Annotated in this window: 85 protein-coding genes, 1 tRNA gene and 18 pseudogenes (2 of these 104 only partly in view); 37 read left to right on the top strand and 67 right to left on the bottom strand. The window is 71.9% G+C overall.

All coding sequences use genetic code 11. The features are described from left to right. From ACEXOX_RS32500 to ACEXOX_RS32480, 5 genes and pseudogenes are all read left to right on the top strand, one after another. A protein-coding gene (locus tag ACEXOX_RS32500; protein ID WP_030022165.1) for a cellulose-binding protein crosses the window boundary here: on the top strand, nucleotides 1-375 show its 3' portion. 564 nt of this gene lie to the left of the window's left edge; the window shows 375 of its 939 coding nt (coding positions 565-939); its start codon lies off the left edge, out of view; the stop codon is at nucleotides 373-375. Between the two features lie 297 nt (nucleotides 376-672). After that, nucleotides 673-1,748, top strand: a pseudogene (locus tag ACEXOX_RS32495) (ATP-binding cassette domain-containing protein). Nucleotides 1,749-1,750: 2 nt separating this feature from the next. After that, nucleotides 1,751-2,524: an ABC transporter permease gene (locus ACEXOX_RS32490; RefSeq protein WP_406524550.1), complete on the top strand. Its 774-nt coding sequence runs from the start codon at nucleotides 1,751-1,753 to the stop codon at nucleotides 2,522-2,524. A 119-nt stretch (nucleotides 2,525-2,643) separates the two neighbouring features. After that, nucleotides 2,644-3,924: an ATP-binding cassette domain-containing protein gene (locus tag ACEXOX_RS32485; protein ID WP_406524549.1), complete on the top strand. Its 1,281-nt coding sequence runs from the start codon at nucleotides 2,644-2,646 to the stop codon at nucleotides 3,922-3,924. Beyond that, the gene (locus ACEXOX_RS32480) at nucleotides 3,921-5,306 is read left to right on the top strand and encodes an ABC transporter permease subunit (RefSeq protein ID WP_406524548.1); all 1,386 of its coding nucleotides are present in this window, start codon (nucleotides 3,921-3,923) and stop codon (nucleotides 5,304-5,306) included. Before ACEXOX_RS32485 ends, ACEXOX_RS32480 begins: the two co-directional genes overlap by 4 nt. A 6-nt stretch (nucleotides 5,307-5,312) precedes the next feature. On the opposite strand, the gene ACEXOX_RS32475 is transcribed toward ACEXOX_RS32480, so the two are convergent. Next, a complete protein-coding gene (locus tag ACEXOX_RS32475) occupies nucleotides 5,313-5,630 on the bottom strand; it encodes an ATP/GTP-binding protein (RefSeq protein ID WP_078624473.1) in 318 nt (105 codons plus the stop codon). A gap of 189 nt (nucleotides 5,631-5,819) precedes the next feature. Here ACEXOX_RS32475 and ACEXOX_RS32470 point away from each other — a divergent pair, with 189 nt between their 5' ends. Further along, the gene (locus ACEXOX_RS32470) at nucleotides 5,820-6,848 is read left to right on the top strand and encodes an LLM class flavin-dependent oxidoreductase (RefSeq protein WP_406524547.1); all 1,029 of its coding nucleotides are present in this window, start codon (nucleotides 5,820-5,822) and stop codon (nucleotides 6,846-6,848) included. Nucleotides 6,849-6,982: 134 nt separating this feature from the next. Here ACEXOX_RS32470 and ACEXOX_RS32465 read toward each other — a convergent pair whose 3' ends face one another. After that, entirely contained in the window at nucleotides 6,983-7,375 is a 393-nt protein-coding gene (locus tag ACEXOX_RS32465) for an SCO5389 family protein (RefSeq protein WP_030022171.1), read from the bottom strand. 214 nt (nucleotides 7,376-7,589) lie between these two features. On the opposite strand from ACEXOX_RS32465, the pseudogene nucS reads away from it, so the two are divergent. Further along, a pseudogene (gene nucS / locus ACEXOX_RS32460) lies at nucleotides 7,590-8,250 on the top strand (endonuclease NucS). 167 nt (nucleotides 8,251-8,417) lie between these two features. On the opposite strand, the gene ACEXOX_RS32455 reads toward nucS, so the two are convergent. From ACEXOX_RS32455 to ACEXOX_RS32440, 4 genes and pseudogenes are all read right to left on the bottom strand, one after another. Continuing rightward, nucleotides 8,418-10,922 (bottom strand): ATP-binding protein, encoded by a 2,505-nt coding sequence (locus ACEXOX_RS32455; RefSeq protein WP_406524546.1) that lies wholly within the window; start codon nucleotides 10,920-10,922, stop codon nucleotides 8,418-8,420. Between the two features lie 264 nt (nucleotides 10,923-11,186). After that, nucleotides 11,187-11,510: an STAS domain-containing protein gene (locus tag ACEXOX_RS32450; RefSeq protein ID WP_030022174.1), complete on the bottom strand. Its 324-nt coding sequence runs from the start codon at nucleotides 11,508-11,510 to the stop codon at nucleotides 11,187-11,189. 265 nt (nucleotides 11,511-11,775) lie between these two features. Further along, complete coding sequence (locus tag ACEXOX_RS32445) at nucleotides 11,776-12,624, bottom strand: 3-hydroxyacyl-CoA dehydrogenase family protein (RefSeq protein WP_406524545.1); 849 nt, start codon at nucleotides 12,622-12,624, stop codon at nucleotides 11,776-11,778. 126 nt (nucleotides 12,625-12,750) lie between these two features. Next, nucleotides 12,751-13,391 (bottom strand): annotated as a pseudogene (locus ACEXOX_RS32440) (TetR/AcrR family transcriptional regulator). Between the two features lie 81 nt (nucleotides 13,392-13,472). Between ACEXOX_RS32440 and ACEXOX_RS32435 the strand changes: the two are divergent. From ACEXOX_RS32435 to ACEXOX_RS32425, 3 genes and pseudogenes are all read left to right on the top strand, one after another. Further along, nucleotides 13,473-14,254, top strand: a pseudogene (locus tag ACEXOX_RS32435) (ABC transporter ATP-binding protein). A gap of 26 nt (nucleotides 14,255-14,280) precedes the next feature. Beyond that, nucleotides 14,281-15,036: an ABC transporter permease gene (locus ACEXOX_RS32430; RefSeq protein ID WP_406524544.1), complete on the top strand. Its 756-nt coding sequence runs from the start codon at nucleotides 14,281-14,283 to the stop codon at nucleotides 15,034-15,036. Between the two features lie 41 nt (nucleotides 15,037-15,077). Then, nucleotides 15,078-15,650 (top strand): cob(I)yrinic acid a,c-diamide adenosyltransferase, encoded by a 573-nt coding sequence (locus ACEXOX_RS32425; RefSeq protein WP_406524543.1) that lies wholly within the window; start codon nucleotides 15,078-15,080, stop codon nucleotides 15,648-15,650. On the opposite strand, the gene ACEXOX_RS32420 is transcribed toward ACEXOX_RS32425, so the two are convergent. After that, a complete protein-coding gene (locus ACEXOX_RS32420; protein WP_406524542.1) occupies nucleotides 15,583-16,263 on the bottom strand; it encodes a hypothetical protein in 681 nt (226 codons plus the stop codon). The two genes, ACEXOX_RS32425 and ACEXOX_RS32420, sit on opposite strands and share 68 nt — an antisense overlap. A gap of 164 nt (nucleotides 16,264-16,427) precedes the next feature. Here ACEXOX_RS32420 and ACEXOX_RS32415 point away from each other — a divergent pair. The 3 genes and pseudogenes from ACEXOX_RS32415 to ACEXOX_RS32405 all read left to right on the top strand — a co-directional run bounded on the left by ACEXOX_RS32415 (nucleotide 16,428) and on the right by ACEXOX_RS32405 (nucleotide 20,659). Continuing rightward, nucleotides 16,428-17,656 (top strand): annotated as a pseudogene (locus tag ACEXOX_RS32415) (sensor histidine kinase). Continuing rightward, nucleotides 17,653-18,348 (top strand): response regulator transcription factor, encoded by a 696-nt coding sequence (locus ACEXOX_RS32410; protein ID WP_030022183.1) that lies wholly within the window; start codon nucleotides 17,653-17,655, stop codon nucleotides 18,346-18,348. Before ACEXOX_RS32415 ends, ACEXOX_RS32410 begins: the two are co-directional and overlap by 4 nt. Before the next feature lie 178 nt (nucleotides 18,349-18,526). After that, nucleotides 18,527-20,659: a glycosyl hydrolase family 18 protein gene (locus ACEXOX_RS32405; RefSeq protein WP_406524541.1), complete on the top strand. Its 2,133-nt coding sequence runs from the start codon at nucleotides 18,527-18,529 to the stop codon at nucleotides 20,657-20,659. Nucleotides 20,660-20,746: 87 nt separating this feature from the next. Here the strand turns inward: ACEXOX_RS32405 and ACEXOX_RS32400 are convergent. The 25 genes and pseudogenes from ACEXOX_RS32400 to ACEXOX_RS32280 form a co-directional block, all read right to left on the bottom strand. Then, nucleotides 20,747-21,195, bottom strand: a pseudogene (locus ACEXOX_RS32400) (DUF2550 domain-containing protein). A 148-nt stretch (nucleotides 21,196-21,343) separates the two neighbouring features. Beyond that, entirely contained in the window at nucleotides 21,344-21,727 is a 384-nt protein-coding gene (locus tag ACEXOX_RS32395; RefSeq protein WP_406524540.1) for a F0F1 ATP synthase subunit epsilon, read from the bottom strand. Between the two features lie 107 nt (nucleotides 21,728-21,834). Then, nucleotides 21,835-23,277 (bottom strand): F0F1 ATP synthase subunit beta, encoded by a 1,443-nt coding sequence (gene atpD / locus ACEXOX_RS32390; RefSeq protein ID WP_406524539.1) that lies wholly within the window; start codon nucleotides 23,275-23,277, stop codon nucleotides 21,835-21,837. Nucleotides 23,278-23,282: 5 nt separating this feature from the next. Then, entirely contained in the window at nucleotides 23,283-24,203 is a 921-nt protein-coding gene (locus ACEXOX_RS32385; protein WP_398747389.1) for a F0F1 ATP synthase subunit gamma, read from the bottom strand. 20 nt (nucleotides 24,204-24,223) lie between these two features. Further along, nucleotides 24,224-25,815 (bottom strand): annotated as a pseudogene (atpA, locus tag ACEXOX_RS32380) (F0F1 ATP synthase subunit alpha). A 149-nt stretch (nucleotides 25,816-25,964) separates the two neighbouring features. After that, nucleotides 25,965-26,780 carry a F0F1 ATP synthase subunit delta gene (locus ACEXOX_RS32375; protein ID WP_406524538.1) on the bottom strand — a complete coding sequence of 272 codons (816 nt, stop codon included), beginning with the start codon at nucleotides 26,778-26,780 and terminating at the stop codon, nucleotides 25,965-25,967. Beyond that, on the bottom strand, nucleotides 26,777-27,325 hold the full coding sequence (locus tag ACEXOX_RS32370) for a F0F1 ATP synthase subunit B (RefSeq protein ID WP_275127463.1): 549 nt from the start codon (nucleotides 27,323-27,325) through the stop codon (nucleotides 26,777-26,779). The genes ACEXOX_RS32375 and ACEXOX_RS32370 overlap by 4 nt, the downstream gene beginning before the upstream one ends. A 62-nt stretch (nucleotides 27,326-27,387) precedes the next feature. Further along, complete coding sequence (atpE, locus tag ACEXOX_RS32365; RefSeq protein ID WP_030022192.1) at nucleotides 27,388-27,627, bottom strand: ATP synthase F0 subunit C; 240 nt, start codon at nucleotides 27,625-27,627, stop codon at nucleotides 27,388-27,390. 80 nt (nucleotides 27,628-27,707) lie between these two features. Beyond that, nucleotides 27,708-28,505: a F0F1 ATP synthase subunit A gene (atpB, locus tag ACEXOX_RS32360; protein WP_030022193.1), complete on the bottom strand. Its 798-nt coding sequence runs from the start codon at nucleotides 28,503-28,505 to the stop codon at nucleotides 27,708-27,710. A gap of 279 nt (nucleotides 28,506-28,784) precedes the next feature. Further along, complete coding sequence (locus tag ACEXOX_RS32355; RefSeq protein WP_406524537.1) at nucleotides 28,785-29,222, bottom strand: hypothetical protein; 438 nt, start codon at nucleotides 29,220-29,222, stop codon at nucleotides 28,785-28,787. A gap of 289 nt (nucleotides 29,223-29,511) precedes the next feature. Next, nucleotides 29,512-30,894, bottom strand: a complete 1,383-nt coding sequence (locus ACEXOX_RS32350) for an MraY family glycosyltransferase (protein ID WP_406524536.1) — start codon at nucleotides 30,892-30,894, stop codon at nucleotides 29,512-29,514. A gap of 99 nt (nucleotides 30,895-30,993) precedes the next feature. Continuing rightward, nucleotides 30,994-32,329, bottom strand: a pseudogene (gene glyA, locus ACEXOX_RS32345) (serine hydroxymethyltransferase). 425 nt (nucleotides 32,330-32,754) lie between these two features. Then, nucleotides 32,755-33,417, bottom strand: a complete 663-nt coding sequence (locus ACEXOX_RS32340; RefSeq protein WP_030017732.1) for a low molecular weight phosphatase family protein — start codon at nucleotides 33,415-33,417, stop codon at nucleotides 32,755-32,757. Further along, complete coding sequence (locus ACEXOX_RS32335; RefSeq protein ID WP_030017733.1) at nucleotides 33,414-34,061, bottom strand: L-threonylcarbamoyladenylate synthase; 648 nt, start codon at nucleotides 34,059-34,061, stop codon at nucleotides 33,414-33,416. Before ACEXOX_RS32335 ends, ACEXOX_RS32340 begins: the two co-directional genes overlap by 4 nt. Nucleotides 34,062-34,114: 53 nt before the next feature. Further along, nucleotides 34,115-34,953 (bottom strand): annotated as a pseudogene (prmC, locus tag ACEXOX_RS32330) (peptide chain release factor N(5)-glutamine methyltransferase). 112 nt (nucleotides 34,954-35,065) lie between these two features. Continuing rightward, the gene (gene prfA, locus ACEXOX_RS32325; RefSeq protein ID WP_030017735.1) at nucleotides 35,066-36,145 is read right to left on the bottom strand and encodes a peptide chain release factor 1; all 1,080 of its coding nucleotides are present in this window, start codon (nucleotides 36,143-36,145) and stop codon (nucleotides 35,066-35,068) included. Between the two features lie 182 nt (nucleotides 36,146-36,327). Continuing rightward, nucleotides 36,328-36,552: a 50S ribosomal protein L31 gene (rpmE, locus tag ACEXOX_RS32320; protein ID WP_030017736.1), complete on the bottom strand. Its 225-nt coding sequence runs from the start codon at nucleotides 36,550-36,552 to the stop codon at nucleotides 36,328-36,330. A gap of 173 nt (nucleotides 36,553-36,725) precedes the next feature. Next, nucleotides 36,726-37,850, bottom strand: a complete 1,125-nt coding sequence (locus tag ACEXOX_RS32315; protein WP_406524535.1) for an LCP family protein — start codon at nucleotides 37,848-37,850, stop codon at nucleotides 36,726-36,728. Nucleotides 37,851-38,233: 383 nt separating this feature from the next. Next, on the bottom strand, nucleotides 38,234-40,318 hold the full coding sequence (rho, locus tag ACEXOX_RS32310) for a transcription termination factor Rho (protein WP_406524534.1): 2,085 nt from the start codon (nucleotides 40,316-40,318) through the stop codon (nucleotides 38,234-38,236). Between the two features lie 360 nt (nucleotides 40,319-40,678). After that, entirely contained in the window at nucleotides 40,679-41,596 is a 918-nt protein-coding gene (gene thrB, locus ACEXOX_RS32305) for a homoserine kinase (protein ID WP_406524533.1), read from the bottom strand. Between the two features lie 374 nt (nucleotides 41,597-41,970). Further along, nucleotides 41,971-43,047: a threonine synthase gene (thrC, locus tag ACEXOX_RS32300; RefSeq protein ID WP_406524532.1), complete on the bottom strand. Its 1,077-nt coding sequence runs from the start codon at nucleotides 43,045-43,047 to the stop codon at nucleotides 41,971-41,973. Nucleotides 43,048-43,055: 8 nt separating this feature from the next. Continuing rightward, complete coding sequence (locus tag ACEXOX_RS32295; protein ID WP_406524531.1) at nucleotides 43,056-44,384, bottom strand: homoserine dehydrogenase; 1,329 nt, start codon at nucleotides 44,382-44,384, stop codon at nucleotides 43,056-43,058. 184 nt (nucleotides 44,385-44,568) lie between these two features. After that, entirely contained in the window at nucleotides 44,569-45,960 is a 1,392-nt protein-coding gene (gene lysA / locus ACEXOX_RS32290) for a diaminopimelate decarboxylase (protein WP_406524530.1), read from the bottom strand. A gap of 192 nt (nucleotides 45,961-46,152) precedes the next feature. Beyond that, nucleotides 46,153-47,235 carry an ArgS-related anticodon-binding protein NrtL gene (gene nrtL / locus ACEXOX_RS32285; RefSeq protein WP_406526541.1) on the bottom strand — a complete coding sequence of 361 codons (1,083 nt, stop codon included), beginning with the start codon at nucleotides 47,233-47,235 and terminating at the stop codon, nucleotides 46,153-46,155. A gap of 148 nt (nucleotides 47,236-47,383) precedes the next feature. Next, nucleotides 47,384-47,848 carry a response regulator gene (locus ACEXOX_RS32280; protein WP_406524529.1) on the bottom strand — a complete coding sequence of 155 codons (465 nt, stop codon included), beginning with the start codon at nucleotides 47,846-47,848 and terminating at the stop codon, nucleotides 47,384-47,386. A gap of 191 nt (nucleotides 47,849-48,039) precedes the next feature. Between ACEXOX_RS32280 and ACEXOX_RS32275 the strand changes: the two genes are divergently transcribed. Further along, nucleotides 48,040-48,111 (top strand) — tRNA-Arg (locus tag ACEXOX_RS32275). Between the two features lie 196 nt (nucleotides 48,112-48,307). On the opposite strand, the gene ACEXOX_RS32270 is transcribed toward ACEXOX_RS32275, so the two are convergent. After that, complete coding sequence (locus ACEXOX_RS32270) at nucleotides 48,308-48,595, bottom strand: hypothetical protein (protein WP_406524528.1); 288 nt, start codon at nucleotides 48,593-48,595, stop codon at nucleotides 48,308-48,310. Then, on the bottom strand, nucleotides 48,592-48,813 hold the full coding sequence (locus ACEXOX_RS32265) for a hypothetical protein (RefSeq protein WP_406524527.1): 222 nt from the start codon (nucleotides 48,811-48,813) through the stop codon (nucleotides 48,592-48,594). Before ACEXOX_RS32265 ends, ACEXOX_RS32270 begins: the two co-directional genes overlap by 4 nt. A 158-nt stretch (nucleotides 48,814-48,971) precedes the next feature. Here ACEXOX_RS32265 and ACEXOX_RS32260 point away from each other — a divergent pair, with 158 nt between their 5' ends. Continuing rightward, nucleotides 48,972-49,148 (top strand): hypothetical protein, encoded by a 177-nt coding sequence (locus ACEXOX_RS32260; protein WP_406524526.1) that lies wholly within the window; start codon nucleotides 48,972-48,974, stop codon nucleotides 49,146-49,148. Here ACEXOX_RS32260 and ACEXOX_RS32255 read toward each other — a convergent pair. Both ACEXOX_RS32255 and ACEXOX_RS32250 read right to left on the bottom strand, forming a co-directional pair. Beyond that, complete coding sequence (locus tag ACEXOX_RS32255; RefSeq protein WP_406524525.1) at nucleotides 49,124-50,155, bottom strand: CBS domain-containing protein; 1,032 nt, start codon at nucleotides 50,153-50,155, stop codon at nucleotides 49,124-49,126. The genes ACEXOX_RS32260 and ACEXOX_RS32255 overlap by 25 nt on opposite strands. Continuing rightward, nucleotides 50,139-51,953, bottom strand: a complete 1,815-nt coding sequence (locus ACEXOX_RS32250; RefSeq protein ID WP_406524524.1) for a DUF262 domain-containing protein — start codon at nucleotides 51,951-51,953, stop codon at nucleotides 50,139-50,141. The genes ACEXOX_RS32255 and ACEXOX_RS32250 overlap by 17 nt, the downstream gene beginning before the upstream one ends. A 162-nt stretch (nucleotides 51,954-52,115) precedes the next feature. On the opposite strand from ACEXOX_RS32250, the gene ACEXOX_RS32245 reads away from it, so the two are divergent. Together ACEXOX_RS32245 and ACEXOX_RS32240 are read left to right on the top strand one after the other, a co-directional pair. Further along, nucleotides 52,116-52,289, top strand: a complete 174-nt coding sequence (locus ACEXOX_RS32245) for a hypothetical protein (RefSeq protein ID WP_406524523.1) — start codon at nucleotides 52,116-52,118, stop codon at nucleotides 52,287-52,289. 133 nt (nucleotides 52,290-52,422) lie between these two features. Then, nucleotides 52,423-52,776: pseudogene (locus ACEXOX_RS32240) on the top strand (ATP-binding cassette domain-containing protein); the annotation flags it as partial. 1,097 nt (nucleotides 52,777-53,873) lie between these two features. On the opposite strand, the pseudogene ACEXOX_RS32235 reads toward ACEXOX_RS32240, so the two are convergent. The 3 genes and pseudogenes from ACEXOX_RS32235 to ACEXOX_RS32225 all read right to left on the bottom strand — a co-directional run. After that, nucleotides 53,874-54,332, bottom strand: a pseudogene (locus ACEXOX_RS32235) (MSMEG_6728 family protein); the annotation flags it as partial. 104 nt (nucleotides 54,333-54,436) lie between these two features. Continuing rightward, nucleotides 54,437-55,360, bottom strand: coding sequence for a condensation domain-containing protein (locus tag ACEXOX_RS32230; protein WP_406526540.1), 924 nt, complete (start codon nucleotides 55,358-55,360; stop codon nucleotides 54,437-54,439). 50 nt (nucleotides 55,361-55,410) lie between these two features. Further along, nucleotides 55,411-65,055, bottom strand: a pseudogene (locus ACEXOX_RS32225) (amino acid adenylation domain-containing protein); the annotation flags it as partial. Between the two features lie 171 nt (nucleotides 65,056-65,226). On the opposite strand from ACEXOX_RS32225, the gene ACEXOX_RS32220 reads away from it, so the two are divergent. Next, nucleotides 65,227-66,024: a 4'-phosphopantetheinyl transferase family protein gene (locus tag ACEXOX_RS32220; protein WP_406524522.1), complete on the top strand. Its 798-nt coding sequence runs from the start codon at nucleotides 65,227-65,229 to the stop codon at nucleotides 66,022-66,024. A gap of 10 nt (nucleotides 66,025-66,034) precedes the next feature. On the opposite strand, the gene ACEXOX_RS32215 is transcribed toward ACEXOX_RS32220, so the two are convergent. From ACEXOX_RS32215 to ACEXOX_RS32155, 13 genes are all read right to left on the bottom strand, one after another. After that, on the bottom strand, nucleotides 66,035-67,684 hold the full coding sequence (locus tag ACEXOX_RS32215; protein WP_406524521.1) for an AMP-binding protein: 1,650 nt from the start codon (nucleotides 67,682-67,684) through the stop codon (nucleotides 66,035-66,037). Beyond that, complete coding sequence (locus ACEXOX_RS32210; RefSeq protein ID WP_406524520.1) at nucleotides 67,681-68,949, bottom strand: MFS transporter; 1,269 nt, start codon at nucleotides 68,947-68,949, stop codon at nucleotides 67,681-67,683. Before ACEXOX_RS32210 ends, ACEXOX_RS32215 begins: the two co-directional genes overlap by 4 nt. Next, the gene (locus tag ACEXOX_RS32205; protein ID WP_406524519.1) at nucleotides 68,946-70,109 is read right to left on the bottom strand and encodes an HAD-IIIC family phosphatase; all 1,164 of its coding nucleotides are present in this window, start codon (nucleotides 70,107-70,109) and stop codon (nucleotides 68,946-68,948) included. Before ACEXOX_RS32205 ends, ACEXOX_RS32210 begins: the two co-directional genes overlap by 4 nt. Then, nucleotides 70,106-71,110 (bottom strand): 3-oxoacyl-[acyl-carrier-protein] synthase III C-terminal domain-containing protein, encoded by a 1,005-nt coding sequence (locus ACEXOX_RS32200; protein ID WP_406524518.1) that lies wholly within the window; start codon nucleotides 71,108-71,110, stop codon nucleotides 70,106-70,108. Before ACEXOX_RS32200 ends, ACEXOX_RS32205 begins: the two co-directional genes overlap by 4 nt. Continuing rightward, complete coding sequence (locus tag ACEXOX_RS32195) at nucleotides 71,107-72,219, bottom strand: acyl-CoA dehydrogenase family protein (RefSeq protein WP_406524517.1); 1,113 nt, start codon at nucleotides 72,217-72,219, stop codon at nucleotides 71,107-71,109. The genes ACEXOX_RS32200 and ACEXOX_RS32195 overlap by 4 nt, the downstream gene beginning before the upstream one ends. Further along, complete coding sequence (locus ACEXOX_RS32190) at nucleotides 72,216-72,512, bottom strand: acyl carrier protein (RefSeq protein WP_406524516.1); 297 nt, start codon at nucleotides 72,510-72,512, stop codon at nucleotides 72,216-72,218. Before ACEXOX_RS32190 ends, ACEXOX_RS32195 begins: the two co-directional genes overlap by 4 nt. Continuing rightward, nucleotides 72,509-73,402 (bottom strand): 3-hydroxyacyl-CoA dehydrogenase family protein, encoded by an 894-nt coding sequence (locus tag ACEXOX_RS32185; RefSeq protein WP_406526539.1) that lies wholly within the window; start codon nucleotides 73,400-73,402, stop codon nucleotides 72,509-72,511. Before ACEXOX_RS32185 ends, ACEXOX_RS32190 begins: the two co-directional genes overlap by 4 nt. Nucleotides 73,403-73,492: 90 nt before the next feature. Further along, entirely contained in the window at nucleotides 73,493-75,223 is a 1,731-nt protein-coding gene (locus tag ACEXOX_RS32180) for a thioester reductase domain-containing protein (protein WP_406524515.1), read from the bottom strand. Next, nucleotides 75,220-76,446 carry a beta-ketoacyl synthase N-terminal-like domain-containing protein gene (locus ACEXOX_RS32175; RefSeq protein WP_406524514.1) on the bottom strand — a complete coding sequence of 409 codons (1,227 nt, stop codon included), beginning with the start codon at nucleotides 76,444-76,446 and terminating at the stop codon, nucleotides 75,220-75,222. Before ACEXOX_RS32175 ends, ACEXOX_RS32180 begins: the two co-directional genes overlap by 4 nt. Beyond that, entirely contained in the window at nucleotides 76,419-76,970 is a 552-nt protein-coding gene (locus ACEXOX_RS32170) for a beta-ketoacyl synthase N-terminal-like domain-containing protein (protein WP_406524513.1), read from the bottom strand. The genes ACEXOX_RS32175 and ACEXOX_RS32170 overlap by 28 nt, the downstream gene beginning before the upstream one ends. Further along, the gene (locus ACEXOX_RS32165) at nucleotides 76,967-77,371 is read right to left on the bottom strand and encodes an acyl carrier protein (RefSeq protein ID WP_406524512.1); all 405 of its coding nucleotides are present in this window, start codon (nucleotides 77,369-77,371) and stop codon (nucleotides 76,967-76,969) included. The genes ACEXOX_RS32170 and ACEXOX_RS32165 overlap by 4 nt, the downstream gene beginning before the upstream one ends. A gap of 25 nt (nucleotides 77,372-77,396) precedes the next feature. After that, complete coding sequence (locus tag ACEXOX_RS32160; protein ID WP_406524511.1) at nucleotides 77,397-78,230, bottom strand: sugar phosphate isomerase/epimerase family protein; 834 nt, start codon at nucleotides 78,228-78,230, stop codon at nucleotides 77,397-77,399. A gap of 300 nt (nucleotides 78,231-78,530) precedes the next feature. Further along, nucleotides 78,531-78,656 carry a hypothetical protein gene (locus tag ACEXOX_RS32155; protein WP_361586066.1) on the bottom strand — a complete coding sequence of 42 codons (126 nt, stop codon included), beginning with the start codon at nucleotides 78,654-78,656 and terminating at the stop codon, nucleotides 78,531-78,533. A gap of 734 nt (nucleotides 78,657-79,390) precedes the next feature. Between ACEXOX_RS32155 and ACEXOX_RS32150 the strand changes: the two genes are divergently transcribed. Continuing rightward, entirely contained in the window at nucleotides 79,391-80,623 is a 1,233-nt protein-coding gene (locus ACEXOX_RS32150; RefSeq protein WP_406524510.1) for a cytochrome P450, read from the top strand. 309 nt (nucleotides 80,624-80,932) lie between these two features. On the opposite strand, the pseudogene ACEXOX_RS32145 reads toward ACEXOX_RS32150, so the two are convergent. After that, a pseudogene (locus ACEXOX_RS32145) lies at nucleotides 80,933-82,170 on the bottom strand (cytochrome P450). A 909-nt stretch (nucleotides 82,171-83,079) separates the two neighbouring features. On the opposite strand from ACEXOX_RS32145, the pseudogene ACEXOX_RS32140 reads away from it, so the two are divergent. From ACEXOX_RS32140 to ACEXOX_RS32125, 4 genes and pseudogenes are all read left to right on the top strand, one after another. Then, nucleotides 83,080-84,605 (top strand): annotated as a pseudogene (locus ACEXOX_RS32140) (FtsW/RodA/SpoVE family cell cycle protein). After that, nucleotides 84,602-86,055: pseudogene (locus ACEXOX_RS32135) on the top strand (penicillin-binding transpeptidase domain-containing protein). The pseudogenes ACEXOX_RS32140 and ACEXOX_RS32135 overlap by 4 nt, the downstream one beginning before the upstream one ends. 67 nt (nucleotides 86,056-86,122) lie before the next feature. Further along, nucleotides 86,123-86,674, top strand: a complete 552-nt coding sequence (locus tag ACEXOX_RS32130; RefSeq protein WP_406524509.1) for an HD domain-containing protein — start codon at nucleotides 86,123-86,125, stop codon at nucleotides 86,672-86,674. A 99-nt stretch (nucleotides 86,675-86,773) separates the two neighbouring features. Continuing rightward, nucleotides 86,774-87,685 (top strand): ABC transporter ATP-binding protein, encoded by a 912-nt coding sequence (locus ACEXOX_RS32125; protein WP_406524508.1) that lies wholly within the window; start codon nucleotides 86,774-86,776, stop codon nucleotides 87,683-87,685. Nucleotides 87,686-87,739: 54 nt separating this feature from the next. Here ACEXOX_RS32125 and ACEXOX_RS32120 read toward each other — a convergent pair whose 3' ends face one another. Next, entirely contained in the window at nucleotides 87,740-88,858 is a 1,119-nt protein-coding gene (locus ACEXOX_RS32120; RefSeq protein ID WP_406524507.1) for a ferritin-like domain-containing protein, read from the bottom strand. Nucleotides 88,859-89,028: 170 nt separating this feature from the next. Between ACEXOX_RS32120 and ACEXOX_RS32115 the strand changes: the two genes are divergently transcribed. The 6 genes and pseudogenes from ACEXOX_RS32115 (at nucleotide 89,029) to ACEXOX_RS32090 (ending at nucleotide 94,914) form a co-directional block, all read left to right on the top strand. After that, a complete protein-coding gene (locus tag ACEXOX_RS32115; RefSeq protein WP_406524506.1) occupies nucleotides 89,029-89,976 on the top strand; it encodes a diiron oxygenase in 948 nt (315 codons plus the stop codon). A gap of 234 nt (nucleotides 89,977-90,210) precedes the next feature. Then, the gene (locus tag ACEXOX_RS32110) at nucleotides 90,211-90,951 is read left to right on the top strand and encodes a TetR/AcrR family transcriptional regulator (RefSeq protein WP_030022592.1); all 741 of its coding nucleotides are present in this window, start codon (nucleotides 90,211-90,213) and stop codon (nucleotides 90,949-90,951) included. 84 nt (nucleotides 90,952-91,035) lie between these two features. Next, nucleotides 91,036-91,299, top strand: a complete 264-nt coding sequence (locus tag ACEXOX_RS32105) for a hypothetical protein (protein WP_406524505.1) — start codon at nucleotides 91,036-91,038, stop codon at nucleotides 91,297-91,299. A gap of 426 nt (nucleotides 91,300-91,725) precedes the next feature. Beyond that, a pseudogene (locus tag ACEXOX_RS32100) lies at nucleotides 91,726-92,741 on the top strand (chitinase); the annotation flags it as partial. A gap of 236 nt (nucleotides 92,742-92,977) precedes the next feature. Next, nucleotides 92,978-94,255 (top strand): NlpC/P60 family protein, encoded by a 1,278-nt coding sequence (locus ACEXOX_RS32095; protein ID WP_406524504.1) that lies wholly within the window; start codon nucleotides 92,978-92,980, stop codon nucleotides 94,253-94,255. Between the two features lie 137 nt (nucleotides 94,256-94,392). Beyond that, nucleotides 94,393-94,914, top strand: coding sequence for a hypothetical protein (locus ACEXOX_RS32090; protein WP_406524503.1), 522 nt, complete (start codon nucleotides 94,393-94,395; stop codon nucleotides 94,912-94,914). Between the two features lie 32 nt (nucleotides 94,915-94,946). Here the strand turns inward: ACEXOX_RS32090 and ACEXOX_RS32085 are convergent, their stop codons facing one another. Beyond that, a complete protein-coding gene (locus ACEXOX_RS32085) occupies nucleotides 94,947-95,177 on the bottom strand; it encodes a hypothetical protein (RefSeq protein WP_406524502.1) in 231 nt (76 codons plus the stop codon). A 285-nt stretch (nucleotides 95,178-95,462) separates the two neighbouring features. Between ACEXOX_RS32085 and ACEXOX_RS32080 the strand changes: the two genes are divergently transcribed. The 3 genes from ACEXOX_RS32080 (at nucleotide 95,463) to ACEXOX_RS32070 (ending at nucleotide 97,334) form a co-directional block, all read left to right on the top strand. Next, a complete protein-coding gene (locus ACEXOX_RS32080) occupies nucleotides 95,463-95,888 on the top strand; it encodes a hypothetical protein (protein WP_406524501.1) in 426 nt (141 codons plus the stop codon). A 431-nt stretch (nucleotides 95,889-96,319) separates the two neighbouring features. Next, complete coding sequence (locus ACEXOX_RS32075; protein ID WP_406524500.1) at nucleotides 96,320-96,667, top strand: hypothetical protein; 348 nt, start codon at nucleotides 96,320-96,322, stop codon at nucleotides 96,665-96,667. Between the two features lie 40 nt (nucleotides 96,668-96,707). Further along, a complete protein-coding gene (locus ACEXOX_RS32070) occupies nucleotides 96,708-97,334 on the top strand; it encodes a hypothetical protein (protein ID WP_406524499.1) in 627 nt (208 codons plus the stop codon). A gap of 79 nt (nucleotides 97,335-97,413) precedes the next feature. Here the strand turns inward: ACEXOX_RS32070 and ACEXOX_RS32065 are convergent. From ACEXOX_RS32065 to ACEXOX_RS32045, 5 genes and pseudogenes are all read right to left on the bottom strand, one after another. Further along, nucleotides 97,414-98,669 (bottom strand): annotated as a pseudogene (locus ACEXOX_RS32065) (styrene monooxygenase/indole monooxygenase family protein). 79 nt (nucleotides 98,670-98,748) lie between these two features. After that, nucleotides 98,749-99,393 (bottom strand): GTP-binding protein, encoded by a 645-nt coding sequence (locus tag ACEXOX_RS32060; RefSeq protein ID WP_406526538.1) that lies wholly within the window; start codon nucleotides 99,391-99,393, stop codon nucleotides 98,749-98,751. Nucleotides 99,394-99,397: 4 nt separating this feature from the next. After that, nucleotides 99,398-99,799: a DUF742 domain-containing protein gene (locus tag ACEXOX_RS32055; RefSeq protein WP_030022601.1), complete on the bottom strand. Its 402-nt coding sequence runs from the start codon at nucleotides 99,797-99,799 to the stop codon at nucleotides 99,398-99,400. Beyond that, a complete protein-coding gene (locus ACEXOX_RS32050; protein ID WP_406524498.1) occupies nucleotides 99,796-100,293 on the bottom strand; it encodes a roadblock/LC7 domain-containing protein in 498 nt (165 codons plus the stop codon). The genes ACEXOX_RS32055 and ACEXOX_RS32050 overlap by 4 nt, the downstream gene beginning before the upstream one ends. Beyond that, the gene (locus tag ACEXOX_RS32045; protein WP_406524497.1) at nucleotides 100,290-103,214 is read right to left on the bottom strand and encodes a nitrate- and nitrite sensing domain-containing protein; all 2,925 of its coding nucleotides are present in this window, start codon (nucleotides 103,212-103,214) and stop codon (nucleotides 100,290-100,292) included. Before ACEXOX_RS32045 ends, ACEXOX_RS32050 begins: the two co-directional genes overlap by 4 nt. Before the next feature lie 623 nt (nucleotides 103,215-103,837). Between ACEXOX_RS32045 and ACEXOX_RS32040 the strand changes: the two genes are divergently transcribed. From ACEXOX_RS32040 to ACEXOX_RS32030, 3 genes are all read left to right on the top strand, one after another. Beyond that, complete coding sequence (locus ACEXOX_RS32040) at nucleotides 103,838-104,683, top strand: hypothetical protein (RefSeq protein ID WP_406524496.1); 846 nt, start codon at nucleotides 103,838-103,840, stop codon at nucleotides 104,681-104,683. Between the two features lie 134 nt (nucleotides 104,684-104,817). Beyond that, entirely contained in the window at nucleotides 104,818-105,528 is a 711-nt protein-coding gene (locus ACEXOX_RS32035; RefSeq protein ID WP_406524495.1) for a TetR/AcrR family transcriptional regulator, read from the top strand. A gap of 36 nt (nucleotides 105,529-105,564) precedes the next feature. Beyond that, nucleotides 105,565-107,007: a cytochrome P450 gene (locus ACEXOX_RS32030; RefSeq protein ID WP_406524494.1), complete on the top strand. Its 1,443-nt coding sequence runs from the start codon at nucleotides 105,565-105,567 to the stop codon at nucleotides 107,005-107,007. Between the two features lie 161 nt (nucleotides 107,008-107,168). On the opposite strand, the pseudogene ACEXOX_RS32025 reads toward ACEXOX_RS32030, so the two are convergent. After that, a pseudogene (locus ACEXOX_RS32025) lies at nucleotides 107,169-107,657 on the bottom strand (MarR family winged helix-turn-helix transcriptional regulator); the annotation flags it as partial. A gap of 289 nt (nucleotides 107,658-107,946) precedes the next feature. Between ACEXOX_RS32025 and ACEXOX_RS32020 the strand changes: the two are divergent. Further along, entirely contained in the window at nucleotides 107,947-108,804 is an 858-nt protein-coding gene (locus tag ACEXOX_RS32020; protein WP_406524493.1) for a lysozyme, read from the top strand. A gap of 42 nt (nucleotides 108,805-108,846) precedes the next feature. Here ACEXOX_RS32020 and ACEXOX_RS32015 read toward each other — a convergent pair whose 3' ends face one another. The 6 genes from ACEXOX_RS32015 to ACEXOX_RS31990 form a co-directional block, all read right to left on the bottom strand. Further along, nucleotides 108,847-109,428 (bottom strand): Uma2 family endonuclease, encoded by a 582-nt coding sequence (locus tag ACEXOX_RS32015; protein WP_406524492.1) that lies wholly within the window; start codon nucleotides 109,426-109,428, stop codon nucleotides 108,847-108,849. A gap of 7 nt (nucleotides 109,429-109,435) precedes the next feature. Next, nucleotides 109,436-110,035 (bottom strand): Uma2 family endonuclease, encoded by a 600-nt coding sequence (locus ACEXOX_RS32010; protein WP_406524491.1) that lies wholly within the window; start codon nucleotides 110,033-110,035, stop codon nucleotides 109,436-109,438. A gap of 127 nt (nucleotides 110,036-110,162) precedes the next feature. Continuing rightward, nucleotides 110,163-112,571, bottom strand: a complete 2,409-nt coding sequence (lon, locus tag ACEXOX_RS32005; protein WP_406524490.1) for an endopeptidase La — start codon at nucleotides 112,569-112,571, stop codon at nucleotides 110,163-110,165. Between the two features lie 221 nt (nucleotides 112,572-112,792). Further along, nucleotides 112,793-113,332: a GNAT family N-acetyltransferase gene (locus tag ACEXOX_RS32000; RefSeq protein WP_406524489.1), complete on the bottom strand. Its 540-nt coding sequence runs from the start codon at nucleotides 113,330-113,332 to the stop codon at nucleotides 112,793-112,795. Between the two features lie 322 nt (nucleotides 113,333-113,654). Further along, nucleotides 113,655-114,038 carry a VOC family protein gene (locus ACEXOX_RS31995; protein WP_406524488.1) on the bottom strand — a complete coding sequence of 128 codons (384 nt, stop codon included), beginning with the start codon at nucleotides 114,036-114,038 and terminating at the stop codon, nucleotides 113,655-113,657. 108 nt (nucleotides 114,039-114,146) lie between these two features. Beyond that, nucleotides 114,147-114,881: a rhomboid-like protein gene (locus tag ACEXOX_RS31990; protein ID WP_406524487.1), complete on the bottom strand. Its 735-nt coding sequence runs from the start codon at nucleotides 114,879-114,881 to the stop codon at nucleotides 114,147-114,149. A 405-nt stretch (nucleotides 114,882-115,286) separates the two neighbouring features. Between ACEXOX_RS31990 and ACEXOX_RS31985 the strand changes: the two genes are divergently transcribed. Next, a protein-coding gene (locus ACEXOX_RS31985; RefSeq protein ID WP_406524486.1) for a spermidine synthase crosses the window boundary here: on the top strand, nucleotides 115,287-115,343 show its start. 681 nt of this gene lie beyond the right edge of the window; 57 of the gene's 738 nt are visible here — the first part of the coding sequence; the start codon lies at nucleotides 115,287-115,289; the stop codon falls past the right edge of the window.

The following is a 115,343-nucleotide window of genomic DNA, read 5'->3' as shown; positions in this document are numbered from 1 at the left end:
GAGCGGGACCTGGCCTCCCGTCAGGCCAAGGCCGAGAAGCGGCTGGCGGAGATCGAGCACCGGGCCGAGCAGCTGCGGCTGGAGGCGGAGAAGCTGCGGACGGACGCGGAGCGCCGGGCCCGCCAGACGGTGGAGACGGCGCAGCGCCAGGCCGAGGACATCGTGGCCGACGCGAACGCCAAGGCGGACCGGATCCGCAGCGAGTCCGAGCGGGAGCTGGCGGCGCTGACCAACCGCCGGGACTCCATCAACGCCCAGCTGACGAACGTCCGCGAGATGCTCGCGACGCTCACCGGAGCGGCGGTCGCCGCGGCCGGAACCCCGGCGGACGAGGAGCCCATCTCCCGCGGCGTCCCGGCGCAGCAGTCGCGCTGAGGCGCCGTTCGTCGTGGTGACGCCGGTGCGGCCGGTGGGCTCCCGCGGCCCGCACCCGTGACGGCCGGTACCGCGCACCACGGCACGGACGTTTCCCGCCCGCCCGCCTCTCCCCGGAGGCCGGGCGGGCGGAATGCTTTCAGCAGATCTGCGGACCGTCGTACGAGCGGTCGCACGAGGGGCGTACGGGGCTCGTGCAGGACGCGTACGGGCCGTTCCGGCGACCGGTGACCCCGGCGCGTGCTGTCCGCTGCGCCCGAGATGCGGGGGTACCGGCCCCCGCTTAGCGTGCTGTACATGATCGAGATCGAGGGGCTGACCAAGCGTTACGGCGACAAGCTCGCCGTGGACGGGCTGACCTTCACCGTGCGGCCCGGGATCGTCACCGGCTTCCTCGGCCCCAACGGCGCCGGCAAGTCCACGACCATGCGGATGATGCTCGACCTGGACCACCCGACGTCGGGACGGGTCCGTATCGACGGGCGGCACTACCGGCAGCTGTCCACCCCTTGAAGCACCTCGGCGCCCTCCTGGACGCCAAGGCCGTGCACGGCGGCCGGAGCGCCTTCAACCACCTGCTGTGCCTGGCCCAGAGCAACGGCATCCCGCGCGCCCGCGTCCACGAGGTACTGGACACCGTCGGACTCACCGGGGTGGCCGGGAAACGCTCCGGCGGCTTCTCCCTGGGCATGGGCCAGCGCCTGGGCATCGCGGCCGCCCTGCTCGGCGACCCCGAGATCCTGATGTTCGACGAGCCGGTCAACGGGCTCGACCCCGAGGGCATCCACTGGATCCGCAACCTGATGAAGGGTCTGGCCGCCCAGGGCCGTACGGTCTTCGTCTCCTCGCACCTGATGAGCGAGATGGCGCTGACCGCCGAACACCTCATCGTCATCGGCCAGGGGCGGCTGCTGGCGGACACCTCGATGGCGCAGTTCATCCGGGAGAACTCGCGCGCGTACGTACGGATGCGGTCGCCGGAGCGCGAACGGCTGCTCGACGTGCTCAGGGGCGCCGGGCACCCGGCGGCGCCGGCCGGCGAGGCGGTGGAGATCGACGGGGTGAGCGCCGCCGACCTCGGCGAGCTGGCCGCCCGGCACCGGATCGTCCTGCACGAACTGAGCCCGCAGCAGGCGTCCCTGGAGGAAGCGTTCATGCAGCTGACCGCAGGATCGGTGGAGTACCACGCGCACTCGGCGGAGCCGCGGCCCGCGGCGCCGGCGGACGGCCTGCCGGACGCACCACCGCCGCCGGGAGCACCGGGGACGCCGGGAGCGTCGGGAACCCCGGGGACGCCGGGAGCACCGCCCCCGGACACCCCGCCCGGCGGCGGCTGGGGCGCCGGCCGGCGCGACAAGAAGCGGGGGTCCTGACGATGGCCGCCGTCTCCCGGGTCCTGGCCTCGGAGTGGACCAAGATCAGGTCGGTGCGGTCCACCGTGTGGACGCTGGGCATCGCGCTGGTCGTCACGGTCGCGCTGGGCGCGCTGATCTGCCTGCTCGCCTCGAACGACTTCGGCACCATGTCCCCCCGCGACCGGATCGCCTTCGACCCCACGAACATCAGCTTCGCCGGGATGGGCCTGGGCCAGCTCGCGATGATCGTCTTCGGGGTACTGGTGGTCTCCAACGAGTACAGCACCGGCATGATCCGTACCTCGCTCGCCGCCGTACCGCAGCGCGGCACCTTCCTCTTCGGCAAGGTCGCCGTCGCCGCCCTGCTCGCCCTCGTCGTCTCCTTCGTGACGGCCTTCCTCTCCTTCTTCGTCGGACAGGCCATGCTCGGCACGCACGCGGCGTCCCTCGGCGACCCGGGCGTCCTGCGCGCCGTGGTGGGCGGCGGGCTGTACATGACGCTGATCGCGGTGTTCTCGATGGGGGTGGCCACGATGCTGCGCAGCCCCATGCTGGCGCTGGGCATCCTGATGCCGTTCTTCTTCCTGATCTCCAACATCCTGGGCAACGTCTCGGCCACCGAGAAGATCGGCTGGTACCTCCCCGACCAGGCCGGCCACAAGGTCATGCAGGTGGTCGCGCCGGCCGGTGACGAGGTGCCGTACGGGCCGTGGGGCGGGTTCGCCATCATGCTGGCGTGGACGGTGGCCGCCCTGCTGTGCGGATACCTGCTGTTGAAACGGCGCGACGCCTGAGCGCGGCCCCCTCGGCCCGGCCCGCGTTTTGACGGGAACCGTCAGCCTGCGGATAACCTCCTAACCCTCACGGGGGTACGAGAGCACCTCTGCCCCGAACCATTTCTGAGGGGCGGAGAATGATCGAGGCATTCGGTCTGACGAAGCGCTACGGCGCCAAGACAGCCGTGCACAACCTGTCGTTCCAGGTGCGTCCGGGCACCGTCACCGGCTTCCTGGGCCCGAACGGCTCCGGCAAGTCCACGACGATGCGCATGATCCTGGGGCTGGACACCCCGACGAGCGGGCGGGTCACCATCGGCGGCATCCCCTTCCGCCGGGTGCCCAACGCCCCGCGGCACGTCGGCGCCCTGCTCGACGCCAAGGCGGTGCACGGCGGCCGCAGCGCGCGCCAGCACCTGCTCTGCCTCGCCCAGCTCTCCGGCATCCCGGCGCGCCGCGTCGACGAAGTACTCGGCGTGGTCGGCCTCCAGGACGTCGCCCGCAAGCGCTCCAACGGCTTCTCGCTCGGCATGGGCCAGCGCCTGGGCATCGCGGCGGCGCTGCTCGGCGACCCGCAGGTGCTGCTCTTCGACGAGCCCGTCAACGGCCTGGACCCCGAAGGCATCCTGTGGGTCCGCAACCTGATGAAGCAGCTGGCCGCCGAGGGCCGTACGGTCTTCGTCTCCTCGCACCTGATGAGCGAGATGGCGCTGACCGCCGAACACCTCATCGTCATCGGGCGCGGTCAGCTGCTGGCCGACATGTCGGTCAAGGACTTCATCTCGGCCAACTCCGCCGACTTCGCCCGGGTCCGTACGCCGGACACCGAGCCGGAGCTGCGCGAGAAGCTGGGCTCGCTGCTCGGCGAGGCAGGTGCCCAGGTCGTACCGGAGCAGGACGGCGCGCTGCGCGTCAGCGGGCTGCCGCTGCCCCGTATCAGCGACCTCGCGCACGACGCGGACATCCGCCTGTGGGAGCTGTCGCCGCATCAGGCCTCCCTGGAAGAGGCGTACATGCAGCTGACACAGGGCGTCGTGGACTACCGCTCGACGACCGACCAGCGGGCCGGCCTCCAGCAGCAGGCGCCCGGCCACGCGCCGCGGGGCATGGGTGTGCCGGGGCAGCCGCCGCAGGGGTACGCGGCGCCGCAGCCGGGCCCGTACGGTCAGCCCGGCCACCCGGGGCAGCCGCACCCGGGGGCCCAGGGGCAGCCCAACCCGTACGCGCAGGGGCCCGGCGGCGCGCCGGGCCAGGGCTACCCGCCGCCGGCCGGCCAGGGCTCGCCGTACGGACAGCCGAACCCGTACGGGCAGCCGCAGCCGGGCCCGCAGGCCGGCGCCCCGGCACCGATGCCGCCCGCCGCCCAGCCCGCCGCCCCCGCCGACATCTCCGAGCCGCACACCGAGGACGCCCGATGACCAGCCCTCAGCAGCCGCAGCCACAGCCTGAGCCGCACGACACCGAGGCGCCCGGCACCGGCCCGACGCCCGCGGCGGGGGCCCCGCAGCCGCCCGCACAGCAGCCCGCCCCGCAGCCGCCCGCCGAGCAGCCGGAGCCCCGGCCGCTGGCCGCGCACCCGCAGCAGCCGGGGCAGCAGCTTCCGGCCCAGCAGCAGCCCCCGGCGCAGCCGCCGGCCCGTGAGGCCGGGACGATGATGCTCCAGGCCCAGCAGCCGCCGGCCGCCGCGCCCGGCAAGGAGGCCGGGACGATGACGCTCCAGGCCCAGTCGGCACCGCAGGCCCCGCAGGGTGCGCCCGCGCCCCAGGCCCCGCAGGGCCCGCCCGCTCCGCAGGCCCCCCAGGGCGCACCGAGGGACGCGGGGACCATGACGCTCCAGGCCCAGCAGCCGCCCGCCGGTCCCCCGCCGCAGCAGGCGCCCTACCAGCAGCCGCACCAGCCCGCACAGCATCAGCAGGCATACCAGCAGGGCGTGCCACAGCAGTCCCAGCAGCCGCCCCACCAGCAGCAGATCCCGGCCGCCTGGCAGGCCGCCGGCCCCGGCGGCACCGGCCCGGCCTATGTCTCGCCGATCCCGGTGCGCCGGACCACCCTGGGGCACGCGCTCACCTCCGAGTGGACGAAGATCCGCTCGGTGCGCTCCACGATGTGGACGCTGGGCGTGCTGGTCCTGCTGAACGTCGGCCTCGGGCTGCTGATGTCGGTGTTCCTCGCGGGCCCGACCCGGGAGGTCGACCCGGTGCTCGGCTTCGCCTGGTTCGGCCTGCTGCTCGGGACGCTGTGCGTCATCCCCCTCGGCGTGCTGGTGATCGCCTCGGAGTACGGCACCGGCATGATCCGTACGACGTTCACCGCCTGCCCGAGCCGCGTCCGGGTGCTGACGGCCAAGGCGATCGTGCTGTTCGCGCTGACGTTCGTCGTCACCACGGTCTCCAACGCGCTGGTCGCGGTGGCCCACGCGGGGATGCTCAACGGCCCGGCGCCCACCGGTGACCAGTGGCTGCGGGCCACCGTCGGCTCCGGCCTGTTCGTGGCCCTGCTGGGCCTGCTGTCGCTGGCGGTCGGCACGCTGCTGCGGCACTCGGCCGGCGCGATCAGCGCGATGACGGGCCTGGTCCTGCTGCCCATGCTGCTGGCCGTGTTCATGATCGGGTCGGACAGCCTGCGCCCGTTCGCGACCAAGCTGATCGAGTACTCGGTCCCGAACAACCTCGCCGCCCTCTACGACCAGCCGTTCATGCCCGAAGGACCGTCCGGCTGGCAGCCGCTGCTCGTCCTCCTGGGCGTCACCGCCCTCGTCCTCGGCAGCGCGTACGCCGCGCTGGAGAAGCGCGACGTCTGACGCTTCTCAGTACCTCGGCGCGTTACGGGACCGCTGGAGCCGCGCGCTCCGGCGGTCCCGTGCGTTCCAGCACGCCTTGTGCCAGTGTCTGCGCTCGTCAACGTCGCCCTCCCGCGGCCAGGCGACGACGTGCGGCACCCCCGGCGGGATCTCCTGGTCGCACCCCGGGCACCGGTAGTGCTTGGCCGCTCCGCCGCCCCCCAGATGCCGTACGACCCATTCCTCGCCGCGCCATTCCTCGGTACGTTCCAGACCGTAGCGGCCCCCGCCCGCGTGGTCGGCTGGCTTCTCACCGCCGCGCGGGCGGTTTCGACGCGGAGACACTGGGCACCTCGGGAAATCTGCGGGGTCACGGGCCGTCACCACCCTACGCGGCTCCGTCATGGTGCGTAGTCGGCCGCCACAATCCTGCGATCATCGGGAAACTTCGCCGCAGGCCGTGCCCTTGGCACGTGTCACCCGTTGTTGCCTGTTGGGGGGATGTCGCGTCGGCTGCGAGGAGGCAGAAGAGCGATGCGTGTTGGGGCTTTCATTCTGGCCGCTCAATTTCCCGGTCAGGGACAGGGGGAGGCACTGCACCGGGCGGTGCGGTCCGCCGAAGTCGCGGAGGAGGCCGGGCTCGACGCGGTCTGGCTGGCGGAGCACCACTTCGTGCCGTACGGGGTGTGCCCGTCGGCGACGACGCTGGCCGCCCTGCTGCTGGGCCGTACGGACCGGATCGGCGTCGGCACGTCCGTCAGCGTGCTGCCGACCCAGCATCCGGTCGCTCTCGGTGAGCAGGCTGCGCTGCTGCACCTGACCTCCGGCGGGCGGTTCACGCTGGGGGTCGGCCGGGGCGGCCCCTGGGTGGACCTGGAGGTCTTCGGCTCGGGGCTGGCCGCTTACGAGCAGCACTTCCCCGAGTCGCTGGACCTGCTGCTGCGCTGGCTGCGCGAGCCGCGCGTCAGCGCCGCGGGGGAACGTCACTCTTTCCGGGAGGTCGCCGTCGTACCGCGGCCCGACGAGTCGCTGGAGATGCCGTCCGGGCCGCCCGTGATCCTCGCCTGCACCTCACCCCGGTCGGTGCGGCTGGCCGCCGAGCGCGGGCTGCCCATGCTGCTGGGGATGCACTGCGGGGACGAGGACAAGGCGGAGATGGTGGCGCTGTGGCGCCGGGTGGCGCTGGCGGCCGGGCGGGACCCGGAGCTGGTCGCGGCGGCGGAGCACGTCTCGGCCGGCGTGGTGCAGGTCGGCGACACCCGTCAGGGTTCGGCCGAGGTCCTCACGAAGGCGATGCCGGGCTGGCTGCGGCGCGGGCTGGCGGCCCATGAGACGGTCGACGGCCGCCACCGCGCCATGCGTGACCCGCTGGCGTACACGGAGCTGCTGTGCGACCTGCATCCGGTCGGTCCGCCGAAACGGTGCGCCGACCGGCTCGCGGCCTCGGCGGAGCGGACCGGCATCCGGCGCTTCGCGCTGCTCGTGGAGGGTTCCGGCGACCTGGCCGCCACCGAGGAGAACGTACGGCGGCTGGGCGCGGAGGTGTTGCCGCGGCTCCGCTGATCCGGATGCGGACGCGCTTACGGATGCGAGGGCGGGGCGGGGGCGCGGCGGCCCGCGCCGGCCGGCCGATGCTGCCGCATGCGCACCCTTGCCGTACGGCCTCCGTCGCGCATGCGCAGCGGCAGCATCTTCGGTCAGCAGTCGCGCAGCTCCGGCGACTGGTTGAGCAGCTGGCCCCGGACGGAGGTGAATTTGGCCAGCCTGTCGTCCGCCGACGGGTCGAGCGGGAAGACCGCGACCCGGTGGCAGTTCTGGAATGCCAGCCGCACACCGAAGTGACGTTCCAACGCCCCGCGTATCGCGTCACTCGCCAGAGCTCGCAGCAGCTGACCGCGTGCCCGCTCGTCCGGCGGCGGCGTCTGGTTGTCGGCGAACTGGCCGCCGTCCACCTTCAGCTGGGCCACCAGCGAGCTGATCATCCCCCATGCGTAGGGCAGGGAGGTCCGGACGCAGTCGACAAATTCCGCTTCGTCGACCTCGCCTCGCTCGGCCTGTTCGAGGAGGGCCGGTGAGACGTCGAGCGACATGAGGTTCTCCTCTCGCGGCCCCGCCGGGACGGAGCCTCAGGGATGGGACCGGGGGTTCGCGACGGAGCGTGTCCGTATCACGACCCCCCGCTTCAACGGTATGCCGCGCACCCGGCACGCACCAGGAGATTGCGGAGACAACCGGCCGCCGGCGGAGCGGGCCGTTCAGGGGCGAATCGCGTCGGCGGCCTCCGGTCGAGTAGCGTGACGCACCATGCGTCTCGTCATTGCCCGTTGCTCCGTGGACTACGCGGGCCGGCTCAGTGCCCACCTCCCGTCGGCCCCTCGCCTGATCCTCGTGAAGGCGGACGGTTCGGTCTCCGTCCACGCGGACGACCGGGCCTACAAGCCCCTCAACTGGATGTCCCCGCCGTGCACCCTCAAGGAGGGCGACGGCAGCGTGTGGACGGTGGAGAACAAGGGGGCGAGAAGCTCATCATCACCCTGGAAGAGGTGATGCACGACTCGGCCCACGAGCTGGGCGTGGACCCGGGTCTGATCAAGGACGGCGTGGAGGCGCACCTCCAGGAGCTGCTCGCCGACCGGATCGAGACCCTGGGCGAGGGCTACTCGCTCATCCGTCGTGAATACCCCACCGCCATCGGCCCGGTGGACATCCTGTGCCGGGACGCGGACGGCGCGACGGTCGCCGTGGAGATCAAACGACGCGGCGAGATCGACGGGGTCGAGCAGCTGACCCGCTATCTCGATCTCCTCAACCGTGACCCGCACTTGGCGCCCGTCAAGGGGTCTTCGCGGCCCAGGAGATCAAGCCGCAGGCCCGGGTGCTGGCCACCGACCGCGGTATCGGCTGCGTGGTGCTGGACTACAACGCGCTGCGCGGCATCGAGGACGACAAGCTGCGGCTGTTCTGAGCGGCGCCGCCCGCTCCCGGCGAGGGCGCCGGGAGTGAGCCCCCGCCCGCTCCGGACGAGGGCGCCGGGAGCGAGCCCGGCCGCCCCGCCGGTACGGACGACGACGGCCCGGTACGGAACGCCCGCCCACGAGGCGGACGGTCCCGTACCGGGCCGTCGTGCTGCGCTCAGGCGTCCGTGCCGCCGGCGATGGTGGTCGCCGAGCTGCTGCCGTTGGCGCTGCTGGGCGCCGGGTTGCCGGTGGTCCCGGTCGGTTCCTGGCTGGTCGGCTTGTCCGTCGGCTTGTCCGTGGGCTTGTCGGTCGGCTTGTCCGTGGGCTTGTCGGTGGGCTTGTCCGTCGGTTTGCCGGTCGGCTTGTCCGTGGGCTTGCCGGTTGGCTCGTCCGTGTCGGTGGGCCGGGTGGTCGGGCTGGTCGGGCCCGTCGTCGGGGTGGTCGGGTCCGTGCTGCCGTCCGTGGGCCGGCCGGTCGTCGGGTCCGTGGCGCCGGTGCTCGGGGCGGGTGAGCCGGTGGGCTGTCCGCCGGTGCCCGGCGTCGTCGAGCCGGGGCCGCCCGTACCGGGCCGGCTGCCCTGGCCGGTGCGGGAGCTGCCGGTGCCCGGCTGGTCGGCGGGCATGCCGTCGCCGTCCTGGCCCGGCTGGGCGGACTGCTCGGTCTTGACCTTCCCGCCCGTGCCGTTGTCGGGCCCGGAGACCGCGCCGAGGGTGACGACGGTGCCCAGGACGGCGACGAGCAGGGCGCCCGCGCCCGCGGCGACCAGGTTGCGCCGGGCGCCGAGCACCAGGGCCTTGCGGCCGCCGGTCCGGCCGCCGCCCTTGCCCGTGCCCGTGCCGCTGCCGGGGACGGCGCGGGTGACCACGGTGGGTGCGGTCGCGTCGACGGCCGGGGCCGACGCGAGGGCGGCGGGCACCCCGCCGGGCGGCGAGGCCGACTCCTCCGTCCGCGCGTCCGGGATCTCCTCACCGGCCGGCGTGGCCGTACCGGCGGGCGGGGTGAACGTGCCGGAGCGGTCGGCGACCAGGGCCAGCGCGCGCCGACCCGCGACCGCGCCGCGCCGGTCGGAGAGCACTCCGCGCAGTCCTATCGACGCCTCCAGCTCGGCCCGCGCCCGGTCCAGGTTGCCGATGCACAGGGCGAGCACGCCCAGCTCGTGGTGGAAGTACGCCTCCTCGGCGACCTCCCCGGCGATGCGGGCGGCCTCGGCGCCGTGCCGCAGGCTGCGCTCCCAGGCGTTCCAGTGCAGGGCGGCGGCGAAGGCCGGGGCGGCCGTACGGGCCAGCAGGACGGCGGCGCTGGGGTGGCCGCTCTCCCGGCTGCCGGTCAGGACGTTCATCGCGGCCAGGATCGCGTCGGCCTCGGCGGCGGCCCGCTCGGGCGTGACCGAGGGGTGGCCCGCCCACCAGGCGTAGTGCTGGGCGGCGGTCAGGGCCCGCTCGCCCGCGCCGTCGTCGTACCCGGCGGCCGTCAGCTGGTCCCCCACCGTCGCCGCGAGCCGGTAGTGGCCCCCGGCCGGGGTGATCAGCCCGCAGTCCAGCAGCGCGCCGAGGGCGGCGTCCGCGTGGGTGTCCTGGGCGAGCGCGGGCAGGTGTGCCTGGTGCGGCAGCTCGCCGCCCAGCGCGACCGCGAAGCGCAGCGTCTCGCGCGCCGCCTCGCTCAGCCCGGCGGCGATCAGCGGCGCGGGCGAGGCGGCCTCGGCGACGGTCGGCAGCGGTCCGGTGGTGCCGTCGTGGCCGTCACCGGCCGGGTCGTCAGAGCGTTCGCCGTACGTGCCGAAGGCGTCCTGGCCGGTACGGAGCCGCTGCCGCAGCAGGGCGCCGGCCTGGACGAAGCGCAGGGGCAGCCCTTCGGATTCGAACCACAGGTCGGCGGCCCACGCGGCCTCGTCGTCGGTGAGCGGCCGGCCGACGACGCCCTCCAGCAGTTCGCGGGAGGCCGCCCGGCCGATGCCGCCGAGGGCGACCTCTTCGAGGTGGGACCCGGGCGAGGGCGCGGCGACGTCGGGGGTGGCGGTGAACAGGAAGGCGCACTCGGGGGTGGCGCCCAGCAGTTCGTCCAGCGCGGCGCCGCCGAACTCCAGGTCGTCCAGGACGACGATGGCGCCGATCTCGCCGAGCAGGCGCAGCAGCTCGCCGCGGTCGGGGCGGTGCAGCGGGGCCCGGTGGACGGCGGCGAACAGCTCGTACATCACGTCGGTGGGCGTACGGCGGTAACCGGAGAGCCGTACGACGCCGTCGGGGGCCAGGTCCTCGCAGGCGGTGGCGACGGCGTCCAGCAGGCGCGTACGGCCCGATCCGGAGGGCCCGGTGACCCGTACGGATCTGCCGCGGGACAGCAGCCGCACCAGCCGGTCGGTCTCCTCGGCGCGCTCCAGGAGTGCGCCCTGGCGGCCGGCCGAGACCGGTACGGCGGGCGGGGCGGCGGCGCGGGCCAGTTCGGCGCGCTCCTCGGGGCCGTGCTTGCCGGGGACGGCGGGCTGCTCGCCGGGCGGGCAGGGTTCGATCTCGCTGCCGTCGACCGGGTTGACGGTGAGCAGGTAGGGGCCCGACACGAGCTGCACGGTGCGCGCGAGCCCGCCGGGGGCGGCCGCGGAGCCGCCGGCCGCGGGCGCCGGCGTCGTGGCAGGGGCGTCCTGCTCGCCGTACTCCTCAGGTCCCCGGTGGGTGTTCGGGTCCATGGTGAAATGCCCCCCAGATGCGCTTGGCGTGCCGACCGGCCGTTCGCGTCCCGGCCGTCCGCACTCCCCAGCCTCCGGCCGGGGTGCTCCCCGGCCGCCGCTTCTGGTCCGGTGCCCGCCGTGCGGCGAACCGGACGGCGGAAAACCGAACCTTAGACCTTCGCCCAGTATCTACGAAGCGCCGGGGTCCGTTCCTGCCCGGAACGTCACAGTGTTGTGAGAATCCTTCGGGTATGCGGCTTTTTGATCTTGCCGTCGGCGCCGTCAGACCCGCGGCAGGGTCTCGGCCGCGATGCCGCCCTCGATGGCGAGGATGCGGTGCAGGCGGGTGGCGACCAGCAGCCGCTGCATCTGCGGGGGTACGCCGCGCAGCACGAGCCGGCGGTTGGCCCGCCCGGCGCGGCGGTGCGCGCCCATGATCACACCGAGTCCGGTGGCGTCCCACGAGTCGAGTCCGGTCAGGTCCAGTACGAGATCGCCCTGGCCCGAGTCGACGGCGGCGTGCAGGACGGTTCGGGCGTCCGCCGCGCTGCGGACGTCGAGGCGGCCCCCGACGACCAGCTCGGCGTGGTCGCCCCTGATGTGCATATGCGCTCCCGGGTGATGAGTGCTCGATCGTTACGTCTACAGAACTGACTGCCTCTCGTGCGGCGAAGTTGCCGCCTGTAAGCGAACCGATACCGAATTCACCCCGGAGGGTGACGGCACCGGACCCGTGCGCCTGGCGCGCCGGCCACCGCGAGGGCGTGCCGCCGGCGGCCGGAGCCCCGGCCGCCGCGCTTCCGGCCGTGCCGGGAGCGGCGCCTGACGCCGCGACAGCGCGGTGCGGGGTCCGGGCCCGTCCGACGCGGAATCAGTGCTCGTAGAAGCCTTGCCCGCTCTTGCGGCCGATATCGCCGGCATCGACCATCCGCCGCATGACCTCCGGCGGCGCGAACTTCTCGTCCTGCGACTCGGTGTAGATGTTGTCGGTGGCGTGCAGCAGGATGTCCACGCCGGTCAGGTCGGCGGTGGCCAGCGGCCCCATGGCGTGCCCGAAGCCCAGCTTGCAGGCGGTGTCGATGTCCTCGGCGCTGGCCACCCCGGACTCGTACAGCTTCGCCGCCTCCACGACCAGCGCCGAGATGAGGCGGGTGGTCACGAAGCCGGCCACGTCACGGTTGACGACGATGCAGGTCTTGCCGACGGACTCGGCGAACGCGCGGGCGGTGGCGAGGGTTTCGTCGCTGGTCTTGTAGCCGCGCACCAGTTCGCACAGCTGCATCATCGGCACCGGCGAGAAGAAGTGCGTGCCCACCACCCGCTCGGGGCGCCCGGTGGCCGCGGCGATCTTGGTGATCGGGATGGCCGAGGTGTTGGAGGCGAGCACCGCCTCGTCCTTGACCAGCTTGTCCAGGTTCGCAAAGATCTCGCGCTTGACGTCGATCCGCTCGAAGACCGCCTCGACGACGATGTCCGCGTCGGCCGCCGCCTCCAGGTCGGTCGTGGTGGTGATCCGGGCCAGCGCCTGCTCGGCGTCGGCCGCGGCCAGCTTGCCCTTGCTCACGAACTTCTCGTACGAGGCCTCGATGCCGCCCTTTCCGCGGGCCAGCGCGCCTTCCGTCACATCGCGGAGGACGACCTCCCAGCCCGCCTGGGCCGAGACCTGCGCGATACCGGACCCCATGAGTCCGGCTCCGATGACGGCGAGCTTCTTTGCCACTTGCTGTCCCCTAACACGCTGTACACCTGACGGCTCTCGGCAGTGACGTTAGCGCCCGGCGGCGATCGATAGGAGGGTTAGAGATGCGCGTCACGTCTCAGATGACGGACATCACACGGCGTGGGCTCACCGGCCGCCGCGCACGGCATAGTTGAGGACCTTTCCGCTGAGCGCGTCCTCCAGGTCGTCGAGCAGGACGAGCGCTTCGCGTGACACCTCGTCGGGTGCTCTTCCGGCCATCATGGCGCGGGCGATGTGCGCCGTGAGCGTGGCGTGCACCCAGTTGAGCTGACCCGCCACCAGGAGCGGCAACCAGTCGTCCGCCGCGGCGCCGGCCTCCTGACGGAGGGTCTCCTCCAGGCGCGTGAGCTGTTCCTGCTGGAGGTGCCAGAGACGGGCCTTGAGGGTGGCGGCACCCTCGATGACCCGCAGGAAGCGGTCGTAGCCCGCGACCAGTCCGACGGCGGGTGAGACCGCCTCCACCTGCTCGCGGAGTTCGCGCAGCACGGCGGCGGCGGCCGACTCCCCGCGTCCCGGCCGCGTACGTGGCGCGCGAGGCGGTCCACCAGCCCGGCGCTGCGGTCCATGAAGAGGTCTTCCTTGGCCGGGAAGTAGTTGTAGACGGTGTTGACCGAGACCTCGCAGGCCTCGGCGATCTCCGCGATGGTCACCGCGTCGAAGCCGCGTTCCAGGAACAGGCCGGTGGCCATGTCCGAGATGTGCTGGCACGTCTGCCGCTTCTTGCGCTCCCTGAGTCCCTCAGCCATGCCCGCATCGTACGCCTTCTTGGTGGCTTTTAAATTTTGGGGGCGCTGCAAGATTTAAGTCCCTCTGTTTTGCTGTCCGGCATGGCAGTCATCACCGCGTCCGGGCTGGCCCGGACCTTCACCACCCCCGCGGCACCGTCGAAGCGGTACGCGGCATCGACCTCACCGCCGAACGCGGCGAGATCCTCGGCCTGCTCGGCCCCAACGGCGCAGGAAAGACCACCACCCTGCGAATGCTCACCACGCTTCTCGCCCCCACCGGCGGCCGCGCGACCGTGGCCGGCTGCGACCTCGTCCGCGACCCGGCCGGCGTCCGGCGCGGCACCGGGTACGTCGCCCAGTCCGGCGGCGTCGACCCCCACATCTCCGTACGGGAGGAACTGGTGACCCAGGGGCGCCTGTACCGCCTGCCGAAGGCGCGCGCCGCGGCCCGCGCCGAGGAACTGGCACACGATCTCGGCCTCGACGGACTGCTGGACCGCACCTGCGCGGCGCTGTCCGGCGGGCAGCGGCGGCGGCTGGACATCGCGATGGGCCTGCTGCACCGGCCCGCGGTGCTCTTCCTGGACGAGCCGACGACCGGGCTCGACCCCGGCAGCCGGGCCGACCTGTGGGAGCTGATCCGGCGGCTGCGTACGGATTTCGGCACCACCGTCGTCCTGACCACCCATTACCTCGACGAGGCGGACGCGCTCGCGGACCGCCTGGTGGTCGTGGACCAGGGCGTGGTGGCCGCCGAGGGCACCCCGCACGCGCTCAAGGCCGAGTACGCCGGCTCGCCCGACGCGTCCCTCCAGACCGTCTTCCTCGCGATCACCGGGCGCGGCCCCACCCCGGCGGACACCGCCCCCGTAGCCGTCTGACCGCCCCACCTCACCGGGAGTCCCGTATGCCCTCCGTGCTGTCCGACACCGCCCTGATCTTCGGGCGTTACGCCCGGCAGACCCTGCGCTCCAAGGTGCAGATGCTCTTCGGCGTACTGATGCCGCTGCTCTACCTGTTCTTCTTCGGCCCGCTGCTGACCAAGCTGCCGCTGGCCTCCGAGGGCAGCTCCTGGCAGGTCCTGGTGCCCGGCCTGCTGCTGCAACTCGCCCTCTTCGGCGCCTCGTTCTGCGGCTTCGCGATCATCCTCGAAAAGCAGTACGGCGTGGTGGAGCGGATGCGGGTGACGCCCGTCAGCCGGCTAGCGCTGCTGCTGGGACGGGTGCTGCGGGACGCCGCGCTGCTCACGTTCCAGGCGGTGCTGCTGGTGCTGGCGGCGCTGGTGATGGGGCTGCGGGCGCCGCTCGGCGGCATCCTCATCGGCTTCGCGTTCGTCGCCGTGACGGCCGTCGCCCTCTCCACCCTGTCGTACGCGCTGGCCATGAAGGTCGCCACACCGCAGGAGTTCGGGCCGGTCGTCAACGCCGCCACCATGCCCGCGATGCTGCTGTCCGGCCTGATGCTGCCGATGGCCCTGGCACCCGGGTGGCTCGACGTGCTCTCGCGGTTCATGCCGCTGCGCCCTCTCGTGGACGGCGTCCGCGCGGTCTACGTGGGCGACTACACCGGTACGCCCGTGCTGTACGGAGCGCTGGTCGCCGCCGGACTCGCCGTGGCGGCCGCGGCGGTCTGCGCCCGTGCGTTCCGCACGGCCGCGGCGTAGGTCCCGACCACGCGGCCGAGGCGCGGCGTAGGCTCGCCCGTATGGTCAATCTGACGCGCATCTACACCCGTACCGGCGACAAGGGCACCACCGCCCTGGGCGACATGAGCCGTACCGCCAAGACCGACACGCGGATCGCGGCCTACGCGGACGCCAACGAGGCCAACGCGGCGATCGGTGTGGCCGTCGCCCTCGGCTCGCTGCCGGAGGACGTCGTCACGGTGCTCGTCCGGGTGCAGAACGACCTCTTCGACGTGGGCGCCGACCTGTCGACACCGGTGGTGGAGAACCCCGAGTTCCCGCCGCTGCGCGTCGAGCAGTCCTACATCGACAAGCTGGAGGCGGACTGCGACCACTACCTGGAGAGCCTGGAGAAGCTGCGCAGCTTCATCCTGCCCGGCGGTACGGCGGGCGCCGCGCTGCTGCACCAGGCGTGCACGGTGGTCCGCCGCGCCGAGCGCTCCACGTGGGCGGCGCTGGAGACGCACGGCGACACCATGAACCACCTCACCGCCACCTACCTCAACCGCCTCTCCGACCTCCTGTTCATCCTGGCGCGCACGGCCAACAAGGAACAGGGCGACGTCCTGTGGGTGCCGGGCGGCGAGCGGTAGGCGCACCGCCGGGACGGCTACCGGTAGGCGTCCTCGCGGGCACGCTCGTGGCCGTCCGCGCCACCCGGGGGCAGAACCCCTCCGGCGCCTTCTTCGGCCACAGCGTGTAGCTCACCGCGATGACCAGGTTGATGCCGATGACGAAGAGCATCTTGGCCTGCCAGTCACGCAGCGAGACGGTCTGGGCGGGGTCACCCACGTACCAGGCCGCGAGCTGCAACAGGCCGATCGCGATGAGCGCGGCGAGAATCCAGCGACCCGCCGACCACCACTCGAAGACCGCGCGCTCCCTGCCGTACTTCGGCGCCGACACGGGCGGCGGGCCGCCCGCGAAACGGTGGGCGAAGCGGACGTCCACCCACTTGATCGTGCGGTGCCCCAGCGCGGCCGAGAAACCGATGTAGACGGCGGCGAGCCCGTGCTTCCAGTCGGCCTCGGCACCGTTCTTGAGGTCGATGGCGGTGACGACCAGCAGGACGAGTTCCAGCAGCGGTTCCAGCAGCAGGACGGCGGCGCCGGTACGCGGCATTTTCGCCAGGTAGCGCAGGGCCAGTCCGCCGGCCAGCAGCACCCAGAAGCCGACCTCGCAGACGATGATCAGTGTGACGATCACGGGACTCCCCTTCTCTCCTGTCCCTTCCAGGCTCACCCCGGAATCCGGCCGTCACCTCGTCACCCGCGATGATCCGGCGCTGCATCTTTCGATGTAGCGCGCCGCGCCACGGGTTCGGCCGGGGCGTGGAGGCGACGGGCCGCGCCGCCGTGTTTGATGGAGGGGTGACCGCGAGACCCTTCGCCGCCCTGGCGCGCCCGCACCGCGACGACGTGTGCATCGCCGTCGGCGGCCTGCTCGGCGGTCTGCTGCTGTGGGGACTGCGACTGCACAGCAGCCCGCCGCTGCTGGGCGTGCCCTCCTGGCTCGGCCTGGTGCCGCTGGCCGTCCTGTCCGGCACCGAACTGCTGCGCCGGACCGCCCCGCGGACCGCGCTGGGCCTGGCGACCGTCGCGCTCCTCGCGGACGTGTGCTGCGGCGGGCTGCTCGTCACGATCGTGATGTTCACCGACATCGTCTACGCCGCGGTGCTGTACGGGCCCCCGGGCACCGCCCGGCGCGTGCCGGTCATAAGCGTCCTGCTCACCGTCGTCGCCACCATCGTCCCGGTGGCGGTCCTGCACGACCCGCAGGCCCTGCTGCTCGGTCTCGGCGTCGGCTTGATCACCATCAGTCCCGCCTGGACCGGCGTGATCATCCGCGAACACCGCAACGCCGCCCGGGCCGCCCGGCTGGAGGCCGAACAGACCGCGCTGCTGGCCGAGATGGACCGTACGCAGGCCATCATCGCCGAACGCGCCCGGATGGCCCGCGAGCTGCACGACATGGTCGCCAACCACCTGTCCGCCATCGCCATCCACGCCACGGCCGCGCAGTCCATCGACGACCCGGGCGCCAGCCGCGAGGCGCTCGGCGTCATCCGCGAGAACAGCGTCCAGGGCCTCGCCGAGATGCGGCGGCTGATCGGCCTGCTGCGGGACGCGAAGGACCCCGGCGGCACGGCGGAGGCCACCCCACTCTGGACGGGCTCGACGCGCTGCTGGCCCAGGCCCGCTCCAACGGGGCGAGCAGCGGCCTGACGTTCAGTCTGGAGGACGCCCGGGCCGACGGCGGCGGCGCGCGGCTCCCCGCCCCGGTGGAGCTGGCCGCGTACCGCATCGTGCAGGAATCCCTGACCAACGCCCTCAAGCACGCCGCGCCCGGCGACGTCGTGGTCCGTATCGCCCACGGTTCCGACGCCTCGCTCACCGTCTGCGTCACCAGCCCCTTCGGTGACCGGCCCGGCCCCCGGGCGCCGGGCTCCGGTGCCGGGCTGATCGGCATGCGGGAGCGGATCGAACTGCTCGGCGGCCGGTTCGAGGCCGGTCCCGAGGACGGCGGCGAGCACGCCGACGGCAAGGTATGGCGGGTACGGGCCACCCTTCCCGCCCGCGAGGAGGAAGAACGACGATGACCGCTGCCACCGGCCGCCCGGTCCGGGTGCTGATCGCCGAGGACCAGTCCGCCGTACGGGCCGGGCTGGCGCTGATCCTGCGCTCCGCCCCCGACATCGACGTGGCCGGGGAGGCCGCGGACGGCGAGGAGGCGGTGCGGCTGGCCCGCGAACTGCGGCCCGACCTGGTGCTGATGGACATACAGATGCCCAAGCTGGACGGCGTCTCGGCCACCCGGGCCATCGTCGACGAGCAGCTGGCCGACGTCCTGGTGCTGACCACCTTCGACCTGGACGAGTACGTCTTCGGGGCGCTGCGGGCGGGGGCCGCCGGCTTCCTGCTCAAGGACAGCGAGGCGGCGGCGCTGCTGGACGCGGTGCGCACGGTGGCCGCCGGGGAGGGGATGATCGCCCCGGCCGTGACCCGGCGGCTGATCGCGGAGTTCGCCAATCCCCGTACGGTACGGCGGCCCGCCGGTGCCTCGGCGCCGGACCCGGCCGTCCTGGACGCGCTGACCCGCCGTGAACGCGAGGTGCTGGGCTGCCTGGGCCGGGGCCTGTCCAACGCCGACATCGCGGAGCGCCTGGCGATGGCGGAGGCCACGGTGAAAACGCACGTCAGCCGTCTGCTGGGGAAGCTGGAGCTGCGCAGCCGGGTGCAAGCGGCGGTATTGGCGCAGGAGTTGGGTGTCGGCGACGGCCGGGAAGGGTAGGGGAGCCGCCGCGCCGGGCGGGCGCGGCGGAGGCTGCCACCCACTTTGGTCCAGACCTCTTGACCGCAGGTCTGGACCTTTTACGCTCCCTTCACATCTTCGCGGTGAGCGCGCCCCACAGCGCTCACCGGGCGGCGCAGGTTCTCCCCCACCTCCACCCCCTTACCTGGGAGCATCCGTGACACCCGGAACCCTGACACGCACCACCCACGCCCGACGAAGAACCCTCGCGTTCCTCACCGCACTCCTCCTGCCCGTGGCAGCGCTCATCGGTCTGGCCGGCGCCACCCCCGCGCACGCCGCCGAGTCGGCGACCGCCACGTACACCAAGGTCTCCGACTGGGGCACCGGCTTCCAGGGGCAGTGGACGGTGAAGAACACCGGCGACACCACCATCAACGGCTGGACCGTCGAGTGGGACTTCCCGTCCGGCACCACCGTCGGCTCCGCCTGGGACGCCCAGGTCAGCGGCTCGAACGGCCACTACACCGCCAAGAACGTCAACTGGAACGGCACCATCACCCCCGGCGCCTCGGTCAGCTTCGGCTTCATCGGCTCCGGCTCCGGCGGCGGCGACGTCAGCGGCTGCAAGCTCAACGGCGGTTCCTGCGACGGGGCCCAGCCCGGTGACACCCCGCCCTCCGCGCCCGGCAAGCCCGTCGCCGGGGACATCACCGACACCTCCGTACGCCTGACCTGGACCGCCGCCACCGACGACAAGGGCGTCAAGAACTACGACATCCTGCGCGACGGCACCAAGGTCGCCACCGTCGAGAAGCTCGCCTACACCGACAGCGGCCTGACCAAGGACACCGCGTACACCTACACCGTCGTCGCCCGCGACACCGCCGACCAGACCGGCCCCGCGAGCGAGCCCACCGCCGTCCGCACCACCGGCGGCGGACAGCCCGGTGACACCCCGCCCTCCGCGCCCGGCAAGCCGGTGGCGGGCGACATCACCGACACCTCCGTACGGCTGACCTGGACCGCCGCCACCGACGACAAGGGCGTCAAGAACTACGACATCCTGCGCGACGGCACCAAGGTCGCCACCGTCGAGAAGCTCGCCTACACCGACAGCGGCCTGACCAAGGGCACCGCGTACACCTACACCGTCGTGGCCCGCGACACCGCCGACCAGACCGGTCCGGCCAGCGCCGCCACCACCGTCCGCACCACCGGAGGCGGCGGCCAGCCCGTCGACGCGGTCAAGCTGGGCTACTTCACCGAGTGGGGCGTCTACGACCGCAACTACCACGTGAAGAACCTGGTCACCTCGGGCTCCGCGAGCAAGCTGACGCACATCAACTACGCGTTCGGCAACGTCCAGGGCGGCAAGTGCACCATCGGTGACGCCTACGCGGCCACCGACAAGGCGTACACCGCCGACCAGAGCGTGGACGGCGCCGCCGACACCTGGGACCAGCCGCTGCGCGGCAACTTCAACCAGCTCAAGAAGCTCAAGGCGAAGTACCCGAACATCAAGCTCCTGTGGTCCTTCGGCGGCTGGACCTGGTCCGGCGGCTTCACCGACGCGGTCAAGAACCCGGCCGCCTTCGCCGACTCCTGCTACCAGCTGGTCAACGACCCGCGCTGGGCCGGCCTCTTCGACGGCATCGACCTGGACTGGGAGTACCCCAACGCCTGCGGCCTGACCTGCGACACCAGCGGCCCCGCGGCCTTCAGCGACATGATGAAGGCGATGCGCGCCAAGTTCGGCAAGCAGCTGGTCACCGCCGCGATCACCGCGGACGGCTCGGACGGCGGCAAGATCGACGCGGCCGACTACGGCGGCGGCGCGCAGTACGCCGACTGGTACAACGTCATGACGTACGACTTCTTCGGCGCCTGGGACAAGACCGGCCCGACGGCCCCCCACTCGCCCCTGACGTCCTACCCCGGCCTCCCGAAGCAGGGCTTCACCACCGACGCCGCCCTGCAGAAGCTCAAGGCCAAGGGCGTCCCCGCGAAGAAGCTGCTGATCGGCATCGGCTTCTACGGACGCGGCTGGACCGGCGTCACCCAGGACGCCCCCGGCGGCACCGCCACCGGCCCGGCCCCCGGCAAGTACGAGGCCGGCATCGAGGACTACAAGGTCCTCAAGGCGAGCTGCCCGTCCACCGGCACCGTCGCCGGCACCGCCTACGCCCGCTGCGGCGGCAACTGGTGGAGCTACGACACCCCGGCGACCATCGTCGGCAAGATGAACTACGCCAAGCAGCAGGGACTGGGCGGCGCGTTCTTCTGGGAGTTCAGCGGTGACACGGCCGACGGCGAACTGATGACCGCCATCGACAGCGGCCTGAAGTAACCCGGCTCACCACCCCCGGACCGGCCGGGGAGGCGGCGTCGCCCCCGCCTTCCCGGCCTTCCGGCCGTTCAGCCGCGCCTTGCGGGTCTACGCCACATTCACCCTCTGGCCGGGAGGCGCCGCCTCCAGCCACGCCAGGAAGCCCGTCAGGGCGTCCTCGCTCATCGCCAGCTCCAGCCTCGTACCGCGGTGGCGGCAGGCGAGCACGACGGAGTCGGAGAGCAGGGCCAGCTCCTCCTCGCCCTGGGGGTGCGGCGCTCCAGCACCTCGATGGCGAAGCGTTCCAGTTGGCGGCGGGGGCGGGGCGCGTAGGAGAAGACGCGGAACCACTCCACCCGGTCACCGTTGTAGCGGGCGACCCCGTAGATCCAGCCCTTGCCGCTGGGCTCGGTCTCCTCGTCGGGCACGTTCCAGCGCAGGCTGCAGTCGAAGGTGCCGCCGGAGCGCTGGATGAGCCGTCGCCGTAGACCGAAGACGAAGAGCCCCAGCAGCACCAGTACGACGACCGCGCCGCTCACGAGCAGAGCGAGGACCATCCGAACCGACCTCCTCGCCTCGATGGGGGTACCCGCGCGCCGGTTCGGGCGCGAGGGGAAAACGCACCTGCATTGCCTCAGCCGCGGACCGCCCTGGAGGATTCCAGCGCAGCCCGCGGCTGAGGGACGAACTCGTCGGTGGAGGGCTTCAGTGCACGCCCGCCACCGCGCGCAGCCGGACATCGGCGCGGCGCTCGGCGGCCGCGTCGGCCTCCGACTTCGCCCGCTCCAAGGCCCGCTCCGCGCGCTGGACATCGATCTCGTCGGACAGCTCGGCGATCTCCGCGAGCAGAGACAGCTTGTTGTCGGCGAACGAGATGAAGCCGCCGTGCACGGCGGCGACGACGGTGCCGTCCCCGCCCTCGCCGGTCGTACGAATCGTCACCGGACCGGACTCCAGCACGCCGAGCAGCGGCTGGTGCCCCGGCATGACGCCGATGTCGCCCGACGAGGTGCGCGCGACGACCAGGCCGGCCTCGCCCGACCAGACCTGACGGTCGGCGGCGACCAACTCGACGTGCAGCTCAGCCACGATGGCTCCTCGGGTCTCCACCTGCCGGGTACGGCAGATGTTGGGTCAAATACTAGTGGTCGTTCGGACCGGGGGCGGCCAGGGCCGCCCCGGAACGCGGCCGGGCCTCAGGAGACGCCCAGCTCCTTGGCGTTCGCCTTCAGGTCCTCGAGGCCACCGCACATGAAGAACGCCTGCTCGGGGAAGTGGTCGTACTCACCGTCGGCGATCGCGTTGAACGCCGCGATGGACTCGTCCAGCGACACGTCCGAGCCGTCGACACCGGTGAACTGCTTCGCCACGTGGGTGTTCTGCGACAGGAAGCGCTCGATACGGCGGGCACGGTGGACGGTGAGCTTGTCCTCCTCGCCCAGCTCGTCGATACCGAGGATCGCGATGATGTCCTGCAGGTCCTTGTACTTCTGCAGGATCGTCTTGACCCGCGAGGCACAGCTGTAGTGGTCCTGCGAGATGTACCGCGGGTCCAGGATGCGGGACGTCGAGTCCAGCGGGTCCACCGCCGGGTAGATGCCCTTCTCCGAGATCGGACGCGACAGCACGGTCGTGGCGTCCAGGTGGGCGAAGGTGGTGGCCGGCGCCGGGTCGGTCAGGTCGTCCGCGGGGACGTAGATCGCCTGCATCGAGGTGATCGAGTGACCACGGGTCGAGGTGATGCGCTCCTGGAGGAGGCCCATCTCGTCCGCCAGGTTCGGCTGGTAACCCACCGCGGACGGCATACGGCCGAGCAGGGTGGACACCTCGGAACCCGCCTGGGTGTACCGGAAGATGTTGTCGATGAAGAAGAGGACGTCCTGCTTCTGGACGTCACGGAAGTACTCCGCCATCGTCAGACCGGCCAGCGCGACCCGCAGACGGGTGCCCGGGGGCTCGTCCATCTGGCCGAAGACCAGCGCGGTCTTGTCGATGACGCCGGAGTCCGTCATCTCCTCGATCAGGTCGTTGCCCTCACGGGTGCGCTCGCCGACACCGGCGAACACCGACACACCGTCGTGGTTGTTGGCCACGCGGTAGATCATTTCCTGGATGAGGACGGTCTTGCCGACGCCCGCGCCGCCGAACAGACCGATCTTGCCGCCCTTGACGTACGGGGTCAGCAGGTCGATGACCTTGACGCCGGTCTCGAACATCTCGGTCTTGGACTCCAGCTGGTCGAAGCTGGGGGCCTTGCGGTGGATCGGCCAGCGCTCGGTGACCTCGACCGTGGACGGGTCCACGTTCAGGATCTCGCCGAGGGTGTTGAACACCTTGCCCTTGGTGACGTCACCGACCGGGACGGTGATCCCGGCGCCGGTGTCGGTCACCGCGGCCTGGCGGACCAGACCGTCGGTGGGCTGCATCGAGATCGCGCGGACCACGCCGTCACCCAGGTGCTGGGCGACCTCGAGGGTCAGCGTCTTGAGCTTGCCCTCTTCGGCCGGGTCGGCGACCTCGACGTGCAGCGCGTTGTAGATCTCCGGCATCGCGTCGACGGGGAACTCCACGTCGACGACCGGGCCGATGACCCGCGCGACGCGGCCCGTCGCCGTGGCCGTCTCAACAGTGGTGGTCATAGTTGTCAGTCACTCCCCGCGGTCGCGTCGGCCAGTGCGCTCGCGCCACCGACGATCTCGCTGATTTCCTGGGTGATTTCGGCCTGGCGGGCCGCGTTGGCAAGCCGCGAGAGCGACTTGATGAGTTCTTCCGCGTTGTCGGTCGCCGACTTCATCGCGCGCCGCGTGGCGGCGTGCTTGGAGGCGGCGGCCTGGAGCAGCGCGTTGTAGATGCGCGACTCCACGTACCGCGGCAGCAGGGCGTCCAGGACGTCCTCCGCCGACGGCTCGAAGTCGAACAGCGGCAGGATCTCGCCCTTGGACGACTCCTGCGCCTCCTCGGCCGTCTTTTCGAGGCTGAGCGGCAGCAGCCGGTTGTCCACCGGCGTCTGCGTCATCATCGAGACGAACTCGGTGTAGACGATGTGCAGCTCGTCCACGCCGCCCTCGGCCGTGTCCTGCTGGACGGCGGCGATCAGCGGCCCGGCGACGGCCTTGGCGTCCGCGTACGTCGGGCTGTCGGTGAAGCCGGTCCACGAGTCCGTGACCTTGCGCTCACGGAACCCGTAGTACGAGACACCCTTGCGGCCGACGATGTAGGTGTCGACCTCCTTGCCCTCGGCCTTGAGCCGCCCGGTGAGCTGCTCGGCGGCCTTGATGGCGTTGGAGGAGTAGCCGCCGGCCAGGCCGCGGTCGCTCGTGATGAGCAGCACCGCGGCCCGGGTGGGCTTGTCCACCTCGGTCGTCAGGGCGTGCTTGGTGTTCGAACCGGTCGCCACCGCCGTCACCGCGCGGGTGAGCTCACTCGCGTACGGCGTCGATGCCGCCACCTGGCGCTGCGCCTTGACGATGCGCGAGGCGGCGATCATCTCCATCGCCTTGGTGATCTTCTTGGTCGCGGTGACGGAGCGGATGCGACGCTTGTAGACCCGGAGCTTGGCTCCCATGGATCAGGTCCCTTCCGTCGTCACTTGCTCGTGCTGACCGGAGCGTCCTCACCGAGAAGCTTGCCGTCCGAGGTCTCGAACTGCTGCTTGAAGGTGGAGACCGTGTCGGTGAGCGCCTGGATGGTGTCGTCGGACATCTTGGCGCCCTCGGCGATGCTGGTGAGCAGCTCCTTCTTCTCGCGGCCCATCCAATCCAGCAGCTCGCGCTCGAAGCGGCGGACGTCCTGGACCGGGACGTCGTCCATCTTGCCGGTGGTACCGGCCCAGATGGAGACGACCTGCTCCTCGACGGGCATCGGCTGGTACTGGCCCTGCTTGAGCAGCTCGGTCATGCGCTGACCACGGGCGAGCTGGGCCTTGGAGGCCGCGTCCAGGTCGGAACCGAAGGCGGCGAACGCCTCCAGCTCACGGAACTGGGCGAGGTCCACGCGGAGCCGGCCGGAGACCTGGCGCATGGCCTTGTGCTGGGCGGAGCCACCGACGCGGGAGACCGAGATACCGACGTTCAGCGCCGGGCGCTGGCCCGCGTTGAACAGGTCGGACTCCAGGAAGCACTGGCCGTCGGTGATGGAGATGACGTTGGTCGGGATGAACGCCGACACGTCGTTCGCCTTGGTCTCGACGATCGGCAGACCCGTCATCGAGCCGGCACCGAGGTCGTCGGAGAGCTTCGCGCAGCGCTCCAGCAGGCGGGAGTGCAGGTAGAAGACGTCACCCGGGTACGCCTCACGGCCCGGCGGGCGGCGCAGCAGCAGAGAGACGGCGCGGTAGGCGTCGGCCTGCTTCGAGAGGTCGTCGAAGATGATCAGGACGTGCTTGCCCTGGTACATCCAGTGCTGGCCGATGGCCGAGCCGGTGTAGGGCGCCAGGTACTTGAAGCCCGCCGGGTCGGACGCCGGGGCGGCGACGATGGTCGTGTACTCCAGGGCACCGGCCTCCTCCAGCGCGCCGCGCACGGACGCGATGGTGGAGCCCTTCTGGCCGATGGCGACGTAGATGCAGCGGACCTGCTTCTTCGGGTCGCCGGAGCGCCAGTTGTCGCGCTGGTTGATGATCGTGTCGACGGCCAGGGCGGTCTTGCCCGTCTGGCGGTCGCCGATGATCAGCTGACGCTGGCCACGGCCGATCGGGACCATCGAGTCGACGGCCTTGTAGCCGGTCTGCATCGGCTCGTGGACCGACTTGCGGACCATGACGCCCGGAGCCTGGAGCTCCAGGGCGCGGCGGCCCTCGGACTCGATCTCGCCGAGGCCGTCGACCGGGTTGCCCAGCGGGTCGACGACGCGGCCGAGGTAGCCCTCGCCCACGGCGACCGAGAGCACCTCACCGGTGCGGCGCACCGGCTGGCCCTCCTCGATACCGCTGAACTCGCCGAGGACCACCGCACCGATCTCGCGCTCTTCCAGGTTCAGCGCAAGACCGAGCGTGCCGTCCTCGAACTTCAGCAGCTCGTTCGCCATCGCCGAGGAAGACCCTCGACCTTCGCGATGCCGTCACCGGCCTCGCTGACCGTCCCGACCTCCTCGCGCGAGGCCGCGTCCGGCTTGTACGCCTGGACGAAGTTCTCCAGCGCGTCCCGGATCTCCTCCGGCCGGATCGTGAGCTCCGCCATCTGGGTTCCCTGCTCTCCTTGTTGGGCCCGTCGTCGTTTACGGGGGACTGTGCGTCCCCCGCCGCAGGCAGGGGCGGTTGCCCCCGTGATGTCACTGCGTCCACGGCCCAACTCGGGCCGCCGTACTACTTCTTGAGTTGGTGGGTGGGTCAGCCGGCCATCCGCCGGGACGCCTCTTCGAGGCGTGCCGCGATGCTGCCGTTGATGACCTCGTCGCCGATCCGGACCTGGACGCCGCCGAGGACCTCGGGGTCCACGTCGAGGTTCAGGTGGACCTGCCGTCCGTACACCGCCGCCAGGGCCGCGCCGAGGCGCTGCCGCTGGGTGTCGCCGAGCGGCACCGCGGAGGTGACCACCGCGACCATCCGGTCCCGGCGGGCCGCGGCCAGCTTGGACAGGGCGTCCAGCCCTGCTTCCAGGCTACGGCCCCGCGGCTGTGCGACAAGCCGGACCACGATGCGCTCGGTGACCGGGTTGGCCCGGCCGCCCAGCAGCGAGCGCAGCAGCTCGGCCTTGGCCGGGCCCTGCGCGGTGCGGTCGGTCAGTGCCGCGCGCAGTTCGTGCGACGAGGCGACGATCCGGCCGAACCGGAACAGCTCGTCCTCGACGTCGTCGAGGGCGCCCGCCCGCTGCGCCGCGACGAGGTCGGCGCCGTACGCCAGCTCCTCGGTCGCGTCCGCCAGGTCGCGGGAGCGCGACCAGCGGGAGCGGACCATGCCGGAGAGCAGGTCGACGGTCTCGCCGCCGACCTGGCCGCCGAACAGGCGCCCGGCCAGCTCGGCCTTGGCCTCGCCGGCCTGCGCCGGGTCGGTGAGGACCCGACGCAGCGACACCTCGCGGTCGAGCAGAGCGGTGACGGCAGCCAGCTCCTCGGCGAGCTTCGCGGCGTCGACGGTCGTGTTGTCCGTCAGCGCGTCGAGCTGCTCGCGTGCGGAGGCGAGTGCCTCGCGGCTCGCTCCATTCATCGGCCGGCCTCTGCCTTCGTCGGGTCCGACGCCGCCTTGGCCTCGAGCTCGTCGAGGAAGCGGTCGATGGTCCGGCTCTGGCGGGCGTGGTCCTCCAGGGACTCACCGACCAGCTTGCCCGCCAGCTCCGTGGCGAGCTTGCCCACGTCCTGGCGCAGCGACTGCGCGGCCTGCTTGCGGTCCGCCTCGATCTGGGCGTGGCCGGCCGCGATGATCTCCTCGCGCTGCCGCTGGCCCTCGGCACGCATCTCGGCGATCAGGGTCGCTCCCTGCTCCTGCGCCTCCTGGCGCAGCCGGGCGGCCTCGTGGCGCGCGTCGGCGAGCTGGGACCGGTAGTCCTCCAGGACCTGCTGGGCCTCGGCCTGTAGGGCATCCGCCTTCTCGATGCCGCCTTCGATCTGCTCGCGGCGCTTGTCCAGAACGTTGTTGATGTTCGGGAGGAGCTTCTTCGCGAGGAAGCCGAAGACGATGAAGAAAGCGATCAGGCCGATGACCAGCTCTGGAATCGGCGGGACGAGGGGGTTCTCAGGAACCTCCGCCGCCATGTTCACCAGGGCGCTCACATCAATGCCTTCCGTCTAAGTGGCGTCGTCGGTGCGTTCCGTGCTTAGGACGGGTACGCGTAGCCCATGACGATGCCGATGAGGGCGAGCGCCTCGCAGAAGGCGAAGCCCATGATCTGGTTGGTGCGGATCAGGCCGGCGGCCTCGGGCTGACGGGCCAGGGCCTGGGTGCCGTTACCGAAGATGATGCCGACGCCGACGCCGGGGCCGATGGCGGCGAGGCCGTAGCCGATCGAAGCGACGTTGCCAGTGAGGCCGGCGGCGAGTTCGAGAGTCGCGGACATGCCGTGTCTTCCTTCTCTTTCATGGACCGGTGGGGGTTGGCCACCGGACGTCTGGTGGAACTGCTGGGGTGCCTGGGGGCTCAGTGGTGCTCGGCGAGCGCGCCCTGGATGTAGTTGCAGGCCAGGAGCACGAAGATGTACGCCTGGATGGCCTGGATGAAGAGCTCGAAAGCCGTCATCACGATGGTCATGACGAACGAGACGCCCGCGTAGGCGATGCCGATGCCGTTCAGCAGGTACCAGCTGGCGACGGTGAACATCAGGATGAGCATGTGGCCCGCGAACATGTTCGCGAACAGCCGGACCGCGTGCGTGAAGGGCCGGATGATCAGGTGCTGCAGCAGTTCCAGGAACATGATCAGCGGGAGAACCCAGCCGAGCGACTTGTCGTAGCCGGTGAGGTTCTTCAGACCGCCGACGAAGCCCTGGCGCTTGAACGTCAGCACGAGCCAGGTGATGTAGACCACCAGGGCCAGGCCCATGGGGAACGCGATGACCGAGGTCACCGGGAACTGGGCGACCGGAATGATCGACCAGAGGTTCATGATCCACACGAAGAAGAACAGCGCGACCATGAAGGGGACGAACTTCTCGCCCTCCTTCTTGCCGAGCGCGTCGTAGACGAGCCCGCGGCGCACGAAGTCGTAACCCGCCTCACCGATCATCTGCAGCTTGCCGGGCACCACCTTGGCGCGGCCGAAGGCGGCCCAGAAGAACGCCACGATGATCACCGTGCTGACCAGGGCCAGCAGCATCGGCTTGTTGAACTCGTAGCCACCGATGGTGAAAAGGGGCTCGAAGACGAACGAATGAAGGCCCGGGGCCTCGAAGCCACACCCCGGGATGAAGAGGTGGCACTCCGTGTCGAGGGCGAGCATCGTTTCAGCACTCACCGCGAGCTCCTTCAGCGTGGCGCATGGGTACGGCAACCTCGTTGTGTCGGCGCGGCATTGAGCCACGGTGCGGCACTGGACTGGTCTTACGGATTGGGGGGCGGCTGATCGGCGCGGGGCCGGATCGGTTCACAGGCGTCGGCCGGACGTGCAACCGGTTCCCTGACTCGGAACCTGGAGGCTCAGCCGCCTGCGCCGACTGCGCCGCAGTTGGCACCGGACGATAGCAGGCTCTCGCGTGGGCTTTTATTCCGGCCCTACGGCTCACGTCCGCGACCCCGTGGTTTCCGCCTTCTTGGACTCGGCGGATTCGGGATTCACGTAGAGAACCTTGGCCTTCATATAGCTGCGGGCCTGGAAGGCGATCCACACCAGGACGGTCGCGAGCAGGGTGAAGGCGAACGCCCTGACGTTGAAGAGCGTGGTGTCCTTGAAGACGATCATGAAGACCGCGACAGCCAGGATCTGCACCGCGTACAGCAGCAGTCCCATCATCTGAAACAGATCCGGGAGGCGCTTCGCGGTCTGCTGGAGAACCACCAGACCCGACCCCATCAGCAGCAGCACCAGCACCGTTCCGATGGCAGCACCGATCGCGCCCTGCCCGCCCGCGACCACAGCGCTGATCACGACGCCGACGGCGCCGGTGGCAAGCGAGGGTACGGAGACATTGGCAAGTAGGCGGGCGTCAGTGGACTGCATGGCGGCGCTCCGGCAAAAAATGGGGGTGGTGTCGTCAGGGACGAGCGTAGACCCGGCCTGAGGGAGTACCTGAGGCCGAAAGACCGTCGCACTACGGCCCTTCGGCTCTGTCGCCGGGTTTCGTGAACGGTATCACAAACTATTTGATGAGGTCTTTACCTGCTCGGTGTGCTACCCGTCACACGTGAGCAGTAATCCGCGCGTTGGAGCGCGACACGGCGGCACTCTGTCTGCTATGTAGCCCATTGAGGGGATTTTCGAGCGTTGCTCGTCCGAGCGAAAACGCGCCTCAGCGATGACTTCCGGCCTTACGCCGGTCGGTGAACCGCGACCGGTCACCGATCGCGGTGGCCCCGTTGACGCCCGACGGCACCGGCTGCCGCTCCCGCTCCGGAGCGCCCTCGCCGTCCGCCGTCCGTCCCCCGTCCGGGTGCCCGGCCTCGTCGATCGCCGCGCTCTCCGCCGCGGCCGCGGAGACCGCCGCCGCCTGCACGCTGCGCCGGTAGCGCGGCGGCACCATCCACTCCATCCAGCGCGGCGCCCGCGGCGTGAAGCGCGGCAGCAGCAGGAGGACGAGCCCGATCGCGCTCAGCAGCACGATGCCCAGCACGACCCAGACGCTCGCGTTGTTGACCGAGTACGCCACGGCGCCGAAGGCGATCAGCGCGGACCAGAAGTACATGATCAGGACGGCGCGGCTGTGCGAGTGGCCGATCTCCAGCAGCCGGTGGTGCAGGTGGCCGCGGTCGGCGGCGAACGGGGACTGGCCCTTCCACGTACGGCGCACGATGGCCAGCACCAGGTCGGCGACCGGCACCGCGATGATCGTCAGCGGCAGCAGCAGCGGGATGTAGACCGGCACCATCGCGTGGGTGGCCTCGCGGACGCTGCCCGCCTTCAGGTTGAGCAGGTCCGGGTCGACCTGGCCGGTCACCGAGACCGCGCCGGCCGCCATGACCAGCCCGATCAGCATCGACCCCGAGTCGCCCATGAAGATCCGCGCCGGGTGCATGTTGTGCGGCAGGAAGCCCAGGCACATGCCCATCAGGACGACCGAGAACAGCGTCGCGGGCGCGGCCGCCTCGATGCCGTACCCGAACCACATCCGGTACGCGTACATGAAGAACGCCGCGGCGGCGATGCACACCATGCCGGAGGCCAGCCCGTCGAGGCCGTCCACGAAGTTGACGGCGTTGATGGTGATGACGACCAGAGCGACCGTCAGCAGCGTGCCCTGCCAGGGGCTCAGCGAGACCGTGCCGATGCCCGGCACCGGGATCCACAGGATCGTCAGGCCCTGAAGGACCATCACACCGGCGGCGATCATCTGCCCGCCGAGCTTGACCAGCGCGTCCACGCCCCACTTGTCGTCCAGCACGCCCAGCACCCAGATCAGCGCGGCGCCCGAGAGCAGCGCGCGCGGCTCGTTGGAGTGCTCGAAGACGGATTTGAGGTTGGCGAGATGGGCCGCGACCAGCAGGCCCGCGCACAGCCCGCCGAACATGGCGATGCCGCCGAGGCGCGGGGTGGGTTCGCGGTGCACGTCGCGCGCGCGGATCTCCGGCATCGCGCCGGCCGCGATGGCGAATTTCCGTACCGGCCCGGTCAGCAGGTAAGTGACCGCGGCCGTGACGCACAGCGTCAGCAGGTATTCACGCACGGGCTGCCCCATTGGTATCGCTGGCCATCACAGCCACACACCATATGCGTGTCCGCCCCCTATCCGTGAACGTAAGGGAAGACACCCCCGCCCCGCGCATGGTTCCAGAGCTCAGCCCGGATGGGGATATGGGGGAAAGCGCCGGACCAATGCCATGGTCGCCGCGCGGGCGCCGGGTCCTCCCGTACGGCCGCCGCGATCAGCGCGCCGACGCGCACCGCCTCGTCCTCGCCCATGCCCTGGGTGGTCAGGGCGGCGGCCCCCAGCCGCAGCCCGGGACGGCGTCCTGACGGGTCCTCGGGGCACGGCAGGGCGCAGGTGTCCAGCACGATGCCCGCCGCCGCGCAACGCCCCTGGCCGTACGGGCGTCCGCGCCCAGCGGCGCCGAGTCGGCGGTGATCAGGTGGGTGTCCGTACCGCCGGTGGTGACCGGCAGGCCCTCCTCGGCCAGTGAACCGGCCAGCGCCCGGGCGTTGGTGACGACCTGCCGCGCGTAGCCGGCGAAGGCGTCGGTGGCGGCCTCGCCGAAGGCGACGGCCTTGGCGGCGACCGCGTTCATCTGGGCGCCGCCCTGGGTGAACGGGAAGACCGCCCGGTCGATGCGCTCGGCCAGCTCGGCGCCGCACAGGATCATGCCGCCCCGGGGGCCGCGCAGCACCTTGTGGGTGGTCGCGCACACCACGTCCGCGTACGGGACCGGGCTGGGCGCCAGACCCGCGGCGACCAGCCCGATGGGGTGGGCGGCGTCCGCGATGAGGTACGCGCCCACCTCGTCGGCGATCTCCCGGAAGACGGCGTAGTCCAGATGCCGCGGATAGCAGATCGAACCGCAGACGATGGCCTTGGGCCGGTGGCGGCGGGCCAGCGCGCGCACCTCGTCGTAGTCCAGCAGGCCGGTGTGCGGATCGACGCCGTACCCGGTGAAGTCGAACCAGCGGCCAGAGAAATTGGCCGGGGAACCGTGGGTCAGGTGCCCGCCGTGCGGCAGCGCCATGGCCAGGACGGTGTCACCGGGACGCAGCAGGGCGGCGTACGCGGCCAGCACGGCCGAGGACCCGGAGTGCGGCTGGACGTTCGCGTGCTCGGCACCGAACAGGACTTTGGCACGTTCCACGGCGAGCCGCTCGGCAAGATCCACGACCTCGCACCCGCCGTGGTGGCGGGCGCCCGGATAGCCCTCGGCGTACTTGTTGGCGAGCGGGGAGCCGAGGGCGGCCAGCACGGCCCGGGAGGCGAAGTTCTCGGCGGCGACGAGCTGCAGCCCGTCGCCCTGCCGGGCCGCCTCGGCGAGCAGCACGCCGGCGATCTCGGGGTCCTGCTCCAGCAGCCCCGCGAAGTCGGGCGTCCAGGCGGGCGGCGGGTACCCGCCGTGTCCCGCCCCTGGCCCGGCCGCCTCCCTCCGGGCAGCCGTGATGTCGCTCCGGGATGACGTGGTGGTGGCGGGCATGGCGCGCTCCGGGCCTCGGACGGGGACGTGGTCCCAATGTAGGCGCGGTGGGGGGTTGGGGCGCGGTGGAGGGAGCTGGAGGGGGGTGGGTGGGGGCGGGGGGCTATGAGGGTGGGGTGGGGCGCTATGAGGGTGAGGGTGGGACTGCTCGCCCTACGGGGCGCACGCGCACGTTCCCCCACCGGGGGCCTACCCAGCCGCAGCCACACCGAAGCTCGCACATCCACGCCGCCCCGGAACCAGACCACCCGCCCTACGGGACGCACGCTCACATTCCCCCACCGGGGGCCTACCCGGACCGGACCGGAACGAAGCCACAACCCTCAGCTCCCCCAAAAGCCCGGCCCCCAGCCCCCGCCCCCACACCCCTCAACACCCCCAGAAGCCCCGTCCCCGCCCCCGCAGCCCCGGCCCCTCCCGGAACCTCAGGCGCGCGCCGGAACCCCCGTCAGCGCCGTCACGACAGGGTCCAGCGCCTGGTTGATCTCGTCGCCGATGGAGCGGAAGAACGTGATGGGCGCGCCGTACGGGTCGTAAACCTCGTCCGCCTCCGGGTTCGGCGCCAGCAGCCAGCCGCGCAGTGCCGCAGCGGCGCCGACCAGGGCGCGGGCGCGTTCGACCAGCCCGCCGCCGGGCAGCGCCGGGTCGGGCTCGGGCAGCGTGGCCGGGTCTATGGCCCGTACGAGACGGTTGAACTCCTTCAGCGTGAAGGTGCGCAGCCCCGCGGAGTGGCCCATGGAGATGACCTGGGCGCGGTGGTCGCGGGTGGCGGTCAGCACCAGGTCGGCCCGGATGACGTGCTCGTCCAGCAGCTCACGGCCGGTGAAGTCGGCCGGATCCGCGCCGTAGTCGGCCAGAACCGTGGCAGCGTGGGTCTCCATGGGCGCGCCTTCGTGGCCCCAGGTGCCGGCGCTCTCCACGACCAGGCCGCCGCGGTCCGCGCCCAGCCGCAGGTCGAGGGCGTGCCGGTGCAGCCGCTCGGTGATGGGCGAGCGGCAGACGTTGCCGGTGCTGACGTGGAGGATGCGGAACGTGCGGTAGCTGTCCTCGCCGGGTCCCGCTATGCCACGCCCGAGGGGCGCAATCAATTCGCCACCTCGAGCCCGGGAGCCACCTTGCGCAGCTCCTCCGCGCTGATCGCGCCCTCGCGCAGCAGCAGCGGCGTCGGCCCGGTGACGTCCACGATCGAGGACGGCACGGCGGCGGGGGTCGGGCCGCCGTCCAGGTAGACGGAGACGGAGTCGCCGAGCATCTCCTGGGCGGCGTCGCAGTCCTGCGGCGACGGGTGCCCGGTGAGGTTGGCGCTGGAGACGGCCATCGGGCCGAACTCGGTCAGCAGCTCGATGGCGACCGGGTGCAGCGGCATACGGACCGCGACCGTGCCGCGGGTCTCCCCCAGGTCCCAGGTCAGCGACGGCTGGTGGGTGGCGACCAGGGTCAGCGCGCCGGGCCAGAAGGCGTCGACCAGTTCCCAGGCCTGCTCGGAGAAGTCCGTGACGAGCCCGTGGAGGGTGTTCGGGGAGCCGACGAGCACCGGGGACGGCATGCCGCGCCCGCGCCCCTTGGCCTCCAGCAGGTCACCGACGGCCTCGGCACTGAACGCGTCCGCGCCGATGCCGTAGACGGTGTCGGTCGGCAGCACGACCAGCTCGCCGCGACGGACGGCCGATGCGGCCTCGCGCAGACCGGTCGCGCGGTCGGTCGCGTCGCTGCAGTCGTAACGCCGTGCCATTTAACGGACCTCCTCGTGCGGAACGTACAGATGACTCGTGGGGGCCGGGCTCGTCATGGCGTCGCCCTGCGCGCGGTGGCGAAGCGGGGCCGGTTGTTCAGGTCGGGGTGGTCGGCCGCGTCGGCCCACCCCGTTCCTCGGTGAAGATCCACGGAACCTGGCCGCCCTGGGTGTCGGCGTGCTCGATGACCACGACGCCGCCGGGCCGCAGCAGCCGGTGTGCGGTCCGCTCGATGCCCCGGATGGTGTCCAGGCCGTCCTGGCCCGAGAACAGCGCGAGCTCGGGGTCGTAGTCGCGTGCCTCGGGTGCGACGTACTCCCACTCGGTCAGCGGGATGTACGGCGGGTTGGAGATGACCAGGTCCACCTGGCCGTCCAGCTCGGGAAGCGCGGTCAGCGCGTCGCCCTGCTGGAGAACGACGCGGGACCCCTCGACGTTCTTACGGGCCCACTGCATGGCCTCGTCGGACAGCTCGACGGCGTGCACCCGGGAGCGCGGCACCTCCTGGGCCAGGGCGAGCGCGATGGCTCCGGAGCCCGTGCACAGGTCCACGATGAGCGGTTCGACGACGTCCATGGCCCGTACCGCGTCTATCGCCCAGCCGACGACCGACTCGGTCTCCGGGCGGGGTACGAAGACGCCGGGGCCGACGTGCAGCTCCAGGTAGCGGAAGAAGGCCCGCCCGGTGATGTGCTGGAGCGGTTCGCGGGCCTCGCGGCGGGCGACGGCCTCCCAGTAGCGGGCGTCGAAGTCCGCGTCGGGGACCCGGTGCAGTTCACCGCGCTTGACGCCGTGGACGTGTGCGGCGAGTTCCTCGGCGTCGAAGCGCGGTGAGGGTACGCCGGCGTCGGCCAGCCGCTGGGTGGCCTGGGCCACCTCGGCGAGCAGCACGGTGCGGGGATTGGGCCCGCGGCGGGGCCGCTGGGGGTCGTGACCCCCGGAAGGCGACGGCACGCTGTTCCTCCGGCTCGTTCTACGGGCGTTTTACGGGCGTTCTGCGGGCTTACTGGGCGGCGGCCAGCTTGGCGGCCGAGTCGGCGTCCACGCACGCCTGGATGACCGGGTCGAGCTCGCCGTCGAGCACCTGGTCCAGGTTGTACGCCTTGAAGCCGACGCGGTGGTCCGAAATGCGGTTCTCCGGGAAGTTGTACGTCCGGATGCGCTCGGAGCGGTCGACGGTACGGACCTGGCTGCGCCGGGCGTCCGACGCCTCCTTCTCGGCCTCCTCCTGGGCGGCGGCCAGCAGCCGCGACCGCAGGATGCGCAGGGCCTGCTCCTTGTTCTGGAGCTGGCTCTTCTCGTTCTGGCAGGAGACGACGATGCCGGTGGGCAGGTGGGTGATCCGTACGGCGGAGTCGGTGGTGTTGACCGACTGGCCGCCGGGGCCCGACGAGCGGTAGACGTCGATGCGCAGGTCGTTCGGGCCGATCTCGACCTCGACCTCCTCGGCCTCGGGCGTGACGAGCACGCCGGCCGCGGAGGTGTGGATGCGGCCCTGGGACTCGGTGGCGGGCACCCGCTGGACGCGGTGCACGCCGCCCTCGTACTTCAGGCGGGCCCACACGCCCTGGCCGGGCTCGGTGGCGCCGTTGCCGCCCTTGGTCTTCACGGCGACCTGGACGTCCTTGTAGCCGCCGAGGTCGGACTCGTTGGCGTCGAGGATCTCGGTCTTCCAGCCGACGCGCTCGGCGTAGCGCAGGTACATGCGCAGCAGGTCGCCGGCGAACAGCGCGGACTCCTCGCCGCCCTCGCCGGCCTTGACCTCCAGGATGACGTCCTTGTCGTCGCTGGGGTCGCGCGGGACCAGCAGCAGCCGCAGCTTCTCGGTGAGCTCCTCGCGGCGCGCTTCGAGGTCCTTGACCTCGTCGGCGAAGTCCGGGTCGTCGGCGGCCAGTTCGCGGGCCGTGTCGATGTCGTCGCCGGTCTGCTTCCAGGCGCGGTACGCCGTGATGATCGGGGTCAGCTCGAAATAGCGCTTGTTGAGCCGCTTGGCCTCGCGCTGGTCGGCGTGGACCGCGGGGTCGGCCAGTCGCTTCTCAAGGTCGGCGTGCTCGCCGATCAGTTCCTCGACCGCCTCGAACATCGTGGGGGTTCCTCACCTGGCTGTGTCTTCCGGGATCCGGGGGTTCCCGGTTGCCGGTTGCCGGCACGTGTGCGGCGGGGCCGCGGCCCCTGGGACCTCCGGCGGGGTCCGTGGCCTGGACGACAAAACGCCGGTCCGCCGCCCCTTCGCGGGGCGAGACGGAACCGGCGCCTTGCGGGTCGCTACTTCTTGGCGGCGCCGGCGCCCTTGCCGAAGCGGGCCTCGAAGCGGGCCACACGGCCACCGGTGTCGAGGATCTTCTGCTTGCCCGTGTAGAACGGGTGGCACTCGGAGCAGATGTCGGCACGGATGGTGCCGCCGGCCACGGTGCTACGGGTGGTGAACGACGCGCCACAGGTGCAGCTGACCTGGGTCTCGACGTACTCCGGGTGGATGTCGCGCTTCAAGGGATTCTCCTAGGTTCGGGAGGGCTCCGGGTCGTCACGCGGATTGCGTCACGTGAACCGGGGCCGACGGTCCAGTCTGCCAGGACTGGCCTCATCTCCCAAAACCGGGGGGCGCCGGATTTTGTTCCCGGGCGGTCCGCGGCGTCGGGAGACGGGCCGAAGAAACGATTCCGCTACTTGACGTAGCTGTCCGTTCCACCCTTGTCACCTGCGGAATCCTTGATCGCTTCCTTGGGGATGTCCCGGTCCTGGCGGAGCGCGTCCCAGACCTGCCCGGACTGCTTCTCCAGCGGCAGCACCCGGGACGGATTCTTCGGGTCGTAGGTGACCGGCAGCGTGACCATGTCGATCTGGTCCGCCCCGATGCCGCCCATCTCCTTGGCGAGTCCCATCAGCGCGTTCACCGAGTTCAGGTCGCTGTCGGTGGTGATGGCCTTGGTGGCGGTGTCGGCGATGCCGTAGAGCTTCGTCGGGCTGGACAGCAGCCCGATGCTCTTCACCTGCTTCATCAGTGCCTTGATGAAGGTCTGCTGGAGCTGGATGCGGCCCAGGTCGCTGCCGTCGCCGCCGGGCACGCCGTGCCGGGTCCGTACGAGGCCGAGGGCGTCCTCACCGTTGAGGGTGTGCTTGCCGGGCTCCAGGTTCAGGTGGCTCTTGTTGTCGTGGATGGGCTTGGTGGTGGTGATGTCCACGCCGCCGAGGGCGTCGATGAGCTTCTTGAAGCCGTTGAAGTCGACCTCGACGAAGTGGTCCATCCGGATGCCGCTCATCGCCTCGACGGTCTTGACCGCGCAGGCCGGGCCGCCGACCTCGAAGGCGGTGTTGAACATGGCCTTGCGCTGGCCCGGCACGTTCTTGCCGTCCTTGGTGCAGTCGGGGCGCTGGACCAGGGTGTCGCGCGGGACGCTGACGACGCTGGCCTTCTTGTGGCCCTTGAAGATGTGCACGATCATCGCGGTGTCGGAGCGGGCGCCGCCCTCGTCGGTGCCGTACTCGCCGTTCTTGCCCGCCCGGGAGTCGGACCCCATGACGAGGATGTCCATCGACCCGTCGTCGTTGTCCTTGGGCCGGTCCTTGCCGAGGGCGGCGTTGATGTCGACGCCCTTCAGGTTGCCGTTGAGTTTGAAGTAGACGTAGCCGAGTCCCGCGCCACCGAGCAGTACGCAGCTGACCAGCGCGCACACGGTGATCGTCAGGGCGCGGCGGCGCCGGGTCGGACCCTTGCGCCGGCGGCCCGTGGCACGTATGCCGCGGGAACGGCTCTTGGCCGTGTTCGCGGCCCTGCTGTCGTCCGCCATCTGCTCCTCAGTCCTCGTTCTCTCGCCTGCCCCTCGCCGCCACCGTTCAGCGTCCGGCCACGGTTTGTTGCTCCTTGAAAGACGGGGGCAGACCGGAAGGGTTGCACAACGGGGTTGAGAGCCATTCTTAGAAACCGGCCCGCCGGAACTCCGGCCAAAAGTCGACTTTTGCCGGGGTGACCAGGGGTTTCGTCCGGGGGCAGAAAGCGGAGTGATGGCCTCCGGAGGTGCCGCGCGTGTGCGCAAGGCAACAATCTGCGGGTTTCCGCCGACAGCACGAAGCCCTCCCCGCCACCGAAGTGACCGGGAGGGCTCAGCCGTGCGGCTACGGCCGTGTCCGGCGCCTGCACGGGCGCCGGCGGACCGTTCGTACGGGGCCGGCGTCAGTCGTTGCCGTTGCCGTTGCCCATACCGGGCGTCGTCTTCTGGATCTGGAGCAGGAACTCCGCGTTGGACTTCGTCTGCTTCATCTTGTCCAGCAGCAGCTCGATGGCCTGCTGCTGGTCCAGGGCGTGCAGCACCCGGCGCAGCTTCCAGACGACGGCCAGCTCGTCGCTGCCCATCAGGATCTCTTCCTTACGGGTGCTGGACGCGTCCACGTCCACCGCCGGGAAGATGCGCTTGTCCGAGAGCTTCCGGTCGAGCTTGAGCTCCATGTTGCCGGTGCCCTTGAACTCCTCGAAGATCACCTCGTCCATCCGCGAGCCGGTCTCGACCAGCGCGGTGGCCAGGATGGTCAGCGAGCCGCCGTCCTCGATGTTGCGCGCGGCACCGAAGAACTTCTTCGGCGGGTACAGCGCGGTCGAGTCGACACCACCGGACAGGATGCGGCCCGACGCCGGGGCGGCGAGGTTGTACGCACGGCCCAGACGCGTGATGGAGTCCAGCAGGACGACCACGTCGTGCCCCAGCTCCACCAGGCGCTTGGCGCGCTCGATGGCCAGTTCGGCGACGGTGGTGTGGTCCTCGGCCGGGCGGTCGAAGGTCGAGGAGATGACCTCGCCCTTGACCGACCGCTGCATGTCGGTGACCTCTTCCGGACGCTCGTCGACCAGGACGACCATCAGGTGGCACTCGGGGCTGTTGCGGGTGATCGAGTTGGCGATCGCCTGCATGATCATGGTCTTGCCGGTCTTCGGCGGGGCCACGATCAGTCCGCGCTGGCCCTTGCCGATCGGCGCGACCAGGTCGATGATGCGCGGCGTCAGCGCGCCGGGCTCACCTTCCAGGCGCAGCCGCTCCTGCGGGTAAAGGGGCGTCAGCTTGCCGAACTCCGGGCGCCCGCGGCCCTGTTCGGGCGAGACGCTGTTGACGGTGTCCAGGCGCACCAGCGCGTTGAACTTCTCGCGGCGCTCGCCCTCGCGGGGCTGGCGGACCGCGCCGGTGACGTGGTCACCCTTGCGCAGGCCGTTCTTGCGGACCTGGGCGAGCGAGACGTACACGTCGTTCGGTCCCGGCAGGTAGCCGGAGGTCCGGATGAACGCGTAGTTGTCGAGGATGTCGAGGATGCCCGCGACGGGGATCAGCACGTCGTCGTCGGAGACCTGCGGCTCGTTGCCGAAGTCCTCGCGGCCGCGGCGGCCGCGGCGGTCGCGGTAACGGCCGCGGCGCCCGCGGCGGCCGCCCTCGAAGTCGTCCCCGTCCTCGTCGGCCCGGCGGTTGTCCCGGTTGTCGCGGCCGTCGCGCTGCTGGCGGTTGCCGCCGCCCTGCTGGTTGCCGCCGTCACCGTCGTTGTTCTTGTTGCGGCGGTCGCGCTGGCCGCGCTCACCGCGCTCGCCCCGCTCACCGCGCTCGCCCCGCTCACCGCGGCCCTGGCGGTCGCCCTTCTGGCCGCGGTCCTGGCGGTCCCCGCGGTCCTGGCGGTCGCCCTTGCCCTGACGGCCCTCGGCGTTGTCCGCGGCGGCCTCGGCCTTGGCGTCCTCGCGCTGTGCGGTACGGGTGTCGGCCTTCGCCTCGGTCTTGCCCTCGGCCTGCGCCTCACCGGCGTTGTCGGGGCTGCCCGCGGCGGCCGTGGCGCGGCGCCGGCGGCGCTCGCCGGCCGGCTGCTCGTCGCTCGGCTGGCCCGGAATGTCGATCTGCTGCTGGCCGGCGCTCTTGTCGGCGGCGGCCTTGCCGTCCGCCTTGCCCGCGGCCTTGGCGTCGCCGTCCTCGCCCGTACGGGCCTTGGAGGTCGCCCGGCGCTTGGGCTTGGTCTCGGCCTCTGCGGGCGCGTCGCCCTTGGCGGCGGCGCCGGAACCGGAGCCGGCGGCCTGCTTCTCCTTGATGACCTCGATCAGCTGGCTCTTGCGCATCCGCGCGGTGCCCTTGATACCGAGGCTGGAGGCGACCTGCTGCAGCTCTGCCAGGACCATGCCGTCCAGGCCGGTGCCGGAACGGCGGCGCCGCGCAGGCGCGGCGGGAGCGTCCGTGGCGGGCGCGGTGGCACTGCCATCGGTGCGTACGCCCATCAGATCGGTGGTGTCGCTCACGAAGGGTCCTTCCCTGGAGCGGGCGTCGGCCTGTCTGGCTCGGCGACCGGTTGTGCTGTCCGGCTGCGGTCCCGTACTTGCGGACCTGGCCGGGGCGGTGGTCCCGCCGGAAATGGCGGAGAGATCAGTTCATGGTTCCGGCGCGAGGAGATGTCTGTGACTCATGTCCGTCACGCCGATTCCGGAGCGTGCTCGCTTCTGCTCAGGCAACTGCTCCAAGCAGTTTGGGAGGCTCCCGGAAGAAAGGTGGTCCCGATGAGGGACACGGAATACCGCGCCACAGAGGCGTCACGTACTCACTTGAGGTTAACACTACCGGATCCAACAAACATTCCCCTCTCGAAGACCGGCAATCGTCGATCACCCGGCGAGCGGCAGCACCGAGGCGCCCGCCGCGTCGAGGGCCAGCCGGTTGGCCGCCCACCCCTCGCCCGCGAGGCCGGCGACCTTGTCGGCCGCGTCCTCCTGGACCAGCGCGAGGACCGTGGGTCCCGCGCCGGAGACGACCGCGGGGACGCCGTCCGCCCGCAGTCGGTTCACCAGGGCCAGGCTCTCCGGCATCGCGGGAGCACGGTACTCCTGGTGAAGTCGGTCCTCGGTCGCGGCCAGCAGCAGCTCGGGGCGCCTGGTCAGGGCCTCGACGAGCAGTGCGGCGCGGCCGGCGTTGGCCGCGGCGTCCACGTGCGGGACGGTACGCGGCAGCAGGCCCCGCGCGGTCTCGGTGAGCACCGGCTTGCCCGGTACGAAGACCACCGGAACGATGGAATCGGCGGGATCCATCCTGATCGCGCGCGCCGATCCGGTATCGGTCCAGGCCAGGGTGAAGCCGCCGAGCAGACAGGCGGCGACATTGTCCGGATGTCCCTCGATCTCGGTGGCCAGTTCCAGCAGCGCCGCGTCGTCCAGCTTCTGTTCGGCCCCTATGGTCACCGCCCGGGCGGCCATGATGCCCGCGCAGATCGCGGCGGAGGAGGAGCCCAGGCCGCGGCCGTGCGGAATGCGGTTGGCGCACACGATCTCCAGGCCGCGCGGCTGCCCGCCGAGCAGGTCGAAGGCGGCGCGCAGGGACCGTACGAGCAGGTGGCTCTCGTCGCGCGGCAGGGTGTCGGCACCCTCGCCCGCGATGTCGACGTGCAGGCCGGAATCGGCCACCCGCACCACGACGTCGTCGTACAGGCCCAGGGACAGCCCGAGGGCGTCGAAGCCGGGACCGAGATTGGCGCTGGTCGCGGGGGTGCGCACCCGGACGGCGGCGGCGCGGAACGCTGGACCGGCCATCGCTCGATGACTCTCCTTGATGTGATGCTGCGGCACTGCCCCGGAGCGCCGCGGCACCTGGGTGCCCGGCCGGCTCATGGGGACCGTTCTGACCTGCCCTGCACACCACTGCGACATGCCGTGGGGAGGGAGTTGGCTGCCAGCCTATCGAAGGAAGGTTCTGTGGCGACATAGGGCGCACAGGAGGCGCACGATGCGTGTCGCGCGCCGCCCACGGCCCACGGCCGCCTTTGCAGCCTTTGCAGGGTTTTGCTCCGTCCGAGGTTACGGGGTTCCTGCGGGCTCCGTAACCCCTTTTCGCGGTGTCGCACGTTCGGGGCGTACTCCCGGCCGCGGGAAACCGCGGCCGGGTGCGTCGCATCTCCGGGGGCGTACTACGCCAGGCCGAGGCGTTCGGCCGCGGCGTCCGCGTCGACCGGGACGGTGACCGGCTGCGGGGCGCCCGCGACCGCCCAGTCGGGGTCCTTCAGACCGTTGCCGGTGACCGTGCAGACGATGCGCTGGCCCGGGTCGACCTTGCCCTCGTCGGCCGCCTTGAGCAGACCGGCCACCGAGGCGGCCGAGGCGGGCTCCACGAAGACACCCTCCTGGGAGGCCAGCAGCCGGTAGGCGGCCAGGATCTGACGGTCGGTCACCTCGTCGATGGCGCCGCCGGACTCGTCCCGGGCGCGCTCGGCGAACTGCCAGGAGGCGGGGTTGCCGATCCGGATGGCCGTCGCGATCGTGTGCGGATCCTTGACGACTTCGCCACGTACGATCGGCGCGCTGCCGGACGCCTGGAAGCCCCACATGCGCGGGGTGCGCGCGGCGATGCCGTCGGCGGCGTACTCCTGGTACCCCTTCCAGTACGCGGTGATGTTGCCCGCGTTGCCGACTGGCAGCACGTGGAGGTCCGGCGCGTCGCCCAGCATGTCGACGATCTCGAAGGCGGCGGTCTTCTGGCCCTCGATCCGTACCGGGTTGACAGAGTTCACAAGTGCGACGGGGTACCGCTCGGAGAGACCCCGGGCCAGTGTCAGACAGTCGTCGAAATTCCCGTCGACCTGGAGGATCTTGGCGCCGTGCACCAACGCCTGGCCCATCTTGCCGAGCGCGATCTTGCCCTGCGGGACGAGGACGGCACACACCATCCCGGCCCGTACGGCGTACGCGGCGGCCGAGGCGGAGGTGTTGCCGGTGGAGGCGCAGATGACCGCCTTGGCGCCCTCCTCCTTGGCCCGGGTGATGGCCATCGTCATCCCGCGGTCCTTGAAGGACCCGGTGGGGTTGGCGCCCTCTACCTTGAGATGCACCTCACAGCCCGTGCGCTCGGAGAGCACCTGGGCGGGCACCAGCGGCGTACCGCCCTCACGGAGCGTGACGACCTCGGTCGACGCGCCGACCGGCAGCCGGTCCCGGTACTCCTCGATGATTCCGCGCCACTGACGGCTCGCGGTGGAAATGGCAGACATGGGTTCCTCTACTCCCCTTCGACCCGCATGATGCTGGCGACGCCCCGGACGGTATCCAGGTCGCGCAGCGCGCCGACGGTCGACGACAGGGCGGCGTCGGCCGCCCGGTGCGTGACGACGACGAGGGACGCCTCGCCCCCGTTGTCGGTCTCGACGGAGCGGGCGGCACCCCCGTCCTTGCTCTGCTGGCGGACCGTGTCGATGGACACGCCGTGCTCGGCGAAGACCGTGGCGACCTGGGCCAGGACACCGGGCTTGTCGGCCACGTCCAGGCTGATGTGGTAGCGGGTGACCACGTCGCCCATGGGGCCGACCGGCAGCTGCGTGTACGCCGACTCGCCGGGGCCGGTGGTTTCGGCCAGCTTGTTGCGGCAGACCGCCACCAGGTCGCCGAGGACCGCGGAGGCGGTCGGCGAGCCGCCCGCGCCGGGGCCGTAGAACATCAGCTGGCCGGCGGCCTCGGACTCGACGAACACCGCGTTGTACGCCTCGCGCACGGAAGCCAGCGGGTGCGACAGCGGAATCATCGCCGGGTGCACGCGCGCGGTGACCGAAGCACCGTCGGCGGCCCGCTCGCAGATCGCGAGCAGCTTGACCGTGCAGCCCATCCGCTTGGCGGAGGCGATGTCGGAGGCGGTGACCTCGGTCAGCCCCTCGCGGTGCACGTCGTCGATGGTCACCCGGGTGTGGAAGGCGATTCCGGCCAGGATCGCGGCCTTGGCGGCCGCGTCGAAGCCCTCGACGTCCGCCGTCGGGTCGGCCTCCGCGTATCCCAGCGCCGTGGCCTCGTCCAGTGCCTCGGAGTACCCCGCCCCCGTGCTGTCCATCTTGTCCAGGATGAAGTTCGTCGTCCCGTTGACGATGCCCAGCACCCGGTTGACCTTGTCGCCGGCCATCGACTCGCGCAGCGGCCGGACCAGCGGGATCGCGCCGGCCACGGCGGCCTCGTAGTACAGGTCGGCGCCGTTGGCCTCGGCGGCGGCGTGCAGCGCGGCACCGTCCGCCGCGACGAGCGCCTTGTTGGCCGACACCACGCTGGCGCCGTGCTCGAACGCGGTGGTGATCAGCGTACGGGCGGGCTCGATGCCCCCGATGACCTCGACGACCACGTCGATGTCATCCCGTTTGACCAGCTCTTTCGCGTCCGTGGTGATCAGCTCGGCGGGAATGCCCGCGCGCACCCGGTCCGGGCGGCGCACCGCGATACCGGCCAGCTCGACCGGCGCGCCGATGCGGGCCGTGAGGTCGTCGGCGTGCGTCGTCATGATGCGCGCCACCTCTGAGCCGACCACTCCACAGCCCAGCAGCGCCACCTTCAGCGGACGCGTACGCATCATTCGACCTCTTTCGCTTTCCCTGCTCGGTCTGCACCAGTCTCACGCACCGGACCGGGAATTCCGGCCCCGGTCCGGATGGCGAGACATCTGTTCCACCATTGTCGGTCACCCGGCGGGTGTGCCGGTCACCGGGCGGGGTGGGGCGGGGCCGCCGTCCGGCCGACGGGGCCCCGCCGCCTCCGCCTCATCCCACGTCGAGCCGGAGCAGGTCCTCCTCGGTCTCCCGCCGGACGATGACCCGCCCCTCGCCCGCCCGCACCGCGACCACCGGGGGGCGCAGCGCGTGGTTGTAGTTGCTGGCCATCGACCGGCAGTACGCACCGGTCGCGGGCACGGCCAGCAGGTCGCCGGGGGCCACGTCGGCGGGCAGGAACGCGTCCCGTACGACGATGTCGCCGCTCTCGCAGTGCTTGCCGACCACCCGCGAGAGCATCGGCGGCGCGTCCGAGGCACGCGAGACCAGCGCCACGCTGTACTCGGCGTCGTACAGGGCCGTACGGATGTTGTCCGACATGCCGCCGTCGACGGAGACGTAGGTACGCAGCCCGTCCAGCTCCTTGACCGTGCCCACCTCGTACAGGGTAAAGGCGGTCGGCCCGACGATGGCGCGGCCCGGCTCCACGGACAGGCGCGGCACACCGAGCCCGGCCGCCGCGCACTCCCGCGTCACGATGTCGCCCAGCGCCTTGGCGATCTCGTGCGGCTCGCGCGGGTCGTCGTCCGAGGTGTACGCGATGCCCAGCCCGCCGCCCAGGTCGATCTCCGGCAGCTCGACGCCGTGCTCGTCCCGTACCTCGGTGAGCAGCTGCACCACGCGCCGCGCCGACACCTCGAAACCGGCCATGTCGAAGATCTGCGACCCGATGTGCGAGTGGATGCCGGCCAGCTCCAGGCCGTCCAGCTTCAGCACCCGCCGGACGGCCTCCGCGGCCTGCCCGCCGGCCAGCGCGATCCCGAACTTCTGGTCCTCGTGCGCGGTGGCGATGAACTCGTGCGTATGGGCCTCGACGCCCACCGTCACCCGGATCTGCACCCGCTGCCGCTTGCCCAGCCGGTCCGCGACGTGCGCCACCCGCACGATCTCCTGGAACGAATCCAGCACGATCCGCCCGACCCCGGCCTCGACCGCCCGGGTGATCTCCTCGATGCTCTTGTTGTTCCCGTGCAGCGCGATCCGCTCGGCCGGCATGCCCGCAGCGAGCGCCGTGGCCAGCTCGCCACCGCTGCACACGTCCAGGTTCATCCCCTCTTCCGCCAGCCACTTCACCACGGCCCGCGACAGGAACGCCTTCCCGGCGTAGAAGACGTCCGCCCCTTCCCCGAACGCCTCCTTCCAGGCCCGGCACCGGCCCCGGAAGTCGTCCTCGTCCAGGAAGTACGCGGGCGTCCCGAACTCCTCGGCGAGCGCGGTCACGTCGATCCCGCCCACGGTGACCACCCCGTCGGCGGAGCGCTCGACCGTACGGGACCACACCCGCGGATCGAGACTGTTCAGGTCGGTGGGCGGAGCGGTGTAGTGCCCCTCGGGCAGCACGTCACCGTGACGGGGGCCTGCGGGGTGGGCGGAGCGGCTCATGGCGTGGAGGTTCCCCTCGGGTACTCGGGTACTCGGGTACGAGTCCGGCGTCGCCGCGCGTACGGCGGCGCCGGGCGGATCACAGACGTTCGGGCGATCACGGACGGCCGGGCGATCGCGGACGGCCGGGACGGTCGTGGACCGTCTCGGCCGATCGCTTCGTCACAGTCGTTCGGGTCACAGTCGTTCGGGTCACAGCCGTTCGGGCGTGGAGATGCCGAGCAGGTGCAGGCCGTGGGCGAGCACCGTTCCGGCGGCTTCGGCGAGGGCCAGCCGGGCACGGTGCACGGCCGAGGGTTTCTCCTCCCCGACGGGCAGCGGCGGACACACCTCATGGCACCGCAGCCAGGCGTCGGCGGTCACTTCCAGATGCCGCGCGACCCGATCGGGCGCCCGGTGCCGCGCGGCGGCCTCGACGACGCCGGGATACTCGGCCAGCGCCGACCAGACTTCCCGTATTTCCCGGACTTCCCACCCGCCGCAGTCGTCGGCCCCCACGTCCCCCGGCTCGGCCGCGAACCCCAACTGCCAGGCGTTACGCGTCATCGCACACGTACGCGCATACGCGTACTGCACCCGAAACCGCCCATTGCTCTCCCGCTGCACCGGCCTCGCGGGCAGCCGCACAGCATCGTGCTGCGCGGGCCGCAGCAGCACCCAGCGGGCTTCGTCGGGGCCCAGGCGGGTGGTGAGGGCGTGCCATTCGTGGGGGGCGGAGGCCACGGGGGCGGAGGCGGAACCCTCCGCAATCCCCGCGGAGGTTGCGTACGAGAAACCCTCCTCGCAAGAAACCTTCACCGGCCGCGGACAAATCACTCCAACCCGCGGCTCCCCCGCCTCTCCTACCTCAACCGCGTCCCGGCCCCCCGCTTCCCCCGCTCCCTCCACGGACAGAATCCGCCCCAAAGCCTCAACCACAACCGCGGCCCGCACACCCGGCGCGGCCCGCAAAACCACCGACGCACCCCCGGCCCCCGGTGCCGGCAACGCTCCCCGCTCCCTCACGCTCCACACGAACTCGGCGCGGGCGGGCCCGGTCAACGTCACATTCAAGAATCCGGCCCCGGCGATCTCCACTCCCGCGACACCGGGAGTCCCCAGCAACCGCCGCCGCAACACCTCCGCCACCTCACGCGGCGGCCGCCCGGCCTCCTTGGCGATCCGCAGCGCGACATTGCAGGCGAGATCGGTCTCACCGCCCCCGCCTTCTCCCGGCATGGGCGCACGCACGACAACCCGCTCCGGAACCGTCACGGAGAGTTCCCCGTCCGCCACGGCACCACGTACGGCGCACAGGGTGGCGCGGGAGAGCTCAGCGGGGGTCACACCCCCCAGCGTATGGGAGAAACGGTCCCCCACCGCCACCACGTTTCACCCACCGGACAACCCGCCGGCCCCACACCCTCCGTCACCGCCCGAACCCTCAGCCGGCCGGCCGGACCACCGACTCCGCATCCCCACCGGCGTCAGCCTCGGCACCCCCCTCTCCTTCCGCCTCCTCCGGCGCCTCCCCGCCGCGACTCATCAGCCGCCGCACCGTACGCACGAGATCCATGGGCTCGAACGGCTTCGCCAGGAACGCGTCCACCCCGGCCGCCTGCCCGCTCTCCACCTCCGTCTGCGTACACGCGGAGACGACGGCGAGCGGAATCCCCCGCGTCCGCGGATCGGCCCGCAGCCGCGCCGCCGTCTGCAGCCCGTCGAGCCGGGGCATCACCACATCGAGCGTCACCACATCCGGAGCGACCCGATGCACGATGTCCAGGCACTCGGCACCATCAGCCGCGGTCACGACCTCGAAGCCCTCCAGCTCGAGATTGACCCTGATCAACTGCCGGATGACCTTGTTGTCGTCGACCACAAGGACCCGGCCGGACAAGCCAGGCACACCTTGAGACTAGGCGCGCGCCTCCGGCCACGTCCGGGTTTTCCCCACTTCCGCCCCCGTGCGAGGGACCTTTCCCCGACGGCCCCCACCCCCACTCCCCCATGCGCTACGCCGCCCTCCCCCGACCCGTTCATGAACACCCCGTCAGAGCTGGTAGTGTTCTACCCGTCGCCGCAAGCAGCGGCCGACACGCCCCCGTAGCTCAGGGGATAGAGCAACGGCCTCCGGAGCCGTGTGCGCAGGTTCGAATCCTGCCGGGGGCACTCGCCGTTCATCTAGGAGCGTTCCTAGGATGACCAGGGCGGATGCCGACAGAAGAGGGCGGGAGTCAGTCTCACTGACTTCCGCCCTCTCTCGTTGTGTGATCTCGTGACGCACCTCCGACACACTCAGGTCATTCGCCAGCATCTCCACCGGTCTGGTTGGCGTGGGTCTTCACTTTCGCCTCGGCTCTCGCAGTCAATGCCTTGAGTCGAGCTCCCCCTCGGCCCTCGCTTCGCTCGTCAGACCTGCAGTCGAGTTCCGGTGGGCTACGAAAGCCGTCTCCGTGATGCGGGCGGCGTGCCACGTGAACTTCGCCCAGGGCTGCCACTTCTCAAGGTGGCCAAGTCGAGCTTCGAGCATGACGACGTAGTCACGAGCCTCCAGGTTGAAGGAGCGGGGAAAATCAGTACCGAACTCCATGAACAGCTGTTCCGCTCCCCCGTCGACCGCGAAGCTTGCAGGGAGCTCCAGCCCATCTCTCATTTTGCCAGCTTCAACATGTCGGCGAAATTCTGGAAACCGAAATAGCCAACCGAAAAACCTATGATCGCACCGCCCCAGAAATCTTCAATAGCAACAAATGGTTGAGCGGATGATTTACGGGCGAACGCCACAAGGCTTGCAAGTACGCCGGTCATTACACCTCGGATCCACGCCATTCCCATTCCATCTGAGCACATCGTGCGCAACGGTAGTTGCATGCCCCACTGCTTTCCGATGTGTTCATCTTGCCTAACTGCGCCTCCAGGTGAGTGCGAGAAATCGGAAGCGGTTATTCCCACACAGGGAGGGTGTCCAGCAGCGGGTGGTGACGAGCGAACCAGATACACCCTCTTGACCGCACTGTAGGTGCACCTCGGTGACCGCGGTGCTCTTCTACTGGGGCCCGAAGTTGTATCTGATGCCTGCCCCGGCCGGGCTGCCGGTGGCCTGCCTGGCCGACCGCAAGATCGACGAACGCCAGGTGCCGGCCGCCCTGGCAGACGACGCGTATTCATCCAGCTCCGTGGTTCAGCCCCTGTTGGTCGCCCCGTAGTCAGGGTCGTACTGGCGCAGCATGGCGACGAAGCTGTCCAGCAGGTCGAGTTGTTCGGCCCTGAGTGATGGCGCGTTGAAGTGCATGACCGTATTGCGGACGTCTTTCACGCGGTTGAGCAGTCCGATGAAGTGGTCCTGGTCGACGAGGGGCCACCCGAGTTTGTTCCAGCGTCCCTCGTCTTTCAGGAGGCGGATGTACTCGCCGAACATCATCTCGTCGACCGAGTTTTTCTTCTTGTGCACCTTCTGGATGTCGGCCTGGTCGTAGACACGTCCCAGGCAGCGCCGCAGTCGGCGCTCGATCTCGCCCAAGGTGAAGAAGGGGCGGGCCACGGTGCCGAACTCGCCGGCGAGGTCGGCGGAGGTGACGATGCCGCACACCTGGCCGTCGGCGGCTCGGACGAGAACGAACTCGTGCGCGCGGATCGCCGGCAGTACCGGCAGCAGATGGGCCGAGGCGTTGACGATCTCGTATTCCGTGGTGATCGCGTTGGCCAGACACGTCGTACGTCCGGTCGCGTGCATGTGAACGATCGATGCCCAGGTGACGACCCCGTGCAGGGTTCCCGACGTGTCGATCACGGGAAGCTGTGAGTATCCGTGCTCCGCCATTCTGCCCATCGCTGCGGACAGCGGCTCATCGGGTGTGGTCGCTGCGACTCTGTGGGCACAGGGCAGGTCGTGCACGCGCATCGCCGCCTGCGGGAACACCCCGACGGCTTCCTCGGAGTCATCGGCCGGGTCCTGCTCGGTGGCGTCATCGCCGTCATCGGTGTCGGCGGCCGCGCCTCGCTCGCGGGCGAGCGGGACGATCGTGACCTCGTCGTCCAAAGCACCGGCCGCGAAGTCAGGCACTGTGTCCAGGCCTGCGTTCGTCAGGTCGAGCCGGACCTGAGGGACGGACGCGTGGTCACGGATCCGGTAGCCCCACAACGACAGCAGGCGCCGGCTCGACAGGGTTGTGCCTTCCAGTCCCTTGACGGTGGCCTCATCCGGCGTTGGCAACGCTCGCCCCCTCGCGCACCGCGGCCTTGCCCATCTCCCGCTCCACGAGTTCCAGGAGCTTGGCCGTCCGGTGCCGGTAAAAAGCGTCGAAGTCGTCCGCGCGCAACGCCTCGGCGTCGATGAGGTGCGTTCCGATGATGTCGTCGAACCAGTCACCCGGACTGCCGGTATGCCGTTCGAAGGCGGTCAGGTACGTCGACGGCGCGCCGGCCCCCATCTCCTGCATCGCCCGGTAGGACAGCGGTGTCTTGTTGACGATGCTGCTCATCCGGCTGCCGTCCACGCCGTTCTGCTCGAACCAGGCCTTCGGGAAGACCTGCCGGATGTCCACGTACTGCCCGATCAGGAACTGCTCGTTGATCGGCTCCCCGTGGAAGTACCAGTCGATCGCGCCCTCCTTGAGGAGAAGGGCGTGGACACCCTTGTATGCGGCGCTGTTGCGTGAAGTGAGCCGGTGCAGGCGCTGTTCCTGGAACGTCGCTTCGGTGACGGTGTCGGGCTCCGCGCCGCCGTCCTTGATCCAGCCGACCACCTGCTCGACATCGCGCACGAACCGGGTGTCCGTGACCCCTCCGTACAGCTCACCGAGGACACCGCACCAATACCAGCGGGCAAGTTTCTCCTGAACCGCCGGCTCCTGCAGCGTTTCGCCGAGAAGGACGGCGATGGCTGCCAGGGGCACCACCTGCGACCCGTACGGCAGGTCACGCTCGCGGAAGACATGCTGCGTGGCCAGGAAGCGGCCCACCCAGGACAGCGCCTCGGCCGTCTTCGGAGCAATCTGCGTGTAGTCGGCCAACGGGAGGTGCAGCAGGTCTCGGCGCTTGCAGCTCACTGCCGGGGCGTTCGTCGCTCCGGGGTGCTCCGCCAGGAAGGCCTGTTTACGCACGTACGTGCGCACCAGCGCGATGGCCTGGAGGAAGTCCAGGCTCGTGAGCCCGGTCTCCTGGCCGTTGTCCTTGTCCAGGGTGCCGAACACTTGGTGTCCGGCGCACAGTTCACTCTTGATGGCCTGCCAGTCCTTGATGAGGCTGAAGTCCTGGCCGCCGTGGCCCGCCGAGTACTGCGTGTCCCCCGCGTAGGTCGCCGTGAGCAGCTCGAAGACGTTGAGGACGACGCCGCCGGTGTTGACCCGCTCGAACACCGAGCACACCGCCTCCTTGTGGGTTTCCTTCGGGAGGCGGATCAAGGGCACCTTGAAGCCCTTGACCGTGTCGATGACCCGGGCCTGGAACGCCGACCACAGGTCCCAGCGGTCGTCGCCACCGCTGACGTAGGCCCTTTGCCACTTTCCGGTCAACTCCGGTTCGAAGATCAGGTTCAGGGGGAACAGGCCGCTCGCGCACTCCTTGTCGCGCGTCGAGAGGTCCTGGCTCGTGCGGCCGTGAGCTCCGCGCACCACCCGGTCCTCGGGTGCGGACACGATCGCCTCGTCACGATCCGCCGCCTGGTCCACGGCCTTGGCGATGTCGACGTAGTACCAGCGCCTGAGCGGCTTGTTGCGCGCACCCGTCGTCTCCACCGGGCGGTCCGACCGGAGCGCCTGGAACAAGGAGGTCAACCGCTGCTGACCGTCGAGCAGCAGTTGCTCCGGGACCACGTGCGGCTGCACATCGGTGCCGTGCAGCGGCCGGGCCTTGAACTGGGCGTCGCCGCCCGTCTCCAGCGTCATCGCGACGCCCAGCGGGTAGTCGAGCGTCACGGTCGCCAGCAGGGCGCGGATCCGGTCGTCGTCCCACTTCCACTGTCGCTGGAAGTCGGGGAGCTGGATCCTGCCAGCCGCCACGTCGTCCAGCATCCTGCCCAAACTGGGCCCGTCCAGAGCCACTTCAAACCCCCACCGACACAGATGCTCCCCTACGTCACAGGGTCGACATGCTACTGGCCACCGGGCATGGCATGACCGAATCCGACCAAGCTTGCAGGGAAACCGCGCCGCGGGCTGACCCACGAGGCCACAGTGACGGCGGACGGCTGGCTGGAGTTCGAGGACGGCCGCGCGTTCTCCAAGCCGTCGCCCGCCCTCGATGCGCAGACCGGGGTCGACATCAACGGCTACGGCAAGTACGTCCTCAAGAAGAATCCCGAGGTCCGGCTCCAGGACCTCCGTGAGCAGCTGCGGGGTGGGGCCTGATGGCGACGTATCTCAGCGTCATCGGGGACCGGGAGCTTCTGGCCCGGGTGCTGGGGAACCGGCGGACGGCCTTCCCCGCCAGGCGTACCTCCGGACTACCGGAAAAGGGTGACGAGCGACCTCGTCCCGCAACTCCTCCCGGGAGTTCCTGAGGTACCTGGCTGCCGCCAAGGGGGATTCGGCCCGGCCGGCCAGAGCCCGTATCGATGAGTTGCTGGAGCTGGTCAATCTCACCGATGCGGTCAAGCGGCCGCTGGGCACGTACTCCGGTGGGATGCTGCGCCGGGTGGGCATCGCGCAGGTGTTGCTCGGCGATCCGCAGGTCATCGTCGTGGACGAGCCGACGGCCGGGCTGGATCCGCAGGAGCGGGTGCAGTTCCGCAATCTGCTCAGCGATCTCGCGTCGGACGAGGTGGTGTTGTTCTCCACCCACATCGTTTCCGACGCGGAGTCGGTGGCGTCCGACATCGCGGTGGTCGCGGGCGGTATCGGGGTGAACGACGTCGCCATGTCGATGTACCGGGACATGCTGGCGCAGAAGGTCACGGTAGACGGCGCGTTCAGTCTGGGGTTCACCTATCTGGACAGGCCGCTGCGGGTGTTCGACTGGCACGGTTTCACGCCGGACATCGGCTACGTCCTGGCCCGGCTGGCGTTCGTCGGCAACGCGGTGGTCGCCGCCCTGCTGCCCGCGCTGTGGTTCCACCGCTTCGACCCTGATCGCGCCGGGCAACCGGCCGGGTCGGCCGAGCGCCGGCGGGAGGGCTCGATGGCCGAGCGTCAGTGGCAGGGTCCGGTGGCCGAGCGTCAGTGGCAGGGTCCGGTGGCCGGGGAGGTCCCCCGCCTGTACGTGGATGAGCAGGCGCGCTCGGCAGACGGGCGGCGGGCCCCCGCTGCGGCCGTGCTGAGGACGCCGCCGCGACCGGGCCGCGTCCTGCTGCGCCTGTGGGTCGATGAGCTGCGCATTCTGGTGCAAGGCGGGTCGGCATGGTGGTGGGGTGCCGGGTTCTGGCTGCTCCTCGGTGTCTGCTCACCGCTGCCGGGCGCGACGCGGCTGATGCTGCCGGTGTCCTGGCTCTGGCCGGTCCTGATCTGGTCGCGGCTGGGCACCCAGCGCTACGAGCACGGTGTCGAGGGCATCCTCGGTGCCTACCCGTCGGCGCACCGCCGGATGGCCGCGGAGTGGGCGGCGGGCGCCACGCTCACCGCCGCGGTGGGTCTGGGGCCGCTGGTCCGGCTGGTCGTCGCCGGTGATGTCACGGGGGTCGCCTGCTGGGCGGCCGGCGCGCTGTTCGTCCCGTCGCTGGCATTGGCGCTGGGTACTCTCAGCCGTACTCATCGCCTCTTCCAGGCGGTCTACCTGCCCCTCTGGTACACGGTCGCCAACGGTCTGCCGGTCTTCGACTTCATGGGTGCCATCCGGGTCGAGGGGCAGCAGGTAGGACTGCCTCCGGTGGTGGTGCTGGCGGTGGCGGCGGTGCTGGTCGCGGTGGTCTTCCTGACCGGGGCGGCGCGGCGGTTCAGCCGGGACTGACACCCCGGTCCACCCCGGCCCGCCTCATCCTCACTCCGCCTCCCCCGCCCCCGGTCGGACGTCGGCCACACATACGGCAACCCCTCCGGCACCTCGGGGAAGAGCGTCCGGTAGTGCTCCGGAGCCTTGGTCACCAGGGCCGACTGATGGCTGCGGTGGAAGGCCGGGTCGCCGAGCCAGTTCGGAAGTTCGCCGGCTTCGGCCAGTTCGGCGTACGCCCGTACCGGCGCCTCTGGGCGGTAGGACGTGAAGTCGGTGGCCAGGGTCGCGGCGCAGGTGTCCTGGCGGCCGGCGTCGGTCCATTCGCGGCACATTTCGAGGCCGTACCGGACCAGGGCCTCCTCATAGCCCGCCCACATGCGGACGGCCGGGTGGCGCCGCCAGCCGTAGCCGGGGACGGTGAGGCCGCGCAGGACCTGGAGGGCCTCCACCCGCTGCTTCCCGAGTCGGCGCGCGTCGAGGACGGCGGCGGAGGCCGCGAAGTCGGGGTACGGGAGGAAGGTCTGCATGGGGACAGGTGTAGCCCCTGCACGGTGACCGTGCAGGGGCGGTTGCTTCGGATGGCCCAGTGGCGGGACGCCGGGTGGCCCAGTGGTGCGGCGCCCCGCACGGGTTACGGCAGCAGTCCGGACAGCGGAACGTCCGGAGTGGCGACAGCCGCGGTCAGCAGCGTGATCAGCGTCGCCGCCATCCCCTCCACCGTCCCCCGCTCGAAGAGATCCGTGTTGTATTCCACGAAACCGTCCAGGCCCTCGGGCGTGCCTTGCGGGGCGCGCTGTTCGGTGAGGCCGAAGGACAGGTCGAAGTGGGCCACGTGCAGGTCCACGGGTTCGGGGCGGGCGTGGTTGCCGCCGAGGGTGAAGTGGCGTTCGGGGGCGTTGTCGAGGGTGAGGAGGGTCTGGAAGAGGGGGTGGCGGGCGGTGGAGCGGGCCGGGTTGAGGGCTTCGACGAGTTGTTCGAAGGGGAGGTCCTGGTGGGCCCAGGCGGCGAGGTCGGTGTCGCGGACGCGGGCAAGGAGGTCGCGGAAGGTGGGGTCTTTGGAGGTGTCCGTACGGAGGACGAGGGTGTTGACGAAGAAGCCCACCAGGTCGTCCAGGGCCTGGTCGGTGCGGCCGGCGACGGGGCTGCCGAGGGGGATGTCGGTGCCGGCGCCGAGGTGGGTGAGGAGGGTGGCGAGGCCGGCCTGGACGACCATGTAGAGGCTGGTGCCGGTGTCGCCGGCCAGGGCGTGCAGGCCCTGGTGGAGGTCGGCGGGGAGGTGGATCGGGAACATGTCGCCGCGGTAGGTGGTGACGTCCGGGCGGGGGCGGTCGAGAGGGAGGGGGATCTCGGCGGGCAGGTCGGCGAGTTGGTCGCGCCAGAAGGCCAGTTGGCGGTTGTAGGTGCTGTCGGGGTCGGCCGGGTCGCCGAGGAAGTCCTGTTGCCACAGGGAGTAGTCGGCGTACTGGACGGGGAGCGGCGACCATTGCGGGTCCTCGCCCGCGCTGCGCGCGTCGTAGGCGGCGGCGAGGTCGCGGGAGAGGGGGCCATGGACCAGCCGTCGCCCGCGATGTGGTGGAGCAGCAGGAGGAGGACGTGCTCGTCCGGGCCGGTCGGGAAGAGGGTGGCCCGCAGGGGGTGTTCGGTGGTGATGTCGAAGGAGTGGGCGGCGGCTGCGTGCAGGGCAGGGGCCAGGCCGTCGGGGTCCGTCTCGACGACGGTCAGCAGGTCACGGCCGGAGTCGGGCGCCAGGATGATCTGCTGGGCGGCGCGGGCGCGGCGGGGGAAGACGGTGCGCAGGCTCTCGTGCCGGGCGACGAGGTCGCCGAGGGCGGCCCGTAGGGCGTCGTGGTCGAGTTTGCCGGAGAAGCGCAGGGCGAGCGGGATGTTGTAGGTGGGGCTGGGGCCTTCGAGGCGGTGCAGGAACCAGAGCCGTCGCTGGGCGTAGGAGAGGGGGACGGTGTCGGGGCGTACGGCGGGTTTCACCGGCGGGCGGGCCTGGGCGGTGGTGGAGTCCAGGCGCCGGCCGAGGGCGGCGACGGTGGGGGCCTCGAAGAGGGCGCCGATGGGCAGTTCGACGTTCAGGGCGGTGCGGATTCGGCTGATCAGGCGGGTCGCCATCAGGGAGTGGCCGCCGAGGGCGAAGAAGCTGTCGTCGATGCCGACGCGGGGGACGCGCAGCACGTCGGCGTACAGCCCGCAGAGGATTTCTTCCTTCGGGGAGCGGGGGCCGCGGCCGCCGAGTTCGGAGCGGGGGTCAGGGGCGGGCAGAGCCTTGCGGTCGACCTTGCCGTTCGGGGTGAGCGGCATGGTGTCGAGGGCCACCAGGGCGGTCGGCACCATGTAGGCGGGCAGGCGGTCGCGCAGGTGGCGGCGGAGGGCGGTGGCGTCGAAGGCTTCCCTGGAGACGGGGACGAGGTGAGCGACCAGGCGTGCGTCGCCCGGGGTGATCTCGCGCAGGTTGACGGTGGCCTGGGCGACGGCGGGGTGGGAGTCCAGGACGGTCTCGATCTCGCCGAGTTCGATGCGGAAGCCGCGCATCTTGACCTGGGAGTCGGCGCGGCCGACGTAGTCGAGCTGTCCGTCCGCGGTCCAGCGGACCAGGTCTCCGGTGCGGTACATGCGGGCGCCGGGGGCGCCGAAGGGGTCGGCGACGAAGCGTTCGGCGGTGAGGCCGGGGCGGTTGAGGTAGCCGCGGGCGGGGCCGGTGCCGCCGACGTACAGTTCGCCGGTCACCGAGGGGGCGACGGGGCGCAGGGCGCTGTCGAGGACGTAGACACGCATGTTGTCCATGGGGCGTCCGATGGGGACATTTCCGGCGATCCGGCGCGGTGCGCGCATCGGGTGGTAGGTGGCCGACATGGTGACCTCGGTGGGCCCGTAGACATTGAAGACGCGGGTGTCCGGGCAGGCGTCGAGGATCTTCTGTACGGCGGACGGGGAGGCGGCCTCGCCGCCCGTCCAGACCTGCCGGACGCCCGCGAGCGCGCCGGGGCACTCCTCGGCGAGCAGGGTGAACAGGGCGGTGGTGAGGAGGACCGCGGTGATGCGGTGGGTGGTGAGCAGGGTGCGGTAGTCGTCGGGGGTGAGGTCGCCGGGCGGGGCCATGACGAGGTGGCCACCGTTGAGGAGCGGGACCCACAGGTCGAAGGTGGAGGCGTCGAACGCGGTGGAGGCGTGGCCGAGCACGGTGTGCCGGGCGCCGTCGGGGCCGTCCTCGGCCCAGCAGTGGTCGGCGGCCAGGGCCACCACGTCGCCCTGGGTGACGGCGATGCCCTTGGGCGCACCGGTCGAGCCGGAGGTGTACATGACGTACGCGACGGAGTCGGCGTACGCCGTCGGCCCGGCGAGGTCCGTGTCCGGCAGGTCCGCCACCGTGTCCGCGCAGGCGTCGACGGCCAGGGCCGGGACGCCGGGGAGGTAGGCGGCGGCCGGCAGGTCCTGCTGGGTCAGGACGACGACGGCTTCGGTCTCCGCCGCGATCAGCCGCATCCGGGCGGCCGGGTAGCGCTTGTCGAGCGGTACGTACACGCCGCCCGCCTTGAGGACGGCGAGGATCGCGACGACCAGGTCGGCGGAGCGGTCCAGGAGGACGGCGACGCGGCTCTCGGCGCCGACGCCGTACGCGCCGGTCAGGTGCCGGGCGAGGCGGTTGGCGCGGGCGTTCAGTTCGGCGTAGGTGAGGGTGGTGTCCTGGAAGGTGAGGGCGGGGGCGTCGGGGTGCGCGGCCGCCTGCGCCTGGAAGGCCGCCGCGAGGGAGGTGCGCCGCAGCGGCCGGTCGGTGGCGTTGACCTCGCCGAGCAGCAGGGCCCGCTCGTCGGCGGTCAGCACGTCGAGACGGGCGAGCGGCTGGTCGGGGTCGGCGGTCACGGTGTCGAGCAGGGCGACGAACCGGGCGGCCAGCGCCTCGACCGTGCGCCGGTCGAAGAGGTCGGTGCTGTACTCGATCGCGCCGTCCATGCCGGGCCGTTGGCCGTGCGCGCCGCGCCGTTCGGTCAGGAAGACGGACAGGTCGAAGCGGGAGGCGTCGACGTGGACGGGCTCGGTGTGGGCGGGGTGGCCGCCGAGGGTGAATTCGCCTTCGGGTGCGTTGTCGAGGGTGAGCATGGTCTGGAAGAGGGAGTTGCGGGCCGCCGAGCGGACCGGGTTGAGGGCTTCGACCAGCTGCTCGAACGGAAGGTCCTGGTGGGCCCAGCCGGTGAGGGCGGTGCTCCGTACGCGCTGGAGCAGTTCGCGGAAGGTCGGGTCGCCGGAGGTGTCCGTACGCAGCACGAGGGTGTTGACGAAGAAGCCGATGTGGTCGTCGAGGGCCTGGTCGGTGCGGCCCGCGACGGGGCTCCCGAGCGGGATGTCGGTGCCCGCGCCGAGCCGGGTGAACAGGGTGGCCAAGCCCGCCTGGAGCACCATGTAGAGGCTGGTGCCGGTCTCGCCCGCGAGGGCGTGCAGGCGCTGGTGCAGCCGCGCGGGGATCTCCCAGGTGATCGAGTCGCCGCGGAAGGAGGCGCGCTGCGGCCGCGGGCGGTCGGAGGGCAGCGCGATCTCTTCGGGGATGCCCTTCAACTGCTCGCGCCAGTAGGCGATCTGGCGTCCGTAGACGCTGTCGGGGTCCTCGGGGTCGCCGAGGAAGTCCCGCTGCCAGAGGGTGTAGTCGGCGTACTGGACGGGCAGCGGGTCCCACTGCGGTGCCCGGCCCTGGCGGCGCGCGTCGTACGCGGTCGCCACGTCGCGGGAGAGCGGCGCCATCGACCAGCCGTCACCGGCGACGTGGTGGAGCAGCAGGAGCAGGACGTTCTCGGCCGGGCCGACGCGGAAGAGCTTCACGTGCAGCGGCAGGTCGGCGGTCAGGTCGAAACGGTGCCGGGCGCCTTCCTTGAGGAGCGCGCGGAACGCCTCCGGGTCGCCGGGGACGTCCTCGGTGACGCTGAGGATGTCGAAGGCGGCGGGTTCGGTGGCCGGGTCGAGAATCACCTGCTGCGGAGTGCCGCCGGTCTCGCGGAAGACGGTGCGCAGGCTTTCGTGCCGGGCGAGCAGGTCGCCGAGGGCGGCGCGCAGCGCTTCCTCGTCCACCGGGCCCTCGATGCGCAGCATGAGGGGGATGTTGTAGGTGGGGCTGGGGCCTTCGAGGCGGTACTGGAACCACAGGCGGCGCTGGGCGTACGACAGCGGCAGCACCTCGGGGCGCGGCATGGGCCGCAGGGCGCCGCGGGTGCGCGCGGTGGACAGGCCGAGGCGTTCGACCAGGGCTTCGACGGTGGGGGCCTCGAAGAGGGCGGCGATGGGCAGTTCCACGCCGAGGACCGCGCGGACGCGGCTGACCAGGCGGGTGGCGAGCAGGGAGTGGCCGCCGAGGGCGAAGAAGCTGTCGCCGATGCCGACGTTGGTGACGCCGAGGAGGTCGGCGTACAGCTCGCACAGGATCTCCTCCTGCGGCGAGCGCGGGGCACGGGCGCCCGCGTCGGCGCCGGTGCGGGCCGGATCGGGGGCGGGCAGCGCCTTGCGGTCGACCTTGCCGTTCGGGGTCAGGGGCAGCGCGTCGAGGACCGTGATGACGGACGGCACCAGGTACTCGGGCAGCCGGGCGAGCAGGTCGCGGCGGAGGTCGGCGGCGAGGGTCTGCCGGGCGGCGTCCTCGGCGGGTACGACGTAGCCGGTCAGGCGGAGGTCGCCGGTACGGTCGGCGCGCGCCGCCACGGCGGCCTGCCGTACCGCCGGGTGGGCGCCGAGCGCCTGCTCGACCTCGCCCGGCTCGATGCGGTGGCCGCGCACCTTGACCTGGTCGTCGGCGCGGCCGACGAACTCCAGCTCGCCGTCGCCCCGGCGCCGTACCAGGTCGCCCGTGCGGTACATCCGCGCACCCGCCGGGCCGAACGGGCAGGCCACGAAGCGCTCCGCCGTCAGCCCGGAGCGCCCGAGATAGCCACGGGCCAGACCGGAGCCCGCCAGGTAGAGCTCTCCCGCGCCGCCGTCCGGCACCGGCCGCAGCAGCGCGTCGAGCACGAACAGCCGTACGTCGCCGATCGGTGCGCCGAGTGAGGGCACCACGCGGCCGGACAGCGGTTCGCCCACCGTCGCGCACACGGTGGCCTCGGTCGGGCCGTACGCGTTGACCATGCGGCGGCCGGGCGACCAGCGTTCCACCAGGTCGGCGGGGCAGGCCTCGCCCGCCACGACCAGCGAGACGATGCCGGGCAGCGTCTCGTGCGGCGGCAGGGCGGCCAGGACCGACGGCGGCAGCGTGGCGTGGGTGACGCGCTGCGCGGCGAGCAGGTCCTCCAGCCCGGCGCCCGGCAGCAGCCGCTCCCCCGGCGCCATGACCAGGGCGGCGCCCGCCAGCCACGTCACGCACATCTCGGAGACCGACGCGTCGAAGCTCGGCGAGGCGAACTGGAGCACCCGGCTCTCCCCCGTCACCGCGAACCGCTCGGCCTGCGCGGCGGCCAGCGCGGCGAGGCCGGTGTGGGAGACCACGACGCCCTTGGGGGTGCCCGTCGAGCCGGAGGTGTGGATCACGTACGCCGGGTGGGCGGGACGCAATCCGGTGGCGGGGTCGGTGTCCGGGTACGCGGACAGGTCCTGGCGCAGCGCCGAGGCGTCCAGGACGAGGGCGGGCGCGGTGTCCGCCAGGACGAAGCCGCGCCGCTCGGCGGGGTAGTCCGGGTCGACGGGTACGTACGCGCCGCCCGCCTTCAGGACGGCGAGCAGCGCGACCGCCAGCTCCGCCGAGCGCGGCAGCACCACGGCCACCAGCGCCTCCGGGCCCACGCCCTGGCCAGTCAGCCAGTGGGCGAGGCGGTTGGCGCGGGCGTTCAGCTCACGGTAGGTGAGCGAGACGTTTTCGAAGACCAGCGCCGTGGCGTCCGGCGTACGGGCCGCCTGCTCCGCGAACAGCTCGGGCAGGGTGCTGTGCCGGACCGCCGGACGGGCCACCGACGCGTTCCGCCGCAGCCGCTCGTGCTCCTCGGTGGTCAGCACGTCGAGGTGGGCGAGCGGCACGTCCGGCGTGGCGACGGCCGTCTCCAGGACGCGGACGAACTGGGCGGCGAGCGTGGCGACCGTGGAGCGGTCGAAGAGGTCGGTGCTGAACTCGACGAAGCCGTCCAGGCCGCGCGGTTCGCCCTGCGGGCCCTGGCGCTCCCAGAGGCTGAGGAAGAGGTCGTACTTGGCGGTGCCGGTGCTGACCAGCTCGGTACGGGTGCGGACGCCGAGCCGGTCGAAGCCGCCCTCGGGGGCGTTCTGCACGGCGGCGACCACCTGGAACAGGGGCTGCCGGCCCGCCGACCGTACCGGGTTGAGGGCTTCCACCAGTTGCTCGAAGGGCAGGTCCTGGTGGGACCAGGCGGCGAGGTCGGTGTCGCGGACGCGGCGCAGCAGGTCGCGGAAGGTCGGGTTGCCGGAGGTGTCCGTCCGCAGCACGAGGGTGTTGACGAAGAAGCCCACCAGGTCGTCCAGGGCCTGGTCGGTGCGGCCCGCGACGGGGCTGCCGAGCGGGATGTCGGTGCCGGCGCCGAGGCGGGTGAGCAGGGCCGCCAGGCCCGCCTGCACGATCATGAACAGGCTGGTGCCGGTGTCGCGCGCCAGGGCGTGCAGCTTCGCGTGCAGGCTCGCGGGGAGTTCCAGATCCAGGGCATCACCCCGGTACGTCGCGCGTCGGGGACGCGGGCGGTCGTACGGGAGCGCGATCTCCTCGGGGAGGCCGGTCAGCTGCCGTGTCCAATAATCGAGTTCCCGCGCTTGGACACTGGACGGGTCCCGCGGATCGCCGAGGAAGTCCCGCTGCCAGAGGGTGTAGTCGGCGTACTGGACCGGCAGCGGGGCCCACCGCGGTGCCCGTCCGGCGCGGCGCGCGTCGTACGCCGCCGCCAGGTCGCGCGAGAGCGGCGCCGACGACCAGCCGTCGCCCGCGATGTGGTGCAGCAGCAGGAGCAGCACGTGTTCGCCGGGACCGGTCTGGAACAGCGTGGCGCGCAGGGGCAGTTCGGTGGCGATGTCGAAGGTGTGGCGGGTGGCCTCGCGGAGCAGGCGCCGCACGTCGTCCGGGGCGGTCCGCACCACGGAGAGGACGGACGGCATTCCGGCCAAGCCGTCCGGCCCGATCACGACTTGGTGCGGGGTGCCGTCGGCCGCCTCCTGGAAGACCGTGCGCAGGCTCTCGTGCCGGGCGAGCAGGTCGCCCAGCGCGGCGCGCAGCGCGTCGTGGTCCAGCTCGCCGGTCAGGTGCAGCGCGGTCGGGACGTTGTACGTGGCGCTGGGCCCCTCCAGCCGGTGCAGGAACCACAGGCGGCGCTGGGCGTACGACAGGGGCAGCACGTCGGGGCGCGGGACCGGCCGCAGGGCCGGGCGGCCCCCGGAGGCGGCGGCGTCGACGTGTGCGGCGAGCGCGGCGACCGTGGGCGCCTCGAACACGGCGGTGATCGGGAGGTCCACGTCCAGGGCGGTGCGGATGCGGCCGATCAGGCGGGTGGCGAGCAGCGAGTGGCCGCCCAGGGTGAAGAAGTTGTCGTCGATGCCGACCCGTGGCACGCCGAGGATGTCGGCGTACAGCTCGCACAGCACGCCCTCGCGCGGGGTGCGCGGCGCCCGGCCGCCGGTCTCGTCACCGGGTCGGGCCAGGCCGGGCGCGGGCAGCGCGGCGCGGTCGACCTTGCCGTTGGGCGTCAGGGGCAGGGTGTCCAGCGGGACGAGGGCGGACGGGACGAGGTGGGCGGGGAGCCGGTCGCGCAGGTGCCGGTGGAGGGCGGTGACCAGGGCGGCGGTGGTCAGGGCCGCGCCGGGGTCGGTGGTGTGGTCCGCGAGCGGGCCGGTGAGGTCGCCGGCCGGGCGGCAGAGGCCGACGGGGGCCGCCGAGGCGAGGTCTTCCCGCGGCGCGAGAAGAAGGTCGTAGTGGCCTTCCGGACTGCCCGGCGCCCAAGTGGCGGCAGCCCAGCGGCCGAGGCGGGCGGCAAGCCCGGTGAGCTGCTCGGGTTCGGCTCCGTCGGCGGTGCCGGTGGCGGCCAGCCGGGAGCGTGCCTCGTCCACCGGCAGGCCCGCCGTGACGGCGGCCTCGGCCGCCGCTTCGCCCGCCAGGCGCGGGTTGGGCACCCCGGTCAGGCGCAGCCGCTGTCCGGGCCGGTCGCGCAGGGCCTGTGCGAGGGTGGTCTCGTCGGTGACGTCCCGGCCCCAGGCCAGGCTGGGGACGTCGGCGAAGGAGACCGTGCGGGCGGGCCGCTTGTGCAGGACGGCGTCGTAGCGGTGGCGGGTCAGCTCGTTGTGGTGGCGGGTGCCCTTGAGCTGGAGGTCGGTGCCCGTCACGTCGGGAAGTTCGGTGGGCAGCGCGGCGAAGAAGTCCGGGTCGACCAGGAGTTCCTTCTCCAGCCGGACGCTCTGGTCGACGACCGCGCCGAGGGCGTCCGGTTCGGTGTCCGCTCCGGCGCGGTGCAGTTCGACGGCCGTACGGAAGAGCCGGAGGAGGCGCCGGTTGCGGAGGTCGCCGACGAAGACCCGGCCGCCGGGGGCCAGCAGGTCCACGGCGTTGCGCAGGACGCGCAGGAAGTAGGCGGCGTTGGGGAAGTACTGGGTGACCGAGTTGATCACGATGGTGTCGAAGTACCCGGTGGGCAGGCCCTCGGTCGCGTCGGCGGGCCGGCAGCTCAGCTCGACCTTTCCGGCCAGCTCCGGTACGGCGGCGACCTGACGGCGCAGCCGCTCGACGGCCGGGGCCGAGAAGTCCGCTCCCCAGTACGCCTCGCAGGCGGGCGCCACCTGTGACAGCAGCAGGCCGCTGCCGACGCCCATCTCCAGCACCCGGCGGGGCTTCAGCGCGAGGATGCGCCGTACGGTCTCGGCGCGCCAGTCCCGCATTTCCGCTACGGGGATCGGGGTGCCGTCGTAGCTGCTGTTCCAGCCGCCGAAGTCCTCGCCGAACGGCGGCTCGTCGTCCTGCGCCTTGGCCTCGTCGGCGTAGACCAGGTCGTGCATCTCCTGCCACTCGCCGACCTGGTGCGCGTCGGCCCCGGCGTCCGGCGCGGGGCCGTCGGCCGGTACGACGTAGCCGACCAGGCGGACGTCGCCGGGCCGGTCCTCGCGGGCGGTGACCACGGCCTGTCCGACCGCCGGGTGCGCGCCGAGCACCTGCTCGACCTCGCCCGGCTCGACGCGGTGGCCGCGTACCTTGACCTGGTCGTCGGCGCGGCCGACGAACTCCAGCTCGCCGTCGCCCCGGCGCCGTACCAGGTCGCCCGTGCGGTACATCCGCGCGCCCGCCGGGCCGAACGGGCAGGCCACGAACCGCTCCGCCGTCAGCCCGGAGCGGCCGAGGTAGCCGCGGGCCAGGCCGCTGCCGGTGACGTACAGCTCGCCGGTGGTGCCGTCCGGCACCGGGCGCAGCGCCGCGTCGAGGACGTACAGGCGTACGTCGGCGATCGGCGTGCCGAGCGCGGGCACCACGCGGCCGGACAGCGGCGCGCTCACCGTGGCGCACACCGTGGTCTCCGTCGGGCCGTACGCGTTGACCAGGCGCCGCCCGGCCGACCAGCGTTCGACCACGTCCGGCGGGCAGGCCTCGCCCGCCACCGCCAGCGTGGTGATCTCCGGGAGGGTGGTGTGCGGCGGGAGCGCCGCCAGCACGGACGGCGGCAGGGTGGCGTGGGTGACGCGCTGTTCGGCGACCAGTTCGGCGAGGCCCGCGCCGGGCAGCAGGCGGGCCGCGGGCGCCATGACGAGGGCGGCGCCGGTCAGCCAGGCGCCGCAGAACTCGGCGACGGACGCGTCGAAGCTGGGTGAGGCGAACTGGAGGACGCGGCTCTCCCCCGTCACCGCGAACCGTTCGGCCTGCGCGGCCGCCAGCCCGGCGAGGCCCGCGTGCGAGACGACGACGCCCTTGGGCACGCCGGTCGAGCCGGAGGTGTGGATGACGTACGCGGCGTGGCCGGGCGTGAGGCGCACGCCCGGGTCGGTCGCGGGGTGGCCGGACAGGTCGCGGGGCAGGGTCGCCTCGTCGAGGACGAGGACGGGGGCCACGTCGGCGAGGATGAACGCGCGGCGGGCCCGCGGGTACTCCGGGTCGACGGGTACGTAAGCGCCGCCCGCCTTCAGGACGGCGAGCAGGGCGACCGCCAGCTCCACCGTACGCGGCAGGACCAGCGCCACGCGGGTCTCCGGGCCCACGCCCTGTCCGGCGAGCCAGTGCGCCAGGCGGTTGGCCCGCGCGTCCAGCTCGCGGTACGACAGGGTGGTGTCCTCGAAGGCCAGCGCCGTGGCGTCCGGGGTGCGGGCCACCTGCCGGGCGAAGAGTTCCGGGAAGGGATCGGCGGAAACCGCCGCCTGCGTGATGTCGTTCACTGGTCCTCCACTCGTCGGCCGACGCCTGGAGCGGGCCGTTCAAAAGAAGCGAAAGCGCTGATGGGGGTGGCTTGCCCGGGCCGTGGCCGCACTGGAAAGGTGCTCTCCGTGACAGGGACGGGCGGACAGCCGCTGGCGTTGGTGGCGGGTACGGACGAGGTGCTGGGGCCGGTCCCGGCGTACGAACGGCTGCTGACCGGCGTGGAGCGGCGTCGCGCGGACGCGTTCCTGACCCCGGCTCTCCGGGCCGACTTCGTCGCGGCACACGTGCTGGTGCGGCTCTGCGCCGCCGAGCTGCTGGGCCGGGCGGCGGACTCCCTCGTACTGGAACAGCGCTGTCCCGGCTGCGGCTCCGACGAACACGGCAGGCCGCGGCTCGCCGGGCTGCCGCAGGTGTACGTGAGCCTGTCGCACACGACGGGCGTGGTGGCCGCCGTGGCGGGCCACGAGCCGGTCGGCGTGGACGTGGAGCGGCGGACGCTGCCGGACGGCGTGCGGGGCGCGGCGGGCCGGGTGCTGAGCGCGGCCGAGCGGGCGGCGATGCGCGAACACGCCGATCCGGACGCGTACTTCCTGCGCCAGTGGGTCCGCAAGGAGTGCTTCGTCAAGCTGGGGAGGAGCACACTGGGCGGGCTGGCCGCGCTGGACCTCTCGGGCCTGCCCGAGAGGGGCAGCGGCCCTGCCCGCCACGGCGACCTGTCCCGCCACGGCGACCTGTACGTGCTCGACCACACGGACGCGCGCCGGGACGCCGTGGCCGCCGTGGTCAGCACGGCGCGTCCCCGCATCGGCGCGGCGGTCCCGCACACCGCCCCGGAACGCCCCGCTGTCCCGGACCACGCCACCGCCCCGGAACGCCCCACCGCCCCGGACCATCCCGCCGGCCTGCAACGCCGCAGCACCTGACCGCCGCCCCTCACGCCAGCAGCTCGGCGAGCCGCTGCCGGTTGAGCTTGCCGTTGTCGTTGTGCGGCAGCTCCTCCAGGCGCCGGATGCGGCGCGGCACCATGTGCAGCGGCACGTGCTGCCGCAGCCAGTGGCTGAACTCGTGCGCCCGCATCTCCTTGCCCAGGTAGGCGGCCAGCAGGCGCACCTCGTCCTTGACCGTGACGACCACCACGGCCGCCTCGGTCACCTCGGGGTGGCGCCGCATCGCGGCCTCCACCTCGCCCAGCTCCACCCGGTGCCCCATGATCTTGACCTGGTTGTCCAGCCGGCCGCGGTGCACCAGCAGGCCGTCCTCGCGGCGCACCCGGTCGCCGGTGCGGTACCAGTGTTCGCGGGTGAGCGGCCCGGTGCCGTCGTACGGGGCGGCGGGCGCGCCGGGCCCGTACCGGACGAAGCGTCCGGCGTTGTCGGCCGGGTCCAGGTAGCCGTCGAAGCGCTGGGCGCCGCGTACGCACAGTTCGCCGTCGTCGCAGGGCTGTCCCGCCTCGTCCAGGAGGACCGCTTCCATGTGCGGGTAGGGCTGTCCGATGGGCACCGTGCCGTTGGCGCTGCCCGCCGCGGCGGCTCCGCCGTCGGCGAGTTCGTGGTCGGTGCAGGTGATGGTCAGTTCGGTCGGCCCGTACAGGTTGTGGATGCGGCTGCCGGGCGCGACCTCGTGCCAGCGCGCGGTCAGTTGCGCGGTGACCGGCTCCGCGCTGAAGCAGCTGTGGCGCAGCGTGGTGACCCGGCCGAGCGGCAGGTTGCCGTAGCGCTCGGCGGTGGTGACCAGCGACGGTACGGAGAACCAGTGGGTGAGGCGGCGGCGCACCACGTAGTCCACGGGCCGGTACAGCTCGTCCTTGTCCGGTACGACGACGGTGGCGCCGGAGCCCCAGGCGACGAACAAGTCGTACACGGACGGGTCGAAGGTCAGGCCGAAGGTCTGCGACATGCGGCAGCCGGGGCCCGCCTCGTAGCGGGCGATGTTGTACGCCACGTACGGGGCGACGTTGCGGTGGCGGACGGGCACGCCCTTGGGGCGGCCGGTGGAACCGGAGGTGAACAGCAGGTACGCCTCGGCCTCCGGGTCGCCGGGGTGGGCGGGCAGGGCACCGGCGGGCGGCTCCGGGAGGCCGTCGGCGCCGTCCGGTACGACGGTCACCGGCGGCCGGAAGTCCGCGGGCAGCCCGGCGAACGTGTCGCGGTGCTCCTCGCCGACGAGGACGGCGCCGACCCCGGCGCGGCGCGCGATGTCCACGTTGCGGGGCAGCGGGTGGTCGGCGTTGAGGGGGACGGCGGAGGAGCCGAGGCGCTGCACGGCCAGGTACGCCACGTACGCGGCCACGGTCCGGGTGGCGATCAGCGCGATCCGGGCCGGCGGACGGACAGGGCCGTCACCGGCAGTGGCACCGGCGGGCTGCTCGTCGAGGACGCGGGCCGCCAGGGCCAGCACCCGGCGGTGCAGTTCGCCGTAGCTCAAGGTCTGCTCGCCCACTTCGAGGGCCGGGGCGTCCGGCCACCGGCGGGCCGAGTCGGCGAACCACTGGTAGAGGGTGCGGTCTTCCAAGGCGGGCTCCTGGCGTACGGGGTCCTCGGTGAGCGGGGCGGGGGTGGTGCCGTCGGCGGGCGGGCGGTTCACGAGGCGGCTCCGGCCGGTGCGTCCGGGGCCCCGGCGCGCCGCTCCTGCACCGTCCCCATCCGTACGACCGGCCGCGCGACCACCGCGAACAGCAGCAGCACAGCGGCTCCGGCGGCCGTATACGGGACGTTGACCTCGACCACCTTGGCGAGCGCGCCGCCCGCCAGCGCGCCCAGCGGAATGGTGCCGGTGCCCACCAGCCGGTAGACGCCGTTGAGGCGGCCGAGCTGGTCGGGCGGGGTGGTGGCCTGGCGGAAGGAGACGGTCAGCGCCTGGTAGACGGCGGCGCCGAGCGCCATCAGGGCGAAACCGGCGGCCGCGACGACCGCGTGGTGCACCAGGCCGGTCAGCAGCATCGCGACGCCCATCAGGACCATGCCGCCGAGCGCCGCCGGGAAGGTGCCGAACCGGGACGCCAAGCGCGCGTTGAACAGCCCGCCGACGATGCCGCCGAGCGCGCCGACGGCCAGGAACACGCCGAAGGCGGCTTCCGGCAGGCCGAGCCAGCGCACGACGTAGAGAACTTCGAGCGTTCCGGTGACGCCCATGAAGAAGTTCAGCGCGCCGAGCATGCCCGCGAGGGTGGCCAGCAGCCGGTCGGCGCGGAGCAGCCGTACGCCGTCCAGGATCATGGTGCGCCAGCGCGGCGCGGCACCCGGCTCCGTACGGCCCGCGGGCGGCCCGGGAAAGCGCGGGAGGGTGACCAGCAGGGCCACGCCGAACAGGAACGACACCCCGTCGATCAGGAAGGGCAGGCCCGCCCCGGCGACGAAGGCGAGGCTGCCGAGCGGCTGCCCGGCGGAGTCGCGGAAGATCAGCTGGGCGACGTGCAGCCGCCCGTTGGCGGCGGCGAGCCGGGACGTCTCCACCACCATCGGCAGGTACGACTGGGACGCGACGATGTGCACCGTCTCGCCCAGCCCGAGCACCGCCGCCACCGCGCAGACCACCGGCAGGCTCACCACGCCGGTGACCACCGTCAGCGTGAGGACCAGGACCGCCGCCGCGCGCATCAGGTCGACACCGATCAGCAGCGCGCGCCGGTCGGCCAGGTCCGCCCAGACGCCGGCCAGCGGCGACAGCAGCAGCGGCAGCCAGTTGGCGACCGTCACCAGGGAGATCAGCAGCGGGTCGGTGGTGAGCGAGAGGGCGAGCAGCGGCAGGGCGGTCAGCCGTACGCCGTCACCCAGCGCGGAGACCGCGGTGGACGCCCACAGCCGCCCGAAGGCGCTCCGGCCGGTGCCCGCCGCGGCCCCGCCCGTCATGCCCACGGCTTCCCGGTACCGTCGCCGGACCACAGGGCGGGGCCGGTGACGGTCAGGGTCGTCGGTGCGGCCTGCCGCTGCGGGACGAGGTGCAGGCGCTGGACGTCCGCCGGGGCTCCGGCAGCCGTCTCCCGGCCGTCCTCCTGGCACGCGCACGGCTTGGAGCCGAAGCCCGCGAACCGGTACGCGACCTCCATGATCCGGTTGCGGTCGGTGCGCCGGAAGTCGGCCTCCAGGTGCGCTCCGGCCCGGGTGGCCTGGTCGGCGGTCCAGCGCAGCAGCTGCGTACCGATGCCGAAGGTGACCACCCGGCAGGAGGTGGCGAGCAGTTTCAGGCGCCAGCGGCCCGGCTGCCGCTCCAGCAGGACCACGCCGACCGCGCCGTGCGAGCCGAAGCGGTCCTCGACGGTCGTGATCAGCACCTCGTGGTCCGGATCGGTGAGCAGGGAGCGCAGGTCGGCGTCGGAGTAGTGCACACCGGTCGCGTTCATCTGGCTGGTGCGCAGGGTCAGTTCCTCGACGCGCGCGAGGTCGTCCTCGTCGGCGCGGGCGATGGACATCCGCATGTCCAGGGTGCGCAGGAAGTCCTCGTCCGGGCCGTTGAACTCGCTCTGGGCGGCCTCGCGCCGGAACTTCTCCTGGTACATGGCCCGGCGGCGGCGTGCGTCGCTCGTGACGGTGGGCGTGAAGTCGGGCAGGTCCGGCAGCCCGGCCGCCTCGGGTGCGTCATAGCAGCGCACGTCCGGCAGGTGGTAGGCGACCTCGGCGCGTTCGGTGTGCTGGTCGTCGATGAACGCGAGGGTGTTCTGCGCGAAGTTCAGCTGCTCGGCGACGGCGCGTACGGCGTCGGACTTGCGGCCCCAGCCGATGTGCGGCAGGACGAAGTAGTCGGCGACGCCGAGGCTTTCCAGCTTCGTCCACGCGTCGTCGTACTCGTTGCGGCTGGCCACCGACTGGAGGATGCCGCGCTCGTCCAGGGCCTTCAGCGTATCCAGGACGCCGGGGCGCAGGACGAGTTCGTCGCGCTCCAGCAGGGTGCCCTGCCACAGGGTGTTGTCCAGGTCCCAGACCAGGCACTTCACCGCCGGACGTACGGCTGTCTCCGCCGTGTCCGTGGGGGTGCCGGTCTTCGCCGTCTCGGTGGCCGCCATGCCGGTCATACCTCCCAGAGAGTCACGGCCCAGGCCGCGACGGGGCTGTTGTTCAGGACGAGGACGAGGTCGCCGGGGGCCAGTTCGCCGCGGGCCAGCAGGCGGTCCAGGTTGAGCACCACGTCCATGGCGCCGGTGTGGCCGTACGCCTGGAGGTTTTCGGTGCACACCGGGTGGACGGGCAGGCCGAGCAGGGTCTCGTAGAACTGGAAGGCCGGTGCGGTGACGTTCTGCATGAGGGTGGCGGCGATCCGCCGCCGCTCCACGCCCGCGTCGTCCAGGACCTGCCCGACCAGGCGCTTGAGGTGCTGCTGGCTGTGCAGGGCCAGTTCGAAGCGGTAGCGGTCGGCGGAGCTGACCTCCTCGCGCCACTCGTACCAGGGGGCGTTCCTGTAGTCGACCTGGAGGAGGTCGTGGAACCGGCCGTCGGTGTGCTGGCGGTGGGCGCGCAGTACGGGGCGGCCACCGCGCACCAGGGTCATGGCGAAGGCGCCGTCGCCGACGACGGTGACCGGGTGGCGCACCCGGTCCAGGGCGACCGGGCGGCTGGCGTGCGCGATCAGCACGGACTGCCGGGCCGGGTCGGCGACGAGGAGGTCCCTGGCCAGGGCCCAGGCCGCGCTGGAGCCCGTACAGCCCAGGCCGTCCAGGACGAAGGAGAACGACGCGGTGAGCCCGGCCTCGTGCGCGACGTGGCCGGAGCCGGAGCCGAGCAGCACCTCGGGGGCGCGGGCGCCGACGACCACCAGGACGTCGGGGTCCGGGGCGGCCGGGTCCTGCTCGCGCAGTTCGCGTACGGCCCGGGCGGCGAGCCCCGCGGCCGTCGCCCCGTCGTCGAACCGGCCGACCGTACGGATACCGCAGTCGCGCGCGAACTCCGCCTCCTCACGCGCGAGGTGGCCGACCTCGTCCAGCTTGTCGACGGGCACCAGCTCGTCGGGCAGGAGGCAGTGCACCGCCCCCACCCCGACGGCCGTGTCCGCGCTGCTGCCCGTGTCCGTCGTCGTCATCCCCGGCCCGTCCGTACGTGGTCCGCGAGGAGCAGCTGACTGATCTCCGTGCTGCCCTCGATGATCTCCATGAGTTTGGCGTCGCGGTAGGCCCGCGCCACCGGGTGGCCGTCGCGGGCGCCGCGGGAGGCCAGCACCTGGACGGCCGTGGCGGCGCCCCGGGTGGCTTCCCGGGAGGCGACGTACTTGGCGACGACGGCCTGGGTGCCCAGCTCCGGCCGGTTCCCGTCCCAGCAGGCGCTGGCGTGTTCGCAGCAGCGCAGCGCGACCTGCTCGGCGACGGCCAGTTCGGCCAGGTGCCGGGCGACGAGCTGGTGGTCGGCGAGCGGCTTGCCGAACTGCTCCCGGGTACGGGTGTGCGCCACCGTGCTGTCCAGGCACGCGCGCAGGATGCCCGCGCAGCCCCAGGCGACCGAGAGCCGCCCGTAGGTCAGCGCGGCGGTGGCGAGCAGGGCGACCGGCAGGCCGGCGCCGGACAGCAGGTGGCCCGCCGGTACGCGGACATCGTCGAGGTGCACGTCGGCGTGGCCGGCGGCCCGGCAGCCCATCGGGTCCGGCACCCGCTCGATCCGTACGCCCGGGGCGTCGGCGGGCACCATGACGACGGCGGCCCCGTCCCCGTAGATCCCGAAGACCACCAGCAGACTCGCGTAGGCGGCGCCGGTCACCCAGACCTTCGCGCCGGTGACGTGCACGGTGTCGCCGTCGCGGCGGATCTCCGTGCGCATCGCCGACAGGTCGCTGCCCGCGCCGCTCTCGGAGAACGCGACGCCGGCCGTCTCTCCCCCGGTGAGCCGGGGCAGGAACGTGCCGCGCTGCACGGCGGTGCCGAAGCGCTGCACGGTCCAGGCGGCCATGCCCTGCGAGGTCATCAGGGACCGCAGGGAGCTGCACAGGGAACCGGCGTGCGCGGTCAGTTCGCCGTTGGCCCGGCTGTCCAGGCCGAGGCCGCCGTGTTCCGCGGCGACCTGGGCGCACAGCAGGCCGCGCCGGGAGGCCTCCCGTACCGTCTCCGCGGGGATCCGGCCGGCCAGGTCCCACTCCTCGGCGCGGTCGCCGACGAGGTCGCCGAGCGCGGCCCGGGCGTCCGCGGTCGCCTGCGCCGTCACCGCCCTGCCGCTCCTTCGCCGCGCAGCCGCTGGACCAGCGCGGTGATGGCGGGCACGGTACGGAAGTTGTCCAGGGTCAGGTCGTCGCCCTCGACGGTGACCTGGAACTCCTGCTCGACGTGCTGGAGCAGCTCCAGGGAGAACAGCGAGGAGAACGCCCCGGAGGCGAACAGGTCCCGGTCCGGTTCCCAGTCGCCGCCGGTACGGGAGCCGAGGAACGCCACCAGGCGCTGCTGGACGTCCCCGGCGCCGGGTCCGGTCGCCGCGTCGGCCTGGTTGTCGACGGTGGTCATGCGCGCGTTCCTCCGTAGGAGTAGAAGCCGTTGCCGGTCTTGTGGCCGAAGTCCCCGGCCCGAACCTTCTCCAGGAGCAGGTCGCAGGCGAGGTATCCGTCGTCGCCGGTGCGGTCGTGCAGCACCTTGAGGGTGTCGACGATGTTGTCCAGGCCGATCAGGTCCGCGGTGGCCAGCGGCCCCGTACGGTGCCCGAAGCAGCCGGTGAAGACGCGGTCCACGTTCTCGGCGGCGGCGCGGCCCTCGGCGACCAGCCGAGCCGCGTCGTTGATCACCCGCATCAGGATGCGGTTGGAGACGAAGCCGGGGCCGTCACCGACCACGATGGCCTCCCGGTCCAGGGCCGTCAGCAGCCGGTCCAGCGCCGCCATCGCCGCGTCGCCGGTGCGCGGGCCGCGGATCACCTCGACCGCCCTGATCAGGTAGGGCGGGTTCATGAAGTGGGTGCCGACGACGTCCTCGGGGTGCTGGGTGTAGCCCGCCAGTTCGTCGACCGGTACGGCGGAGGTGTTGGAGGCGATCAGCGTGCCGGGGCGGACCGCCGCCGAGATGGCGCCGAGCGCCTTGACCTTGGCGTCGGTGGTCTCGGTGACCGCCTCGACGACGGCGGCCGCGGTGTCCAGCCGCTCGTACGAGGTGCTCAGCGTCAGCTCGCCGTCCGGGCCCTTGGGCAGCTTGCCCAGCAGCCGGGCGTGCCGCAGCTGCTGGCGCACCGTGCCGCGGGCGCGCTCCAGCTGCGCCTCGGAGACGTCGATCAGGAGGACCGGGAGGCCGCGGCCCACGGCGAGCGTGGCCAGCGCGGTGCCCATGACCCCGGCGCCGACGACGGCCAGCCGTCCGTCGCCCCGTCCGTCGTCCGTCGTCGTCCCGTCTGCCGCTGGTGCCGTCACTGCCGACGCTTCCGTAGCTGTCGTCGCATCGGTGGTCCCGTCGGTGGTCCCGTCGGTGGTCACTGGGTCAGGCACCTTCCGTCACATCGGTCAACAGGGCCGCGAAAGTGGGGTGTGCGGCGAGGTGGCGCAGGGCTTGCAAAGCCCGTCCGCCGTCCAGGCGGGGGTCCAGGCCGTGCTCGCGCAGCCACTCCCCCACAGCCGGGCTTCCACGTCCACCCGCGGCGTGTCCAGGTCGTGGGTCTCGTACAGGGCCATGGTGGACAGCACCGGGTCGCCGGTCTCCAGCGCCCGTCGGCCGGCCAGCCGCGCCCACTCCGCGACCGGGACGGGGCGGGTCGGCGCCCCGAGCGCGCCCAGTTCGGCGAAGAGCGCGGCGAACGTGGGGGCCTCCTCGCCGACCAGGTGGTAGGCCCGGCCCGCGGAGCCGGGCTCCCGGCCGAGCTGGACGATCGCGCGGGCCACCAGGTCGATGGGCGCCACCGGCAGCGGCATGTCGTCGGCCGGGTGGGCGCCGACGGCCATGCACGCGGCGACCAGCCGCCAGAGCATGTCCAGGTCGTTGCAGGCGCCGGTGGTGGTGTCGCCGCCGATCAGGCCGGGGCGGAAGACCCGGACCCGCATCCCGTCCCGTTCGGCCTTGTCCAGGAGGCGTTCGCTGACCCACTTGGAGATGCCGTAACCGCCGGCCTCGGGGTCCAGGGGCTGCTCCCGGCGCTCCAGCGTCCGGCCTTCGGAGCCGAGGGCCTGGCCGCAGGCGGCGAGGGTGGAGATGTAGCTGATGTCGGTGATGCCGTGGCGGCGCATCCAGCCGAGGAGGTGGTACGTGGCCAGGGTGTTGGCCGGGCGCAGCACCTCGTACGGCTCGGTGAAGACGACGTGGGCGCCGCAGTGCACGACGTGGCCGGTGCGGCGGGCCAGTTCGCCGTCGCGGTAGGTCTCGCACACCTCGGCGATGTCCCGCAGGTCGCCGGGGACGACGTGGACGCGCTCCGGGTCGGGCTCGGGGAGCCGGAAGCGGGCGGCGGCCTCGCGCAGGCGCCGGCGGCCGTGGTCCGCGTCGTCGGCGCGGACCAGGCAGTAGACGTGGCTGTCGCGGTGGCCGGGGTCCTGGAGGAGTTCGTGCAGCAGGAAGGCGCCGACGAAGCCGGTGGCGCCGGTGAGCAGCACGTCGGTGCCGGGCGGGGTGTCGCGCGGGGCCAGGGGCGGGAGTTCGAGGGCGAGGTCGGCGTCGATGAGGGCGGCGTCCCGCGCGGCGCCCGACGCCTCGGCGGGCCCGCCGTCCCTACGGTCCGAGGCTCCGTCCGTACGGTCCGAGGCTCCGTCCGTACCGTCCGAGGCTCCGTCCGTACGGTCCGACGCACCGCGGATCGCTTCGGCGACGCGGGTGACGGTGGCCCGGCTGCCGCCGGTGCGGTGCAGGTTGAGGAGCATGCCGTACCGCTCCTGCACCTCCAGGGACATCCGCAGGCCGAGCAGCGACGTGCCGCCGAGGGCGCCGAAGGTGTCGTGCGGGCCGATGCCTTCGGTGCCGAACAGTTCCTCCCAGAGGGCGATCAGTTCGCCTTCCAGGCCGGTGGGCGCGACGGCGGGCGCGCTCGGCCGGGCGGGTTCCTGTCGAGCGGCGCCCGGGACGTCGAACACCGAGTCGTCCAGCGCCGAGCAGCGGCGCCGGGTGTACGGGTACGTGGGCAGCGGGACGCGGCGGCCGGTGCCGTCGTCGAGCGCGCGGGCGTCCACCGGGACGCCGTGCAGCCAGGCGTCCGCCAGGGCCGCGGCGATCCGGTCGCCGGGATCGGCGCCGTCGGCCGCCGGGATCACGTACCGGCCGGGGCCGCCCTCCCCTCGCCGACGACGATCAGGTAGGCGTCGGCGGGCAGCGCGGCGGGCACCGTGTCGTGCTGCTCGGTACGGTGGCCGAGGGCCGCCAGCAGCGCGGTGCGTAGCGCCTCCGCGCGCTCACCGGCCGCCGTGACGGCCAGGACGGGGCGGCGCGTTCCGGCGCGGACCGTACGGGCGGCGGGCGGCCGGGGCAGGCGCAGGGCGGCGGCCAGCCGGTCGGGGGCCGCCGTGACGACCCGGCGCTCGGCGAAGTCCTGCCGTCCGACGCGCAGGGTGTGGGCGATGTCCCCGGCCGCGGTCCGGTCCTGGTCGATCTCGTCGGCCAGGCGGCGGGAGAGCGCGTCGAGTTCGGTACGGGTCCGGGCGGAGAGCTGGAGCCGTACGACGGGCCGGGCGGGCGCGGACGGGCGTACCGGCGCCGGTGGCGGGGCGAGGACGACGGAGGCGTTGGCGCCGCCCAGGCCCATGGAGTTCACCAGCACCCGGCGGCCGGCGTCGGTGCACCGTTCCAGCTCGGTGGGGACGTGGAAGGGACTGTCGGCGAGGACGCCGGGGTCCCGGGCGTGCTCGAACATCGGGTGCGGCACCAGGTGGCCGGTGCGCACGACGTGGATCGCCTTGATCAGCCCGGCGATGCCGGCGGCCGACCCGGCGTGCCCGATGTTCGCCTTGACCGTGCCGAGCGCGCAGTGGCCGCGGTCGGACGCACGGGCGCCCGCCGCGCGCAGGCCGTCGATGAGGCCGCGCAGTTCGACCTGGTCGCCCAGGGGTGTGCCGGAGCCGTGCGCCTCGGCGTAGCGCAGGTCCGCCGGGTCGGTCCCGGCCACCGTGAGCGCGGCGGCGACGACCGAGGCCAGGCCGTCCGGGCTGGGCGCGGTGAAGCCGGGCCGACGGGCGCCGTCGTTGCCGACCGCGCTGCCGCCGATCACCGCGAGCACCGGGTCGCCGTCGGCGAGCGCGTCGGCGAGGCGGCGCAGCACGACGACGCCGATGCCGGAGCCCGCGCCGGTGCCGGTGGAGCGGATGTCGAAGGCGCGGCAGAAGCCGTCCTCGGAGAGCACGCCGCCGGCCTGGTACCGGTAGCCGACGGACGGGTACGACAGTCCGCTGCCGCCCGCCAGGGCGATGTCGCACTCCTCCGACAGCAGGCTCAGGACCGCGTAGTGCACGGCGGTCAGCGAGGAGGAGCAGGCGGTCTGCACGGCCAGGGACGGGCCGCGCAGGCCGAGTTTGTAGGAGACCCGGGGGCCATGAAGTCGATGCCGCCGCCCAGTTGGGTGGCCAGGTCGTCGAAGGCGGCGGGGCCTTCCGTACGGGCTCGGGCGTACTGGAGCAAGGTGTTGTACGAGCTGTTGCTCGCCCCGGCGAACACGCCGACCTGCGGTCCGTGCTCACCGTTCGGCAGGTGGCCGGCCCGCTCCAGACCGTCCCGGCACGCCTCCAGGAAGAGGCGCTGCTGCGGGTCGATCAGCTCGGCCTCGACGGGGGTGCAGCCGAAGAACTCGGCGGCGAACAGCTCCGGGTCCTCGATCCAGCCGGACCGGGTCACGAAGCCCGGCGCGGCGGCCGCCTCCGGGGACACACCGCAGCGGCGCAGGTCCTCGGCGGGGATGTCGCGGAGCGAGACCACGCCCTTGTCGAGGTTGCTCCAGAACTCCTCCGGGGTGGCGGCCTCCGGGAACCGGCAGCCGACGCCCACCACCGCTACGGCGGTCTCGCTGTTCATCGCGCGGCGGACCCTTCCGGCTGCTGCGGGCCGGTCGCGGGCGTGGTGTCCGTACGTCCGCGACGGGCACTGCCGAGCAGCCGTCCGCGGCCGTCCGGGACCGCCGCGGCGGGGGCCGGCGCCCCGGGCTCGTACGACGGGTCCAGCAGCCGGGCCTGGGCGCGCACCGTGTCGTGCCGGAACAGCTCGGCGACCTCCAGCTCGCGCCCGGTCTGGTCGGACAGCTCGTCGCTGAGCATCACCAGCAGCATCGAGTTGCCGCCCGCTTCGAAGAAGCCGGTGTCCAGGGGCACCTCGGCGGTGCCCAGGACGTCCTGCCACGCCCGGCGGACGAGCTGGAGCGGGTCCGCGTTCGCGTTGGCGTCCGCGGGTATGGACGCGCTGTCTTCGGGGTTCGCCACGGGGGCCTCCGGGAGGGTTTCGGGTTCAGACACGCCGCGCCGCCGCGGTGTCGAAGAAGTCGCGGGCCCGGGCCATCGCCCGGCCGACCTTGTCGTAGGCGTTCTCCGGGTCGGCGAACGGGCCGACCTCGACGCCGACCCAGGCGGCGTCGACGGCGAGCAGCTGGTCGGTGAAGGCGGCCATGTCCGCGACGCCCTCGCCCGGCACCAGGTGCTCGTGGTACGTGCCGTTGGAGTCGGAGTAGTCGACGCTGTTGACCCGGCCGGGCAGCCGGCCCACCTCGGCGGCGGCCACCCCGGCGACGACGAGGTGGGAGACGTCGATGTTGGCCTGGAGGGCCGGGGAGGCGACGTCGTCCAGCAGCCGTACGAGGTCGTCGACGTCGGTGACCAGGGAGGTCTCCATCGGCTCGGGTTTGACGCTGAGCGCGACGCCGCGCGCCTCGGCGTAGTCGGCCAGCCGCCGGACCGAGGCGGCGAGCAGCTGCCACTGCGCCTCCTCGGGCCACATGGCACGCCAGAACCAGTCGCCGAGGAGCAGTTTCATGACCTCGCCGCCCAGTTCCCTGGTGAGGTCGACATGGGCTTCGGCGCGCTTGAGGTGGAATTCCCGTACGACGTCGCGGAAATCACTGAGGCCGAATGCGTGACAGGCCGTCAGGCTGATGGGCAGGCCCACCGCGTCGGCGTCGTCGCGGAATTGCAGCAGCCGTTCCGGCGCGATTTCCATCGCCTCTTCGACGATACAGATCCATTCGGCGCCCAGTTCGGCGGCGGCCCGCCAGGCGTCCTTGCCCTGGTACGGGGAGCCGTAGAACGCCTGGTCCACCAGCAGCCCGAGGCTTGTGTGACTGGTCATGGATGCTTCCGCTCCTAGTCGGTGCGCGTCCCGCCCGCGGGCCGGGAGAGCTTCGGTCTTCTTCTCGCGGAAAAGACCCGGCGCGACATTCCGTGGTACGCAGTGATGGTCGTGCCGTGACGGGCGCACGGTGCGGGGCGGGGCGGCGTAATTCCGCTTTCCGCCGTGCCGCACTCGGGTGCGTGTGCCGGCCGCTGCCGTTCCGGGCAGGGCACGGTCCGCTCACGGGAGGGAAGGCTGTCGGTGATCCGGTCGGGGGCCGGTCCGGGGGCCGGTCCAGAGGGCCGGTCCGGGAGGCCGCTACGAGGCGGTGGCCGCCGGGCGGCGTGGTGGTGCGGTGCGGCGGCCGGTCGCACACCGGATCGCGCCGTCGAAGCGGGCACCGGTGCCCGGCACCGCGTCCGCTCTCTCGTCGATTGCCATCATTCGTGCCCCCGTCGGCCAACGATCCTGACGACCTTGTTCCGGCCCTGTCGAACACCGGGATGCTAGCACGCGCTTCGGGGCGCACTCTATGGCGAAATGTCACCTGATGCCGTCGCGTCTGATCACGTAATCGCAGCTCAGAGGGGGTAGTTGGACGAAGCAACCGAAAGCGGGAGCGGATGGCCCGAACAGGCCGGAGGAGCCGGGCGGACGGCGTGGACAGCGCGGCGGCGCACGCCCGGCGGACACGGCGCGGAGGCCGTCCGCCCGCGGGCGGCACCGGCGCGCGGCACGGGTCAACGGCCGCCGGGCGCAGACCGGGCGCGTTCCCCTTCGCCTTCGATTCGCCGCCGACCCCACCGCCCACCGCCCTTCGGTTCGCCGTCCGGTGCGGGGCGGCGGGCCACGGCGAAGGCATCGCACCGGCATGGGCAGGTGACGGGAACAAGGCTGCGGAAAAGGTTGGGAAATGCATCGCGACGATTTACCGCACCTTGTTGGCGCACCTGTCGGCCGGACATGATGCGGGGAAACGGAGTGCGGCGACGGAGCCCGGCAGCGGAGCACGTCGGCAGACCGCGTTGACGGATCGCGTCGGCGGAACGCGTCGGCGGAGCACGTCCAAGAACCCCGGCCACGACGCCCGTCGCCATGCGGCGAGTTGCTACTGTGCGAATGCGGAGCGGCCGCCTGGGCGACTCCGGCCGAGGAGCCTTGAGGAGCAGGGGGAATCCATGCCCAGCCGCATCATGCTGAGTCCGGGGGACATAGCGACGCTGGATCTGACGGACCCGCGTACCCACGCCGAGTACGACCTGAGCGAGGTCTGGCGGCATTTGCGCAGGACGCAGCCGTTCTACTGGCACCCTTCCGTCGGCGGAGCGCCGGGTTTCTGGGTCGTTTCCCGGCACGCGGACGTCTCCGAAATCTACCGGGACGACAAGCGGTTCACGTCCGAGAAGGGAAATGTCCTCACCACGCTGCTGATGGGCGGGGATTCCGCCGCGGGCATGATGGCGGCCGTGACGGACGGGCCACGGCACGCCGACATCCGCAAGATCCTGCTCAAGGCGTTCTCGCCGCGCGCGCTGGAAGGCGTGGTGGACCACATCCGGCAGTCCACCCGCGCCCTGCTCCGCGCCGCGGTGGCCCGCGAGGAGTGCGACTTCGCCCGGGACGTGGCGGCGGACATCCCGCTCACCGCGATCTGCGACCTGATGGGCGTACCCGAGGCGGACCGCGCGAAGGTGCTGGAGCTGACCGCGACGGCCCTCGGCAACGACGGCGCGGCCCAGTCGCCCGTCGCCGCCTGGCAGGCGCGCAACGACATCCTCGCGTACTTCGGCACGCTGGCCGAGGAGCGGCGCCGGAACCCGGGCGACGACGCGGTCAGTGTGCTGGCCACCGGCCTCATCGAGGGCCGGCCGCTGACCATGGACGAGATCGTGGTCAACTGCTACAGCCTGATCATCGGCGGTGACGAGACCAGCCGGATGTCGATGACCGGCGGGGTGCTCGCACTCGTCGAACACCCCGCCCAGTGGCGGGCCCTGAAGAGCGGCGAGGCGGACATCTCCACCGCCGTCGACGAGATCCTGCGCTGGACGACGCCCGCGCTGCACTTCGGCCGTACGGCCCTGGAGGACGTCCCGGTCGGCGGGCAGGGGCAGGTGATCAGGGCCGGGGACGTCGTCACGCTGTGGAACGACTCGGCCAACATGGACGAGGAGGTCTTCGAGGCCCCGGAACGGTTCCTGCTCGGCCGCACCCCCAACAAGCACCTGTCCTTCGGGTACGGTCCGCACTTCTGCCTCGGCGCCTACCTGGGCCGCGCGGAGATCGCCGCCATGCTGACCGGCCTGCGCGAACTCGTCGCGTCGGTGGAGCTGCGCGGCGACACCCGCCGCAACTACTCCAACCTGCTGAGCGGCGTCACGAGCCTGCCGGTGGCTCTGCGGCCGGAGTGAGTCCGAGTGCCCGGAGTGCGTCCGGGTGTCATCAGCGAGTCCGGGCGGCCGGAGTGAGTCCGGGCGGCCAGGGCGCTTCCGCCTTCGCGGAAGAAGCGAGGGAAACGACCGGCGGCCGGGGCCTCGGCCTTTCGGCCCGGCGCCCGGCCGTCGTGAATAATCGTTTATCGCGGATAATCGATTATCGAAGCATGGCGTCGGAGGGGCGGGGCTTCCGCCCTTCCGGCGCGTGCGGGTGAAGCAGGTGAAGCAATACGGCGGGTACGGCCGAGATGCCGGTACGGCGGGTGCGCGGCGGGGAAACCCGGCTCAGCCGTCGACGCGGACCGGCAGCGACTCGATCCCGTACACGATCGACAGCTTGCGGAACGCCAGCTCCTCGGGCCGCACCGCGAGCCGCATGGCGGGGAAGCGCCGCACCAGCGCCGGGTAGGCGGCGCGCAGCTCCATCTTGGCCAGCTCGGCGCCGACGCAGCGGTGGATGCCGTAGCCGAAGGCGAGGTGCGAGGGCACGTTGCGGGACGGGTCGAAGCGCTCCATGTCGGGCCCCAGCTTGCCGTCCCGATCGGCGCCGCTCAGCGAGCACAGCACCACGTCGCCCTTGGTGATCGGCACGCCGGCGATCTCCAGGTCCTCCCGCGCGAACCGGGGAAGGCCACCTGCACGACGGTGAGGTAGCGCAGCAGCTCCTCCACGTAGCGGTCGGCCGCCTCGTCGCCGTCCTTGAGGGCCGCGAAGTGCGAGTCGTCCTGGAGAAGTACCAGGGCGCCCAGCGCCAGCATGCTCGCGGTCGTCTCGAAGCCGCCGGTCAGCACGCCGTCGGCGAGGCCCGCCAGCTCCTCGTCGCTGACCGAGTCGCCGTGCTCCTTGACGATCATGCCGAGCAGGCCGTCGCCCGGGTTCTGCCGCTGCTTCTTGACCACCTCACGGAAATACGAGAGCGATTCCGATATGGCGCCGAACGACGCGTTGGCGCCGCTGAAAAGGTCGAAGCGGGCGGCGCTCAGCCGCTCGAAGTCCGCGCGGTCCTCGTACGGAACTCCGAGGAGTTCGCAGATGACCAGCGAGGGAATCGGCAGGGCGAACATCTCCACCAGGTCGACCGGGTCGCCGGCGGCACCGGCCTTCTCCATGGCGTCCAGCCGCTCCTCCACGATCTCGTGGATACGGGGCGTGAGCCGGTTGAGGCGGCGCATGGTGAATTCGGGCGTCAGCAGACGGCGCAGCCGGGTGTGCACCGGCGGGTCGGCGAAACCGAGGCCGCCCGGGTTCTGGTCGGTGCTGGCGCCGGCCTGCCCGATGAGGTTGGTGAAGTCGGAGCTGAAGGCGTTGCCCTTGCCCAGGACGGCCTTGACCTCGTCGTAACCGGTGACCAGCCACACATTGGCGGCGATCGGCACCGGCAGCTTGCTGATGGGCTCCCGCTCCCGCACCGTCGCCAGCTCGCCCACCGGGTCCAGCCCGTCGCGCCGCAGCGGCATCAGCACAGACTCGGGCAAGAAAGACATCCGAGACAGGTCGAAGCCCTTCTTCCGCGTCCTTGCCATATACAGGCGGCCGGCCCAGGCGATGATCCGGGAACGGAGAGTCGTCATGACGCTAATACTGCCTTTCGTCGAGGGGGACGGTCACCCGCCCTCGGCGGGCCCCGGTAAGGGCTGCCGAACGCCGGGACATCCGCTCGGCGTTCGCGGATGTGACGTGCGCCATGGACCGGTCGGCCGCATCCAGCGTGACGAGCTCAGCCTTGTACATATGTGTGCGCGTGGTCTGAGGGCGAGTTTACAAACTGCCATTGCGCGCAATCACGGAACAACCCTTGTTCGCCCCCTAGGGGCTTCCCCGGGGTCGGCCGCGGCCGCGGCCCGGTCCGCACGAACCGGCCCTGCTCGCGGGCCAGTAGGCCGCCGCTCCGCGACGTGCCGCCGGGGCTGTGGAGGTACCGGGCGTCATGGGCGAAAGCCAACCGTATGCGAGGTGTGCTGCCCACCGTTTCCGTCACGGGCGAACGAGGCAACCCGCGCACCGTTTCACGCGTCCGCCCCGCCCGTACGCCGTCCGGCCCGCCCGCCCGGGGAGGCGGCCGGAGTCCCGCCGGGCCCGCCCGGCGCCGTCCGGCCGCGGAAACCGTGCCCGCCCGGGCCCGGCATCATGCCCACCCGTCCTCAGGGGCCGGACCGGCACCTGGCCCGCTCATCGGGCGGCCGTACCCACACGACCCTTGCGCGCGGCCGTACGCACGACTCCCGCACGCCCGCATCGCCCCGACCGCCACCCGCAGGCCGCCGAGCGCAGGACGCCGACCACCGACCACCACCCGTAGACCACAGTCCGCCGACCGCCACCCCCGCCCGACATCACGCACCTCGTACCCCCGCCCCATCCCAGACACCACACCCACCCCACCGAACCCGACATAAAGGACATATGCCTCAACGCTTGCTACGTTGCCTGTCATGACCGCACCCACGGCGGACGCTCCCCCACCGGGCCTGAGGACGCCCGGACGCCGGGGCACCGAACTGGCCCTCCTCGCCGGCGCCGTCCTGATCAGCGTCTGCGGGTACATCGACGTCGGGCTCGCCCGGCAGAACGCCGTCCCGGGCGACGCCGCGAGCTACGGGGCGGGCCTGGCCGCCCTGGCCCTCCTGGGCCACCTCGCCGTCAGGTTCCGCGCGCCCTACGCCGACCCCCTGCTGCTCCCCATCGCCATCCTGCTGAACGGGCTCGGGCTGCTCCTGATCTTCCGGCTCGACCTGGAGACCCCCGCGGACCGGGCGGCGCCCACCCAGCTCGTCTGGTCCGCACTCGGCGTCGGCCTGTTCGCCGCCGTCGTCCTGCTGCTGCGCGACCACCGCACCCTGCAGCGCTACGCCTATGTGTCGGTCGCCGCCGGCCTGGTCCTGATGGTCGTCCCGATCTTCTTCCCCGCCGTGAACGGGGCCAAGATCTGGATCCGGGTGGCGGGCTTCTCCTTCCAGCCCGGCGAGTTCGCGAAGATCCTCATCACCGTCTTCTTCGCCGCCTATCTGGCGGCCAACCGCAACGCCCTCGCCCACACGGGCAAGCGGATGTGGAAGCTCCAGTTCCCCACCGGCCGGGTGCTCGGCCCGGTCGTCGCCGTCTGGCTGGTCAGCGTCGGCGTCCTGGTCATCGAACGCGACCTGGGCACCTCGCTCCTCTTCTTCGGCGTCTTCGTCGTCCTGCTGTACGTGGCCACCGGCCGCACCGGCTGGATCGCGGTGGGCCTGCTGCTCGCCGCCGCCGGTGCCGCCGCCGTCGGCGTCCTCGAACCGCACGTGCACAGCCGGGTCGCGGACTGGCTGCACCCGTTCGCGAGCATCACGGCGGGCCGGGGCGCGAGCCAGCTCGCCCAGTCGCTGTTCGCCTTCGCCGCCGGCGGCCTGCTCGGCACCGGCCTGGGCGAGGGCCACTCCGCCCTCATCGGCTTCGCCATGAAGTCGGACTTCATCCTGGCCACCTACGGCGAGGAACTGGGCCTGACCGGCCTCACCGCCCTCTTCCTCCTCTACGCGCTCCTGGTGGCCCGCGGCTACCGGGCCGGGCTGGCGCTGCGCGACCCGTTCGGCCGGCTGCTGGCCGTGGGTCTCGCCTCCTCCTGGCCGTCCAGGTCTTCGTCATCGCGGGCGGCGTGATGGGCCTCATCCCGCTGACCGGCATGGCGATGCCGTTCCTCGCCCAGGGCGGCTCGTCCGTCGTCACCAACTGGGTCATCGTCGCGCTGCTCATCCGGGTCAGCGACAGCGCCCGCAGACCGCACCCGGACGCCGCGGAGCCCGGGGCGGTCGCGGCGGCAGGCACCGACGGCGCCCGGTCCGGCGCCTCCGCACCGCCGTACGAGGAGGACGACATGCCGTACGGATACGGGGGCGGCGAAGCCGAGGACAACCACCGCAACCACGGCAACTACCGCAACCACGACGATTACGACCACCACGACGACCAGGACAGCCACCGGTGAACCGCTACATCCGCCGCGCCAGCGTCTTCTGCCTGCTCCTGCTCGTGGCGCTGCTCCTGAACGCCGCCCGCGTCCAGGTCTTCGAGGCCGGACACTACGACGACAACTCCGCCAACCGGCGCGCCGCGCTGACCCGTTACAGCCAGCCGCGCGGTGACATCCTCGTCGACGGCGAGCCGGTGACCGGCTCGCGCGACAGCGGCGGCCGGCTGCGGTACGAGCGGACGTACGCCGAGGGGCCGCTGTACGCGCCCGTCACCGGCTACGCCTCCCAGGTCTACGGCACCTCGCTGCTGGAGAACGCCGAGGACGACGTGCTGTCCGGCACCGACCCGCGGCTCGCGCCGGTCCCGCTGTGGACCGACATCAGCCGCGAGCAGCAGCCGGGCGGCGACGTGGTCAGTACGGTCGTCGCGGCGGTGCAGCAGGCCGCGTTCGAGGGGCTGGGCGGCAAGAAGGGCGCGGTGGCCGCCGTGCAGCCGCGCACCGGCAGGATCCTCGCGCTGGTCAGCACGCCGTCGTACGACCCGAACGACCTCGCCGGCACCGAGCAGTCCGTGGCCGACACCTGGAACCGGCTCAACCGGAGCGGCGGCCAGCCGATGATCAACCGGGCCCTGAAGCAGACGTACCCGCCGGGCTCCACCTTCAAGGTCGTCACGGCCGCGGCGGCGCTGGACCACCGCAAGGTCACCGACATCGACGCGGCCACCGACGCGCCGGACCCGTACATCCTTCCGGGGACGTCCACCCGGCTCACCAACGAGGCGGGCGGCTGCGCGAACGCGTCGCTGCGGCACGCCTTCGAGGTCTCCTGCAACACCGTCTTCGCCCGCCTGGGCGTGGACGTCGGCCTGGACGGCATGGCCGGGACCGCGGAGAAGTTCGGCTTCAACGACGCGGATCTGAAGATCCCCTCCACCGCGGCCCGCAGCGTCTTCGACACCGAGATGGACGACGCGCAGGTGGCCCTCTCGGCCATCGGCCAGTACGACACCACGGCCACCCCGCTCCAGATGGCGATGGTCGCCGCGGCCGTGGCCAACGACGGCGAGGTCGAAACCCCCATCTGGTGGACAAGGTGACCGACGCGCACGGCGGCACGGTCACCGCCACCCGGCGGAAGACCCTGCACCGGGCCATGAGCCGCGGCACCGCGCGACGCCTCCAGGAGATGATGACCGGCGTGGTCACGCGGGGTACCGGCACCGGCGCCGCGATCGACGGCGCCACCGTCGGCGGCAAGACCGGCACCGCCCAGCACGGCGTGGACAACAAGGGCACGCCGTACGCCTGGTTCGTCTCCTGGGCGAAGAAGGACGGCGCGGCCGACCCGGCGGTGGCCGTGGCGGTGGTCGTCGAGGACGCGGCCGCCGACCGAGCGGACATCAGCGGCGGCGGCAGCGCGGCACCGATCGCCCGCGCGGTGATGCGGGCCGCGCTACGGTGACGTACAGGGACGTACGGGAACGTAGGGGAACGTACGGAAGGCAACGCCACGCCGCGCAGGGGGACGCATGGGACAGCCGGGACACGAACGTACGGGACAGCGGAGGCGTGGACATTCGGGGCAGCGGAGGCACGGACTTACGGGGCAGCCGGGACCCGCACATCAGGCCGGTGACCGGGCACTCCTGACCCTGAGCGAGATCGAGGCGCTGGCCCGCCGGGCCCACGCGGGGCAGACGGACAAGGCCGGCCGCCCGTACGCGGAGCATCTCGCGGCGGTCGCCGGGGGCGTACGGGAGCGCGGCGGCAGCGACGAGCAGATCGCCGCCGCCTGGCTGCACGACGCCGTCGAGGACGGCGCGCTCACGCCCGCGTGGCTGGCCGGCGCCGCGCTCACCGCGCGCACCAAGGCGATGGTCCGCGCGGTGACCAAGCGCCCGGGCGAGCCGGTCGAGGCGTACACGGCCCGCATCCTGGCCACGCCGGGCGCGCTGCTGATCAAGGAAGCGGATCTGGCGCACAACGCGGACCCGGCGCGGCTCGCGGTGCTGGACGCGGCGACGCGGGAGCGGCTGACCGTGAAATACCGGCGGGTCCGGGGCCTGCTGGGGCTGGCGTAGGCCCGGCCGTCACCGCCCCGCCTGCACGGCTCCGCCGCCCCGGTCCACACCCCGGACACCACCCCCACAAAGCTGCCCCCTACAGCTAACCTGCCCGCCATGACGACCTCGGAGCCCTCGGACCCCAGCACTCCCACCACTCCCTCGGCCCCCTCGGATCTCTCAGCTCCCTCAGCTCCCTCGGGCCCCGAAACTCCCGCGCCTCTCTCCACCACCCTCGAAAGCCGGGTCATCGCGGCCCTCCACGACGCGAGCGTCCGCCGTCTCACCACCGGCCAGGTCATCCTCGACGGCATCGACTGGACCGTACGCACCGGCGAGCACTGGGCCCTCCTCGGCGCCAACGGCGCGGGCAAGACCACCGTCCTGCGGCTGGTCGGCGCGCTGATGTTCCCCACCACCGGAACCGTCGAGGTGCTCGGCCACCGTCTCGGCACCGTCGACGTACGCGAACTGCGCGCCGCGATCGGCCTGGTCTCCAGCGCGCAGAAGGTCCCGCAGGAGGCGACCGGCCACACCGTGGTGCTGACCGGTGCGACCGGCACGGTGCAGCCGCTCTGGGGGAAGTACGACGACGCCACCCGAGAGCGCGCGCACGAACTGCTGGCCGAGCTGGAGTGCAAGGACCTGGCGGACCGCCCGTACGGTGTGTGTTCCGGCGGCCAGCGGGCCCGTCTCCTCATCGCCCGCGCACTGATGGCCGACCCATCGCTACTCCTCCTGGACGAGCCGTTCAACGCGCTCGACCTGCCGTCCAGGGAGGACCTGATCGACACCATGCACCGCCTGGCCGAAGGCCGCCCCGGTCTGTCGACGGTCACCGTCACCCACCACCTGGAGGAGCTCTCCCCCGCCATCGGCCACGCGCTGCTGCTGCGCGAGGGCCGCGTGCAGGCGCAGGGCCCGGTGGCGGACGTCCTCACCGGCGAGCGCATGACGGCGTGCTTCGGCCGGCCCGTAGAGGTGACCTGCCACGACGGCCGGTGGCTGGCGCGCTCAGGGCGCCGCTGACCGTCCAACTGTGCAACCTTGACAGCACGGCGCGGCACACCGCCGCGCGCGCTCTCAGGCCGAGCCCCCGTCCTCCTCCCCCAGCGCGATCGCCTCCGTCACCTCACCGACCCGCGCGCGCTCCTCCTCCGCGAAGCGCTCCGCGTCGAGCTGTTCGGCCAGTTCCTCGTCCTGAGCCATCAGCTGGTCCAGGCTGGAGTCGCCGAGGTCGAAGACGCCCATGTCCACGTAAGCGCGCTGGAGGCGTTCGCCCCAGAGGCCGATGTCCTTCACGCACGGGACGATGCGGCTGAAGAGCAGTTTGCGGAAGAGGTGCAGGAATTCGGAGTTCTCGGTGATGTCGGCGGCTTCCTGGCGGGGCACGCCGAAGTTCTCCAGGACCTCCAGGCCGCGCAGCCGGTCACGCATCAAGTAGCAGCCCTCTATGACGAATTCCTCGCGTTCGCGGAGTTCGGCGTCGGAGAGCTGCTTGTAATAGTCGCGCAGCGCCAGCCGCCCGAAGGCGACGTGGCGGGCCTCGTCCTGCATGACGTAGGTCAGGATCTGTTTGGGCAGCGGCTGGGTGGTGGTGTCGCGGATCATGCCGAAGGCGGCCAGCGCGAGGCCCTCGATCAGTACCTGCATCCCGAGGTAGGGCAGGTCCCAGCGGGAGTCACGGAGCGTGTCGCCCAGGAGCGCCTGGAGGTTGTCGTTGACCGGGTAGAGCATTCCGATCTTGTCCTTGAGGAAGCGGCTGTAGATCTCGGCGTGCCGGGCCTCGTCCATGGTCTGGGTCGCGGAGTAGAACTTCGCGTCGAGGTCGGGGACGGTCTCCACGATCCGCGCGGCGCAGACCATCGCGCCCTGCTCGCCGTGCAGGAACTGGCTGAACTGCCAGGCCGCGTAGTGCTGCCGCAGTTCGCCGCGTTCCTTGTCCGACATCCGGTCCCAGTACGGCGTGCCGTACAGGGAAACCGATTCGTCCGGGGTGCCGAGCGGATCGTACGGGTCCACCTCCCGCGCCCAGTCGATCCGCAGGTTGGCGTCCCACTGCTTGTCCTTGCCCTTCTGGTAGAGGGCCAGCAGCCGCTCGCGGCCGCCGTCGTACTCCCAGCTGAGACGGGCCGGACTGCCCGCCGGTACGGTCCACGGATCCGCGCCCGGGTCCTGTGTGTACAGCTCGCGGCTCGACACCTGTGCCTCCTCGCTTCGCTTGTGACCCTCGCACCGGAGACGGTCGTTGGCAGGCTCACACGGACTTACCGGCGGGTCAACAATTCGCGCGCAGGGGATTGACGGGCTTGCTGACAAGCAGTCTCATAAGACGTGACCGCGGGTAACCCACGAGCGAGGTAACCACAGCCATGACGACCGTGACGCCGGCAACCACCGTGACGGAGCCAGGAGTCCTCCGGGACGCCCTCGGGCTGCTCAAGGACCGCGAGCAGGTGGCGGAACGACTGCTCGACTCCTCCGCCAAGCACTCCTTCGACCCGGACACCGAACTCGACTGGGACGCGCCCCTGGAAGAGGGCAAGTGGTTCTGGCCGCCGGAGCTGGTGTCCCTGTACGACACCCCGTTGTGGAAGAAGATGTCCGAGGAGCAGCGGATGGAGCTGTCCCGGCACGAGGCCGCGTCGCTGGCCTCGCTGGGCATCTGGTTCGAGATCATCCTGATGCAGCTGCTGGTACGGCACATCTACGACAAGTCCGTCACCAGCGCGCACGTCCGCTACGCCCTGACCGAGATAGCCGACGAGTGCCGGCACTCGAAGATGTTCGCGCGCATGATCCAGAAGGGCGAGGCGCCCGCGTACCCCGTCTCCCGCCTCAACCACAACCTCGCGCGCATCCTCAAGACCGTGTCCACGACGCCCGGTTCGTTCGCCTGCACGCTGCTCGGCGAGGAGATCCTGGACTGGATGCAGCGGCTGACCTTCCCCGACGAGCGGGTCCAGACGATCGTGCGCGGCGTCACCCGCATCCACGTCGTCGAAGAGGCCCGCCACGTCCGGTACGCCCGCGAGGAACTGCGCCGCCAGATGGTCACCGCGCCGCGCTGGGAGCAGGAGCTGACCCGTGTCAGCTGCGGCGAGGCGGCCCGCGTCTTCTCCATCGCCTTCGTCAACCCGCAGGTCTACACGAACGTCGGCCTGGACCGGCGGGAGGCGGTCGCCCAGGTGAAGGCCAGCGGGCACCGCCGCGAGGTGATGCAGTCCGGCGCGGGCCGGCTGACGGAGTTCCTCGACGACATCGGCGTCCTGCGCGGCGTGGGCCGCAAGCTCTGGAAGAGCTCGGGGCTGCTGGCGTAACCGCCGGGGCGTGGCGGCGACTCGGGCCGGGCGGCTGTCGCCGCGCCGGTCCGGTCCGACCCGGAGCCGGTCCGCGCCGGTCCGGTCCGGCGCGTACGCGCCCAGGGCCCCGGACCCGGTTCAGTACGTCCGAGGTCCGGGACGCGCCGGCGCGGCGCGGGCCGCGCGCGCGAACGCGCCCCGGCCCCCGAACCCGCCCCGGCGCTTTCCCGGCGGGCCGGTTACGCTGCTGGGATGAACGGCAGCGGCACCGCCCCAGCAGTACCCCGACCCGCCTACCGCAGGCTCAGCGTCGAGCAGCGCCGCTCCCAACTCCTGACCGCCGCCCTGAGCCTGTTCGCCCAGCGCGCCCCCGAGGACGTGTCGCTGGACGACGTCGCGGCCGCCGCGCAGGTGTCCCGGCCGCTCGTCTACCGCTACTTCCCCGGCGGCAAACAGCAGTTGTACGAGGCCGCCCTGCGCAGCGCGGCCGACATACTGGAGGGCTGCTTCGACGAGCCGGAGGACGGTCCGCTGACCCGGCGCCTCGGCCGGGCGCTCGACCGCTACCTGGCGTTCGTCGACGAGCACGACGCGGGGTTCAGCGCCCTGCTCCAGGGCGGCAGCGTCGTCGAGACGACCCGGACGTCCGCGATCGTCGACGAGGTGCGGCGTACCGCCGCCGACCAGATCCTGCACCATCTCGGCGCCACGTCCCCCTCGCCCCGGCTGCGGATGGCGGTCCGTACGTGGATCACGGCCGTCGAGGCCGCCTCCCTGATCTGGCTGGACGAGGACAAGCAGCCGCCGCTGGACGAGCTGCGGGACTGGCTGGTCGACCACTTCGTCGCGCTGCTGACCGCGACGGCGGCCACCGACGAGCAGGCCGAGCGGGTGGCACGGGCCGCGCTGGCGATGGAGACCGCCGACGGCCCGGCCGGTGAGCTGGCCCGGCGGATCCTGCCGATCGTGGCCGACGCGGCCCACCTCCTGTGAGCCGGGGCCGTCCGGGCGCGTTTCCGCTCCGGCTGGCCTGACCTGCGCTTTCACCGGACTGTACATCGATGTGAGACTGGTGGGGTGAGAAGCGAGAACACCCCGTTCGTCGGCGGCCCGCTGGACGGGCGGGTGCTGCCGGTCCTCGTCGGCGCGACCGGCCAGCCGCCGAAGACGTACGAGATCCCCGTACCGAACGACGACGGCCGCCCGCCGACGGTGCACCTGTACCGGCGCGCACCGGGCCGGGTGGGCCGGCTGGGCCTGCCCAGGGGCTGGAAGTACGAGTACGACCCGGCGGGCAGGGTGCCGGGCGGCCCGAAGTGGCCGTGGACGAAACGACGTTGACCGCACGGGCCGGCGCGCGCCGGGCACCCGGCGCGGCAGCCCCGCCCCTTCACCATCCCGCTTGGTCCGGACCATTGACAGTACTGGTCTAGTCCTGTTTGCTGCCTGCCCAGGGGGAGCCGCGCCTGCGCCTCCCTGGCAAGGCCCCCACCCCGCAGGGGCGGCCCCTTCCCCACGTTCGGCACCCGTGTACGTCCCCTCCGTACCGCCGTCGACAAGGAGCCCCCCATGCGTCGCAGCCGCAGCAGTAGCCGCGGTCACAGACCCGGCCCGTCCAGAAGACCTCTGACCGCCACCCTCGCCGCCGCGGCCGCCGGCCTCCTCGGTGCCACGGCCCTGTTCGTCACCCCCGCCCAAGCCACCGCCCAGGCCGGCCCACCGCCCACCGCGGCCGCCCCCACCGCACCGGCCGCCCGCCCCCAGGCCCTCCCCGAGCACGCCCTCGTCGGCTACCTCCACGCGAGCTTCGCCAACGGTTCCGGATACACCCGCCTGGCCGACGTCCCGGACAGCTGGGACGTCGTCAACCTCGCCTTCGGCGAGCCGGCCTCCGTCACCTCCGGCGACATCCGCTTCGCGCTCTGCCCGAAGACCGAGTGCCCGGGCGTGGAGACCGAGGCCGAGTTCAAGGCCGCGGTCAAGGCGAAGCAGGCCGCGGGGAAGAAGGTGCAGATCTCGATCGGCGGGCAGAACGGGCAGGTGCGCCTCACCACCACCGCCGCCCGCGACCGGTTCGTCCAGTCGGTCGGCGCGATCATCGACCGGTACGGGCTGGACGGCCTGGACATCGACTTCGAGGGCCACTCCTCTCGCTGGCCACCGGCGACACCGACTTCAAGAACCCGAAGACCCCGTCCGTCGTCAACCTGATCTCGGCGGTCAAGACCCTCAAGGCCCGGTACGGCGCCGGGTTCACCCTGACCATGGCGCCGGAGACGTTCTTCGTCCAGCTCGGCTACCAGTTCTACGGCTCCGGCCCCTGGGGCGGCCAGGACCCCCGCGCCGGCGCCTACCTGCCCGTCATCCACGCGCTGCGCGACGACCTGACCCTGCTGCACGTACAGGACTACAACTCCGGCCCGATCATGGGCCTGGACAACCAGTACCACTTCATGGGCAGCGCGGACTTCCACATCGCGATGACCGACATGCTGCTGACCGGCTTCCCGGTCGCCGGCAACCAGAACAACGTCTTCCCGGCACTCAAGCCGTCCCAGGTCGCCATCGGCCTGCCCGCCTCCCCGTACGCGGGCAACGGGCACACCGCCCCCGCCGAGGTCACCAAGGCCCTCAACTGCCTCACCCGGGGCACCGACTGCGGCACCTACCGGACCCACGGCCGCTGGCCCGGCATGCGGGGCCTGATGACCTGGTCCGTCAACTGGGACCGGTTCGGCAACTGGGAGTTCCAGAAGAACTTCGACGCCTACTACGGAAGCTGACTGCACCTCAGCAGCACGCCCCGGCCGCCGCCGGGCGCCGGGACACGCCCCCGGCCGCTGATCGGGTGACCGTACCGCTCCGGTGGCCCCACCCCCACGGCGAAGATACGACCACCGTGGCACGATCCGAACGAACCGGGCGGCGGACCGCGGGTCCGCCGGAGCCGCAGCTGTCCGTCGGAGGTGGATACGTGTCGCAGCGGTGCATGTCGGGGCGGTGTACGTCGGGGCAGCGCGTGTCGGGGCAGTGCGCGTCGGGGCAGTCCTGGCCGGAGCGATCCGAGCCGGGGCGGTCGGGCCCGGGGCGGTCGGGGCCGGCCCGGCTCGTACGGTCGGTCTGCGCCGCGGCGCTGGTGGGCGCGGCCGTCCTGGCGCTGCCCGCAGCGCCCGTACACGCCGAACCGGAGCCGGACCCGGCCGCGACCGGAACCCTGGGCCTGCCGGACGCACCGAACGTACCGGACGCATCACACACACCGGACGGACCGGAGGAACCCACCGGCCCCGAAGGACCTGCCGGACCGGAAGCAACCGACCCAGACCCCAACCCCGCCCCCGACCCCGACGAGGACGCCTCCCTCCGCCGGCTGCTGACCCGGCTCCAGGACCTCTACCGGCGGACCGAGCAGGCCACCGAGGCGTACAACGCCACCGAGGAGGACCTCAAAACCCAGCGCAAGGAGTCCCAGGACCTCAACATCCGGTTGGCCCGCGCCCGTACCCGGCTCGCCGACGGGCAGGCCGACGCGGGACGGCTCGCCCGCCAGCAGTACCAGGGCGGCGCCGCCGCCGGACTCTCCACGTACCTGCGCATGCTGCTCTCCGCGGACCCGCGGGAGGTACTGGAGGAGGGCCACCTCTTCAAAGAGGCGGCCGGCAGCCAGGCCGCCACCGTCGCCCGGCTCACCGGCAACGAGAAGCGGGCGGACGAGCTCGCGAAGGCGGCGCGCGCCGCCCTGGACGAGCAGCAGGTGCTCACCGAGCGGCGCCGCGAGCAGCGGGACGCGGTCGAAGGCCGCCTCAAGGAGGTCGAGGAACTGCTCTCCACGCTCTCGGAGGACCAGCTCGCCGAACTGGACCGGATGGAACAGCAGGGCACGGACGAGGCACAGCGCAGCCTGCTGTCCTCCGGCAAGCTGGGCGCGACCCGGACGCCGTCGGCGAGCGGGGACCGCGCCGTGCGGTACGGCCTCCGCCAGGTCGGCAAGCCGTACGTCTGGGGAGCGCAGGGCCCCGGCTCCTTCGACTGTTCCGGCCTGACCTCGCAGGCCTGGTCGCACGCCGGGCGGCCCATCCCGCGCACCAGCCAGGAACAGTGGCGGCAGCTGCCACACGTACCGCTGCGGGCGCTGCGCCCCGGTGACCTGGTGCTCTACTTCCCCGGCGCCACACACGTCGCGATGTACCTGGGCGACGGCCTGGTGGTCCAGGCCCCCCGCCCCGGCGCCCGGGTCAAGGTCTCCCCCATCGCATCGAACCCGCTCCTGGGCGCGGTCCGCCCGGACCGGGGGTGAAACCGGCGCCACCCCACAAGTGACTGCCTTCTGCGGTGACCGGACGCCTGCACCGATGACCGGATGCCTACACCTTTGCAGCCAATCGGTCATCCACAGGGCACCGTGCGCGCACATTCCCGCCGTGAACTGGCCGCATGGCTTCGAATCCCACAGCTCCCCCGAGCACTCGCCCCACCGATGCCTCCACCCCCGTAGCCGTCCCCTCCACCCCCGTAGCCGTCCCCTCCACCCCCGTATCCATCCCCTCCGGGTACGGCTCCCCAATCCTCCGGGCGCTGCCCCGTGCCGCCACCACCCTCGTCGTCGGCACCGTCGCGGGCGCTCTGTCCGCCTACATCGCCATCGCCGGCGACGGGGACGGCAGGACCGTCGACGCCGCTTCCCGCCTGGCCTCCGGCTACCTCCCGTACACGGTGATCGTCTTCGTACTCGGCGTCACCGCCCCCAGCGCCGTCCATGCCGTGGCCCGGGCGACGCTCTCCCAGGTGATCATGGTCCTGGCCTACTACACGTGGAAGCCGATGATCTCCTTCAGCAGGACCCCCACCATGGCCACGCACTACGCCCAGCAGTGGCTCCTCGTGGCCGTCACTGCCGTCCCGCTGGCCGCCCTCGCGTCCTACGCGCTCCGCAGAGCGCTGAAAACTCTCCGCTGAGAACGCCGGCGTCCCGCACCGACCGGAACGCCTCAGGCCAGAACGGGCATGAAACCGCCATGGGCCGTACCGGAGCCCAGCAGGTGGGACCAGTCAAGGATCTCGGGCAGAGCGTCGAGGGACAGCACCACCGCGCCACCGGCCCGTTCGGCATCCGCACACCAGTCGGCCATCTCACCCGGCTCGACGCCTTCACCGGCTTCGACGACCACCGGCGCGACAAAAGCCGGGATCATGAGCCCGGCTTCCCCGGGCCCGTCCACGACGCACATGGTGAGCCTGGGCACAACGCTCCAGCCCTCACACCGAGGAACCGCCCCGTCCGGCGCGGTCAGAGCCGGCAGAGCCTCGTGTGCAGGAGCCTCGGACATCAGCAGTACGGGGGTGGCACCCCGGATGAACAGGGTTTTCTCAGGTTCCAAGAGCACCAGGACAGTCTTCCAGGCTGCCACCGCAGCCGAATCGGAGGGGCGGCCAACCCCGGCGAGCGGCCGCCCCTTCCCGCACCTCCGACGAGGCCCGTCGGCGGCCGATGCTGTAATCGGACCGTGAAGTCGCTGCTCCTGCTGTCCGTCCTGGGCATCGTGTTCGTCGTACCGACAGCCGGTGTCTGGCTGCTGGGGCGCCGAGCAAAGGTCCCTGCCTGGATGCTGGTGGTGTTCCTGTCGACCGGGTGGCTGGCGGTGATCGTCGGCGGGGCGCTCTCGCAGCGGGCGTACGGATCCCTGTTTCCGGAGACATCACCGTGCCACCACGCAGGCACCCCGATCACGCGGTACTTCCCGCCCGACTCGTTCTGCCTGCACGATGACGGGGACGCGCGAACGGTCAACGGGCCGACCGGCAAGCTCGTGTTCTGGACCGCCTTCGCCACCGCCCTCGCCATGCCGGGAGCCGCCCTCGCACGACGCCGACCACAGAAAGGCACGGCTGTGCTTCGACAGCAGATGAATCACAGGGTCCAGCTCCCCTGACGCACCGGTCACCGCCGCTGCTCACGCCAGTATGTCGCCACGAATCCCCGCAGCCACCCAGGACAGCAGGGCCCCGATCAAGCCTCCGTAACCACCGCAACCACGATGGCCGCTACGGCAGGTCCGAGAGCATGTGGAGCCCCCAGCGGCGGCACCGTCACACATCGGACCTCACCAGGGACATATGCAAAAATCCTTCGGTGAAGCTGAAGATTTGGGTCATAGGTGGCCTTTCGCTCGCCACTCTCACCTGTGGCGTGACAGCCTGTGGCGCCCCCGGCGAGCCCTCCGAACAGAGCACGCCTCCCACCGCACCGGCAGCCACCCACGCAGCGAACCAGCCCGCGGGCGGCGGATCGACCGGACAGAAGGGCACTCGACCTGCCAAAGTCACCGCGCCGTTGCGTCGGCTGGCTCAGCAGCCCTCGTCGTTGGACAGCTTCACAGCGTTCGTACGCCTGCACGGCACGGCCGACGAGAAGGCCGCAGTGGCTCACCTGAAGGCCTGGAAGGGGTACCGCCCTGTAGGTGACGTGGACGAGGAAACCGGTCTCAGCGCCCTCTTCCCGAGCATCATGCTGCGAACCGACCTGCCCGCAGCGGACTGGGACGCGGCAGATGCCGGTGACCGAGCCCAGTCCGACCTGGTGATCCACCAAGAAGAGCTGGGTGAGCAGGTCGCCCGGGCCTTCGACAAGTGGTGGGACGGAAGCGAGAAGTCGACCGTGCAGATCTTTGACGTCAAGGACCAGCTGGCAGGCAGCGGCAGTGTGCACTGAAAGCAACGCGGCATCCTGTACCGGTGCCGAGAATGAGCACATGGGTGTCCCCCAGCTGCTCGAATCGGCTTCTCTCTTGGTGCCGGAAGAGAACGCCACTGAGAACGACATCACGGTGCGTGATGTATGGGACTACCTCGCCCATGACGAGTGGGAGGTCGCTCTGAGTCTGCTGGAGGAGTTCGGGGACGGGCCTCCGCTTCCCTTGGCGTTCTGGGCGAGGCTTGCCGAGGCCGCTGAGCAGCTTCGGCTTGAGCGGAGTGCGGCCTGGTGTCACTGGCGGTGTTCTGAGATGCGTAACGGCTGGGTCCGGGCGGAGCTGACGCTCCGGCCGGCCGCCGAGGCACGGCGTAAGTCACCGGTTCCTGGCCACGGTGTTCTGCGGCCCATGTGGGACATCGGGCGTCTGTCGCCCACCGGCGGTGCCGCGGTGAGCATTGCGGATCTCTGGGTCGAGGGCATGCCTTTCCTGGAGCCCGGTGAGCGGGCCACCGTTCGCCTCGTCCCTTTTTCTCCGTCCCACTGGGAGCACGTCGTAGCCGGGCAGCGGATCACCATGCACGAGGACCGGAGTGCGGCCGGGACCGCGGTCGTCCTGGAGGTTCATCCACCTGACGGGGATCACGGCGTATCGCCGCGTGCGACGCGCGTGCAGGCGCTTCCGTGACTTTCTGATGCGTGGCCGTGCGAGTGGCCGGGGAGCGTCCGCAACGTCCCCGGCCAACCGTCCAAGCGTCAGAAAACCCTCAGGCCGCAGTCACCGAAGCCAGGTACGACTCCGCCTTCTCCGGTTCGAAGAAGAAGTTGTCGAAGTCCGCCGGGTCGTTGAAACCGTTCGCGAAGCGGTCGGCCACCGGCTGGAGTTGGCCTGCCGCGCCGATCAGGTTCAGTACGTGCTCGGGCGGTGGGGCCAGCATCGCGTTGGTCCACCTCGTGACGTGCTGGGCGGTCTGCCAGTAGCGGTCGAAGGCGGTCTGCATCCACTCCGCGTCGAAGGGGCGGTCGCCGTGTTCGATGATTGAGGACAGGTAGGAAGCGGCGCACTTGGAGGCGGAGTTGGAGCCCTGGCCGGTGATCGGGTCGTTGGCGACGACGACGTCCGCGACGCCGAGTACCAGGCCGCCGGAGGGGAGCCGGCCGACGGGGTTGCGCACGGTGGGGGCGTACCGTCCGGCCAGGGTGCCGTTGGCGTCGGTCAGCTCGACCTTCGTAGCGCGCGCGTACTCCCAGGGGGTGAAGCGCTCCATGAGCTCCAGGGTCGTCGCCAGGTGCTCGTTGGGGTCCCGCATGCCCGCGAAGGCGTCCAGCGGACCGCCGGGTATGCCCTCCCAGAAGAGGATGTCGGCTCGGCCGGAGTTGGTCAGCGTCGGCATGATGAACAGCTCGCCGACGCCCGGTACGAGGTTGCAGCGCACTGCGTCGAAGTCGGGGTGCTCGGGGCGGGGGCCAGACCGTGCACGTACGCGACGGAGAGCGCGCGCTGCGGGGCGTCGTACGGGGAACGGGAGGCGTCCCGGCCGAACATCGAGACCAGTTCGCCCTTGCCGGCGGAGACCAGCGTCAGGTCGTAGCGGCTCGCGAAGAAGTCGAGGTCGGAGACGGCGGCGCCGTGGATGACCAGCTGGCCGCCGCGCTGCGCGAAGGTCTCCATCCAGCCGGCCATCTTCACGCGCTGGTCGACGGACTGGGCGTAGCCGTCCAGCTTGCCGACCCAGTCGACGGCGCGCTGAGTGCCACCGGGCTGTGCGTGGCTCCCTGGGGCGGCCACGGAGACACCGAGACCCTCGATGCGCGGGGCCTGGCTCTCCCAGAAGTTCAGCGCCAGGTCGCGCTCGTGCTGGAGCGCGGTGTGGAACATGCACTGCGTGGACATGACCCGTCCGGAGCGGATCTCGTCCGCGGTGCGGTTGGACATGAGGGTGACCTCATAGCCCTGGGACTGGAGTCCGAGGGCGAGCTGGAGACCGGACTGGCCGGCTCCGACGATGAGTATCTTCCGCATGGTGGTGCTCTCTTCCCAGGTACGGGGGGCGGCGGTACGGGGGGACGGCGGTACGAGGGCCGTGCGGGGGGCTCGGGCGCTACTCGGGGGTGGCTTCGAGGGCGTGGGCCACGAGTGCGAGCAGCGACTCGACGACCGTGATCCGCTGGCGCGCGTCCATGATCACGACGGGCACGTGCGGCGGTACGGTCAGCGCCTCGCGTACGTCCTCGACGGCGTACGCGGCCGTCCCCTCGAAGTGGTTGACCGCGACGATGTACGGCAGGCCGCAGCTCTCGAAGTAGTCCAGCGCCGGGAAGCAGTCGTCCAGCCGGCGGGTGTCGGCCATGACGACGGCGCCGATCGCGCCGCGCACCAGGTCGTCCCACATGAACCAGAAACGTTGCTGTCCCGGCGTACCGAACAGGTACAGCACCAGGTCGGAGTCGAGGGTGATCCGCCCGAAGTCCATCGCGACCGTGGTGGTGGTCTTGTGCGGGGTGGCGGACAGATCGTCCGTACCCTCGCTGGCCTGCGTCATCACCGCCTCGGTCTGCAACGGGGTGATCTCCGAGACCGAGCCCACGAACGTCGTCTTGCCCACGCCGAAGCCGCCCGCCACCACGATCTTGGTCGCGATGGGGGCGCGGGAACGATCCGTCTGCCAGCTCTGCAGCCCCGCCTCCTCGGCGGCCACCGCGGGCGTCTCGGGCGCCCCGGCGGCCCCGGCCGCGGCGGCCGTCATCGTGTCAGAGCCTGCGAAGTCCACCCAACACCCTTTCGAGCAGCGCGCGGTCGGGCCGGCCGGTACCGTGCCCGGTGCCGTAGACGCGGATCTTTCCCTGGTCTGCGAGGTCGCTGAGCAGGACGCGGACCACGCCCAGCGGCATTTTGAGCAGTGCGGAGATCTCCGCCACCGAACGCATCCGGCGGCACAGCTCCACGATCGCCCGCATCTCCGGCATCACCCGGTCGCCCCAGCCGCCGGAGGTCAGCTCGCGCCGCTCCTCCGGGCCGTCGAGCGCGGCCACGAACGTCTCCACGAGCAGCACGTGGCCGAAGCGGGTCCGTCCGCCGGTCAGCGAGTACGGGCGTACGCGCGAGGGTTTCCTGTCCCCGCCGCGTACGGGGAGCCGGGGTGCGGTGCTCACTGGGCGCTCTCCATCGACTTGCGCAGCTCGCTGCGGAGTTCGGGGGTCAGGACATGGCCGGCCCGGCCGACGAACAGCGCCATGTGGTAGGCGATGACACTCATGTCGCAGTCCGGGGTCGCGTGCACCCCGAGCAGCGAGCCGTCGCTGACCGACATGACGAAGAGGCTGCCCTCCTCCATCGCGACCATCGTCTGCTTGACCGTTCCGCCGTCCATCAGCCTGGCGGCACCCGTAGTGAGGCTGCCCAGCCCGGAGACGATGGTCGCCAGGTCCGCGCTGGACCCGCGGGGCCCCGCCGGCGCGCCGGGCTGCCCCGCCGGGGAGGCCGCGGCGGCGGCTCCCGGGTCGGAGGAGAGCAGCAGCAGCCCGTCGGAGGAGACCACGGCCACCGAGCGGATGCCCGGCACCTCGTCGACCAGATTGGTCAGCAACCAGTGCAGGTTCCGTGCCTCACTGCTCAGTCCGTAAGCAGTCGGCGCTTGCGCGTTCAATCGCGTGCCTCCTCGACAACGTGGCTCTGTCCCGGGGCCCCCGCTCCGTCGGTGTCCGTCTGTGGGATGGTCTGCTCCGCTGTACGTTCCGCGATCTCGGCCTCGACGTCGCGCCGGCCGTCCCGCGCCCCCTGCTGGAAGCCGCCGAGCCGGGCCCGCAGCGACTCGGCGGTGGCCGCCGCGTTGCCCGTACGGGGGACGGCGGGCGGCTTCTGCGCCACGATGCGCGGTGTGCGCTTGGGCAGGCCCTGGTCGGTCACCCGGGTCCAGCGCGGTGCGTCGGCGCCCTCGCCTTCGGCGGGTACGGCGCCGGGCCGGGCGTGCTCACCGGTTCCGGAGGCGTACGGGGCGGACGTATCGGTGACGTACGGGGCGGACGTGCCGGAGGCGTACGGGCCGTACGTGCCGGGGCCGCCGGTCGTGTCCGAGGCCGGGGCGTGGGCGTGGGCGTGGGAAGGTGCCGCGCCGGGCGCCTCGGTCGCCGCTTCCGCGGGCCGGTCGTGCTCCGCGGTCTGCTTGGCGTACGGGCCGGGCGACTGCGGACCGTACGGGCTGGTACCGGACGCCGGGGCGTCGCCCGTCGCGGGGCCGTCGCTCGCGGTGGATTCGCCGGGTGCCTGCGTCTCGGGAACGGCGGGTGTCTCGGGACGGGTCGGCGTCTCGGGACCGGTGGTCGCGTCGGCGACGGTGGAGGTCTCGGGGCCGGCGGGCGCCTCAGGCCCGGTCCCCTCAGGCCCGGCCGCCTCCACCGCTCGTTCCGCCGCCTCGACCAAGGGGTCGTCCGCGGACGTGTCCGGCTCCGCGAGCGGCCGTCCAGTCTCCGCCGCGCCCTGCTCCAGGCGCGGCAGCCGCGTCTGGAGCGTGTTGGAGTTGGCCTCGGCCACCGAGCCGGGCAGGTTCTGGATGCCGGTGGCGGCCTCGCCGGGCGGCGGGGGCCCGACGGAGCCCGGCGCGGGGCGGGTGGGCAGGATGGCCGCGGGCAGCACGACGACGGCCGTGATCCCGCCCTGCTTCTGGTCGCGCAGCTGTACGCGCACCCCGTGGCGGGCGGCGAGCCGTACGACGACGTACAGGCCGAGGCCCAGGGTCTCGTCCACCGTGTCCAGGCTGTCGTCGCCTGCCCCGGCCGCGAGGCGGTCGTTCAGCTCCGCCAGCCGTTCCGCGGTCATCCCTATGCCCTCGTCCTGCACGGAGAGCATGACCTCGCCGCTCTCCAGCAGCCAGCCGGACAGCTCGACATGGGCGTCCGGCGGGGAGAACGCGGTGGCGTTCTCCAGGAGTTCCGCGACGAGGTGGCTGATGTCGTCGGCGGCGAACCCGGCGACCTGGGAGTGCGGCGGCAGCGACTGGACGCGCACCCGCTCGTACCGTTCGATCTCGCTGATGGAGGCGCGCAGCACGTCCAGCAGCGGTACCGGCCCGGGCTGGCCCGCGCTGTGTTCCGCACCGGCCAGGACCAGCAGGTTCTCGCTGTTGCGCCGCATCCGGGCGGCGAAGTGGTCCAGCTTGAAGAGGGTCTCCAGCCGGTCCGGGTCCTGTTCCTTCTGCTCCAGCGACTCGATGACGGTCAGCTGGCGCTCCACGAGGTTCAGGGTGCGCAGCGCGAGGTTGACGAACCGGCCGTGCACACCGGTGCGCAGGGCCGCCATCCGCTCGGTGAGATCCGCGACCTCCTGGCGCAGCGACTCCCGTTCCTCCTGGAGCGCCTCGCGCTCGGCGGCCAGCCGCTTGCGCCCGCCGACGAGCCGGGCGCGTTCGCCCTCCAGTTCGGCGGCGCGGCGGCCGGCCTCGCCCACCTGGGCGTGCAGGGCGTTGACGGACCGTACGGCGTCGGCGAACTCGTCGTTGCGGCCCTTGAAGGCGACCGGCGGTTCGCCCGCCGGGTCGGCCGCCACTCGTCCGGCCCCCAGCCGCAGCGCCGCGAGCGGCCGGGTCACCGAGCGCCACGCGGAGATGCTGGCGCCGACCGCCAGCAGCAGGCAGACCCCGACCAGGGCGATACGGATCTCCATCGCCGTCACGTCGTCGTCGCGCAGCGCGCCCAGCCGGTCGATGTCGGCGGTGGCCATCGACGCCTCGACGCCGCGCATCAGGCCGATCCGGGCGGTGAGCGCGGTCTTCACGCGCGCGCTGCTCAGCCGCTGGTCGTCGGCGTCCAGGCGGGGCTGGTCGGTGAGCTTGGCGAGGAAGCTCTCGGCGGTGTTCACGTCGCCGCCGTTGACGGTGCGGTCGTAGGAGTCCCGGGCCTTGGTGCTCGCGGACTGCTTGAAGGCGGCCAGCGCGGCCTGTTCGCGTACGTACGCCTGCTGGGCGGCGGCCGTCAGGCGGGCCTGCGGGCCGCCTGCGGCGAGGGCCGGGACGAGCAGGGCGCGGGTCGCGGCGGCCTGGTCGGTGGCGCGGCCGAGCTGCGGCAGGGCCCGTACGTCCGGGGCGACGTCGCTCGCGCGGGCGGGCAGGCCGCGGGCGATGGCGTCGGAGAGCGCGCCGAGCGCCTGGACGGCGGCCGTGTAGGCGTCGAAGACCTCGGTGACCTGCCCCGGCCCGGACAGCGCCTTCTGGCGGGTCTGCGGCAGCGCGGCGAGCAGCTTGTCGGCCGCCCGGTACGTCTCGGTGGCACCGGCGGCGCCGTGGGAGGCGGACCGCAGTTCGGTGATCTGCCGGTCCACCCGGGCCCGCTGGGCCTCCGGGATCCCGGCGCCGCCGGACTTGGCGGAGCGGCCGCCCGCGACGTACTCGGTCATCGCGTCGCGCTCGTCGGCGAGGGAGTGCGCGAGGGTGACCGCGTGCGCGTTCAGGCCGGCCAGGTCGACCAGCTGCTGGGAGGCGTGGACGTCGTCCAGGGCGGAGACGACGGCGGGCGCGCCGGCCCCGAGCACGGCGAGCGCGGCCACGGCCACGGCGCCGACGAGCCGGTTGCGCACGCGCGCGCGACGGCCGGCGGGGGTGGGGGTGGGGGTGGGCGCACCGGCCCCCGGTGGCACGCCCGGGCCCGCGCCCGGCGCCGTACCCGAAAACGAACCGGCCGGTGATCCCGGCCCGACCGCGCCGTCCCGAAGCCGCTTCTTCCGCACCGCTGCTCGCATTCCTGTCTCGCCTGCCCACACCGTGTGGTCCCGCGGACCCGGTTCGCTCACGCTCGCGGCGCGTACCTGTGCGAAGACCGCAGCAATTCACACGTCCGCGAGGGAAGCAGCCCGGCTCTGCGCGTCGCGACGAGTGGCCTGGCGCCTCCCATGATCCGGGCCACGACCATTCCACCGGCATCGCGCAGCGGCCCGGCAACGTACACCCGGCCACTCGAATGAGTGAACATCAATCGGAAGTTGACCATCAACTTCCGATCAAGGCCGCTCCGGGATGCAACCTGGCGCAACCCCCGAGCGGGTTTGGAGAACCGTGCGGCTCCTGGAAAGATGCCCGCCCGCACGCCGCAAGACCGCGATTTCCAGCCCCGTCTCACGCCTCTGACCTGCTGATACGCACCGGAGCCCGGCGAAGTCCGCAACCGGCGGGAAACCGGACGCGCTGCGGCAGACTTGCCGTCATGCGCATCGAAGCGGCCACCGAGCCGGGAGACCCCCAACACCCGAACGAGGACTACGCGTCCGTCGCCCTGCCCGCCTCCGGCCAGGGCGGAGTCATGGTCCTCCTGGACGGCGTGACCCCGCCTCCGCACGAGACCGGCTGCACGCACGGCGTGCCGTGGTACACCGCGCGACTCGGCGGCGCGATGCTCGAACTGTCCGGTTCATTCCGGGATATGACGCTCCCTGAGATGCTTTCGGCCGCCATCTCCCGGACGGCTGAAGTTCACCGCTCGACCTGTGACCTTTCTCACCCCCGCACACCACAGGCAACCGCGGTGGCCGTCCGGTGGTCGCCGGTCACTATCGAGTACCTGGTCCTGTCCGATTCCGTACTGCTCGCCGAGCATCCGGACGGTACGGTGCGGCCCATTCTGGACACCCGCCTCGACGAACTGCCGCCCGCGGTGCGGGCCCTGCGCGAGACCGTACGGTCCCTGCCGCGCGGCTCGGCCGAACGCGTCGCCGCAGGCCGGGAGTACGGAGCGGCCGTGGAGGCGCTGCGCAACGCCGAGGGCGGGTTCTTCACCGCGGCGGCCGACCCGGCCGTGGCCGCACGCGCGGTCACCGGCTCCGTCCCGCGCGCCGAAGTGCGGGCGCTGACCGCGCTCAGTGACGGCGCGTCACGGTGGGTCGAGGTCTTCGGCGAAGGTTCGTGGGCGGACTGCTTCGCGGTGGTGCGCAAGGAGGGGCCGCAGGCGCTGGTCGACCGGGTGCGGGCGCTGGAGGACGCCGATCCGTACGGCGAGCGCTTCCCGCGCGGCAAGTCACGGGACGACGCGACGGTGGTGCTGGTCGAGCCGTGACCCGTACGGGCGGGGCGGCAGGTGCCGTAGGTCCGCCCGTACGGCCGGAAAGAGCCTGTCCCGACGGGCGCCGTCCGGCCTAGCTTTGACTGTGTGACCAGATTCGACATCTGGTCACGCAGTCAGGAGGGGCCGTGGAAGCCGACGAGCGCGCGGAACGGGGCGAGCGCATCCTGGACGCCGCATGCGAGCTGCTGCTCGCCTGGGGCTACCGCCGCGTGACCGCCGACGAGATCGCCCGCCGGGCGGACGTCGGCAAGGGCACGGTCTACCTGCACTGGAAGAACAAGGACGCGCTGCTGCTGGCCGTGGTGCTCCGCGCCAAGGCGGCCGACCACCGCAGGCAGTTGGACCGGATGCGGGCCGACCCCCGCGACATCCTGCCCAGCCGGGCGCTGCGCGGAGCCCTCCTGGACTTCATGGACGACCCGGTGCTGCGCGCCCTCTACCTCGACGACTCCGACATCCTCGGGCGCCTGCACGACATCGCCAAGAAGGAACTGGTGGAACTGGTGGAGGCGAGCCACGAGACGCTGCGCTCGCAGCTGTCCACCCTGCGCGCCCACGGCCTGGTGCGCGAAGACCTGAGCGTCGACCAGCAGATGTACGTCTGCCTGGCGACGGTCACCGGCTACGTCCAGGCCGAGGTGCTGCTTCCCGACCACGCTCCGGGCCGTCCGGAGGAGCGGGCCGACCTGCTGTGCCACACGGTCCGTACCGCGCTGGAGCCGCACGGCGACCCCGACCCGCGGGCCGTCGCCGCGGCGGCCCCCGGCGTCATCACGCGCTACGCGCGCCTGGAGGAGCTGAGCCGGCAGGAAGTACGGCGCCAGCTCCGCCAGTGACCCGCGGTCACATCCTGATCAGGAGGAGAACGCACGATGACCACATCGCCCACCGAGTCGAAAGCGGCCACCCCGTCCGACTCCACCGCCTCCCCCTCGACCGCCGCCGCCCCGGCCGCCAACCCTTCGGCCACGACACCTTCGGCCACGACCTCTTCGGCCGCCACCAGCGACGGCCCCAGCGACGGCACCACGCTGCCCTCCTACGTCGGCCTGCACCCGGGCGAGCCGAACCTGATGGAACCGGAGCTGCTGGACAACCCGTACACCGCCTACGGCACGCTGCGCGAGCAGGCCCCGCTCGTCCGCGCCCGCTTCATCGACGACTCGCCCATCTGGCTGGTGACCCGCTTCGACGTGGTGCGCGAGGTGATGCGCGACCAGCGGTTCGTCAACAATCCGACCCTGGTGCCCGGCTTCGACGCGGGCCAGGACCCGCGCGCCAAGCTGATCGAGCTGTTCGGCATCCCCGAGCGCCTGGCCCCGTACCTCGCCGACACCATCCTCACCAGCGACCCGTCGGTCCACACCCGGCTGCGCCGCCTGGTCTCCCGCGCCTTCACCGCACGCCGTATCCAGGACCTGCGGCCGCGCGTCGAGCGGATCACCGACGAGCTGCTGGAGCAGCTGCCCGGCCATGCCGAGGACGGTGTCGTCGACCTCGTCGAGCACTTCGCGTACCCGCTGCCCATCGCGGTCATCTGCGAGCTGGTCGGCATCGACGAGGGGAACCGGACGCTGTGGCGGCGGTTCGGTGCCGACCTCGCCTCGCTGAACCCCAAGCGCATCGGCGCCACCATGCCGGAGATGATCGCGCACATCCACGAGGTGATCGACGAGCGGCGCACGGCCCTGCGGGACGACCTGCTCAGCGGGCTCATCCGGGCGCAGGACGACGACGGCGGCCGGCTGAGCGACGTCGAGATGGTCACCCTGGTCCTCACCCTGGTGCTGGCCGGTCACGAGACCACCGCCCACCTGATCAGCAACGGCACGCTCGCCCTGCTCACCCACCCCGACCAGCGGCGGCTGATCGACGAGGACCCGGCGCTGCTGCCGCGCGCGGTCCACGAGCTGATGCGCTGGTGCGGGCCGATCCAGGCCACCCAGCTGCGGTACGCCACCGAGGACACCGAGGTGGCCGGCGTCCAGGTCCGCCAGGGTGACGCCCTGATGTTCAGCCTCGTCGCGGCCAACCACGACCCGCGGCACTACGACGGGCCGGAGCGGCTCGACCTGACGCGGCAGCCGGCCGGCCGCGCCGAGGACCACGTCGGCTTCGGGCACGGGATGCACTACTGCCTGGGTGCCTCGCTCGCCCGGCAGGAGGCGGAGGTGGCCTACGGCAAGCTGCTCGCCCGCTACCCGGACCTGGAGCTCGCCCTCACCCCGGAACAGTTGGAGGAACAGGAACGCCTGCGGCAGCCCGGCGCCTGGCGCCTGCGGCGGCTGCCGCTGAGGCTCAGCGCGGAGAGCTAGTCCGTACCGCGCACGGAGGGGAGGGGCCGGCCGTCCGCGGAGGAGGCGGCCGTCATCGGTGACCGGCCGGGAGCCGGTGCGCACGCCCCCCGGGGGCCCGCGCACCGGCTCTCAGCCGTTCCCGCCCTTCCCCCGCGGTCGCTCCTGGCGGCCGCGCCGCAGCCCTCTTCCGCGTCCTGCTCCGCGTTCAACCGGTGGAGCAGGCGGGCCAGTTCCGCGACCTCGCGGCGGTCCCAGGAGGCGAGCCGCCTCGCGTACTGGGCGCGGCGGCTGTTGCGTACCCGGCCGAACCGGTCGTGCCCCTCGTCGGTGAGGCGGACCAGCACGGCCCGCCCGTCGGCCGGGTCCGGCTCGCGGTCGATCAGTCCGAGGCCCTCCAGCGCGCGCAGCTGCCGGCTCATGGTCGCCTTGCCCACGCCGAAGTAGCCGGCGAGGTCGGTGGCGCGCTGCTGCCCCGCGTCGGCGAGGCGGACGAGCAGGCCGTACGCGGCCGCCTCCAGCTCCGGGTGCACCTCCCGGGCCAGCTCGCCGGAGGTGGCCCGGGCGCGGCGCAGGAAGACCGCCAGCTCCCGCTCCAGGGAGAGGAACACCTGGTCCACACCACGGGGTTCGTCCGTCCCTGCCACGCTGTCGGCTCTGGTGTTGTGCACGTCGGCGCCCTCTCCCGCTTTCCGGACCGTGAAACTTTCTCGCGGCGGCGGCCGAAGCCGCAGCTTGTCCAGTATTTCGCAGGATTAGACCAACGGAAGCCCGGCTCCCCTCTTTGCCCCGTGCATCTACGCGCGTACCGTCGTCGGCACGTTCTTGGCATGAGCACACCACACCGCTCGGTACGGCCACGCCACTCCCCTCGTTCCGCTCCGCGCGCCCCGCGGCGCACCGTGGCCCGCCCGGCCGGTCCCCCCTCAGGTCAGTTCACCGAGATCCTCGGAGGCACGTATGCCCGTGCACAGATCCGGCCGCCCGGCCGTCCGCCGCCCGCGCTCCTTCGCGGCCCTGGCGGGGACGTTCCTCGCCGTCACCGCCCTCCTCCTCGGACTGCCGGGCGCCGCCGGCGCCGCCCCGTACGGCGCCGCCCCCGAACCCGCCCACCCCGGCCAGGACTGGGCCGGCTCCCAGGTCACCCGCCATGAGGGCGACGCGCCGGGCGAGGCGCCGCCGCCCACCTTGGCCTCCGTCGAAGGCGTCGACGTCAGCAGCCACAACGGCGACGTCCCGTGGCAGTCCCTGTGGAACGCCGGGGTCCGCTTCGCCTACGTGAAGGCCACCGAGTCCACCAGCTACACCAACCCGTACTTCGCGCAGCAGTACGACGGCTCCTACGACGTCGGCATGATCCGCGGCGCGTACCACTTCGCCACCCCGGACACCTCCAGCGGCGCCGCCCAGGCCGACTATTTCGTGGACCACGGCGGCGGCTGGTCCAAGGACGGCCGCACCCTGCCCGGCGCCCTCGACATGGAGTACAACCCGTACGGCTCCACCTGCTACGGCAAGAGCGCGGCCGGCCTGGTCGGCTGGATCAAGGACTTCTTCGCCACCTACAAGGCACGCACCGGCCGGGACGCCCTCATCTACACCTCCACCAGCTGGTGGAGACAGTGCACCGGCGACTACGCCGGCTTCGGCTCCGTCAACCCCTTGTGGATCCCCCGCTACGGCTCCTCGGCCGGCGAACTCCCGGCGGGCTGGGCCTTCCACACCGTCTGGCAGTACACGTCGTCGGGCACCACGGTCGGCGACCGGAACCGGTTCAACGGGGCGTACGAGCGGTTGCGGGCGTTGGCGAACGGGTGAGGCGGTGGGTTCCGGGGCGCGGGGTACGCACCGGGACCCACTTCACCGTCGGTGGTCCCGGGGGAACCCGTCGGTTGTCAATGTCAGCCCGAGTGCCGTGCCCGTCAGGTCGACGGGAGCGCCGAAGCCCAGGCTCAGCCGCGACCGGTACGCGCCGTTCTCCGGGAGGGTGTGGAGGTGCCACTTCGCGGTGTACGGGTCCACGATCAGGTGAACGGGGACATGGCCGTCGGCGTAGGCGGCTTTCTTCGGCCCGTAATCATGGAACGCCGATTCGCGGGAGATGACCTCAAGGACGAACTCGACGTCCTGGTGGCGCCAATGCCCTTCACCGTCCGGCTCCGCCCCGTCCGACAGTTTGAAGAGGTCAGGGCAGAAGGCGTTGAGGTGCCCCGGGAGGTCGAGGCGGACGTCGGACATGATCTGGGCCTGCCGACCGAAGCGGATGTCCAACTGGCGCAGAACACTCATGGTGATCTCCCAGTGCGTGCTCCGCTGCGGCCACGTGATGACGACGCCTCCGACGACTTCCGCCTTCATCCCCTCCGGGACGGTCTCGTAGAGCGGCTCGAACAACGTGTCCAGCGCGCTGCGGTCGCTGCCGTCACCCGACTCATGCGTCAATGCGTCGTCACTCCCGGCCGAATTCCGCCGTGTCCAGCGACAGGCCGACGACCGTGTCGGTCAGGTCGACCGGGTCGCCGAACTTGATGGCCGGACCGAGGCGGTAGGTGCCGTCCTTGGGGGCCGTGTAAAGGTGGCACTGCCCGAGGTACGGATCGACAATGAGATAGACGGGCACTCCCGCCAGAGCGTAAGCGTCCTTCTTGGGACCATAGTCGTTGCGGGACGTGTCCCTGGAGATGACTTCGGCGACGAATTCGATGTCCTGGTACCGCCAGCGCCCTTTGTCGTTCTTCTCCGCACCGTCCCGCAGCGCGACCACGTCGCAGGCAAAACCGTTGAGGTGGCCGGGAAAGTCCAAGCGGACATCGGACTTCACTCGCTTTCGCGGGTAGTGGGACCGCAACTGATCGTAAATTGCGGCGATGATGTCCCAGTGGTTGTCCCGTTGCGGCGACATGAAGATGGCCCCCTCGACGATCTCTGCCTTGTAGCCCTCGGGGACGGGCATCCGCTCCAGCCAGTCGAACATTGTGTCCAGGCTGAGCTCATCGCTGTCGGCCATCTCGATCTCGATCCTGTTGTCGGTCAGCTCGATGGTCATCATGCGCTCCTCCCCACCGCCGCAATGTGCGGGCAGTCGCGCAGTACAACGATACGCACGGTGACCGGGACACGTGCGGCCCGGAGCCCCCGTGTCAGGGACTCCGGGCCGCTGTGGCCGGTCGCGTCCGTCACGCCGCGACCGGGACCTCCGGGGCGGCCGGGGCCGAGGCCGGGGTCAGGGCCAGGTCGAGGACCTGGCGGACGTCGGAGACGGGGTGGACGTCCAGCTTCTCCAGGATCTCGGCGGGGACGTCGTCCAGGTCCGGCTCGTTGCGCTTGGGGATGACCACGGTCGTGATGCCCGCCCGGTGCGCCGCGAGGAGCTTCTGCTTGACGCCGCCGATCGGCAGCACCCGGCCGGTCAGCGAGACCTCGCCGGTCATCGCCACGTCCGGGCGCACCTGGCGGCCGGAGAGCAGCGAGGCCAGCGCCGTCGTCATGGTCACGCCCGCGCTCGGGCCGTCCTTCGGGACCGCGCCCGCCGGTACGTGCAGGTGGACACCGCGCTCCTTCAAGTCGCCGACCGGCAGCTCCAGTTCGGCGCCGTGCGAGCGCAGGAAGGACAGCGCGATGTGCGCGGACTCCTTCATCACGTCGCCCAGCTGGCCGGTGAGCTGGAGGCCGGACGCGCCGGTCTCCGGGTCGGCGAGCGAGGCTTCCACGTACAGCACGTCGCCGCCCGCGCCGGTGACCGCGAGGCCGGTGACCACGCCCGGTACGGACGTGCGGCGCTCGGCGGGGTCCTGCGCCGACTCCGGGGTGTGGTGCGGACGCCCGATCAGCGGGCGCAGTTCGTCCACGCCGACCGTGAAGGGCAGGCCGCGCTCGCCCAGTTCGCTCTGGGCCGCGACCTTGCGCAGCAGCCGCCCGACGGCCCGCTCCAGGTTCCGTACGCCCGCTTCGCGGGTGTATTCACCGGCGAGCTTGTGCAGCGCGTCGTCCGTGAGCGTGACCTCGCCGGGCTCCAGTCCGGCCCGCTCCAGCTGGCGCGGCAGCAGGTGGTCGCGGGCGATGACGACCTTCTCGTCCTGGGTGTAGCCGTCGAGCCGGACCAGCTCCATGCGGTCGAGCAGCGGCTCCGGTATGGCCTCCAGGACGTTGGCGGTGGCCAGGAAGACCACGTCGCTCAGGTCCAGCTCGACCTCCAGGTAATGGTCGCGGAAGGTGTGGTTCTGTGCCGGGTCGAGGACTTCGAGGAGGGCGGCGGCCGGGTCGCCCCGGAAGTCCGAGCCGACCTTGTCGATCTCGTCGAGCAGGACGACCGGGTTCATGGAGCCGGCCTCCTTGATCGCGCGCACGATGCGGCCGGGCAGCGCGCCGACGTACGTACGCCGGTGGCCGCGGATCTCCGCCTCGTCCCGTACGCCGCCGAGCGCGACCCGGACGAACTTGCGGCCCATGGAACGGGCCACGGACTCGCCCAGCGAGGTCTTGCCGACACCGGGCGGCCCGACCAGGGCCAGCACGGCGCCTCCGCGGCGGCCGCCGACCAGGCCGAGACCGCGGTCCGCGCGCCGCTTGCGCACGGCCAGGTACTCGGTGATGCGCTCCTTGACGTCCTCCAGACCGGCGTGGTCGGCGTCCAGGATCTCCTTGGCGCCGGGTATGTCGTACGCGTCCTCCGTGCGCTCGTTCCACGGCAGCTCCAGGACCGTGTCGAGCCAGGTCCTGATCCAGCTGCCCTCGGGGCTCTGGTCGCTGGACCGCTCCAGCTTGTCGACCTCCTTGAGGGCCGCCTTGCGGACGCCCTCGGGCAGCTGGGCGGCCTCGACGCGGGCGCGGTAGTCCTCGCCCTCGTCCTCCGGGTCGCCGTTCAGCTCGGCCAGCTCCTTGCGGACGGCCTCCATCTGGCGGCGCAGCAGGAACTCGCGCTGCTGCTTGTCGACGCCCTCCTGGACGTCCTTGGCGATGGCCTCCGCCACGTCCTGCTCGGCGAGGTGCTCGCGCAGCGCTTCGGTGGCCTGCTTCAGACGGGCCACCGGGTCGGTGGTCTCCAGCAGGCGCACCTTCTGCTCGGTGCTCAGGAACGGCGAGTAGCCGGAGTTGTCCGCGAGCTGCGAGACGTCCTCGATCTGCTGGACGCGGTCCACGACCTGCCAGGCGCCGCGCTTCTTGAGCCAGTCGGTGGCCAGGGCCTTGTACTCCTTGACCAGCTCGGTGACCGCGCCGGGCAGGGGTTCGGGCACCGTCTCGTCGACAGTGGTGCCCTCCACCCACAGGGCGGCGCCGGGGCCGGTGGTGCCCGCGCCGATCTTCACGCGGCCGAGACCGCGGATGAGCGCGCCGGGGTCCCCGTCGGACAGCCGGCCGACCTGCTCGACGCGGCCCAGCACGCCGATGCCCGCATACGCGCCGTCGACCCGCGGCACAAGAAGCACCCGCGGTTTGTTACCCGGTGAGGCGGCGGACTGCGCGGCCTCGACCGCGGCCCGTACGTCCGCCTCGGAAAGGTCCAGCGGCACCACCATGCCGGGCAGCACGACCTCGTCGTCGAGGGGCAGCACGGGCAGAGTGAGCGAGGTGGACGTCGAAGCCATGATCTCCCCTTCGGCAGGCAAGTTGAGCAATACCCACTCAATGCTTGGGCGTGACGGGATGTTCCCCTGCCGTGTTCGCTGTGAGCGATCAGCTTGGGGTGGCTGTGGTGCGGGTCGGCTGTGGTGCTGTGGTGCGGGCGGTGGCAGCGCTGCCACGCTGTCGGTTTGCGGATGTGCGCCGTCGAGCACGAGTCGACAGCTCAGTCGGAGGGCGCGCCGGCTCAACCGGAAGGCGTGGCCGGGGGCCGCAGGCCGAGCCACTGCTCGGCGCCCCAGGCCTGGAACCGCTCCACCTCGGTGAACCCCAGCTTGACCGCGAGGCGCATCGAGCCGACGTTGGCGGTCTGGGTGGTGAGCACCACCGGCTCGCCCGGAAGGACGCCGTCGTACCAGTCGAGTGCCGCCGCGCACGCTTCGGCGGCGTACCCGGATCCCCACGCTCGCGGCAGGAACAGGTAGCCGAGATCGACCTTCCCCACGGCAGCCGGACGACGGTGCTCCGACGCTCTCCTGAGCAGGACCTGGCCGATCATCGCCCCGCCGAGATCGACGACGAGGCTCCCCGGCCACCGCTGGGGCGCCGCGGGCATCTCGCGCTCAAGCTCGTCACGCGGGCGGGGGCCGCCCAGGTACGTGTGCACCTCCGGCGACGCCAGCAGCTCGATGAACGCCGCGCGGTCCCGGGCCTCGGGCACTCGGAGCACGAGCCTCCCGGTCCTGATCGGGGCAGGTGGCCAGGCGACGGGTCCGAGCTCAGTCATGCCGGCCACCCAATCAGCGGGCTCGGCAGCGCTCAAGATGCGCGGACCGATCGAGCCATCACCCAAAGGCCCCGCCGTTTCCCACGGGGCCGGCCCCTACGGCCATGCCCGGCGGCCATTCGGACCACGGATCGGCCATGAAGGTCTCCACCTGCACCGCGTCAAGGCGGAGTGCGGCGGCGACCCGCGTATGGACCGCGCGCTCGCCGACCGTGCCGACACTCCCTGCTTGCCACACCTCTGTCGTCAGCCACCACCCGGCTCTGCTGAGGCGATGCGGCCCCGCGCGAAGGGCGAGGGGCCGCACAGCGGCGGGCAGCGTTCAGCCCTGTGCCATGTGCATCAGTTCCCATACATGGCCGTCGAGGTCCTGGAAGCTGACGCCGTACATCGGTCCCGCCTCCATCGCCGGCTTCCAGGGGGTGGCGCCGGCGGCCAGTGCCTTGGCGAGCATCTCGTCGACCTCCTCGCGGCTGTCGCAGGACAGACACGTGAGGACTTCCTTCGTCTTCGCGGCGTCGCTGATGTCGCCGTTGATGAAGTCCCGGAAGCGGTCCTCCTGGAGGAGCATGACGCAGATGTTCTCCTCGACGACCACGCATACGGTGTGCTCGTCGGAGAAGTCGGGGTTGACGGCGAAGCCGAGGCGGGTGAAGAACTCGCGGGACGCGGCGACGTCCTTGACCGGCAGGTTCACGAAGATCATGCGCATGGTGGGTGCCTCTTCCTGACGGAGCGGGGCCCCGGCCTCCGCGGCCGGGTGCGACCCTCGCTCCACCTCCCCGTGGAGCCGTGGAGAAGCGTGTTCAGGAAGCTAGCAACGGCCACTGACAATCGCCGTCGGCCGAGATCCGCGGGGGCGCCGCAGGAGGGGCCGGGCGCAGGTTCCGAGGACGAGGGCGAGGAGGTGGCCCGAGTCGCTGACGGGGTCGCCGGAGAACAGCAGGTTGCTGACGGCGAACCAGGTCACGCCCGCCAGGATCGGCCACCGGGCCCAGCCGGGCAGCAGGCCCGCCAGCGCGCCGGTGCAGGCCATCACGCCGAAGCTGATGCCGTAGTCGAGGCGTCGCAGCGCGTCGACGGGGAGGTGGCCGAGGGCGACCGCGGCGCCGACCGGCAGTTCGGTGGCGAGTGTCGCGATCACGTGGCCGCCGAAGAAGACCGCGGCCGTACGCAGGGCGCCGGCCCGGCGTTCCAGGGCCGTCAGGACGATCAGGAAGGCGACGGCGTACGCGGAAGCCGGGCCGCCGGCGATCCACAGGGCACTGGCGACGAGCACCAGCAGGGGCGCCTGCGCCAGGTGCTCGACGTCCGTGCTGGAGGCCTGGAGCAGGCTGTGGACCAGTTCCGGGTCGGCGTGCTCGGCGAAGAGCGAGGTCGCGACGAGGAGGAGGGTGTAGCCGAAGGTGAAGGGGGTGGCGAGGGGGCCGGGGAGCAGGTGCCAGGGCTTGGGCCACCGGCTCCGGCCCAGGCGTATCGGACGCGTCGGCCGAACGGGGGCGGAGGCCGGGGCCGGGGCGGGATCGACGGACGGCACCGCACCGGGCATCACTACGGGATCGACGGACGGCACCCCACCGGAACCCCCTACGGGATCAGCGCCCCCGACCGCCCCGCCCTCCGCCCGCTGTCTGGGCACCCCCTCCAGCGCCGCCGCCTCGCCGCCCCCGTGTCCCGCGAAAGAGGCCGTTTGGGCGGTGGGGGCTCCCTCGTCGGGTGGCGTCTTCGCCGAGGCTGCTGCCGTGTTCACCCGGCTCACTGGTGGCTGGCCCCTTCCGTCCGTGGCGGTCGGCGCCGTCGTTGCGGCCGCCACTGAAGATCTACGTACGGGACAGCCTGCACGTTCAACCCGTGAGCGAGCTGTGCCCGTGACCTGCGTCACGGGCGGCGCGGGCCGGTCCGGGGCCGTAAACCGGTTGGACCCGTCCCGCCCCGGTTGGTCAGGATGGCCGCCATGTCTCATCCCGCGCACGCCACGCCCGACCAGCCCGTGCACGTATCCGGCCCGCCC

Origin of the sequence: Streptomyces sp. Ac-502 (assembly GCF_045222935.1) — a bacterium.
Lineage (GTDB): Bacteria > Actinomycetota > Actinomycetes > Streptomycetales > Streptomycetaceae > Streptomyces > Streptomyces monomycini.
Note: the sequence above shows the minus strand (reverse complement) of the source record. Positions and strands in the feature narration are given on the sequence as shown.

What these genes read in the sequence shown, in the direction of transcription:
- ACEXOX_RS32490 (WP_406524550.1), top strand. Translation starts at nt 1,751, where the DNA reads ATGGCCGCCGTCTCCCGGGTCCTGGCCTCGGAGTGGACCAAGATCAGG.
- ACEXOX_RS32485 (WP_406524549.1), top strand. Translation starts at nt 2,644, where the DNA reads ATGATCGAGGCATTCGGTCTGACGAAGCGCTACGGCGCCAAGACAGCC.
- ACEXOX_RS32480 (WP_406524548.1), top strand. Translation starts at nt 3,921, where the DNA reads ATGACCAGCCCTCAGCAGCCGCAGCCACAGCCTGAGCCGCACGACACC.
- ACEXOX_RS32470 (WP_406524547.1), top strand. Translation starts at nt 5,820, where the DNA reads ATGCGTGTTGGGGCTTTCATTCTGGCCGCTCAATTTCCCGGTCAGGGA.
- ACEXOX_RS32465 (WP_030022171.1), bottom strand. Translation starts at nt 7,375, where the DNA reads ATGTCGCTCGACGTCTCACCGGCCCTCCTCGAACAGGCCGAGCGAGGC.
- ACEXOX_RS32455 (WP_406524546.1), bottom strand. Translation starts at nt 10,922, where the DNA reads ATGGACCCGAACACCCACCGGGGACCTGAGGAGTACGGCGAGCAGGAC.
- ACEXOX_RS32450 (WP_030022174.1), bottom strand. Translation starts at nt 11,510, where the DNA reads ATGCACATCAGGGGCGACCACGCCGAGCTGGTCGTCGGGGGCCGCCTC.
- ACEXOX_RS32430 (WP_406524544.1), top strand. Translation starts at nt 14,281, where the DNA reads ATGCCCTCCGTGCTGTCCGACACCGCCCTGATCTTCGGGCGTTACGCC.
- ACEXOX_RS32425 (WP_406524543.1), top strand. Translation starts at nt 15,078, where the DNA reads ATGGTCAATCTGACGCGCATCTACACCCGTACCGGCGACAAGGGCACC.
- ACEXOX_RS32410 (WP_030022183.1), top strand. Translation starts at nt 17,653, where the DNA reads ATGACCGCTGCCACCGGCCGCCCGGTCCGGGTGCTGATCGCCGAGGAC.
- atpD (WP_406524539.1), bottom strand. Translation starts at nt 23,277, where the DNA reads ATGACCACCACTGTTGAGACGGCCACGGCGACGGGCCGCGTCGCGCGG.
- ACEXOX_RS32385 (WP_398747389.1), bottom strand. Translation starts at nt 24,203, where the DNA reads ATGGGAGCCAAGCTCCGGGTCTACAAGCGTCGCATCCGCTCCGTCACC.
- ACEXOX_RS32375 (WP_406524538.1), bottom strand. Translation starts at nt 26,780, where the DNA reads ATGAATGGAGCGAGCCGCGAGGCACTCGCCTCCGCACGCGAGCAGCTC.
- ACEXOX_RS32370 (WP_275127463.1), bottom strand. Translation starts at nt 27,325, where the DNA reads ATGGCGGCGGAGGTTCCTGAGAACCCCCTCGTCCCGCCGATTCCAGAG.
- atpE (WP_030022192.1), bottom strand. Translation starts at nt 27,627, where the DNA reads ATGTCCGCGACTCTCGAACTCGCCGCCGGCCTCACTGGCAACGTCGCT.
- atpB (WP_030022193.1), bottom strand. Translation starts at nt 28,505, where the DNA reads ATGCTCGCCCTCGACACGGAGTGCCACCTCTTCATCCCGGGGTGTGGC.
- ACEXOX_RS32355 (WP_406524537.1), bottom strand. Translation starts at nt 29,222, where the DNA reads ATGCAGTCCACTGACGCCCGCCTACTTGCCAATGTCTCCGTACCCTCG.
- ACEXOX_RS32350 (WP_406524536.1), bottom strand. Translation starts at nt 30,894, where the DNA reads ATGGGGCAGCCCGTGCGTGAATACCTGCTGACGCTGTGCGTCACGGCC.
- ACEXOX_RS32335 (WP_030017733.1), bottom strand. Translation starts at nt 34,061, where the DNA reads ATGGCACGGCGTTACGACTGCAGCGACGCGACCGACCGCGCGACCGGT.
- prfA (WP_030017735.1), bottom strand. Translation starts at nt 36,145, where the DNA reads ATGTTCGAGGCGGTCGAGGAACTGATCGGCGAGCACGCCGACCTTGAG.
- ACEXOX_RS32315 (WP_406524535.1), bottom strand. Translation starts at nt 37,850, where the DNA reads ATGGCGGACGACAGCAGGGCCGCGAACACGGCCAAGAGCCGTTCCCGC.
- thrB (WP_406524533.1), bottom strand. Translation starts at nt 41,596, where the DNA reads ATGGCCGGTCCAGCGTTCCGCGCCGCCGCCGTCCGGGTGCGCACCCCC.
- thrC (WP_406524532.1), bottom strand. Translation starts at nt 43,047, where the DNA reads ATGTCTGCCATTTCCACCGCGAGCCGTCAGTGGCGCGGAATCATCGAG.
- ACEXOX_RS32295 (WP_406524531.1), bottom strand. Translation starts at nt 44,384, where the DNA reads ATGATGCGTACGCGTCCGCTGAAGGTGGCGCTGCTGGGCTGTGGAGTG.
- lysA (WP_406524530.1), bottom strand. Translation starts at nt 45,960, where the DNA reads ATGAGCCGCTCCGCCCACCCCGCAGGCCCCCGTCACGGTGACGTGCTG.
- ACEXOX_RS32270 (WP_406524528.1), bottom strand. Translation starts at nt 48,595, where the DNA reads ATGAGAGATGGGCTGGAGCTCCCTGCAAGCTTCGCGGTCGACGGGGGA.
- ACEXOX_RS32265 (WP_406524527.1), bottom strand. Translation starts at nt 48,813, where the DNA reads ATGCAACTACCGTTGCGCACGATGTGCTCAGATGGAATGGGAATGGCG.
- ACEXOX_RS32250 (WP_406524524.1), bottom strand. Translation starts at nt 51,953, where the DNA reads ATGCTGGACGACGTGGCGGCTGGCAGGATCCAGCTCCCCGACTTCCAG.
- ACEXOX_RS32210 (WP_406524520.1), bottom strand. Translation starts at nt 68,949, where the DNA reads ATGACGGGCGGGGCCGCGGCGGGCACCGGCCGGAGCGCCTTCGGGCGG.
- ACEXOX_RS32205 (WP_406524519.1), bottom strand. Translation starts at nt 70,109, where the DNA reads ATGACCGGCATGGCGGCCACCGAGACGGCGAAGACCGGCACCCCCACG.
- ACEXOX_RS32200 (WP_406524518.1), bottom strand. Translation starts at nt 71,110, where the DNA reads ATGACGACGACGGACACGGGCAGCAGCGCGGACACGGCCGTCGGGGTG.
- ACEXOX_RS32190 (WP_406524516.1), bottom strand. Translation starts at nt 72,512, where the DNA reads ATGACCACCGTCGACAACCAGGCCGACGCGGCGACCGGACCCGGCGCC.
- ACEXOX_RS32170 (WP_406524513.1), bottom strand. Translation starts at nt 76,970, where the DNA reads ATGAACAGCGAGACCGCCGTAGCGGTGGTGGGCGTCGGCTGCCGGTTC.
- ACEXOX_RS32160 (WP_406524511.1), bottom strand. Translation starts at nt 78,230, where the DNA reads ATGACCAGTCACACAAGCCTCGGGCTGCTGGTGGACCAGGCGTTCTAC.
- ACEXOX_RS32155 (WP_361586066.1), bottom strand. Translation starts at nt 78,656, where the DNA reads ATGATGGCAATCGACGAGAGAGCGGACGCGGTGCCGGGCACCGGTGCC.
- ACEXOX_RS32150 (WP_406524510.1), top strand. Translation starts at nt 79,391, where the DNA reads ATGCCCAGCCGCATCATGCTGAGTCCGGGGGACATAGCGACGCTGGAT.
- ACEXOX_RS32130 (WP_406524509.1), top strand. Translation starts at nt 86,123, where the DNA reads ATGGGACAGCCGGGACACGAACGTACGGGACAGCGGAGGCGTGGACAT.
- ACEXOX_RS32125 (WP_406524508.1), top strand. Translation starts at nt 86,774, where the DNA reads ATGACGACCTCGGAGCCCTCGGACCCCAGCACTCCCACCACTCCCTCG.
- ACEXOX_RS32115 (WP_406524506.1), top strand. Translation starts at nt 89,029, where the DNA reads ATGACGACCGTGACGCCGGCAACCACCGTGACGGAGCCAGGAGTCCTC.
- ACEXOX_RS32110 (WP_030022592.1), top strand. Translation starts at nt 90,211, where the DNA reads ATGAACGGCAGCGGCACCGCCCCAGCAGTACCCCGACCCGCCTACCGC.
- ACEXOX_RS32090 (WP_406524503.1), top strand. Translation starts at nt 94,393, where the DNA reads ATGGCTTCGAATCCCACAGCTCCCCCGAGCACTCGCCCCACCGATGCC.
- ACEXOX_RS32070 (WP_406524499.1), top strand. Translation starts at nt 96,708, where the DNA reads ATGGGTGTCCCCCAGCTGCTCGAATCGGCTTCTCTCTTGGTGCCGGAA.
- ACEXOX_RS32060 (WP_406526538.1), bottom strand. Translation starts at nt 99,393, where the DNA reads ATGACGGCCGCCGCGGCCGGGGCCGCCGGGGCGCCCGAGACGCCCGCG.
- ACEXOX_RS32040 (WP_406524496.1), top strand. Translation starts at nt 103,838, where the DNA reads ATGCGCATCGAAGCGGCCACCGAGCCGGGAGACCCCCAACACCCGAAC.
- ACEXOX_RS32030 (WP_406524494.1), top strand. Translation starts at nt 105,565, where the DNA reads ATGACCACATCGCCCACCGAGTCGAAAGCGGCCACCCCGTCCGACTCC.
- ACEXOX_RS32020 (WP_406524493.1), top strand. Translation starts at nt 107,947, where the DNA reads ATGCCCGTGCACAGATCCGGCCGCCCGGCCGTCCGCCGCCCGCGCTCC.
- ACEXOX_RS32010 (WP_406524491.1), bottom strand. Translation starts at nt 110,035, where the DNA reads ATGATGACCATCGAGCTGACCGACAACAGGATCGAGATCGAGATGGCC.
- lon (WP_406524490.1), bottom strand. Translation starts at nt 112,571, where the DNA reads ATGGCTTCGACGTCCACCTCGCTCACTCTGCCCGTGCTGCCCCTCGAC.
- ACEXOX_RS32000 (WP_406524489.1), bottom strand. Translation starts at nt 113,332, where the DNA reads ATGACTGAGCTCGGACCCGTCGCCTGGCCACCTGCCCCGATCAGGACC.
- ACEXOX_RS31995 (WP_406524488.1), bottom strand. Translation starts at nt 114,038, where the DNA reads ATGATCTTCGTGAACCTGCCGGTCAAGGACGTCGCCGCGTCCCGCGAG.
- ACEXOX_RS31990 (WP_406524487.1), bottom strand. Translation starts at nt 114,881, where the DNA reads ATGCCCGGTGCGGTGCCGTCCGTCGATCCCGCCCCGGCCCCGGCCTCC.